The 109339-nt window shown below is 73.7% G+C and carries 97 protein-coding genes and 1 pseudogene; 43 read left to right on the top strand and 55 right to left on the bottom strand.

Annotated elements, in window-relative coordinates; translation table 11 throughout:
* Positions 1 to 245 precede the first annotated feature (245 nt).
* From ACIGG8_RS17485 to ACIGG8_RS17475, 3 genes are all read right to left on the bottom strand, one after another.
* The gene (locus tag ACIGG8_RS17485; protein WP_396548932.1) at positions 246 to 1472 is read right to left on the bottom strand and encodes a helix-turn-helix domain-containing protein; all 1227 of its coding nucleotides are present in this window, start codon (positions 1470 to 1472) and stop codon (positions 246 to 248) included.
* Between the two features lie 232 nt (positions 1473 to 1704).
* Positions 1705 to 3141, bottom strand: coding sequence for an amino acid permease (locus ACIGG8_RS17480; RefSeq protein WP_350526765.1), 1437 nt, complete (start codon positions 3139 to 3141; stop codon positions 1705 to 1707).
* 230 nt (positions 3142 to 3371) lie between these two features.
* A complete protein-coding gene (locus tag ACIGG8_RS17475; RefSeq protein WP_396548931.1) occupies positions 3372 to 3650 on the bottom strand; it encodes a hypothetical protein in 279 nt (92 codons plus the stop codon).
* 148 nt (positions 3651 to 3798) lie between these two features.
* Here ACIGG8_RS17475 and ACIGG8_RS17470 point away from each other — a divergent pair, with 148 nt between their 5' ends.
* Positions 3799 to 4854 (top strand): Ku protein, encoded by a 1056-nt coding sequence (locus tag ACIGG8_RS17470; RefSeq protein ID WP_396548930.1) that lies wholly within the window; start codon positions 3799 to 3801, stop codon positions 4852 to 4854.
* 49 nt (positions 4855 to 4903) lie between these two features.
* Positions 4904 to 5185: a hypothetical protein gene (locus ACIGG8_RS17465; protein WP_350526762.1), complete on the top strand. Its 282-nt coding sequence runs from the start codon at positions 4904 to 4906 to the stop codon at positions 5183 to 5185.
* A 27-nt stretch (positions 5186 to 5212) separates the two neighbouring features.
* Here the strand turns inward: ACIGG8_RS17465 and ACIGG8_RS17460 are convergent, their stop codons facing one another.
* Positions 5213 to 6601, bottom strand: coding sequence for an NADP-dependent succinic semialdehyde dehydrogenase (locus tag ACIGG8_RS17460; protein WP_396548929.1), 1389 nt, complete (start codon positions 6599 to 6601; stop codon positions 5213 to 5215).
* 121 nt (positions 6602 to 6722) lie between these two features.
* A complete protein-coding gene (locus ACIGG8_RS17455; protein ID WP_350526760.1) occupies positions 6723 to 7004 on the bottom strand; it encodes a DUF6158 family protein in 282 nt (93 codons plus the stop codon).
* Between the two features lie 185 nt (positions 7005 to 7189).
* Between ACIGG8_RS17455 and ACIGG8_RS17450 the strand changes: the two genes are divergently transcribed.
* From ACIGG8_RS17450 to ACIGG8_RS17440, 3 genes are all read left to right on the top strand, one after another.
* Positions 7190 to 7783 carry an ArsR/SmtB family transcription factor gene (locus tag ACIGG8_RS17450; protein ID WP_396548927.1) on the top strand — a complete coding sequence of 198 codons (594 nt, stop codon included), beginning with the start codon at positions 7190 to 7192 and terminating at the stop codon, positions 7781 to 7783.
* Positions 7780 to 9069: an MFS transporter gene (locus ACIGG8_RS17445; RefSeq protein ID WP_396548925.1), complete on the top strand. Its 1290-nt coding sequence runs from the start codon at positions 7780 to 7782 to the stop codon at positions 9067 to 9069. Before ACIGG8_RS17450 ends, ACIGG8_RS17445 begins: the two co-directional genes overlap by 4 nt.
* A 69-nt stretch (positions 9070 to 9138) precedes the next feature.
* Positions 9139 to 10137: an adenosine deaminase gene (locus ACIGG8_RS17440; protein WP_396548924.1), complete on the top strand. Its 999-nt coding sequence runs from the start codon at positions 9139 to 9141 to the stop codon at positions 10135 to 10137.
* A gap of 62 nt (positions 10138 to 10199) precedes the next feature.
* Here the strand turns inward: ACIGG8_RS17440 and ACIGG8_RS17435 are convergent, their stop codons facing one another.
* The 5 genes from ACIGG8_RS17435 to ACIGG8_RS17415 form a co-directional block, all read right to left on the bottom strand.
* Positions 10200 to 10787: a dihydrofolate reductase family protein gene (locus ACIGG8_RS17435; RefSeq protein WP_396548923.1), complete on the bottom strand. Its 588-nt coding sequence runs from the start codon at positions 10785 to 10787 to the stop codon at positions 10200 to 10202.
* An 88-nt stretch (positions 10788 to 10875) separates the two neighbouring features.
* The gene (locus ACIGG8_RS17430; protein ID WP_396548922.1) at positions 10876 to 11520 is read right to left on the bottom strand and encodes a vitamin K epoxide reductase family protein; all 645 of its coding nucleotides are present in this window, start codon (positions 11518 to 11520) and stop codon (positions 10876 to 10878) included.
* Positions 11517 to 12311, bottom strand: coding sequence for a DsbA family protein (locus ACIGG8_RS17425; RefSeq protein ID WP_396548921.1), 795 nt, complete (start codon positions 12309 to 12311; stop codon positions 11517 to 11519). Before ACIGG8_RS17425 ends, ACIGG8_RS17430 begins: the two co-directional genes overlap by 4 nt.
* Positions 12312 to 12477: 166 nt before the next feature.
* On the bottom strand, positions 12478 to 13137 hold the full coding sequence (locus ACIGG8_RS17420) for a hypothetical protein (protein ID WP_396548920.1): 660 nt from the start codon (positions 13135 to 13137) through the stop codon (positions 12478 to 12480).
* 98 nt (positions 13138 to 13235) lie between these two features.
* Positions 13236 to 13697: an SRPBCC family protein gene (locus tag ACIGG8_RS17415; RefSeq protein ID WP_396548919.1), complete on the bottom strand. Its 462-nt coding sequence runs from the start codon at positions 13695 to 13697 to the stop codon at positions 13236 to 13238.
* Between the two features lie 179 nt (positions 13698 to 13876).
* Between ACIGG8_RS17415 and ACIGG8_RS17410 the strand changes: the two genes are divergently transcribed.
* The gene (locus ACIGG8_RS17410) at positions 13877 to 14746 is read left to right on the top strand and encodes an Fpg/Nei family DNA glycosylase (protein ID WP_396548918.1); all 870 of its coding nucleotides are present in this window, start codon (positions 13877 to 13879) and stop codon (positions 14744 to 14746) included.
* Between the two features lie 121 nt (positions 14747 to 14867).
* On the opposite strand, the gene ACIGG8_RS17405 is transcribed toward ACIGG8_RS17410, so the two are convergent.
* Positions 14868 to 15725, bottom strand: coding sequence for an SAM-dependent methyltransferase (locus tag ACIGG8_RS17405; protein ID WP_396548916.1), 858 nt, complete (start codon positions 15723 to 15725; stop codon positions 14868 to 14870).
* 222 nt (positions 15726 to 15947) lie between these two features.
* On the opposite strand from ACIGG8_RS17405, the gene ACIGG8_RS17400 reads away from it, so the two are divergent.
* The 5 genes from ACIGG8_RS17400 (at position 15948) to ACIGG8_RS17380 (ending at position 21510) form a co-directional block, all read left to right on the top strand.
* Entirely contained in the window at positions 15948 to 16850 is a 903-nt protein-coding gene (locus tag ACIGG8_RS17400) for a polysaccharide deacetylase family protein (protein WP_396548915.1), read from the top strand.
* 153 nt (positions 16851 to 17003) lie between these two features.
* Positions 17004 to 17330 (top strand): hypothetical protein, encoded by a 327-nt coding sequence (locus ACIGG8_RS17395; protein WP_396548913.1) that lies wholly within the window; start codon positions 17004 to 17006, stop codon positions 17328 to 17330.
* A gap of 177 nt (positions 17331 to 17507) precedes the next feature.
* Positions 17508 to 18590 carry a methyltransferase domain-containing protein gene (locus tag ACIGG8_RS17390; protein ID WP_396548912.1) on the top strand — a complete coding sequence of 361 codons (1083 nt, stop codon included), beginning with the start codon at positions 17508 to 17510 and terminating at the stop codon, positions 18588 to 18590.
* A 286-nt stretch (positions 18591 to 18876) separates the two neighbouring features.
* Positions 18877 to 19749, top strand: coding sequence for a sulfurtransferase (locus ACIGG8_RS17385; RefSeq protein ID WP_350522074.1), 873 nt, complete (start codon positions 18877 to 18879; stop codon positions 19747 to 19749).
* Positions 19750 to 19986: 237 nt separating this feature from the next.
* A complete protein-coding gene (locus tag ACIGG8_RS17380; protein ID WP_350522073.1) occupies positions 19987 to 21510 on the top strand; it encodes a M1 family metallopeptidase in 1524 nt (507 codons plus the stop codon).
* Between the two features lie 145 nt (positions 21511 to 21655).
* Here ACIGG8_RS17380 and ACIGG8_RS17375 read toward each other — a convergent pair whose 3' ends face one another.
* From ACIGG8_RS17375 to ACIGG8_RS17360, 4 genes are all read right to left on the bottom strand, one after another.
* Entirely contained in the window at positions 21656 to 22465 is an 810-nt protein-coding gene (locus ACIGG8_RS17375; RefSeq protein WP_396548909.1) for an aminoglycoside N(3)-acetyltransferase, read from the bottom strand.
* A 237-nt stretch (positions 22466 to 22702) separates the two neighbouring features.
* Positions 22703 to 23671 carry an NAD-dependent epimerase/dehydratase family protein gene (locus tag ACIGG8_RS17370; RefSeq protein ID WP_396548908.1) on the bottom strand — a complete coding sequence of 323 codons (969 nt, stop codon included), beginning with the start codon at positions 23669 to 23671 and terminating at the stop codon, positions 22703 to 22705.
* 49 nt (positions 23672 to 23720) lie between these two features.
* A complete protein-coding gene (locus ACIGG8_RS17365; RefSeq protein WP_396548907.1) occupies positions 23721 to 24848 on the bottom strand; it encodes an alkene reductase in 1128 nt (375 codons plus the stop codon).
* A 34-nt stretch (positions 24849 to 24882) separates the two neighbouring features.
* Positions 24883 to 26298 (bottom strand): condensation domain-containing protein, encoded by a 1416-nt coding sequence (locus ACIGG8_RS17360; protein ID WP_396548905.1) that lies wholly within the window; start codon positions 26296 to 26298, stop codon positions 24883 to 24885.
* Between the two features lie 196 nt (positions 26299 to 26494).
* Between ACIGG8_RS17360 and ACIGG8_RS17355 the strand changes: the two genes are divergently transcribed.
* Both ACIGG8_RS17355 and ACIGG8_RS17350 read left to right on the top strand, forming a co-directional pair.
* Positions 26495 to 27826 carry an MFS transporter gene (locus tag ACIGG8_RS17355; RefSeq protein ID WP_396548903.1) on the top strand — a complete coding sequence of 444 codons (1332 nt, stop codon included), beginning with the start codon at positions 26495 to 26497 and terminating at the stop codon, positions 27824 to 27826.
* A 154-nt stretch (positions 27827 to 27980) separates the two neighbouring features.
* Positions 27981 to 28073, top strand: a pseudogene (locus ACIGG8_RS17350) (DNA-binding response regulator); the annotation flags it as partial.
* A gap of 67 nt (positions 28074 to 28140) precedes the next feature.
* Here the strand turns inward: ACIGG8_RS17350 and ACIGG8_RS17345 are convergent.
* Positions 28141 to 28626, bottom strand: a complete 486-nt coding sequence (locus ACIGG8_RS17345) for a MarR family transcriptional regulator (RefSeq protein ID WP_350522067.1) — start codon at positions 28624 to 28626, stop codon at positions 28141 to 28143.
* 81 nt (positions 28627 to 28707) lie between these two features.
* Here ACIGG8_RS17345 and ACIGG8_RS17340 point away from each other — a divergent pair, with 81 nt between their 5' ends.
* Positions 28708 to 29964 carry an alpha/beta hydrolase gene (locus ACIGG8_RS17340; RefSeq protein ID WP_396548902.1) on the top strand — a complete coding sequence of 419 codons (1257 nt, stop codon included), beginning with the start codon at positions 28708 to 28710 and terminating at the stop codon, positions 29962 to 29964.
* A gap of 229 nt (positions 29965 to 30193) precedes the next feature.
* On the opposite strand, the gene ACIGG8_RS17335 is transcribed toward ACIGG8_RS17340, so the two are convergent.
* A complete protein-coding gene (locus ACIGG8_RS17335) occupies positions 30194 to 31006 on the bottom strand; it encodes a class I SAM-dependent methyltransferase (protein ID WP_350522064.1) in 813 nt (270 codons plus the stop codon).
* Positions 31007 to 31285: 279 nt separating this feature from the next.
* Positions 31286 to 31858, bottom strand: a complete 573-nt coding sequence (locus ACIGG8_RS17330) for a carboxymuconolactone decarboxylase family protein (protein WP_396548900.1) — start codon at positions 31856 to 31858, stop codon at positions 31286 to 31288.
* 290 nt (positions 31859 to 32148) lie between these two features.
* On the opposite strand from ACIGG8_RS17330, the gene ACIGG8_RS17325 reads away from it, so the two are divergent.
* Entirely contained in the window at positions 32149 to 32607 is a 459-nt protein-coding gene (locus ACIGG8_RS17325; protein WP_396548934.1) for a DinB family protein, read from the top strand.
* A 24-nt stretch (positions 32608 to 32631) separates the two neighbouring features.
* Here the strand turns inward: ACIGG8_RS17325 and ACIGG8_RS17320 are convergent, their stop codons facing one another.
* On the bottom strand, positions 32632 to 33126 hold the full coding sequence (locus ACIGG8_RS17320) for a hypothetical protein (RefSeq protein ID WP_396548898.1): 495 nt from the start codon (positions 33124 to 33126) through the stop codon (positions 32632 to 32634).
* Between the two features lie 174 nt (positions 33127 to 33300).
* Entirely contained in the window at positions 33301 to 34956 is a 1656-nt protein-coding gene (locus tag ACIGG8_RS17315; protein ID WP_396548896.1) for a CehA/McbA family metallohydrolase, read from the bottom strand.
* A gap of 355 nt (positions 34957 to 35311) precedes the next feature.
* Between ACIGG8_RS17315 and ACIGG8_RS17310 the strand changes: the two genes are divergently transcribed.
* Positions 35312 to 36151, top strand: a complete 840-nt coding sequence (locus ACIGG8_RS17310; protein ID WP_396548895.1) for a polysaccharide deacetylase family protein — start codon at positions 35312 to 35314, stop codon at positions 36149 to 36151.
* A 104-nt stretch (positions 36152 to 36255) separates the two neighbouring features.
* On the opposite strand, the gene ACIGG8_RS17305 is transcribed toward ACIGG8_RS17310, so the two are convergent.
* From ACIGG8_RS17305 to ACIGG8_RS17265, 9 genes are all read right to left on the bottom strand, one after another.
* Entirely contained in the window at positions 36256 to 36639 is a 384-nt protein-coding gene (locus ACIGG8_RS17305; RefSeq protein WP_396548894.1) for a barstar family protein, read from the bottom strand.
* Positions 36640 to 36754: 115 nt separating this feature from the next.
* On the bottom strand, positions 36755 to 37414 hold the full coding sequence (locus tag ACIGG8_RS17300) for a 4'-phosphopantetheinyl transferase (protein WP_396548893.1): 660 nt from the start codon (positions 37412 to 37414) through the stop codon (positions 36755 to 36757).
* A gap of 116 nt (positions 37415 to 37530) precedes the next feature.
* Positions 37531 to 39873 (bottom strand): arylsulfatase, encoded by a 2343-nt coding sequence (locus tag ACIGG8_RS17295; protein WP_396548892.1) that lies wholly within the window; start codon positions 39871 to 39873, stop codon positions 37531 to 37533.
* On the bottom strand, positions 39870 to 41468 hold the full coding sequence (locus ACIGG8_RS17290; RefSeq protein WP_396548890.1) for an ABC transporter ATP-binding protein: 1599 nt from the start codon (positions 41466 to 41468) through the stop codon (positions 39870 to 39872). Before ACIGG8_RS17290 ends, ACIGG8_RS17295 begins: the two co-directional genes overlap by 4 nt.
* Positions 41465 to 42328, bottom strand: a complete 864-nt coding sequence (locus ACIGG8_RS17285) for an ABC transporter permease (RefSeq protein ID WP_396548889.1) — start codon at positions 42326 to 42328, stop codon at positions 41465 to 41467. The genes ACIGG8_RS17290 and ACIGG8_RS17285 overlap by 4 nt, the downstream gene beginning before the upstream one ends.
* 4 nt (positions 42329 to 42332) lie before the next feature.
* Positions 42333 to 43277 (bottom strand): ABC transporter permease, encoded by a 945-nt coding sequence (locus ACIGG8_RS17280; protein WP_396548887.1) that lies wholly within the window; start codon positions 43275 to 43277, stop codon positions 42333 to 42335.
* A gap of 24 nt (positions 43278 to 43301) precedes the next feature.
* Positions 43302 to 44900, bottom strand: coding sequence for an ABC transporter substrate-binding protein (locus ACIGG8_RS17275; protein ID WP_396548886.1), 1599 nt, complete (start codon positions 44898 to 44900; stop codon positions 43302 to 43304).
* 147 nt (positions 44901 to 45047) lie between these two features.
* Positions 45048 to 46043 carry a TauD/TfdA dioxygenase family protein gene (locus ACIGG8_RS17270; protein WP_396548885.1) on the bottom strand — a complete coding sequence of 332 codons (996 nt, stop codon included), beginning with the start codon at positions 46041 to 46043 and terminating at the stop codon, positions 45048 to 45050.
* A 531-nt stretch (positions 46044 to 46574) separates the two neighbouring features.
* On the bottom strand, positions 46575 to 46796 hold the full coding sequence (locus ACIGG8_RS17265) for a hypothetical protein (RefSeq protein ID WP_396548883.1): 222 nt from the start codon (positions 46794 to 46796) through the stop codon (positions 46575 to 46577).
* 395 nt (positions 46797 to 47191) lie between these two features.
* Here ACIGG8_RS17265 and ACIGG8_RS17260 point away from each other — a divergent pair, with 395 nt between their 5' ends.
* Together ACIGG8_RS17260 and ACIGG8_RS17255 are read left to right on the top strand one after the other, a co-directional pair.
* Complete coding sequence (locus ACIGG8_RS17260) at positions 47192 to 47677, top strand: cysteine/serine endopeptidase inhibitor (protein WP_350522050.1); 486 nt, start codon at positions 47192 to 47194, stop codon at positions 47675 to 47677.
* A gap of 320 nt (positions 47678 to 47997) precedes the next feature.
* Positions 47998 to 48735, top strand: a complete 738-nt coding sequence (locus tag ACIGG8_RS17255; RefSeq protein WP_396548882.1) for a hypothetical protein — start codon at positions 47998 to 48000, stop codon at positions 48733 to 48735.
* 194 nt (positions 48736 to 48929) lie between these two features.
* Here ACIGG8_RS17255 and ACIGG8_RS17250 read toward each other — a convergent pair whose 3' ends face one another.
* Positions 48930 to 49478, bottom strand: coding sequence for a TIGR03086 family metal-binding protein (locus tag ACIGG8_RS17250; protein WP_396548881.1), 549 nt, complete (start codon positions 49476 to 49478; stop codon positions 48930 to 48932).
* Between the two features lie 167 nt (positions 49479 to 49645).
* On the opposite strand from ACIGG8_RS17250, the gene ACIGG8_RS17245 reads away from it, so the two are divergent.
* Both ACIGG8_RS17245 and ACIGG8_RS17240 read left to right on the top strand, forming a co-directional pair.
* Positions 49646 to 50035, top strand: a complete 390-nt coding sequence (locus ACIGG8_RS17245; protein WP_396548879.1) for an ArsR/SmtB family transcription factor — start codon at positions 49646 to 49648, stop codon at positions 50033 to 50035.
* A complete protein-coding gene (locus ACIGG8_RS17240) occupies positions 50032 to 50472 on the top strand; it encodes an SRPBCC domain-containing protein (protein ID WP_396548877.1) in 441 nt (146 codons plus the stop codon). The genes ACIGG8_RS17245 and ACIGG8_RS17240 overlap by 4 nt, the downstream gene beginning before the upstream one ends.
* Positions 50473 to 50551: 79 nt before the next feature.
* On the opposite strand, the gene ACIGG8_RS17235 is transcribed toward ACIGG8_RS17240, so the two are convergent.
* Complete coding sequence (locus ACIGG8_RS17235; RefSeq protein ID WP_396548875.1) at positions 50552 to 51772, bottom strand: GNAT family N-acetyltransferase; 1221 nt, start codon at positions 51770 to 51772, stop codon at positions 50552 to 50554.
* Between the two features lie 286 nt (positions 51773 to 52058).
* On the opposite strand from ACIGG8_RS17235, the gene ACIGG8_RS17230 reads away from it, so the two are divergent.
* Positions 52059 to 54326 (top strand): FUSC family protein, encoded by a 2268-nt coding sequence (locus ACIGG8_RS17230; RefSeq protein WP_396548873.1) that lies wholly within the window; start codon positions 52059 to 52061, stop codon positions 54324 to 54326.
* 60 nt (positions 54327 to 54386) lie between these two features.
* Here the strand turns inward: ACIGG8_RS17230 and ACIGG8_RS17225 are convergent, their stop codons facing one another.
* The 3 genes from ACIGG8_RS17225 to ACIGG8_RS17215 form a co-directional block, all read right to left on the bottom strand.
* Positions 54387 to 54743, bottom strand: coding sequence for a hypothetical protein (locus ACIGG8_RS17225; protein ID WP_396548872.1), 357 nt, complete (start codon positions 54741 to 54743; stop codon positions 54387 to 54389).
* 73 nt (positions 54744 to 54816) lie between these two features.
* Positions 54817 to 55335 carry an NUDIX domain-containing protein gene (locus ACIGG8_RS17220; RefSeq protein ID WP_396548870.1) on the bottom strand — a complete coding sequence of 173 codons (519 nt, stop codon included), beginning with the start codon at positions 55333 to 55335 and terminating at the stop codon, positions 54817 to 54819.
* Positions 55332 to 56594 carry a helix-turn-helix domain-containing protein gene (locus tag ACIGG8_RS17215; RefSeq protein WP_396548869.1) on the bottom strand — a complete coding sequence of 421 codons (1263 nt, stop codon included), beginning with the start codon at positions 56592 to 56594 and terminating at the stop codon, positions 55332 to 55334. The genes ACIGG8_RS17220 and ACIGG8_RS17215 overlap by 4 nt, the downstream gene beginning before the upstream one ends.
* Positions 56595 to 56809: 215 nt before the next feature.
* On the opposite strand from ACIGG8_RS17215, the gene ACIGG8_RS17210 reads away from it, so the two are divergent.
* The 6 genes from ACIGG8_RS17210 to ACIGG8_RS17185 all read left to right on the top strand — a co-directional run bounded on the left by ACIGG8_RS17210 (position 56810) and on the right by ACIGG8_RS17185 (position 61146).
* Positions 56810 to 57280: an ATP-binding protein gene (locus ACIGG8_RS17210; RefSeq protein WP_396548867.1), complete on the top strand. Its 471-nt coding sequence runs from the start codon at positions 56810 to 56812 to the stop codon at positions 57278 to 57280.
* Between the two features lie 17 nt (positions 57281 to 57297).
* Entirely contained in the window at positions 57298 to 57789 is a 492-nt protein-coding gene (locus tag ACIGG8_RS17205; RefSeq protein ID WP_396548865.1) for a flavoprotein, read from the top strand.
* A 106-nt stretch (positions 57790 to 57895) separates the two neighbouring features.
* Positions 57896 to 59287, top strand: a complete 1392-nt coding sequence (locus ACIGG8_RS17200; RefSeq protein WP_396548863.1) for an NAD(P)/FAD-dependent oxidoreductase — start codon at positions 57896 to 57898, stop codon at positions 59285 to 59287.
* 329 nt (positions 59288 to 59616) lie between these two features.
* On the top strand, positions 59617 to 59928 hold the full coding sequence (locus ACIGG8_RS17195; RefSeq protein ID WP_396548861.1) for a hypothetical protein: 312 nt from the start codon (positions 59617 to 59619) through the stop codon (positions 59926 to 59928).
* Positions 59925 to 60476: an acyl-CoA thioesterase gene (locus tag ACIGG8_RS17190; protein ID WP_396548859.1), complete on the top strand. Its 552-nt coding sequence runs from the start codon at positions 59925 to 59927 to the stop codon at positions 60474 to 60476. Before ACIGG8_RS17195 ends, ACIGG8_RS17190 begins: the two co-directional genes overlap by 4 nt.
* Positions 60477 to 60750: 274 nt before the next feature.
* Positions 60751 to 61146: a DUF2267 domain-containing protein gene (locus ACIGG8_RS17185; RefSeq protein ID WP_396548857.1), complete on the top strand. Its 396-nt coding sequence runs from the start codon at positions 60751 to 60753 to the stop codon at positions 61144 to 61146.
* Between the two features lie 89 nt (positions 61147 to 61235).
* On the opposite strand, the gene ACIGG8_RS17180 is transcribed toward ACIGG8_RS17185, so the two are convergent.
* The 6 genes from ACIGG8_RS17180 to ACIGG8_RS17155 form a co-directional block, all read right to left on the bottom strand.
* Positions 61236 to 62168 (bottom strand): ROK family protein, encoded by a 933-nt coding sequence (locus ACIGG8_RS17180; RefSeq protein WP_396548855.1) that lies wholly within the window; start codon positions 62166 to 62168, stop codon positions 61236 to 61238.
* Positions 62169 to 62253: 85 nt separating this feature from the next.
* Positions 62254 to 65298, bottom strand: a complete 3045-nt coding sequence (locus ACIGG8_RS17175) for an alpha-mannosidase (RefSeq protein ID WP_396548853.1) — start codon at positions 65296 to 65298, stop codon at positions 62254 to 62256.
* 116 nt (positions 65299 to 65414) lie between these two features.
* Entirely contained in the window at positions 65415 to 66671 is a 1257-nt protein-coding gene (locus ACIGG8_RS17170; RefSeq protein WP_396548852.1) for a glycosyl hydrolase, read from the bottom strand.
* Positions 66672 to 66713: 42 nt separating this feature from the next.
* Positions 66714 to 67667, bottom strand: a complete 954-nt coding sequence (locus tag ACIGG8_RS17165; protein ID WP_396548850.1) for a carbohydrate ABC transporter permease — start codon at positions 67665 to 67667, stop codon at positions 66714 to 66716.
* A 4-nt stretch (positions 67668 to 67671) separates the two neighbouring features.
* Entirely contained in the window at positions 67672 to 68544 is an 873-nt protein-coding gene (locus ACIGG8_RS17160; RefSeq protein WP_396548848.1) for a carbohydrate ABC transporter permease, read from the bottom strand.
* 115 nt (positions 68545 to 68659) lie between these two features.
* The gene (locus ACIGG8_RS17155; protein ID WP_396548846.1) at positions 68660 to 69949 is read right to left on the bottom strand and encodes an ABC transporter substrate-binding protein; all 1290 of its coding nucleotides are present in this window, start codon (positions 69947 to 69949) and stop codon (positions 68660 to 68662) included.
* A gap of 148 nt (positions 69950 to 70097) precedes the next feature.
* Here ACIGG8_RS17155 and ACIGG8_RS17150 point away from each other — a divergent pair, with 148 nt between their 5' ends.
* From ACIGG8_RS17150 to ACIGG8_RS17130, 5 genes are all read left to right on the top strand, one after another.
* Positions 70098 to 71180: a LacI family DNA-binding transcriptional regulator gene (locus ACIGG8_RS17150; RefSeq protein ID WP_396548844.1), complete on the top strand. Its 1083-nt coding sequence runs from the start codon at positions 70098 to 70100 to the stop codon at positions 71178 to 71180.
* Between the two features lie 150 nt (positions 71181 to 71330).
* Entirely contained in the window at positions 71331 to 73808 is a 2478-nt protein-coding gene (locus tag ACIGG8_RS17145; protein WP_396548842.1) for a discoidin domain-containing protein, read from the top strand.
* A gap of 40 nt (positions 73809 to 73848) precedes the next feature.
* Positions 73849 to 78168, top strand: a complete 4320-nt coding sequence (locus ACIGG8_RS17140; RefSeq protein WP_396548840.1) for an NEW3 domain-containing protein — start codon at positions 73849 to 73851, stop codon at positions 78166 to 78168.
* Positions 78165 to 78860 carry a hypothetical protein gene (locus ACIGG8_RS17135; RefSeq protein ID WP_396548838.1) on the top strand — a complete coding sequence of 232 codons (696 nt, stop codon included), beginning with the start codon at positions 78165 to 78167 and terminating at the stop codon, positions 78858 to 78860. Before ACIGG8_RS17140 ends, ACIGG8_RS17135 begins: the two co-directional genes overlap by 4 nt.
* A gap of 72 nt (positions 78861 to 78932) precedes the next feature.
* Positions 78933 to 79592 (top strand): HAD family hydrolase, encoded by a 660-nt coding sequence (locus ACIGG8_RS17130; protein WP_396548836.1) that lies wholly within the window; start codon positions 78933 to 78935, stop codon positions 79590 to 79592.
* Here ACIGG8_RS17130 and ACIGG8_RS17125 read toward each other — a convergent pair.
* Positions 79573 to 80793, bottom strand: coding sequence for a transcriptional regulator (locus tag ACIGG8_RS17125; RefSeq protein ID WP_396548834.1), 1221 nt, complete (start codon positions 80791 to 80793; stop codon positions 79573 to 79575). The genes ACIGG8_RS17130 and ACIGG8_RS17125 overlap by 20 nt on opposite strands.
* Before the next feature lie 81 nt (positions 80794 to 80874).
* On the opposite strand from ACIGG8_RS17125, the gene ACIGG8_RS17120 reads away from it, so the two are divergent.
* Positions 80875 to 81168, top strand: coding sequence for an ATP-binding protein (locus tag ACIGG8_RS17120; protein WP_396548832.1), 294 nt, complete (start codon positions 80875 to 80877; stop codon positions 81166 to 81168).
* Between the two features lie 27 nt (positions 81169 to 81195).
* On the opposite strand, the gene ACIGG8_RS17115 is transcribed toward ACIGG8_RS17120, so the two are convergent.
* Together ACIGG8_RS17115 and ACIGG8_RS17110 are read right to left on the bottom strand one after the other, a co-directional pair.
* Positions 81196 to 81720 (bottom strand): DUF6879 family protein, encoded by a 525-nt coding sequence (locus ACIGG8_RS17115; RefSeq protein ID WP_396548830.1) that lies wholly within the window; start codon positions 81718 to 81720, stop codon positions 81196 to 81198.
* Positions 81721 to 81789: 69 nt separating this feature from the next.
* Positions 81790 to 82440, bottom strand: a complete 651-nt coding sequence (locus ACIGG8_RS17110) for a DUF6368 family protein (protein ID WP_396548828.1) — start codon at positions 82438 to 82440, stop codon at positions 81790 to 81792.
* A gap of 121 nt (positions 82441 to 82561) precedes the next feature.
* On the opposite strand from ACIGG8_RS17110, the gene ACIGG8_RS17105 reads away from it, so the two are divergent.
* Together ACIGG8_RS17105 and ACIGG8_RS17100 are read left to right on the top strand one after the other, a co-directional pair.
* Entirely contained in the window at positions 82562 to 83170 is a 609-nt protein-coding gene (locus tag ACIGG8_RS17105; RefSeq protein ID WP_396548826.1) for a DJ-1/PfpI family protein, read from the top strand.
* An 87-nt stretch (positions 83171 to 83257) separates the two neighbouring features.
* Entirely contained in the window at positions 83258 to 84667 is a 1410-nt protein-coding gene (locus ACIGG8_RS17100) for a hypothetical protein (protein ID WP_396548824.1), read from the top strand.
* 39 nt (positions 84668 to 84706) lie between these two features.
* Here ACIGG8_RS17100 and ACIGG8_RS17095 read toward each other — a convergent pair whose 3' ends face one another.
* Positions 84707 to 86392: an FAD-dependent monooxygenase gene (locus ACIGG8_RS17095; protein WP_396548822.1), complete on the bottom strand. Its 1686-nt coding sequence runs from the start codon at positions 86390 to 86392 to the stop codon at positions 84707 to 84709.
* 87 nt (positions 86393 to 86479) lie between these two features.
* Here ACIGG8_RS17095 and ACIGG8_RS17090 point away from each other — a divergent pair, with 87 nt between their 5' ends.
* Positions 86480 to 87070 (top strand): CGNR zinc finger domain-containing protein, encoded by a 591-nt coding sequence (locus tag ACIGG8_RS17090; RefSeq protein WP_396548820.1) that lies wholly within the window; start codon positions 86480 to 86482, stop codon positions 87068 to 87070.
* A gap of 269 nt (positions 87071 to 87339) precedes the next feature.
* Here ACIGG8_RS17090 and ACIGG8_RS17085 read toward each other — a convergent pair whose 3' ends face one another.
* The 4 genes from ACIGG8_RS17085 to ACIGG8_RS17070 form a co-directional block, all read right to left on the bottom strand.
* A complete protein-coding gene (locus tag ACIGG8_RS17085; RefSeq protein WP_396548818.1) occupies positions 87340 to 88710 on the bottom strand; it encodes an NUDIX hydrolase in 1371 nt (456 codons plus the stop codon).
* A 156-nt stretch (positions 88711 to 88866) separates the two neighbouring features.
* Complete coding sequence (locus ACIGG8_RS17080; protein WP_396548816.1) at positions 88867 to 89748, bottom strand: DUF4253 domain-containing protein; 882 nt, start codon at positions 89746 to 89748, stop codon at positions 88867 to 88869.
* Positions 89749 to 90238: 490 nt separating this feature from the next.
* Complete coding sequence (locus tag ACIGG8_RS17075) at positions 90239 to 91660, bottom strand: MFS transporter (protein WP_396548815.1); 1422 nt, start codon at positions 91658 to 91660, stop codon at positions 90239 to 90241.
* Positions 91657 to 92460, bottom strand: coding sequence for a glycerophosphodiester phosphodiesterase (locus tag ACIGG8_RS17070; RefSeq protein WP_396548813.1), 804 nt, complete (start codon positions 92458 to 92460; stop codon positions 91657 to 91659). Before ACIGG8_RS17070 ends, ACIGG8_RS17075 begins: the two co-directional genes overlap by 4 nt.
* Positions 92461 to 93431: 971 nt before the next feature.
* On the opposite strand from ACIGG8_RS17070, the gene ACIGG8_RS17065 reads away from it, so the two are divergent.
* From ACIGG8_RS17065 to ACIGG8_RS17050, 4 genes are all read left to right on the top strand, one after another.
* Positions 93432 to 95468 (top strand): PEP/pyruvate-binding domain-containing protein, encoded by a 2037-nt coding sequence (locus ACIGG8_RS17065; protein WP_396548811.1) that lies wholly within the window; start codon positions 93432 to 93434, stop codon positions 95466 to 95468.
* Positions 95469 to 95642: 174 nt separating this feature from the next.
* Positions 95643 to 96998 (top strand): acetyl-CoA carboxylase biotin carboxylase subunit family protein, encoded by a 1356-nt coding sequence (locus ACIGG8_RS17060; protein WP_396548809.1) that lies wholly within the window; start codon positions 95643 to 95645, stop codon positions 96996 to 96998.
* A 32-nt stretch (positions 96999 to 97030) separates the two neighbouring features.
* A complete protein-coding gene (locus ACIGG8_RS17055; protein ID WP_396548808.1) occupies positions 97031 to 98170 on the top strand; it encodes a nucleotide disphospho-sugar-binding domain-containing protein in 1140 nt (379 codons plus the stop codon).
* A 189-nt stretch (positions 98171 to 98359) separates the two neighbouring features.
* Positions 98360 to 98656 (top strand): hypothetical protein, encoded by a 297-nt coding sequence (locus tag ACIGG8_RS17050; protein WP_396548807.1) that lies wholly within the window; start codon positions 98360 to 98362, stop codon positions 98654 to 98656.
* A 159-nt stretch (positions 98657 to 98815) separates the two neighbouring features.
* Here ACIGG8_RS17050 and ACIGG8_RS17045 read toward each other — a convergent pair whose 3' ends face one another.
* Together ACIGG8_RS17045 and ACIGG8_RS17040 are read right to left on the bottom strand one after the other, a co-directional pair.
* Positions 98816 to 99385, bottom strand: coding sequence for a hypothetical protein (locus ACIGG8_RS17045; protein WP_396548805.1), 570 nt, complete (start codon positions 99383 to 99385; stop codon positions 98816 to 98818).
* A gap of 68 nt (positions 99386 to 99453) precedes the next feature.
* Entirely contained in the window at positions 99454 to 100215 is a 762-nt protein-coding gene (locus tag ACIGG8_RS17040) for a DUF2625 family protein (protein WP_396548804.1), read from the bottom strand.
* 193 nt (positions 100216 to 100408) lie between these two features.
* Here ACIGG8_RS17040 and ACIGG8_RS17035 point away from each other — a divergent pair, with 193 nt between their 5' ends.
* Positions 100409 to 101713, top strand: coding sequence for an FAD-dependent monooxygenase (locus ACIGG8_RS17035; RefSeq protein ID WP_396548802.1), 1305 nt, complete (start codon positions 100409 to 100411; stop codon positions 101711 to 101713).
* Between the two features lie 95 nt (positions 101714 to 101808).
* Here ACIGG8_RS17035 and ACIGG8_RS17030 read toward each other — a convergent pair whose 3' ends face one another.
* Together ACIGG8_RS17030 and ACIGG8_RS17025 are read right to left on the bottom strand one after the other, a co-directional pair.
* Positions 101809 to 102216 (bottom strand): Imm7 family immunity protein, encoded by a 408-nt coding sequence (locus tag ACIGG8_RS17030; protein WP_396548800.1) that lies wholly within the window; start codon positions 102214 to 102216, stop codon positions 101809 to 101811.
* Positions 102217 to 102387: 171 nt separating this feature from the next.
* Positions 102388 to 103293, bottom strand: a complete 906-nt coding sequence (locus tag ACIGG8_RS17025; RefSeq protein WP_350522005.1) for a UTP--glucose-1-phosphate uridylyltransferase — start codon at positions 103291 to 103293, stop codon at positions 102388 to 102390.
* 393 nt (positions 103294 to 103686) lie between these two features.
* On the opposite strand from ACIGG8_RS17025, the gene ACIGG8_RS17020 reads away from it, so the two are divergent.
* A complete protein-coding gene (locus tag ACIGG8_RS17020) occupies positions 103687 to 104058 on the top strand; it encodes a YciI family protein (protein WP_350522004.1) in 372 nt (123 codons plus the stop codon).
* Complete coding sequence (locus ACIGG8_RS17015) at positions 104055 to 105344, top strand: RNA polymerase sigma factor (protein WP_396548797.1); 1290 nt, start codon at positions 104055 to 104057, stop codon at positions 105342 to 105344. The genes ACIGG8_RS17020 and ACIGG8_RS17015 overlap by 4 nt, the downstream gene beginning before the upstream one ends.
* Before the next feature lie 112 nt (positions 105345 to 105456).
* On the opposite strand, the gene ACIGG8_RS17010 is transcribed toward ACIGG8_RS17015, so the two are convergent.
* The 3 genes from ACIGG8_RS17010 to ACIGG8_RS17000 all read right to left on the bottom strand — a co-directional run bounded on the left by ACIGG8_RS17010 (position 105457) and on the right by ACIGG8_RS17000 (position 109214).
* Positions 105457 to 106581: a hypothetical protein gene (locus ACIGG8_RS17010; protein WP_396548795.1), complete on the bottom strand. Its 1125-nt coding sequence runs from the start codon at positions 106579 to 106581 to the stop codon at positions 105457 to 105459.
* A 160-nt stretch (positions 106582 to 106741) separates the two neighbouring features.
* Positions 106742 to 108517, bottom strand: a complete 1776-nt coding sequence (locus ACIGG8_RS17005) for a penicillin-binding transpeptidase domain-containing protein (protein WP_396548793.1) — start codon at positions 108515 to 108517, stop codon at positions 106742 to 106744.
* Positions 108518 to 108707: 190 nt separating this feature from the next.
* Positions 108708 to 109214, bottom strand: coding sequence for a carboxymuconolactone decarboxylase family protein (locus ACIGG8_RS17000; RefSeq protein WP_396548792.1), 507 nt, complete (start codon positions 109212 to 109214; stop codon positions 108708 to 108710).
* Positions 109215 to 109339: the final 125 nt, after the last annotated feature.

Raw genomic sequence — 109339 nt, 5'->3', positions numbered from 1 at the left:
GGTGAGCCCCTCCGGGGCGCACCCCGCCGCGGGGGCGGGGTGTCTCTCCGCGGCCGGTACGCCCCGCGGGCCCGGGGGGGGGGGGGCCGCCCCCCACCCCCGCTGGGGGGGCCCCACCCCGCCTCGGCGTGCCATGCGCACCCGGTCGGCGCGGCGGGTGGCGTGCGGCGCCCGGCGCGTGCGGCCGGTTGCGGCGCCGTCGAACCGGGCAGGGGCGGCCCTGCCCGGCCTTCCACGTGCGCAGCTCACGTGCGCAGCCACTCCTCGGCCCGCCGTTGCTCGCGGGCGATGCGGCCGGCCGTCCTCGGGGGCAGCCGGGCGAGCAGGGCGGCGGCGGCACCGGACCGGCCGGCCAGCGCGAGGGCGCCCGCCAGGCGAGCGGTGACCAGGGCGTGGTCGCGCGGTCGGGCGGCCGGATCCAGGGTCCGCAGGGCGGCCTCCAGCCGGGCCACCGCGCTGCGGGCGTGGACGGTGCGGCCGGTGCGGACGGCGAGGTCCCGCTGGCAGGTGCCGTGCGCGACGGCCAGGACCAGCTCGGCGCCGGCCGCCCACGGCGTCGGATCGCCGGAGCGCCGCGCGGCCGTGGTCAGCCGCCGGGCGTCCGTCAGCGTCCGGCGCACCAGCGGTGCCTCGCCGGCCAGCGCGTGGGCGTGCGCCCGGGCGACGGCGGCCCAGGCCTGCAGTCCGGGGCGGGCCGGCGCGGCGGTCCGCGCGGCCTCGGCGAGGGCGAGCGCGGCGGCCGCGTCGCCGCGCCACCAGTGCAGGGTGCTCTGCCGGACGAGCAGGGCGGTCGTGGTGGCCTGGTCCCCGGTAGTCCGTGCCCATTCCAGCCCGGTGGCGTACCAGCTGAGCGCGCGGGCGCGGCGGTCGCCCTCGAAGTGGGCCCAGCCGGCGAGTTCGGCGTACTGGGCGGCGAGCGAGCGGACGGCGGCGTGGCTCTCGTACGGGGCGGTGTGCTGCCGGCGGGCCAGGGTGCGGGCGTGGTGCTCCAGGACGGCGGCCAGCTCCTCGCCGCCGATCCGGTCGGCGGCGGCGCGGTAGACGGCGAGCAGGTGGGCGAGCATCTCGACGGCGGCGGCGTCCGGTGGGGCGGTGTCGGCGGCGGCCGGTGGCCGGGTGGCGGCGGCGAGTTCGCCGAGGCGTTCGCGCTCCTGCCGGACGGTCTGCCACAGGTCCACCAACTCCCCGCAGGCGAGCAGGAGTTCGTCGGCCCGGGCGGGCATTCCCGGCGGCGGCCAGCGGAGGGCGTTCTCCACCCGGCTGATCAGTGAGTTGTGGTACCCGAGCAGTCGGCCGAGCTCGGCCTGGCTGAGGCCGCGGGCCTCGCGCCAGTGGCGCAGGCGGCGGCCGAAGCGCAGCCGTGCGGACTCGGGTTCCGCGCGGGGCGGTGGGGGCGAGGGTGACGTGGGGGTGGGCAGGGGCGGCACGGGGTCTCCCGGGAGGGTGGGGGAGCGCTCGTGGGGGAGCGCCATGCCCAGGAATCCCCTTGACGTGCCATGGTCAAACTGGCGCTGCTTCCGTGCCCGGTCGGCCGCCGGGCCGGAAGAGCCGGACGCGCCGGAAAACCGGAAGCGGCGCAAGCGCCGGAAGTCCCGGAAGGCGCCGGAGGCGATGGAAAGCCGGAAGGCGCCGGAAAAGCCCCACCGGGCCCGGGAGCCTCCGCAACGGCTCCCGGACCCGGCGTTCCTGCGCGGTGCGGACGGGTCAGGATCCCGCCGCCACCGCAGCCCGCCGCCGGCGGCCCACCACGGCCGAGGCCGCGAGCACGATCGCCGCGGCGACCAGCGACAGGTACATCTGCTTGCGCCCGTCGGCGTCGGTGAACATGTAGATCATGACGAACCCGATCATGCCCATCGCGGTCCAGGTCAGGTACGGGTACAGCCACATCCGGACGGTGTGCCGCTCGGGCATCTCCCGCTCGATGATCTTGCGCATCCGCAGCTGGGTGGCGCAGATCACCAGCCAGACGAACAGCGCGATCGCACCAGAGGAGTTCAGGAGGAAGGCGAACACCGTGTCCGGCGAGGTGTAGTTGAAGAAGACCGCGATGAAGCCGAAGACCACCGAGGAGAGGATGGCGACCCGCGGCACGCCGCGCTCGGTCACCTTGGCGAAGGCCTTGGGGGCGTCGCCGCGCTGGCCGAGCGAGAAGGCCATCCGGGAGGCGGTGTACATCCCGGAGTTCAGGCAGGAGAGCACCGCGGTCAGCACGATCACGTCCATCACCTGGCCGGCGCCGGGGATGCCGATGTGGTCCAGGACGGCGACGTACGGGCTGGCCTTGACCTCGGCCGAGTCCCACGGGAGCAGGGTGACCACGAGCAGGATCGAGCCCAGGTAGAAGATGCCGATGCGCCAGATCACGCTGTTGGTGGCCTTGGTCACCGCCTTCTGCGGGTCCTCCGACTCGCCGGCGGCCAGGGTGACGATCTCGCTGCCCATGAAGGCGAAGACCACGGTCAGCATGCCGGTGAAGACCGCGCCGATCCCGTGCGGCAGGAAGCCGCCGTGGCCCGTGAGGTTGCTGGTGCCCACTGCGTGGGTGCCGGGCAGCAGGCCGAAGGCGGCGAGGGTGCCGATCACCAGGAACCCGGCGATCGCGACCACCTTGATCCCGGCGAACCAGAACTCGAACTCGCCGTAGGAGGCCACCGAGAAGAGGTTGGTGGAGGTCAGGACCGCCATGACGATCAGCGCCCAGCCCCACTGCGGCACGCCGGGCACCCACTGGTTGAGGATCTTGGCGCCGGCGGTCGCCTCGACCGCGAGCACGACGACCCAGAAGAACCAGTACAGCCAGCCGATCGTGAACCCGGCCCAGCGGCCCAGCGCGCGGTCCGCGTACGCCGAGAAGGAGCCGCTCTGCGGGTCGGCCGCGGCCATCTCGCCGAGCATCCGCATCACCAGCACGACCAGCGCGCCGGCCAGTGCGTAGGAGAGCAGGATGCCGGGGCCGGTGGACGCGATGCCCGCGCCCGAGCCGACGAACAGGCCGGCGCCGATCACGCCGCCGATGGCGATCATCGACAGGTGGCGGTTCTTGAGCCCGGCCTTCAGGTGGCCGTCGCCGCCGTGACCGTGCGGCCCCGCCTGCTGCGGGACCTCGGCTGCCGCCGACTTGGTGGTGTTCGCACTCATCTAGAGGTGCCCTGTGCCTTTCCAGCGCGGCGACCCTCGGCTCGTCGCCACAGGGTGGGGGGACAGACCCGCGCATTGCGGTGCAACCTAACTTCTACGCACGAGTATCGGAACAATCCTTTGATAACTGTTCGCTTACCGGACGAAAAAGGCCAGGTCAGGGTGGGTGCGAAGGGGGTCGGAAAAGCTCAGATCTGACGCATCGTCAGGGGGGTGGGAGGTGGAGGAGATCAGATCTCCCTCAAATCGATCACGACGACCTCCGGCCGCTGCTCCGGCGGGTGCCGGGCCGGCCCGATCGCGGGCCGGGCCATGGGCCGGGCCGCGGGCGGTGCTGCAGGGAGGGCGCCGAGCCGGGCCGCGAGGATGCGCGGGATGTCGCTCTCCTGCGAGTGCCCGGGCACCACGGTGACCTCGTCCTCGCGCACCTCGCCGAGCACGCGGTAGGTCACCCGGTACGTCGTCCGGTCCGGCGGCGGGGCCCGGTCGGGCCCGTGCGTGGCGGTCATCCGCATCGACCTCCTCGGCCCATTGTCGGCGCGGTGTGGCCGATCGGGGCAAACGCGGGCAGAGTGGGACTCTCGGGGCATTCGTCGGAGCCCGCCCCGAGCGCGCTCGGCGCCCGTCGGTCACCCGGCGCCGGACAGGAGCGACCCCATGCAGACCACCTGGAAGGGGACGATCAGCTTCGGGCTGGTCAGCATCCCCGTCCACCTCTACTCCGCGACGCAGGAGCACGACGTCCCGCTGCACCAGGTGCACGCCAAGGACGGCGGCCGGGTGCGGATGAAGCGCTACTGCGAGCGGGAGGAGAAGGAGGTCCCGTACGCGGAGATCGCCAAGGGCTACGAGTCCCCCGACGGGCGCACCGTCACGCTCAGCGACGACGACCTCGCCGATCTGCCGCTGCCCAGCAAGAAGATCATCGACGTGCTGGCCTTCGTCGACGAGCGCGAGATCGACCCGCTGATGTTCTCCAAGGCCTACTACGTCGGCGTCGCCGACAAGGCAGCCGCCAAGCCGTACGCGCTGCTGCGCGACGCGCTCACCGAGTCCGGGCAGATCGCCGTCACCAAGATCGCGCTGCGCACCCGGGAGTCGCCCGCGGTGCTGCGGGTGCACGACAACACGCTGGTGCTGCAGACCTGCATCTGGCCCGACGAGGTCCGCCCGGCGGCGGGCATCGGGCCCGAGGACGACGTGACCGTCCGGCCGCAGGAGCTCAAGATGGCGCGGTCGCTGATGGACACCCTCTCCGAGGACTTCGACCTCTCCCAGCTGCACGACGACTACCAGCAGGCGCTCCAGCAGGTGATCACCGCGCGGTTGGAGGGCGTCGAGATCCCGCACGAGGAGGAGTCCGGCGAGGCGCCGGACAACGTGATCGACCTGATGGAGGCGCTGCGCAGCAGCCTGAAGCAGGCCAAGGGCGGGCGCGGGCCGGCCGGGGAGCCGGAGGCGGAAGCGGAGGAGGCCGGGCGCAAGCCCGCCCCGCGCAAGCGCGCCGCCGCGAAGCGGAGCGCCCCCGCCGCGGGGAAGGCCGCCGACGGGACCGCCGGGAAGGCCGGGGGGAAGGCGACCTCGGCGAAGACCGCCACGGCGAAGACAGCCACCGCGAAGAGCAGCACGGCCAAGACCACCACGGCGGGGAAGGGCCCGGCGGCCGGGAAGACCGCCGGCCGGAAGTCCGCCGCTCCGCGCAAGGCCTCCTGACCCGCCGGGCCAGGCATTCCCCTCCCGTCCAGCATCGGAGGCGATCCCGATGGACCTGCTGACCTACAAGGCAGTCGAAACCGGCCCCGAGGCCCCGAAGGACCCCGGCTTGGGGCACCGGGCCTGGGTCTGGCTGCTCACCCTCACCCCCACCGCCGTGACGATCATGATCGCGCTGTCGGTCGGCCTCGGCCTGGTCGCCGCCCAGGTGAGCCAGCTGTGGGTGCTGCTCGTGATGTGCATCCCCTGGGGCCTGACGGTCATCGCCCTGGTCGGCGTGCTCGCCCGCTGGATGACGCCCGGCCCGGGCCGGCACCGCGCGGCGACCTGACCCGGACGGGCGGGGATCCGGGAGGGCTCAGCCGATCCAGACCGTGGTGACGTTGCAGAACTCCCGGATCCCGTGCCCGGACAGCTCCCGTCCGAAGCCCGAGCGCTTCACGCCGCCGAACGGCAGGGCCGGGTGGGAGGCCGTCATCCCGTTGAAGAACACCCCGCCGGCCTGGATGTCGCGGACGAAGCGCTCCTGCTCGGCCCCGTCCGTGGTCCAGACGTTGGCGCTGAGGCCGAACGGGGTGTCGTTGGCGACGGCGACCGCCTCGTCCAGGTCGGCCACCCGGTAGACGGTGGCGACCGGGCCGAAGGTCTCCTCCTGGTGGATCCGCATCGCCGGGGTGATCCCGGTCAGCACCGTCGGCTCGTAGAACCAGCCGGTGTCCCAGCCCTCCGGGCGCCCGCCGCCGCACTCCACCCGGGCGCCGTGGGTCCGGGCGTCCTCGACCAGTTCCTCCAGGTCGTCCCGGCCCTGGCGGCTGGCCAGCGGGCCGACGTCGGTGGCCTCGTCCATCGGGTCGCCGACCTTCAGCGCGCGCATCGCCGCGCTGAAGCCGGCGGTGAAGCGGTCGTACACCTCGGTGTGCACGATGAAGCGCTTGGCGGCGATGCAGGACTGGCCGTTGTTCTGCACCCGGGCGCGGACGGCGGTCCGCACCGCGGCGTCCACGTCGGCGCTCGGCAGGACGACGTACGGGTCGCTGCCGCCCAGCTCCAGCACGGCCTTCTTGACCTCGTCCGCCGCGGCGGCCGCGACGGCGCGCCCGGCCGGCTCGCTGCCGGTGAGGGTGACCGCGGCGACCCTCCGGTCCCGGACCACGCCCTCGACCGCGCCCGAGCCGATCAGCAGCGTCTGGAAGCAGCCCGCGGGGAAACCGGCGCGCCGGAACAGCTCCTCGATCGCCACCGCCGTGCGCGGCACGTTGGACGCGTGCTTGAGCAGGCCCACGTTGCCCGCCATCAGGGCCGGCGCGGCGAACCGGATGACCTGCCAGAACGGGAAGTTCCACGGCATCACGGCCAGCACCGGGCCGATCGGGCGGTAGCGGACGTAGGCGCGGGCGGCGCCGGCGTCGGCGACGTCGGCCGGGGCAGGGTGCTCGTCGGCCAGCAGAGCCTCGGCGTTGTCCGCGTACCAGTGCATCGCCTTCGCGCACTTGGCGGCCTCGGCCCGGGCGGCGGCGAGCGGCTTGCCCATCTCCTCGGTCATGGTGCGGGCGACCGCCTCCTGGTCCTGGTCCAGCAGGTCGGCGGCGCGGTGCATCAGCTCGGCGCGGGCGGCGAACGGGGTGCTGCGGTAGGCGTGGAAGGCGGCCTCGGCGAGGGCCAGCCGACGTTCGATGCCGGCCGCGTCGAGCGGTTCGAAGGTCTCCAGGGTCTCGCCGGTCGCGGGGTTGACGCTGGCGATGGGCATGCGGGGCTCCCATGGGGTCAAGGGTCCGGTGCGTCTGCCCTCACACCCTCCCCGACAGCCCGGCCCGGGGCACGCCACCGCGCGCCCGGCGTGTCCTGCCGGGCGGTCCGGGCCGGCCCCGTCACTCCGGCAGCGACTCCACCCGGGCCGCGGCCTCCCGGGCCCGCGCGCCGGCCCTGGTCCGTCCGGCGGTCACCTGCCGGTCGGGGAACCGGTGCAGGTACTCGGCCTCCAGCTGGCCGGTGCGCAGCGTGTGCCGCTTCAGCGCTTCCTCCGAGCCGTACAGGAAGGTCTCGTGGCGCGTGCGGTGCAGCTGTTCCAGCTCGTGCAGGAGCGTGTCGTTGCCCAGAGCGTGCGGGGAGATGCCCTCGGGCCGGATGTGCGTGGCGTCGGCGTGCCGCATCTCGGTACCTCCTCGGCGGAAGTCCCCTCCTACGGGGTGCCCGGTGGCCGCCGCCGGTACACCCGTTCGATCGGCGCGACGCCCGGGCCCGGGGCCGGGCGTCGCGCCGACCCGGGCCGGCCGGTTGAACAAGGGGAATTGTAAAAGGAGTGTCGTACAAGACATCTTGTGGATACTCTCCCGGCATGACCGACACCACGGACGAACCACGCGGCGCCCGGGCGATCTCCGACTCCCGGGTGCTCGCCGCCCTCACCCACCCGCTGCGCCGCCGCCTGCTCGACCTGCTCAAGGTGGACGGCCCGGCCACGGTCGGGAAACTGGCCGAGCGCACCGAGCAGGCGGTCGGCAACGTCAGCCACCACCTGAAGGTGCTCGCCGAGAGCGGGCTGATCGAGGAGGCGTCCGAGCTCGCCCGGGACCGGCGCGAGCGCTGGTGGCGGCTCGTCGACCGTGAACTCAGCTGGACCAGGGCCGACTTCGACGGGGACCCGGTCACCGAGGCGGTCGCCGACGCGGCCGGCTCGATCCTCCTGGAACGCCAGGTCGAGCTGGTCCGCGAATGGTCGGCGCGGCGCGGCGGCTACCCGGCCGAATGGCGCGACGGCTGCTCGGTGGCCACCCAGAGCTGGCTGCGGCTCACCCCGGAGGAGGCCCGGGACCTCGCGGCGGACCTGCACGCGGTGATCCAGAAGTGGGCGGACCGCCCGGTGCCCGAGGACGGCCGCGAGCGTGAGACCGTGCTCGCGTTCGCCCACAGCGTCCCGGCCAAGCCGTGAGCGCGGTCGCCGCCCCGCCGGAGCCCGCCGAAGTCCGGTCCCGCTGGGGGCTGTTCGCCCAGCGCGACTTCCGGCTGCTCTGGGCGGGCGAGACCGTCAGCCGGCTGGGCAGCAACATCACCTCCGTCGCGCTGCCGCTGGTCGCGGTGCTGGTGCTGGACGCCGGGCCGCTCGCGGCGGGCGTGCTGACCGCCGCCGTCTGGCTGCCCTGGCTGGTGATCGGCCTGCCGGCCGGGGTCTGGGTCGGCCGGGTGCCCCGTCGGGCCGTGATGATCGCCTGCAACCTGGGCTCCGCCGCGCTGTTCGCGAGCGTGCCGGTGGCCGGCTGGCTCGGGGTGCTCACCCTGGCGCAGCTGCTGGTGGTCGCCCTGCTCACCGGGGTCTCCTCGGTGTTCTTCGAGGCGGCCTTCGAGGCGTACCTGCCCGAGCTGGTGGCCCCCGAGCACCTGATCGAGGGCAACGCGAAGCTTCAGGGCAGCGCCTCGGCCGCCGCCGTCGCCGGGCGCGGCCTGGCCGGCCTGACCGTCCAGGTGCTCGGTGCGACGACCGGGCTGCTCGCCGACGCCGTCAGCTTCCTGGTCGCGACCGTGACCTTGCTGCAGATCCGGACCGAGCCCCGCCCGGTCGCCACCGAACCCGGACCGGACGGGCTGCTGCGGCAGGCCCGGGAGGGCCTCGCCTTCCTGCTGCGCGACCCCTACCTGCGCTCCTTCACGCTGTACGGCGCCGCCGCCAACTTCGCGCTCACCGGCTACCAGTCGATCACCGCGCTGTTCCTGATCCGGGCGGCCGGGGTCGCCCCGGGCTGGGTCGGCGGGCTCGCCGCGGCCGGCGCGGTCGGCGGAGTGTTCGGCGCGCTGGCCGCCCGGCCGCTGTGTCGGCGCCTCGGCACCGCCCGCGCGGTGCGGATCGTGCTGCTCGCGCTGTCGCCCTTCGGCATGCTGATGGCCCTGGCCGGGCCCGGCCCCGGCATGGTGCTCTACCTGGTGGGAGCGCTCGTCGTGGTCACCGGGGTGGTGTTCTGCAACGTGGTGCTCAACAGCTTCCGGCAGTCCTACCTGCCGCCCGCGCTGCTCAGCCGGGTGGCCGCCACCTCGATGTGCGCCAACCACGCGACCATCCCGCTCGGGGCCCTGGCCGGCGGCGCACTGGGTGCGGCGATCGGGCTGCGGGCCACCATGTGGGTGATGACCGGCCTGCTGGCGCTGTGCGCGGTGCTGCCGCTGCTGTCGCCGCTGCGGACCGTCCGGGACTTGCCCGGCGGAGCGGCGGAACCGGTGCGCTGATCCCCAAGATCGTAGGATGAATCCTTGCCGTACCTTCGGGTTCCCCGCTACTGCTCGGACAGATCGCTGATGCCCCTTCCCAAGGCCGAACTCCACCTGCACATCGAAGGCACCCTGGAGCCGGAGCTCGCCTTTGAGCTCGCCGCCCGCAACGGCGTCGACCTGCCGTACGCCGACACCGAGGAGCTGCGCACCGCGTACTCCTTCAGCGACCTGCAGTCCTTCCTGGACCTGTACTACGCGCTGATGGCCGTGCTGCGCACCGAGGACGACTTCGCCGACCTGGCCGACGCCTACCTGGCGCGGGCCGCCGAGCAGGGCGTCCGGCACGCGGAGATCTTCTTCGACCCGCAGGCGCACACCGCGCGCGGGGTGCCGCTCGGCGTGGTGGTGGACGGTCTGACCCTGGCGCTGTCGCGCAGCGAGGAGCGGTACGGGATCAGCACCCAGCTGATCATGTGCTTCCTGCGGGACGAGTCCGCCGACTCCGCGCTGGACACCTTCGAGGCCGCCCGCCCGTACTTCGACCGGATCGCGGGCATCGGCCTGGACTCGGCCGAGGTCGGCAACCCGCCGGCGAAGTTCCGCGAGGTGTACCGCCGGGCCGCCGAGGCCGGACTGCGGCGCGTCGCCCACGCGGGCGAGGAGGGCCCGGCCTCGTACATCACCGAGGCCCTGGACGTCCTCGGCGTCGAGCGGATCGACCACGGGCTGCGCTGCCTGGAGGACGGCGAACTGGTCGCCCGACTGGTCCGCGAGCAGATCCCGCTGACCCTCTGCCCGCTCTCCAACGTCCGCCTGCGCTGCATCGACACGCTCGCCGACCACCCGCTGCGCGAGATGCTGGAGGCCGGCCTGCTGGTCACCGTCAACTCCGACGACCCGGCGTACTTCGGCGGCTACGTCGAGGACAACTTCCGCGCCGTCCGCGAGGCCCTCGGCCTGGACCAGGAGACCCTGCGCCACCTGGCCGCCAACTCCTTCCACGCCTCCTTCCTCGACGACCGGCGGCGCGCCGAACTCCTCGCGGAGGTCGAGGACTTCACGTTCGGCCCGACGGAGGGCTGACAGCCGGATCGGCCGAACCACCCACCCGGACGGCTACTCGGGCACGGCGGCGTTCACCGAGCTCACGGGGCTGCCGGCGTAGCGCCGCGCTCGCGGGCGTAGTGCAGCAGGGTGACGCCGTTGGTGAAGCGGTGGGTGTCCTTGAGGGTGAGCGGGGTGGGGTGGTCGGTCGGGCGGAAGAACAGGGTGCCGCGGCCCAGGACGACGGGGTGGACGTAGAGGCGGAACTCGTCGATCAGGTCCTGGGCCAGGAAGGACTCGGCCAGGTTGGCGCCGCTGAGGCAGAGGTCGCCGCCCGGGCCGGCGGTGAGGGCGGCGATCGACTCGGGGGTCACCTCGCGGACGATCGTGGTGTTCCAGTCGGCATGGTCGAGGGTGCGGGAGAAGACGACCTTCGGCATCGCGCGCCAGATGCCCGCGAACTCGACCATCGGCGCGTCGGCGGCCGGGTCCTGGTCGGCGGTCGGCCAGTACGAGGCCATCAGCTCGTGCGTCACCCGGCCGGAGAGGAAAGCACCCATCCGTGCGAGTTCGCGGTTGAAGTGGGTGTGCACCTCGTCGTCCACGAAGTGCCAGTCGAGGTCGTGGTCCGGGCCCTCGAAGTAGCCGTCGATCGAGACCGAGACGAAGAGGATGATCCTGCGTCGCATGGCGCCCCCACGGGGAGGAGTGGCCCGCCGCCCGCCCCGCCCGTCCCGCCGCGGGCGGGAACGGGAGGACGGCGGACGGGAGCGGGGATCAGATCAGGGTGCTCCAGTAGTACCAGAACCGGTTGAGGACCAGCAGCGCGATCACCGCGTACCAGAGCGCCGGGACGACCCAGTGGTAGCGGGCCGCCTCGCGGACGACCACCCGCAGGCGCGGGCCGACCGGGATCACGCCCGAGCGCAGGTTGTGCAGCGTGGTGTACCAGAACAGCGGGATCACCGCGGCCCACACCACCATGCAGTACGGGCAGAGCGCGCCGATCCGGTAGAGCGCCTGGTACATCAGCCAGGTCACGAAGCCGATCCCGAAGACCGTCCCGGCCTGCAGGCCGAGCCAGAACCAGCGCCGGTACGTCGCCCCCGCGAGCAGCCCGGCGCCGACCGCGACCACGACCCCGAAGGCCACCAGCCCGATCAGCGAGTTGGGGAAGCCGAAGGCCTCGGCCTGCTCGCTGCGCATGATCGAGCCGCAGCTGATGATCGGATTGATGTTGCAGTTGGGGACGTACGACGGGTCCTTCAGCAGCCGGATTTTGTCCAGGGTGAGGACCGCGGAGGCGAACAGGCCGACCGCGCCGCCGATCAGCAGCAGCCAGGCGAACGGGCGGCCGGCGCCGTACGTCGTCCGGGCGGCGGGAGCGGCGGGAGCGGCGGCCGTGGTGGCGGGGGCGGTCACCCGGTCACCTGCTTGACCATCGCGGTGAACTGCTCGGGGGAGACGGCCTTGCCGTTGGTGAGGACGTCCAGCTTCCGGCCGTCCAGCTTGACGGTCGGGGTGCCGGTGACGTCGCTCTTGTTGAACTCCTCGTTTACCTTCGCCGCCCACGGAGCGTAGGTGCCGTCCTGGACGGCCTTCACGAAGGCGTCGGTCTTCAGACCGGGCACCTGGCCGGCCAGGTCCAGCAGGTGGTTGACGTCACCGAAGGCGTCGCTGCGCTCGTCCGGCTGGTTGGCGTACAGCACGTCGTGGAACTGCTTGAACTTGTCCACGCCCTCGTTCAGCGCGGCGCCGGCGGCGGCCAGCGCGGTGCGCGAGCCCTTGCCGCCGAGGTTGCTGTCCAGGAACGTCGCCAGGTGGTACTCGACCTTGTACGTGCCGGCGTCGGCGAGCTGCTGGACGGTCTTGCCGGTGGTGGTCTCCAGCTGCTCGCAGTACGGGCAGCGGAAGTCCTCGTAGATCTCCAGGGTGTGCGGGGCGTCGGCCTTGCCGTAGGTGATCACCGTGCCGCCGTCGCCGGTCGCGTTGGCCGGGACCACCAGCGGCCCGTTGGCGGCGGCGTTCGAACCCGAGCCGGAGGAGCCGCCGACGGCGAAGGCCACGCCCGCCGCGAGGGCGAGCACGGCGGCGGAGGCGGCGCCGACCACCACCCGGCGGCGGACGCGGTCGGAGCGCTCGGCCTGGGCACGGGCGGTGCGCATGCGCTCGGTGGCGGAGGTCTTCTGGTCGGTCTTGCGGCTGTTGCTCATGGGGTGTCGTCCTGTGCTCTCGGGCGTGCGGAGGTGCGGGCGCGGCCGGTCGTGGGGCCTGCGCGGGGAGAGACGGCCGGGTGAGCGGGGGCGCGCCGGTCGAGCGGGGGGCTCTGGCGCGCGAAGGGCCCGCGGCGGGCGGGAGGCCCGGGTCGGGCGAAGGGGCTCAGACGGCCGGGGCGAACACCGGCGGACCGCGCCGGACGGCCGGACGGACGACGACGTCCTCGGCGGGGACCAGCGTGCGGCTGGCCGGGGGGAACGGCACCCGCGCCACCGGACGGGCCGGGACGGGCGCGGAGAGCAGCAGCAGCCAGCGGGCGGCGGCCGGCACGTGCCGGCGCAGGAACTCGCCCAGCATCCGGACCGTCCGGGCGAGGCCCGCCAGCGCGGCGTCCGCGCGGCGCAGCCAGTAGGCGCCGGCCAGCGCGATCACCGTGTGCAGCAGCAGGAGCAGCAGCACGCCGGTCTGCTGGGAGACGCCGTGGCCGAGCAGGAAGCCCCCCAGCGAACCGCCGCCGCACAGCAGCGGCTGCAGGCCGTGCCCGGAGCCGGGCGGCAGGGAGGGACAGGTGGTCTGGGCGACGTCGAACAGTGCGCCGGCGCCCAGCTCCAGCGGCAGGAACACCGCGGCGACCGCCGGGTAGCCGCGCTCGCGGCCGGCCAGGGTGAGGGCCACCGCGAAGACGGCGACCGAGGCGAGGAGCAAGGGTCCGACCGGCAGCGCGCGGCCGGTGACGAGCACCTGGCCGAGCCCGGCGAGCAGCACGACCAGCGCGGCGAAGACCGCCGCGCGGAGCGTCCTGGTGACCGGGCCGATGTCCATGGGACCCGAGTCTGCCACAGGTCGACAGCGGAACGGCCGGGCCGGCCGGGGCCTGTGAAGAGCCTCACCACCCGCGCTGAGCTGGGCTTATGTGCTTCTTATGACTCCTGCGGCGGGTCATCGACGGCGCTCATCCGGTCCTCGACCAGCTCCCGGAAGTGCTCCAGGTCCTCGCGGACCGTCCGCTCGATCGCCCCGGCCTGGGCGAAGCCGCGCGGTCCGCCGAACGCCCGGTGCACCGCCTCCGGGTCGTACTCCACCCGGATCTGCACCCGGGTGTGCCGGGCGTCGAGCGGCAGCAGGGCGAACGCGCCGCGGAGCCGGACCGGCTCCAGCGTGCGCCAGGCCATCACCCGGCCCCGGCCGCGGTCGGTGATCTCGGTGTCGACCGCGTGCTCGGCCCCGCCGACCTCCACCCCGAGGTGGGCGAGGTTGCGTCCGTGCGGATGGGCGCTGCGGACGCCGTCGACGAACCGCGGGTACTCGTGCACCCGGTGCAGCTGCTCCCAGGCGGCGAGCACGGGGGCGGCGATGTCGATCTGTTCCTCAAGGGTGCTCATGGTGGCGGGGCACCTCCCTCCGTTCCAGCCTGCGCTTCGGGGTGGGGGCGGGCAATGGGTGGGGGAAAGGGCGGGAGGGCGGCGGCGGGAGACGGAAGGGCGGGTGGGGACGGGCGGCCAGGGCGAGCAGCGGGCGGGCAGGGCGCGCGGCGGGCGGTGGGGTGCGGGAGACTGGGCGCATGCCGGAGCTGCCCGAGGTCGAGGCGCTGAGCGCCTTCCTGTCCGAGCGGCTGACCGGGCGGGTGATCGCCCGGGTGCAGCCGGTGGCGATCAGCGCGCTGAAGACGTACGACCCGCCGGTGACGGCGTTGGAGGGGCGGACGGTCGGCCCGGTGACCCGGCACGGCAAGTTCCTGGACATCGAGGCCGGCGGGCTGCACCTGGTGGTCCACCTGGCCCGGGCCGGCTGGCTGCGCTGGAAGGACAGCCTGCCCGCCGAGCCGCCGCGGCCGAGCCCGAAGAACCCGCTGGCGCTGCGGCTGCGCCTGGAGGGCGAGGCCGGGGACGGCTTCGACCTGACCGAGGCCGGCACGAAGAAGGGCCTCGCCGTCTACGTGGTGAAGGACCCGGCCGAGGTGCCGGGCGTGGCCAGGCTCGGTCCGGACCCGTTGGACCCGGACTTCACCCTGGACGCCTTCGCCGCCCTGCTGCGGGCCGACCGGCGCCGGATCAAGGGCGTGCTGCGGGACCAGACCGTGCTGGCGGGGGTGGGCAATGCCTACTCGGACGAGGTGCTGCACGCGGCGCGGATGTCGCCGTACAAACTGGCGTCCGGCCTGGACGAGGAGGAGACGGCGCGGCTGTACGAGGCGCTCGGCGGCACGCTGCGCGAGGCGGTGGAGCGCTCGCACGGGCTGGCGGCGGGGGAGCTGAAGGCGGAGAAGAAGCTGGGTCTGCGGGTGCACGGCCGGACCGGCCTGCCCTGCCCGGTTTGCGGGGACACCGTGCGGGAGGTGTCCTTCGCGGACTCCTCGCTGCAGTACTGCCCGACCTGCCAGACCGGGGGCAAGCCGCTGGCGGACCGGCGGATGTCGCGGCTGCTCAAGTGAGCCCGGCCGGGCGGGATGGCACAGGGCGGGACGGCACGGGGCGGGTTGGTCGGGGTGGACCGATCGGGGTGGGCCGGTCGGCCGGGCGGGACGGCACGGGGCCGTCCCGCCCGCCGCCGGTTCAGCGCTTGATGGCGACGCCGCCCCAGTAGTACGCGGCCTTCGGGTCGGCCGGCGGCTCGCCGTCGGGTCGCCAGCCCAGGACCGGGGCGACGCCCGGCTCCACCAGCTCCCAGCCGTCGAAGAAGCGGACCACGTCGTCGTAGGTGCGCGGCACCAGGGTCATCCCGCCGGCCCGGGCGGCCTCGGCGACCTTGCCGACGGCCTCCGGGTCGAAGTCCTGGGTGGGGGTGGTGAGGGCGAGGCAGCTGCCGACGGGCAGGGCGTCGCGCAGGGCGGCGACCCGGCCCCACGGGTCGTCCTCGTCGGCGATCAGCATCAGCACGGCGATCATCAGCAGACCGACCGGCTTGTCGAGGTCCAGGGTGGAGGTGAGCGCCGGGTCGGCGAACAGCTCCTCGGGCTTGCGCAGGTCGGCGTGGATGTAGGTGGTGCGGCTGGCCGGGCTGGAGACCATCAGCGCGCGGGCGTGGGCGAGCACGATCGGGTCGTTGTCGACGTAGACCACCCGGGTGCCGGGGCTGACGGACTCGGCGATCTCGTGGGTGTTGGGCGAGGTGGGGATGCCGGTGCCGAGGTCGAGGAACTGGCGGATGCCGTGTTCCTGCGCAAGGTGGCGGACGGCCCGGCCCTGGAAGGCGCGGTTGGCCTTGGCCATCTCCTTGACGCTCGGCACGGCCTCCTCGATGGCCTGCCCCATGGCGCGGTCCGGCGGGAAGTTGGTCTTGCCGCCCAGCCAGTAGTCGTAGACGCGGGCCGAGTGCGGAGTGGTGGTGTCGACGCCGAAACGTTCCCACTGGCTCGGCTCGGCGGCGTCGTCCTGCGGACCCTGCTGGGGGAAGTCCTGACTTGTCGTCATGGCCACGTCCTCTGATGGCAGATCATCACACTGGAGAAGGCTCAGCGTAGCGGTCCGGCCGGGAGGCCGGGCGCCCGGCCGGGAAGACCGGCGGGGGAGCCCGGGGGATCGCGGTCGGGGGCGGGGTGCACGCCCGGTCGCCGTTGGGCCGTGCGAGTGGTGATCGGGTCCGTAGGAGTTGCCTCCGGGGAGCGACGGCGCCACTCGGGGGATGCATTCAGAATGCTGTCAGATCATCAGATTACTTCGCGAAGATTGCTGCTGGTCGCGGCCGGGATGTCCCTGCTGGGGACGGCCGCCGGCTGCCGGGCCCCCTGGAGCAGCGAGGAGGTCGCGGCCGAGGCGGGGGTGGACGAGACCGCCCTGCCGGTGATGCCGGCCGGGTCCGGCGGGGCTCCCGGCGCTGCCGCGGCCGCCTCGGCCCCGGCGGCACCCTCGGCCGTGGCCTCCCCCTCGGCCGCCGCCTCCGCCTCCCCCCCGGCCACCGCCGCGCCGGGCGTGGTGCCGGTGCGCAAGGCGCTCACCGAGGCCGAGACCAAGCCGGTGTACGAGCTGGACGCGGCGCGGAAGGTGGTGGCGCTCACCATCGACGACGGGCCGGATCCCCGGCACACGCCCACCGTGCTGGCGCTGCTCCAGCAGTACGGGATCCGGGCGACCTTCTTCCTGATCGGTGAGAACGCGACCGAGCACCCGGCGCTGGTGCGGGAGATCTCCGACCACGGCCACCACATCGCCAACCACACCTGGACCCACCCGGACCTGCGGAGCCTGTCCGCCTCCAAGGTGCGGGACGAGCTGGTGCGCACCTCCGACCTGCTGCACACGACCACCGGCCGGCAGCCCACCTGGTTCCGGGCGCCGGGCGGGGACTGGTCCACGGAGTCGCTCAAGGTGGCCGCGGACCTCGGGATGCGGAACATGGCCTGGTCGGTGGACCCGCGGGACTGGTCCCGTCCGGGCACCTCGGCGATCATCGACACCGTCCTCAAGGACGTCCGGCCGGGGTCGATCGTGCTCAACCACGACGGCGGCGGCGACCGCTCGCAGACGCTGGCGGCGCTGAAGGCGTACCTGCCGGTGCTCGTGGACTCGGGGTACTTCTTCACGGCTCCGCCGAACTGAGGGCACTCCCGTGGGCGGCGGGTAGCGGCTATTCCCTCGAAACCACTCGAATGGGTGGATTGGGAGAACCGTTTCTGCGGATTTTGGGCCTCTAGGGTGATCTCGCACCAATTAACCGGGTACCGCCGCGTACCACCTGAAAGGCCCTCACTCATGCGTCTCCGCAACACCGTTCTCGCCGTCGCCAGTGCCGTCGCGCTCGTCTGCGCCGTCCCCACCTCGGCCAACGCCGCCGTCGGCGACTTCCTCTACAAGGTCGGCCCGGGGGTCCCGGCCGGGCTGGCCGACCCGCAGAGCGGCGAGTGCATCAACCTGTTCGGCGCCACCGAGGACAACCCGGCCTTCGCGCCGGACAACTTCACCACCTCCACGGCCACGGTCTTCCTCGACTTCGACTGCAACGGTGACACCTTCTACGTGATGAACCCCGGCAAGCGGCTCGGGGACCGGCTGAAGCTGCGCTCGGTCATCTTCTCCTGAGGCCGATCCTGAGGCCGACGGCACGGACGACCTGCGGGGCGGCCCCGGTGACCGGTTGTGACCGGTCGTCGGGGCCGCCCTTCTGCCGTCCGGGTCGCCTTCTGTTGGGGCGCTCACGGCGGCGGCGTAGCGTGAGGACGGGAGGGTTTCGCTGGTCCCGCCGACGGAGGAGGAACGATGTCCGTACGGGAACTGGACGCGGAGAAGCAGGAGGCCTTCGCCGGGCGCGTGGTGGACGTCCTGAACGACGCCTGCCTGGGGCTGATGACCAGCCTCGGACACCAGACCGGGCTCTTCGACGTGATGGCGGGCCTCGCCCCCTCCACCAGCGAGGAGGTCGCCCGGGCCGCCGGGATGAACGAGCGCTACGTCCGCGAATGGCTCGGCGGCATGGTCGTCGCCGGCTTCGTCGAGTACGACCCGGAGCGGCGCACCTACGCGCTGCCGCCCGAGCACGCGGCCTCGCTGACCCGGGCGGCCGGGTCGGACAACCTGGCGGCCATGATGCCGTTCCTGGCGATGATGGGCGAGGTCGAGCAGGAGCTGCTCGGCCACTTCCGCAGCGGCGGCGGGATGCCGTACTCGGCCTACCCGCGCTTCCAGCAGCTCCAGGCCGAGGAGAGCGCCCGGGTGTACGACCTGGCGCTGGTGGACGCGATCGTGCCGCTGGTGCCCGGACTGGCCGAGCGGCTGCGGGCCGGGATCGACGTGCTGGACGTCGGCACCGGGGAGGGGCACGCCGTCACGGTGCTGGCGAAGGCCTTCCCGGCCAGCCGGGTGACCGGGATCGACATCGCCGAGAACGGCATCGCCGCCGCCCGCGCCTCGGCGGCCGAACTCGGGCTGGACAACGCCCGGTTCGAGGTGGCGGACTCGGCCGCGATCGGCGGATCGTACGACCTGGTCACGGCGTTCGACGTGATCCACGACCTCGCCCGGCCGACCGGCACGCTCGCCGCCATCGCCGGTGCGCTGCGGCCCGACGGGGTCTTCCTGATGGGCGACGTCGCCGCCAGCAGCCGACTGGAGGAGAACGTCGAACACCCGCTGGCCCCCGCGCTCTACACCTTCTCGACCTTCTACTGCATGACGGTCTCGCTCGGCGAGGGCGGGGAGGGGCTCGGGACGGTGTGGGGCGAGCAGACCGCCCGGCGGATGCTGGCCGAGGCCGGGTTCGGGTCGGTCGAGGTGGAACGGGTCGAGGGGGACATCCTGAACCTGTACTACGTGGCCCGGCCGGACGGCGCGGCGAAGGACTGAGCGGCGGGGCGGGTCCCCGGTGCGGGGTGCGGGGTGCGAGGTGCGAGGTGCGGGGTGCGGGCGTGCAGGGCGTGCAGGGGTGGGGCCCACGCCCCTCGGGCCCGCGCGGGGTGGGTTCGGCCCGCGGGGCGGGGCCCGGCCGGGGCGGCGGCCGGCAGGGGTGGCCGGGGCCGGGCGGTCGGCGTACGTTCGAACTGTCCGGTCCGGTCGCCGGTGCCCGACGCGCGCGGCGGAGCGCGCGTTCACGGCGACGCGGCACGCCCACGGCAGGCAAGGAGGGCCCGGGATGACCGGCAACGGTTACGCACACCCCGAGGCACTGGTCCACACCGAGTGGCTGGCCCACCACCTGGACGACGGGACGATCCGGGTCGTCGAGGTGGACGAGGACACCACCGCGTACGACCGGGACCACATCCCCGGCGCGGTCGGCTGGAACTGGACCACCGACCTGCACAGCAAGGTCGGCCGCGACTACGCCGACCGCGACGGCGTCCAGCACCTGCTGCGGGCCGCCGGGGTCGAGGACGACACCACCGTGGTGCTGTACGGCGGCAACAACAACTGGTTCGCCGCGTACGCCTACTGGCTGCTGCGGCTGCGCGGCTTCGGGCCGGTGCGGCTGCTGGACGGCGGGCGCAAGAAGTGGGAGCTGGAGGGCCGCGAGCTGACCCGCGAGGTGATGGACTACCAGCACACCGGCTACCGGCTGACCGGGCCCGAGCGGCCGGAGCTGCGGGCGCTGCGGGACGAGGTGCTGGCCAAGGCCGAGGTGTTCGCCAAGCCCGGGGCGGACGCCGTCCTGGTGGACGTCCGCTCGCCGGCCGAGTTCCGCGGCGAGCTGATCGCGCCGCCGCACCTGCCGCAGGAGCAGGCGCAGGTGCCGGGGCACATCCCGGGCGCGATCAACATCCCCTGGTCGCAGGCGGCCAACGACGACGGCTCGTTCCGGTCGGCGGAGGAGCTGCGCGCGCTGTACGCGGGCAAGGGCGTGGAGACGGAGCGCGAGGTGATCGCGTACTGCCGGATCGGGGAGCGGTCCGCGCACACCTGGTTCGCGCTCACCGAGCTGCTCGGGTACCCGCACGTGAAGAACTACGACGGCTCCTGGACGGAGTACGGCTCGCTGGTGCGGGCGCCGGTGACGCTCGGGGCCTGAGCGGCGGGTGACGGCCTGCGGGGCGGGCGGGGGCCGGTGCGGGGCGGGGTGCCGACGGGGGTGAAGGTGCCGATGGGGTGAGGTGACGGCGTCGCGGCATTGCTGCGACGGTGTCATTTCGGCGCGTTTCTTTTCATGAACATCTCACGATCCGGGAGTGGAGCGGGGACTGCCGGGACATGGATCGATCCGACCCAACGTTCGATCCCATCGTTCCGGTGATCCCTGGAGGACCACGTGCGCAAGAGGCTGATCGTCTCTGCTGCCAGCGCCCTGAGCCTGTTCCTGGCCGTCCCCGCCTCGGCATCCGACTTCCAACCCGGCGCGGCCGGGGCGGGCGACCCCTACTACCCGACCTACGGCAACGGCGGATACCGCGTCTCGCACTACGACATCCGGCTGAAGTACCAGCCCGCCACCGACGAACTCGAAGGCACCACCACCATCCTGGCCACCGCCACCCAGGACCTCTCCCGGTTCAACCTCGACTTCGCGCTGAACGTCTCCGAGGTCCGGGTCAACGGGCGGCCCGCGGCCTTCACCACCAGCGGCGAGCAGGAGCTGGAGGTCACGCCCGCCCGGCCGCTCGCCAAGGGCAGCCAGGCCACCGTGGTGGTCCGCTACAAGGGCGTGCCGTCCACCGTGAAGAAGTACGGCTTCACCGCCTGGCTGCGCACCCCGGACGGCGCGGTGGCGGCCGGCGAGCCGGAATCGGCCTGGTGGTGGTTCCCGAGCAACGACCACCCGAGCGACAAGGCCACCTTCGACGTCTCCGTGCTGGTACCCGACGGCAACCAGGTGATCAGCAACGGCACCCTGACCGGCACCTCCTCCTCGGCGGGGTGGACCCGCTACAGCTGGCGCGAGACCAAGCCCCAGGCGACGTATCTGGCCACCCTCGCGGTCGGCAAGTTCGACGTCACGACCGACACCACGCCGAGCGGGCTGCCGGTCTACAACGCGTACAGCAAGGACCTCGGTGACAACGCGGACGCGGCCAGGGCGAGCGTGGAGCGCACCGGCGAGCTGGTCGACTGGCTGAGCGGCTACTTCGGCGACTACCCGTTCAGCTCGGTCGGCGGCTACGTCCCCAACGTCCCGACCGGCTTCGCGCTGGAGACCCAGACCCGGGTCTTCTACAGCCCCCGGCAGTTCGCGCGCGGCGCCAACACCTCGGTGGTCGTCCACGAGCTGGCCCACCAGTGGTACGGCGACAGCGTCTCGCTCTCGCGCTGGAGCGACATCTGGCTGAACGAGGGCTTCGCCCGGTACTCGCAGTTCCTTTGGTCCGAGCACGAGAACGAGGGCACCGCGCAGGAACTCGCCGACTACGTGTACGCCTCGCACCCGGCCGACGACCCGTTCTGGAAGGTCAAGCCGGGCGACCCGGGCCCCGACGACCAGTTCTCCGGCGCCGTGTACGACCGGGGCGCGGTGGCCATCCAGGCGCTGCGCAACGCCGTCGGGGACGAGAAGTTCTTCCGGATCCTCAAGGGCTGGCCCACCGAGCGCCGCTACGGCAACGCCACCATCCCGGAGTTCCAGGCGTACGCGGAGAAGATCTCCGGGACGGATCTCGGCGACCTCTTCCGGACCTGGCTGTTCACCGCCGCGAAGCCCGCGACCGGGCCCGTTCCGCCGGCCGCCGCGGCCGCCTCGCTGGCGCCGGGCGCGGGCAGGGCGGACGGGCAGCTGCCGGCGGAGCCGAAGTCCTGGAAGAAGATCCAGGAGACCAACTCCCTGCACGACGCCGGGCACTGACGCCGGGTACTGATGCTGGGCACTGGCGTCCTGCACTGGTGCCCCGCACCGACGCCCGGCCGCGCGACGGAACGGGACGAGGTGCGGTGACGTGAGGTGACGGGCGTGGCCCGGGCGGCCGTTCGCACGTGAACGGGCGGCCGGGCTACGCCGCTCCGGAGCCGTCCGCCGCCAGCAGCTCGGTGAGGCGGCGGACGGCGAAGGGTATGAGGCCCCGGACCGGGACCAGCCGGCAGGGCGCCGCGCCGACCAGCACCTCGCGGATGCCCGCCTGCTCCTCGAACTCCCGCCCAACGAGCGGGAAGTGGGTGTCGTTGTCGTCCCCCACGTCCGGCGCCTCGATCCAGACCCGCTCGCCCTGGATCGCCATCGGGAAACGGCGGAGCTTGAGCCGGCGGTTGGGCGCGAACGTCTCGGCGTAGTGCAGGAAGGTGTTGCGGTTGTGCCCGACACCCACCAGTAGCACATGGCCGCCGAGGTCGTGCAGCGCGCCGAACGGCGACTCCCGGCCGACGGCGAAGCCCAGCGAGCGGCGGGCGGTGACCTCGCGGGCGTGCGCCCCGACGGCGGCGACCGAGACCTGCGGGTGCGTGCTGCGCAGGCTCTCCGGCAGGGCGCGCAGGGCCTCCGCCACCGCACCCGTACCGGAGGGGAGATCGGGCCGGAACAGCGGGACCGCGGCGCGCAGTTCGGCCGTCGCGGCGATGGGCGCCCCGGTGTGCCCGGGGACCGGGTCGCAGACCGTCCCGGTGGTGAAGGTGGGCGCCGCGACGGTGCCGGACGGCCCGACCGCTTCGCGCAGGGCGGCCACCACGGTCGCCGCGCCGCCCTCGACCCGGCCGAGGCTGGAGAGCGAGGAGTGCACGATCAGCGCCATGCCCTCGCGGACGCCCACTCGGCGCCAGCCCTCCACGAGGTCGGCGGTGGTGAGCGGGGTGGTGCCCGGTGTGGTCATGGTGCCCCCTGGTGAAGCCGGAGTCGGTGCTGATCGAGGTGCCGATCGGTGTGGCGTGGTGCGGCGCCCGGAGCGAACGCCGGTGCGCGGACGGTGTCGTGGTGGTGCGATCGTTCGGGGTCGACCATAACCGGTGCCACTGACAACCGGTCAGGACGGGTGTGCCCTGCGTCAGTTCACCGAGGGGCTACGGCGTTCGAGCAGGCGACGTCGCCGTGGCGGGGCCCGTGGCGGGGGTCAGCGGCGGTCCGCCTCGGCGAGGGCCCGGGCCTCCTGCTCGGGGGTGAAGCCGTGGCCGAGCGGCGGTTCGCCGCGGTCGCGGTCCCAGGCGAGCACGTCGGCGACGGTGACGGCGAGCGGGGTCGCGGGCAGCCCGGCGGCGCGGGCCCGGGCCGGGTCGCGCTGCTGACCGGGCCAGAGCGGCTCGGCCCGGACCAGCGGGAAGAACGGCCGGGGAGCGGTCTCCGGCGGCACCGGGACGACGTCCACCTCGGTGCCCGCGACCTCGGCGCAGGTGGCGATCAGCCCGCCCAGGGTGGTCGGTTCGGCCGGGCCCACGGCGTGGAAGGCGCCCGGCCGGTCGTCCTGGAGCAGCCGGAGCACCAGCCGGGCGAGGTCGCGCACGTCGACCAGCTGGACCGGCTGCTCCGGGCGGCCGGGCAGCGCGATCCGCCCGCCGCGCGCCGCCCGGCGCGCCCAGTAGGTGAGTCCGCGGTGCTCGTCGTGCGGCCCGGCCACCTTGCCGGGCCGCACGACGGTCGCCCGGTCTCCGTAACGGGCCGTGACGTGCTCCTCGCAGGCGACCTTGAGCCGGCCGTAGGTCTCCTGGGTGAGGTGCTCGGCGTCGAGCAGCGGGGCCCGGAGCGGTGCCGACTCGTCCGAGCCGGGGGCGAGGCCGTCACCCCGGTACACCGCGTGGCTGGAGACGAAGAGGTAGCGGCCGACCCGGTCGCCGAGCGCGTCCACGGCCTGGTCGACCTGGCGCGGGCGGTAGCCGCTGACGTCCACCACGGCGTCCCACCGGCCGTCGCGCAGGGCGTCGAGGTCACCGGTGTCGCGGTCGCCGATCAGGTGGCGGGCGGCGGGGAAGAGGCCGGGGTTGGTCCGGCCGCGGTTGAACAGGGTGACGTCGGCGCCGCCGCGCAGGGCGTCGTCGGCGATCGCGCGACCGACGAAGGAGGTGCCGCCGAGGACGAGGATCCGCATGGCGCCAGGCTAGGGCTTGGCGTCAACAGGATCGCGCGGGTCGGGTCGGTCAGCGGGTTCGGTCGGTGGGGGTCGGGAGGTCCGCGGGCCGGTCGGTGAGCCGGGGGTAGTCGGTGAGGCCGGTGGCGGTCTGGCCGTAGAGGTGGGTGTGGTCGACGGGGGTGAGCGGGGCGTGGGCGGCGAAACGTTCCGGCAGGTCGGGGTTGGCGATGAACGCGCGGCCGTAGGAGACCAGGTCGGCGAGTCCGGCGGCGAGTACCGCCTCGCCGCGTTCGCGGTCGGTGGCGGCGCGGTTCTCGCCGACGTTGCCGATCAGCGGGCCGGACCAGCGGGGGCGCAGGTCGGCCAGGGCCGGGTAGTCGTCGTTGTCGGTGAGGTGGAGGTAGGCCAGGCCGAGGGCGTCGAGTTCGGTGAGCAGCGCCCGGTAGACCGGCGCCGGATCGGCCTCGTGCATGCCGAACTGCGGGTTGCCGGGGGACAGCCGCAGACCGAGGCGGTCGGGGCCGATGGCGTCGGCGACGGCGGTGACCAGTTCGACCGGGAAGCGCAGGCGGTCCGCGAGCGTGCGGGGCCCGTACTCGTCGGTGCGCAGGTTGGTGTTGTCGGCCAGGAACTGGTGGATCAGGTAGGAGTTGGCGCCGTGCAGTTCGACGGCGTCGAAGCCGGCGGCGAGCGCGTTGCGGGCGGCGTCGACGTGGTCGGTGACCGCCTGGCGGATCTCCTCGCGGGTCATCTCGCGCGGCGTGACGGCCTCGGCCTTGCCGCCGGCCTTGACGTGCACCGGGCCCGGCGCCATCACGGCGGAGGGGCCGGCCGGCAGGTCGCCCAGCAGCCGGTTGAACGGGTGGCCCTGGCGGCCGCCGTGCATCAGCTGCGCGACGATCCGCCCGCCGGCCGCGTGCACGGCCTCGGTGACGGCACGCCAGCCGGCCACGTGCGCGGGCGTCTCCAGGCCCGGCAGGTGCCAGCCGGACTGGCCGCGGCTGCTCGGCCAGATGCCCTCGGTGACGATCAGGCCGGCGCTCGCGCGCTGGGCGTAGTACTCGGCGACGACGGGCAGCGGCGTACCGTCCTCGGCTGCCCGGTACCGCGTCATCGGGGCCATGACGAGGCGGTTGGGGAGGTCGAGCGAGCCGAGGCGGTACGGGCTGAGCAGGGATTCCGTGGTGGTGGTCATGCCGGAACCGTAGAACCTGACACCAATGTCAGGTTCAAGCGCCGGCGGCCTCCCCGGTGCTCGGCGGGTTGGTCGGCGGGTCGGTCGGCGGGGCCGTGGTCGTCGCGGCCACCGTGACGGCCTCGGTGAGGACCAACTCTTCCATGCCGTCGAGGAACCGCTCCATCGCCGGGCGCGGGATGACTGCCGGGTCCGCCGTCATGGCGAGGCTGAGTGCCTCGGGGGACTGCAGGGCGTCCAGGGCGTAGGTCAGGCCGGGGCGCGGCTCGAACTCCACCGGCCAGGTGAGGGTGGTCCGGTCGTGGCCGGGGTCGGGTGCCGCGGGCAGCAGCTCGCGGGTGTCGTTGAACACGCAGGAGCGGTCGGCGAGTTCGACGCCCTCGGCGGTGAGCCGGTCGACCTCCGCGGCCAGGGCGAGCTTGTCGAAGTAGGCGTGGCGGTAGGTGCCGATCGCGGCGGCGTGGGTGCGGCGCACCACCTCGCCGAACTCGCCCGTGGTGTCGGGGAGATGGAACAGCCCGTCGCCCGCGACCACGCCGACCACGTTGGCCAGCTCGGGCAGGAAGCGGTTGTTGACGACCACGTTCAGCACGACCTCCGTCCGGCCGGCGAGTTCGGCGGTCATCGTGGCGGCCGCGGCGAGCAGCACGGAGGACGTGCTCACCCGGTGGGCCGCGGCCACCTGCTCGACCGCTCGGGCCAGGGCGGGGGAGCGGAGCACCGCGTTCGGGAAGCGGGCGGGGGCGTCGGCGGCGGGGGTTCCGCCGGTCGGCGGGAACAGCCGGGGCGGGCCCAGGCGCAGCTTGCGGACGAACTGCTTGCGGGCCGCCGTGTCCCGTCGGACTCCGCGTTCCGAGAGCTGGAACTCGGCTTCCTGCAGCGGCTGTCGGGCCGGTTCGCGGAGCCCTGCCAGCTGCTCGGGCGAGTGGCCGAGGCTGAGTGCGGTGAGGTCCGCGACCAGCCGGCTCATCCCGGAGCCGTCCACCGCCGTGTGGGAGAGCACCAGGCTGATGTGCCGGGCCAGGCCGTCCGCCACGATCACGCCGACCCGGATCGGCCACCCGGTGGCGGTGTCGAAGGGGCGGGCCGCGAGCTCCTCGTGCAGTCGGGCGCCGAGGTCCGCCGGGTCTTCGGTCGGGGTGGCGGACCGCACCTCGACTGCCAACGTTCCTTCGGGGTCGAGGACTTGGCGCAGTCGGCCGTCCTCGTCCGGGAGCAGTCGGGTGTGCAGCGAGTCGTGCAGGTGCAGCAGCTGTTCCAGTGCGCCCAGGACGACGGGCAGCGGCAGCCCCGGGTCCAGTGGCGCGGCGGTGGTGATGTTGTAGCGCGGCGCGTCCGCCGGGGCGAGCCGGCGGACGGCGTCCCAGATGGCGTGTTGGCCCCAGGTGGCGGGTCCGGACCCGGCCCGTCCGGACGAGAAGGCGATCTCCAGCGGTTGACGTGTGCTCACCGTGTGCTCTCCGTAGTGCGGTGGTCATGGCGTCGTGCCGGTGCGTTGGGAGCGCGGGTGCTGCTGGGGAGAGTGTGGCGCACGGCTCGCGGCGCGTCGAGGGCCCGGCCGGCCAAGGGAGGGGGTTCCCTGATTGTCTTGATGTGAAGTATCTTGATGTCGAGATTGATGCCGATCATGCAAACGGGGGCCTGCCATGCGGGGGAACGGACTGATCGCGCAGCTGCGGAAGCCTCCGGGCGGCCGGGATGCGCGCACCATGCTGCTGGCGCAGTGCGTCGACCGGACCGGGACCGGGGTGTGGGCGGCGGCCTCGGTGCTCTACTTCACCTACGTCTGCGGGATGGACGCCCGGCAGCTCGGCCTGCTGCTGGGAGTGGGCGCGGTGGCCGGGATCGCCGGCTCCCCGCTGGCCGGCCGGGCGGCCGAACGGGTGCCGGTGCGGTGGCTGCTGATCGGGTGCCACCTGCTGCGGCTGGGGACGATGGGCCTGCTGCTGGTGGTGGACGACTTCGGCGCGCTGCTCCCCGTGGTCGCCCTGACCTGCCTGGGCGAGCGGGCCGCCAAGACCCTGGAGATGCTGTTCGCCACCCGGGTCGCGGGCGAGCGGCGCGCCACCTACCAGGCGTTGTTCCGCAGCGTGGCCAACGCCGGGTACGCGCTCGGCGCGGGCATCTCGGCGATCGGCCTCGCGGTGGGCACCACGGCCGCCTACCGCACGCTGATCCTGGCCAACGGACTCTCCTTCGTCCTGGCCGCCGTCCTGGTCTGGCGCACCCGGGAGCCCGCCGGGCGCGGCCTGGTGACGGCGGCCTCCGGTGCGGAGCCGGCGGCGGTCCCGTCCGCCGCGCCGAGCCCCTGGCGCGACCGCGGCTACCTGCTGTTCGTCCTGCTGGACATGCCGCTGAACCTGGACGACTCGATCCTCAACGTCGGCCTGCCGCTCTGGCTCGTCCACCACACCGCCGCGCCGCGCGCCGTCGTGCCGGTCTTCCTGGTCCTCAACACGGTGCTCGTGGTACTGCTGCAACTGCGCGTCTCGGCACTGGCGGAAGGCCCGCGCGGGGCGGCCGCGGCGGTGGGCTGGTACGGGGTGACGCTGTTCGGCAGTTGCCTGCTGATCGTGCTCGCCACCGGAGGCGGGCCGTGGACCGCCTCGATCGCGCTGCTGGCCGCGGCGATGCTGGTCACCCTGGCGGAGCTGATGCGGTCGGTGAGCTCCTGGGAGCTGGCGGTCGTCCTGGCGCCGCCGGGGGCCCGGGCCTCCTACCTGGGGGTGGCGGGGATGTCCCAGTCGGTGCAGAAGTCGGTGGGCCCGCTGCTGCTGACCGGGGTGGTGATGGCGGCCGGACCGGTCGGCTGGGTGGGCCTCGGCGCCGCGACCGTCGGCCTCGGCGCGCTCCAGCGCCGGGCCGGCCTGCGCCGGCTGGCGGCGCTGGCCGGCCCGTCGGCTCCCGATGGGTCTGCCGCTGCGCCCGCTGTCCCCGCGGGCGAGCCGGCGAAGCGGGCGGGGGCCGGGGTCGGCTGAGCCTGCGGGCGTCGGCGCCGGCCGGCCCGACGCCGCTCGGGGTCGGCGCGCGGCGGCGCCGGCCCGGAGCGCGGGACCGGACTGGCCGGGCCGGCCGACCGGATCGCCGTCGTGGACGGCACGCTGACGGTCAGCAGTCCGCCCGGCGGAGGGCCTGCGGGTGGTGGTCGCCGAGGACGGCGTGCTGCTGCGCGAAGGGCTGGTCGGCCTGCTGGCGCGGTTCGGGCACCGGGTGCTGGCGGTGCTGGAGTTCCTCCGGGCGTGACGCCGTGCAGGGCCGGGCCCCGTCGGAGTCGGCTCCGTCGGGGCTCCCGTCAGAGTCGGTCGTAGACGGCGGACAGCCGGTGCAGGACCTCGGTGGCGCGGTCGAGGTCGTCGGCGTCGTAGTCGGCGAGGTCGGCGTGCAGGGCCTCGGTGAGTGCTTCCTGGCGCTGTCGGTGCCGCTCGCGCCCGTCGTCGGTGAGCGCGACCACGACGGAGCGCTTGTCCTCCGGTGGGCGGGTGCGGGTGACGTACCCGGCTGCGACCAGGCCGTTGACCAGTTGGGTGGTGGCGGCTCCGGTGGTCTCGGTGCCCGCGGCGAGTGCGCTGATGGTCAACGGGCCCTGGTCGGCCAGTGTGCGCAGGGCACGGGCGTGGGTGAGTGAGAGGGCCCCGGGGGTTCGGGTGGCGCGACCGCGCAGGCGGGCGTCGGAGGCACTGAGTCGGTAGGCGGCGCGGGCCAGGCGGTCCAGCGCCTGTGCGCGCTCGGGGGCGGGCGGCCGGTCGGCCATGGTCGGTCCTCCGTGGTGGGTTGACAACAGCTTAGTCTAAGTACTTAATGGCTAAGTACTTACAAATTAAGTACTTAGCTACTTGCTCCGATCCAAGGAGGAGACCTCATGACCGTCCGTTCGACCGGCCAGAGCTGGGCCCTGGACATCGCCCTCGCTCAGGGCGGATTCGATGCGCTGCACCCCGAGGCCGTCGGGACTATGGAGCAGCTCGGCCACGACCACACCGACTTCGCGAAGGTCTTCGCGCTGGTCCGCAGCGGTGCGATGCTGCCCAAGGCGTGGGCGACGGTGGCCGGCCAGGCCGAGGAGAGGGCCGCTCACCACGAGCGGGGCGGTTTCGCGCAGACCGCCGCCGACCTCTACCTGCGGGCCGCAGTGATGTGGGGCCGCGCGCAGTACTCGATCTTCGACGCGGCCGACCCGCGCAAGGCGGCCATGCGTGAGTGCGCCGACCGCTGCGTGGCCCGGCTGGGCGCGCTGCGCGACGGCCGGGTGCGGCGGGTGGAGCTGGACTTCGAGGGCTCCACGATCCACGCCCTGTTGCACCTGCCCGCCGGCCCCGTGGAGAACGCGCCGGCCGTCATCCTCGGCCCGGGGATGGACATGATCAAGGAGGACTACATCTGGGCGGCCGAGCGGTACTACACCTCCCGGGGGATGGTCGCGCTGTCCGTCGAGGGGCCCGGCCAGGGCGAGAGCCGGGCCGGCGGGCTCACCGTCGATCTGACCAACTACGAGCGGGCGATCGGCCGTTACCTCGACCACCTGGCAGGGCTCCCGGAGGTCGACGAGACCCGGATCGGCATGTTCGGCATCTCGATGAGCGGCTACTGGGGCTCCCGGGCGGCCGCCACCGACGGGCGCCTGGCCGCGCTCGCCGCGTTCGAGGCCGTCACCGGCGACTTCGCGACCATCTTCGAGCGCGCCCAGCCCACCTTCAAGAACAACTACATGTACATGGCCGGGTACACCGACGAGGCGGCCTTCGATCGCGACCTCGCCCGGCAGATGCCGCTCGGCGAGCTGGTCGCCGACATCACCTGCCCGGTGCTGTACGGCATCGGCGAGTTCGACGAGCTCACCGACCTCGGCCAGGCGATCGAGAGCTTCGAGCGGATCCGGGCGCCGAAGGAACTGCGGGTCTACGAGGACGAGTTCCATCCGCTCGGCGGCGTGGCGGCCGAGGCGTTCCGGTTCGGCGCCGAGTGGCTGGAGCGCGCCCTCGCCGGCGGATTCGCCGAGCCTGGCCGCGACGTGCGCCACTACGTCCGTCGCGACGGCCGCACCACCGACGGCAGCGCCGACCCCACCTGGTGGCGCGGTGCGGCCCCGACCCGGCTGGCGGCCGTCCGCCGGGGCTGAGGCGGGACGCCGCCGCGGGGCGGGCCGACGGGCCCGGCCCGCGGGGGCCCGAGCGCAGCTGCGAGGGTGTCCGGCGATCTCGACCTGGCGGAGGGCCGCGCCGTCGTGGCCCTGATCAAGTCGACCGAGGTCTCGCTCGCCACCGCCTGAGCCCGGGCACGCCGCGGCCCGTCCCCCGGCGAGGGGACGGGCCGCGGCCGGCTGCGGGCCGGCGCCGAATCGCGTGGCTTCAGGGGCGGGTGGCCGTGACCAGGTGGTAGTCGAGCAGGCCGTTGCGCCAGGCGGGGAGGAAGTTGCGGGTCCAGTGGCCGGGCGGGACGGTGTCGGTGAGGTAGCGGTCGAGGCCGGGCCAGACGTCCGGGCCGATGGACTCGGCGCGGACGCTGGTGAAGCCCGCCCCGGCGAGGTCGGTGGTGAAGCCCGCGAGGGTGTGCGGGACGTCGAGGCCGTCGGCGAAGCTGGCGAGGAGGATGCTGAGCCGTTCGGCGATCTCGGGGCCCTCGGCGGCGAAGAAGGTGGTGACGGCGAGCCGGCCGCCGGGGCGCAGGACGCGGGCGGCCTCGTGGGCGAAGCCGGTCAGCTCGCGGAAGTGCTGGGCGGCCTCGACGGAGTACAGGCCGTCCAGGGAGGCGTCGGCGAAGGGGAGTTCGTCGGCCGCGCCGATGGTGTAGCCGAGCCGGTCGGGGTAGGTGGCCAGCGCCTTGGCGTTGACGGCGCGGGCGCGTTCGACCTGGTCGGGGTGGATGTCGACGCCGGTGACGGCCGCGAAGCGGAACTCGCGCAGGGCGAGGGCCGCGCCCAGGCCGCGACCGCAGCCGACCTCCGCCAGACGCAGCCGTTCGTGCGGCTCGGGCAGGGCCCGCAACACCCGCCGGTAGAGCTGCTCCTGACTGTGCACCCGGTCCTCGGGGGTGAGGGCGGTGAGGTCGATGCCGTGCCAGTCGCCGAAGTTGATGAACCCTCCTGCGAAGCTGGCTGCTTTGGACAGATCGCCGGCGCCGTAGGTCTGCCGTACGGTCGGGGGGATGCGGTTGTGGTCCATGGGCCGCTGGGTCTCCTGCTCGGTGGGCGCCCGGCCGTCGGACGCGCCGAGGTACGTACCCAAACCGGTGGTTGCCCGAACACGGTACGTGATGGACGGGTGTGCCCGGTGGGAAAAGGGCGCGGCGGTGTTGCGAGGGGGCTCGGAACACCGCCGCGCGACCGGGGGCGGCTACCGGGCGGGGCCGGTTGCCGCGGGGGTGGTCAGCGGCTGAGGGCCGTCGGCCGGTCGAGCCGGCTCTGCGGTGGGTGACGAACGGATCGCCGGTCGGGGCCCCGGTCATGCCGGGCGCCCTCCGTTCGCGGGGCGCCCGGCGAGCGGGACCGCGCAGGAGTCGGAGAAGCCCTGCGAGGAGACGCCGTTGGCGATGTTGCTCCGGGCGGCCATGTTGACGAAGGCGACGTAGGCGGTGAGTTCGACCATCGCCGCCGGGCCGAGGACGTCGAGCAGATCCCCGTACTGCTCGTCGGTGACGGTGGGCGGCGTGACGGACATCGCCTCGGCGTACGCCATCACGTCCCGCTCCAGCGGGGTGAACACGTCCGAGGCCCGCCAGTCCGGCACCCGGCTCGCCTTGGCGAGGTCCAGGCCCTGGTTCTGTGCCTGGAAGTAGTTGATGTCCAGGCACCAGCTGCAGCCGACCAGCGAGGCCACGGCCATGTGGGCGAAGGACTTGAGGCTCTCGTCGAGCGCGTCCCAGGCTGCGATCCGCCCCGCGAACTCCTGGTTCGAGACGGCGACCTCCGGGTTGTGCCAGAGGACCTCGGTGGGCTCGAAGACGGCGCCGAACGCCTTGACCATGGTCTCGCCGAGTTCGGCGGGCAGCTGGGCCTTCGGCAGACGGAGTGCCATGGGGTTTCCTCCCTGTGTGGTGGCTCGTTCGGGCATGAAGACACCGCAGGGCGGCCGGATGTGACAGGCGGCGGAAAAAATTCCCGCCGGGCGGGGCGGCGGGTTCGCTACAGTCCGCGAGGATTCCTGCGGCCTCGACGCCGGGGGCCTTGATCCCTCGACCCCGGGTCTCGGCCCTGCGGCCACGGCTCCGCGGCCTTGACGAGATCCCGACCGGACCTGAGGAGAACGACACCGTGAACGTCCCCGACGAACGCCCCGCACCGCCGCTGACCGGCGGCGAACGCGAGATGCTGCGCGGCTTCCTGGACTTCCACCGGGCGACCCTCGCCCTGAAGTGCGAGGGCCTGAGCGACGAGCAGCTGCGGCAGCGCGCCAGCCCGCCGTCCACCCTGACCCTGCTCGGGCTGGTGCGGCACATGGCCGAGGTCGAGCGCACCTGGTTCCGCCGGGTGATCGACGGCGAGGACGTCCCGCTGGTCTGGTCCGCCGAGGGTGACTACCAGGCCGCGTACGACGCCACCGGCGCCTCCCGGGCCGAGGCCTTCACCGCCTGGCGGACCGAGGTCGAGCACTCCCGCCGGATCGAGCTCGCCGCCGAGAACCTCGACGTCACCGGCTTCCAGCCCCGGTGGGACACCGAGGTGTCACTGCGGCTGGTGATGCTGCACCTGATCCACGAGTACGCCCGGCACAACGGGCACGCCGACTTCCTGCGCGAGGCGATCGACGGCGCGGTGGGGGCGTAGCCCCGGCGGCTCCGGCGGGGCCCGCTACCAGCCGAGGAGGTGGGTGCGGCGGGTGAGGGCGGTGAGGACGGACTTGGCGACGGTCTCGTGGGTGAGGTCGGCGGTGTCGAGGGTGTGCGAGCCGCCGTCCCCGGCCGGGCCCTCGTGGAGGACGACGTAGTGCAGGGCGGAGCCGGTGGCGCGGCTCTCGCGGCGGAAGGTGTCCAGCCCGGCCGGGACGGCCGGGGACTCCACGACGACCTGGTAGCCGCGGGTCGCGTACGCGAAGGCGGCCTGCGCGGCGGCGGCCAGGGCGGTCGCGTTCTGGCGGCCGGCCTCCGGCAGGTGGGGCGGGAGCCGGCCGCTGCGGATGACCCGCAGGAAGTCGTCCGTCCGCAGGTGGACGCTCGGGTGCAGCTCCTGTGCGAGCAGCTCCGCGACCGGGCTGTTCCCGGCCCCGGACGGGTCGACGAGGACCAGGACGCCCCCGGCGCCCCGGCCGCCCCCGAGCTCCGGCCCACCTACGGTCGTACGGTTCACAGCTGCTGATCCCTTCGCGGGCCGGGGACGGTCGGGTAGCCGGGGCGAGGCGGTCGGAGTGCGAAGGGGCTGGTCGGCACATATCCGGACAGCCGACCGCCTCGTCCCTACGACTGATGCGTTTCGGGGATCAACCTAGTCCAAACGGGTGCCCCGAGTCGTCCCCCACCCGGCCTACGGACGGGTGGCCGCGGTCGCTCGGTGACCGCCCGGTAAGCGCTCGGTGACCGCCCGGTGTCGGTTCTCGTTCCCCTCCGCGCGCAGGATGATCGGGTTGGTGAGCGCCGCCATCGGGCCCCACGGCAGGTCCGGGCCCATCGCGTTGCCCTTGCCCGGGGTGCCGTCCGGCTTCGGGTGGCGCACCTCGGCCCGGACGTACGCGGCGAGCGAGGCCGTGGTGCGCCACACCACCGTGCCGGAGCCGCCGGCCGGCAGCGACTCCTGGTGCATCTGCCCCTCGTCGGTGATCAGCCGGACCGTCCCGCCGGGCACCCCGGAGACGGTGAGCGTGACGTCCACGGGCGCGTCGGCCGGGACGGTCAGCTCCTCGCCGACGCCCGCCCGCCGGCCGTGCCCGGTCACGGTGAACTCCAGCCGGACGGCGCCGGATTCGGCGATCCAGCTGCGGCCGTTGCGCAGCCCGTCGAGGATCGCGTCCCGGGTGAGGTCCTCCGCGAGCACCACGTTGTGCGGGGAGCCGATCACCTGCGGCTCGCTGTGCGCGTCGCTGTTGCCCAGGGCGGGCAGCCAGGAGCGGCCCTCGCGCAGGGCGACGGCGAGCCGGCCGTCCCAGGTGTCCACCGCGGACTCGTCGTCGTACGTCCAGGGACCGTTCCACACCTCGACGGCGTCGGCCTGCTCGTAGCCGAACTTCCACTGGCAGGCGACGTACGGGCAGTACGGGTGCGCGGGCACCACCAGGCCGCCGGAGCGGTGGACCTGGCGGACGAAGCGCGGGAACTCCTCGTCGCGCGAGCGGTAGCGCCAGTCGACGAACTGGCCGGCCTCCAGGCCGAGGGCCAGCCAGTGGCCGTTGCGGGTGGTGATCTCCTCGCCCGGGACGACCAGCAGGTCCGGGCCGGCCAGCGGGCCCCAGACGGCGTGCGAGGAGCTGGTGTTGTGGTCGGTGGAGACGATGAAGTCCAGGCCGGCCGCGCGGGCCCCGGCCGCGACCTCCTCGGGGAGGCGCCGTCCGTCGGAGTGGACGGTGTGCAGGTGGCAGTCGCCCCGGTACCAGGCGCGACCGCGGCCGCGGGCCCGCTCGGCCGGGTAGCGCGGGGTGAACTGCGGGCCGGGCGCGCCGAACCGGAGGGTGACCTCGACGTGGTAGTCCAGGCCCTGCGGCGCGACCTGGTACGGGCCGAGGACGACGTGCCAGGTGCCGGGGCCGATCGGGCCGGGGAGGTAGCCGGGGGTCGCGGCGGAGCGGGAGAGGCTGAACTCGGTGCGGAAGCCGCCGGACCAGCCGCGGAAGCCGGGGCCGCCGAGGTCGGTGCCGCGTTCGTCGAAGATGCCGATGTCGCAGGAGTTGCCGGGGGTGCCGGCCGGGACCGGGGGCTTGTCGTAGCCGTAGGAGACGGCGATCTCCCGGACGCCCTCGGGGACTTCGACCGGGAGGTAGACGAAGTCGGGGGCGCCGGTGGGGAGATGGCCGGTGAGGGTGAGGGTGCGATCGGGGGGCGTGGCGGCGGGCGTGGCCGGCGCGGCGGGGGCGGCGGTGGCCTCGCCGGTCGTGGCGGCGAGGCCGAGGGCGGTGGTGGCGCCGGTGGCCAGGCCGGTGCGGAGCAGGTCCCGGCGGGTGGGGCGGGGTGCGCTGGGTTCGGTCGGCATCGAGGTCTCCGGGGCGGGGCGGGTCGGGTCGCTCGCGTGCCTACCCGGGTGAGTGAACCGGGGGTGATTCCGGGGTGAGGCGGGGCCCACGGGGGCGGGGCGGGTCGGTGAAGAGGGGGCGGGCGGGGGCGGGGGGCGAGTTGCGGGGAGTGACGAATGGTCGGTTCATAGTCATGTAATCAGTGGATATCCGGATGGAATGGACAGGGAGGCTGGCGTGGCGCTGAGTCGGCGGACGCTGCTCGTGGTAGTGGCCGGAGGCGTACTGACGGGGTGCCGGGCCAGGCCGGCGCCGACCTCGCACGCCGGGGCGGCCCCGTCGTCAGTCTCCGCTCCGGGGGCGGCGGACGCCACGGTGGGCGGCATATCCTCGGCGGCGAGCGCCGCACCGACCCAGGATCCGGCGACCGCCGTGCCCGCCGAGACCGCCACGGCCACCGCCACGGCCGACGCCGCGGCGACTCCCGCGCCCACCCCGGCTCCGGCGAAGGAGCCGACCCGGGCGGAGACGGTGGACCGGTACGCCGCCGTGGCCCCGACGGACTGGGGCCTGGAGGTCGCCGGGGTGATCACCGAGCTGCCCGACGGCGAGCGCGCGACGGCCCTCACCTTCGACGCCTGCGGCGGCCCCGGCGGCAACGGCTACGACGCCGACCTGATCGACTTCCTGCGGGCGAACGCCGTCCCGGCCACGCTCTTCCTGAACGCCCGCTGGATCGACGCCAACCCGGACGAGTTCGAGCAGCTCGCCGCCGACCCGCTGTTCGAGATCGGCAACCACGGCACCGTCCACCGCCCCCTCTCGGTCACCGGCCGCTCCGCGTACGGGATCGCCGGCACCGGCGACGTCGGCGAGGTCTACGACGAGGTCGCGGGCAACGCGGGCAAACTCACCGGCCTGCTCGGGCACCCGCCCCGCTTCTTCCGCTCCGGCACCGCGCACTACGACGACGTCGCCACCCGGGTGGTCGCCGACCTGGGCCAGCGGGTGGCCGGCTTCACCGTGAACGGGGACGGCGGTGCGACGCTCAGCGCCGCCCAGGTGCGGCAGGAGGTCGGGTCGGCCGGGCCGGGCGCGATCGTGATCGGCCACATGAACCACCCGGGCGGCGGGACCGCCCCCGGGGTGGCGGCGGCGCTGCCGGCGATGCTGGCGGCGGGACGGCGCTTCGTCCGGCTCTCGGACGTGCTGTAGTCCCGGGGCCCGGACCGGCCGGCCTTCGGGAGCGCGGAGCCAGGCCGGCCGCGTCGGCCCTCGGGCGCGCGGCGCCGGGCCGGCCGCGTCGGCCCTTGGGCGCGCTACACCAGCCGGAGGCCGCCCGGGTGTTCCTCCTCGATGATCCGCACCAGCCAGTCGAAGACCGTCGGCCCCTCGCCCGCCCGGGCGGCGGCCAGCTCGGCGCCGACCCACTCGCGGTTGGTGGGGTGGCAGCGGCCCAGCCGCAGCTCCAGCTGGCGGACCGTCTCCGGGTACCCGAGCCTGCGGCGGGAGGCCTCGTGGTCGCGCCACTCGATGAGCCAGTCGCCGTCCTCGGGCGTGCCGTAGCCGCCGCGCAGGCAGTCGGCGAAGGCGTCGAGGTTGCGGCCGAAGTAGCCGTCCACGCCGATCTCCTGCCCGACGACGTCCCAGAAGTCCTCCAGGGAGCCGATCCTGCTGCCGTCGATCACGTAGGTCACCGTCACGGGGTCGAGGATAGGCCCGGGTGGTGAACGGCCGGTGCGGTGATCGGCGGCCGCCGCGACGACGCCGTTGCTCCGGACGAGGCCGCTGCCGCTGCCGCTGCCGCTGCCGCTCTTGCTACTGCGCCGGCTCCACGGCGATGGCGGTGGCGAGCAGGCCGTCCCGGACGGTCCAGCGGCCGTCGAATCCCGGCAGCCGGCGCCCGCCGACCACCGGGCCCGGGACCAGCAGGCGGGCGGTGAAGGTGCCGTCGGGGGAGAGGTCCAGCTCGGCCTCGCTGAACTCCAGGAAGAGCCCGGTCAGCGGGAACCACGCCTTGTACACGGACTCCTTGGCGCTGAACAGCAGGCGTTCCCACGGGGTGCCCGGGTCGGTGGCGGCCAGGTCGGCGAGCCGCTTCTGCTCGACGGGCAGTGCGACGACGTCCAGGACGCCCTCCGGCAGCGGCAGTGCGGGCTCGGCGTCGATGCCGACGGAGGCGAGGGTGCCGGCCCGGGCCACGGCAGCCGCGCGGAAGCCGTCGCAGTGGGTGAGGCTGCCGATCACGCCGTCCGGCCAGCTCGGCGCGCCGCGCAGGCCCGGGACGAGCGGGCGGTAGGGGACACCGAGCCGGGCGAGGGCGGTCCGGGCGCAGTGCCGGACGGTGGTGAACTCGCGGCGCCGCTTGTCGACGGCGTTGGCGACGGCCGCCGCCTCCTCCGGCTCCAGCCGGGCCTCCGGGGGGTCGTCGTACGCCACCTCGGTCACCACGACGTCCGGCAGCAGGTCCCCGATCACCCGTTCCCCCCTCGGTCGGTCGCGCGGGGTCGTCGCCGCGCGGCACGAGGGTAACCCGGCCGGGGGGATCTCCGGGGGCGAACGGGGACTGCGGCCGGAGTGCGCGGACGCGTGCGCTACTCGAAGGCGGCCGCCGCCTCGCGCAGTGCCCGGGCGACGGTCTCCGGGTCGTACGGCGCCGGCTCGCCGGGCAGGTAGGTGACGGCGTGCAGGGCACCGGTGTAGCGGAAGGAGCGGTGGCGCTCGTGGACCGGCCAGGACACCGGCGACTTGCGGTCGATCCCGACGCTGATGCCCTGGAACGGCGCCATGCCGATCAGCTGGTGGACCGGGCCGAGTCGGCCGCCCTCGGTGCCGTCCACGAGCAGGCGGAACTCCCACCTGAGGTCGGCGACCGCGGTGGCCTCCAGGGTGACCAGCCGGGTGCCGTCCGGCAGGGGGCCTCCGTCGGCCTCCAGTAGGTCGCCGTACTGGTTGTAGGCGAGGCGCAGCCGGCCGTCCTCGACGTACAGGCTATAGCCCCCGCCCTGGTCGCCGTGCGACACCAGGACGCCCTGGTCGCCCGTCCGGTAGCCGTCGAGGGCGGCCTCGACGGTGAAGGAGCGGAAGGAGATCAGCCGGGAGGAGCGGTAGCGCTCCAGCTCGGGGGTGCCGGGCAGCAGGGTGACCGGTCGGCGCAGGCGGTCCGCCTCGGGGCCGCGCAGGGCGAGGGCGCCGCTGCCGTCGGCGAGCGGGAAGACGCCGTTGCGCCAGGCGGCGGCCTCCCAGGCGGCGGACAGCTCCTTGACCAGGCCGGGGTGGTCGGCGGCGACGTCGTGGATCTCGGTGGGGTCGGTCCGGAGGTCGTACAGCGCCCATTCGCCGTCGTCGTACTCCGCGCCGGGGCGGTGCAGGGTGACCAGCTTCCAGCCGTCGCGGTAGTAGCTGCGGTTGCCGGTCATCTCGCAGTACTGCTCGGGGTGGGTGCCGGCCGCCGCGCCGTCGCGCAGGACGGTGGCGAAGCTGATGCCGTCGAGTTCCTGGACGGGGCGGTCCCGGCGTTCCGACGGCCTCTGCACGCCCGCGAGTTCGAGGAGGGTGGGGAGGACGTCGGTGACGTACTGGTACTGGGCGCGGACGCCGTCGTCGCCCTCGGCGCGCGGCAGTCCGGCCGGCCAGGACAGGACGAAGGGGACGCGGACGCCGCCGGCGTAGGTCTGGCCCTTGTAGAGGCGGAAGGGGGTGTTGGAGGCCATCCCCCAGCCGCGCGGGTAGTGGACCAGGCTCTGCGGGCCGCCGATGAGGTCGATCTCGCGCCGGACGTCGGGGTTCCAGTCGTCCGGGAGGTTCGGGTGGTGGACGAAGCGGCTGAAGTAGCTGCGGGTGCCCTCGGCGCCGCCCTCGCCGGTGCCGCCGTTGTCGCTGGTGAACACGATGACGGTGTTGTCGAGTTCTCCGAGGGCGGCCAGGGTGTCGGTGAGCCGGCCGAGGTTCTGGTCGACGTTGTCGACCATCGCCGCGTACACCTCCATGTAGCGGGCGTACAACTTCTGCTGGACGTCGGTGAGTTCGTCCCAGGCGCCGACTTCGTACCCGGCCTCGGAGTTGCGCTCGGGCAGTTCGGTGCCGGGCGGGAAGTGACCGGCGGCGAGCTGGCGGGCGAAGCGGCTGCGGCGCAGTTCGTCCCAGCCGCCGTCGTAGCGGCCCCGGTGGCGGGCGAGGTCCGCGGGCTTGGCCTGGAGCGGGCCGTGTACGGCGTTGTGGGCGAGGTAGAGGAAGAAGGGCTTGTCGGCGTCGTGGGCGCGCAGCGACTTGACCATCTTGACGGCCTGGTCGGTGAGGTCGTCGGTGTAGTAGTAGTCGTCGGGGAACTCGTCGATGTCCAACGGGGTGTTGTCGCGGACGAGCTGGTGCGGGTGGAAGAGGCTGGTCAGGCCCTCCAGGACGCCGTAGTACTGGTCGAAGCCCTTCTGCAGGGGCCAGTTGGCGCGGTCGTCGGCCGCGTTGGAGGCCGAGTCGCGGGTGAGGTGCCACTTGCCGACCGCGTAGGTGGCGTAGCCGGCGTCGTGCAGCAGCTCGGCCAGGGTGGGGATGTCCCCGGCGACCTCCATGCCGTAACCGGGGAACCCCGGGTCGGCGTTGGCGACGAAGGAGTAGCCGACGCGGTGCGGGTTGAGGCCGGTGAGCAAGGCCGCCCGGGCGGGGGAGCAGAGCGGCATGGTGTGGTAGTTGGCGAGTTTGACGCCGGCGGCGGCGAGGCGGTCCAGGTTCGGGGTGGGGATCTCGGCGCCGAACGGTCCGATGTCGCTGTAGCCCATGTCGTCGATCAGGACGACGACGATGTTGGGGGCGCCTTCGCGCGGGCGGACCCGCCGGGGCCAGGCGGGGGTGGACTCGCGGAAGGTGCGGCCGACGGTGCCGGGGAAGTCGGCGTAGGGGTCGCGGCGGTGCGGGTTCGCTTCGGGCGGCGTGCCGGTCATGCGGGGCTCCGGGTGGTGGCTCGGGCCGGCTCCAGCCGCGGGACGGCGGCCAGGAGCTCGGCGGTGTAGGGGTGTTCGGGCGCGGTGACGACGCGGTCGGCCGGTCCGGTCTCGACGATCCGGCCGCGGTGCATCACGGCGATCCGGTGGCTGACCCGGCGGACCACGGCCAGGTCGTGGGCGATGAAGAGGACGGCCAGACCGAGTTCGCGCTGGAGTCGGGCGAGCAGGTCGATCACCTGGGCCTGGACCGAGACGTCGAGCGCGGACACCGGCTCGTCGCAGATCAGGACGCTCGGTTCGGGGGCCAACGCGCGGGCGATGCCGATGCGTTGGCGCTGGCCGCCGGAGAAGGCGCGCGGGTGGCGGTCGGCCGCGGCCGGGTCCAGTCCGACCTGGGTCAGCAACTCGGCGACCCGCTCGGCGCGCCGGTCGCGGTCGCCGAGGCCGTGGGCGATCAGCGGCTCGGCGATGATCTGCCCGGCGGTCATCCGGGGGTTGAGCGAGGAGTACGGGTCCTGGAAGACCAGTTGGACCTCACGGTGCGGCCGCGGGCCGGGGTCCTGGCCGCGGAAGCGGATGCTGCCGGCCGAGGGCGCGTGGGCCAGGACCAGCGCCCGGGCGAGGGTGGACTTGCCGGAGCCGGACTCGCCGACCAGGCCGAGCGTCTCGCCGGGGTAGAGGTCCAGGTCGACGCCCCGCAGGGCGGCGGCGGGGCGGCGCCGGGAGCCGTAGGTCTTGGTCAGGCCCCGGACGGTCAGCAGGGGCCGGGAACCCGGCGTGCTGTTGGCGGCGGCCCGGGAGGGCTCGTCCAGGCGCGGGACGGCGGCCAGGAGTTCGCGGGTGTACGGGTGCCGGGGTTCGCTGAGGAGCCGCGCGGTGGGGCCGTGCTCGACCACCCGGCCGTGGCGCATGACCAGGAGCCGGCGGCAGGTCCGGGCGATCACGCCGAGGTCGTGGCTGATCACCACCAGCGCGGTGCCCTTCTCCTGGTTGAGCCGGGTGAGCAGGTCGAGGATCTGCCGCTGGACGGTCGGATCGAGGGCGGTCGTCGGCTCGTCGGCGACCAGCACCTCGGCGTCGTGGGCGAGCGCGAGGGCGATCATGATCCGCTGGCGCTGGCCGCCGGAGAACCGGTGCGGGTGGTCGCGTAGCCGCCCGGCGGCGTCCGGGATGCCGACCAGATCGAGCAACTCGACTGCCCGGGAGGTGCGTTCGGCCTTCGGTCGACGCCCGCCGTGCGCCCGCAGCGCCTCGTCCAGCTGTCTGCCGACGGTGAGGACGGGGTTGAGCGAGGACATCGGGTCCTGGAAGACCATGGCGATCCGTCGCCCGCGCAGGGTGCGCAGCGCCTGCTCGGGGAGGGCGCCGAGGTCCTGTCCGGCGAGTTCGACGGAACCGGCGGTGATCCGGCCGCCCGGCGGCAGCATCCGCAGCAGGGCGAGGGCGGTGGTGGACTTGCCGGAGCCGGACTCGCCGACGATGCCGAGGGTGTCGCCCGCCGCGAGCCGGAAGTCGACGCCGTCCACGGCGGTGGTGTCGTCGAACCGTACGGTGAGGCCGCTGACGTGCAGCACGTCGGGCACGGTGGTCATCGGCGGATCCCCCGGTTCAGGGCCTCGGCGATCAGCGTGAAGCCGAGCACCAGCGCGGTGGTGGCGGCCAGTGGGGCGGCCGCGAAGGTCGGGTCGGTGGCGAGGTAGCCGACGGACTGGCCGAGGATGCTGCCGAGAGTGGGCTCCGGCGGGCGGACCCCGAGGCCGAGGAAGCTCATGGCGCCCTCGATGAACACGCCGAGCGAGAGCGCGACGGCGGTCTGCACGACCAGCGGGTCGACGGCGTTGGGCAGCACGTGCCGCAGCAGCACCCGGCTGCGGGAGGCGCCTGAGACGCGGGCCGCCACGGCGTACTCGCGTTCCCGCTGGACCAGGATGCCTGCGCGCAACTGCCTTCCGAAGCCCGGTACTTCGGCCAGGGCGATGACGATCACCACCGGCCAGCGGCCGGGGCCGAGGACGGCGGTCACGGCGAGGGCGAGGATCAGCCCGGGGAAGGCGAGCAGCAGGTCGAAGGCGCGCTGGACGGCGAGGTCCGCCCACCTGGAGGTGGCCGCGAGCAGCGCCGCCGAGCAGCCGAGCAGCGCGCCGGCCGGGACGGCGGTGACGATCAGTGCGAGGTCGGTGCCGATGCCGTGCAGCACCCGGCTGCAGAGGTCGCGGCCGAGGTCGTCGGTGCCGAAGGGGTGGGCGGTGCTCGGGCCGGCCAGGGCGAGCGCGCTCTGGGCGTTCGGGTCGGACCCGGTGAGCAGCGGTGCGAGCAGGCCGGCGAGGGCGACCACGCCCACCAGGACGAGGCCGGTCAGGCCGCGTCCGGTGAGCAGGGCGGAGAGGTGACGGTGCTTCGTCGCGGGGGAAGCGGTGGCGGGGGAAGCGGTCGCGGTGGTGGTGGTGGTCATCGGGTCACTCCCAGCGGATCCGGGGGTCGAGCCAGGCGTACGCGAGGTCGGTGAGCAGCTGGACGGCGACGTAGACCGCCACCACGAGCAACAGCAGGTCCTGCACCACCGGGTAGTCCCGGCGGGCGACTCCCTGCTCGATCAGCCGGCCGAGTCCCGGCCAGGCGAAGATCCGTTCCACCAGGACGGCCCCGGCGACGAGGTGGCCGATCTGCAGGCCCAGGACGGTGACGGTGGAGGGCAGCGCGTTGGGCAGCGCGTGCCGCCACACGATCCGTCGGCGGGAGACGCCCAGCGCCGTCGCGGTGCGGACGTAGTCCTCGGCGAGGGCGCGCTCGATGCCGTCCTTGAGGTGGCGGGCGAGCACGGCGGCGCTGGGCAGGGCGAGGCAGAGTGCGGGCATCGCCAGGTACTGGACGGCCAGGTCGGGTGCGTCCAGCAGGGACTCGTGGCCGCCGGGCGGCAGCAGCCCGAGCGAGACGGCGAACACCAGGACCAGCACCACACCGGTGACGAAGGGCGGCACGGCGAGCGCGGCCGTGGTGAGCGCCCGGACCGCGACGGCGACCGGCCGGCTGCGGGTGGTCGCCCCGGCCAGCGCCAGCGGCAGCGCGATCAGCACCACCAGCAGCAGTGCGCCGAGGGCGAGTTGGGCGGTGGTGTCGAGCCCGTTGCCGATCAGGTCGGAGACCTGGCCGCCGATCGCGTAGCTCGGCCCCGGATCGCCGCTCAGCAGGTGACCGAGCCAGCTGACGTACTGGCCGAGGACCGGCTGGTCCAGGCCGAGTCGGGAGCGGACGGCCTCGACGGTCGCGGGCGAGGCGTCGGGCCCGGCGAGGGTGGTTGCCGGGTCGCCGGGGATGAGGCGCAGGATGAGGAAGACGAGGAAGGAGGCGAGGGCCAGGACCAGCAGTCCGCTGGGGAGGCGTTTGAGGAGGAAGGTGCGCATGGGTCGGGTACCGGGCCGTCCTGCTCAGGCCGTCAGGTGGGCGTCGTCGAGGTTGAGGTAGCCGAACTTGTTGAGCGTGGCGCCCCGGGCCTTGCGGCCCGCGACCTCGACCAGTCCGGCGATGGCGAGGTCGATCACGAACTCCTCGTCCAGGAGCACGTCGGTGATCTGCTGGTAGAGGGCCTTGGCCTCGGGGCTGTCGCTGTCGGCGCGGTTCCAGGCCTGCTGCACCACGTCGGTGTAGGCGGCGGAGGCGAAGTGCGAGCTGTTGCGGGCCTCGTTGAAGGGGTAGGCGCTCACCGCGAGGGTGGCCGGGTGGAGCTGGGCGAATCCGTGGCTGAGCGTCCACAGTGCGGGCATCGTCTGGGAGATGAGCTGCTTCTGCATGGTGGGCGAGTCGGTGGGCTGGAGCACCGTGTCGATGCCGACCTGCTGCAGGTCGTACTGGAGGATCTGGGCGATCGCGGTCGAGCCGGGCTCGCTGGAGTGGGCGAAGGGCAGCGTGATCCGGTCCAGGCCGGCCTCCTTGAGCAGGGCGCGGGCCTTGTCCGGGTCGTGGCGGTAGTGGGTGGCGCCGGCCTCGGTGTAGGCGGGGGACGACTTGGGCCAGGGCACGGAGGAGACCGTCCCGTAGCCGCCGAGGGCCTGCCGGACGAGGCGGTCGCGGTCGACCGCCCAGGCGATGGCCTGGCGCACCCGCTTGTCGCCGACGTGCTCGGCGGTGACGTTGGCGCCGATGTAGTAGGCGCCGGCACCGGTGTCGTACTGCGTGATCCGGAACTGCGGGTCGGTGCGGAGGGTGGCGACGTCCTTGCCGCTGACGTTGTACGACAGGTGCGTCTGGCCGGTCCTGAGCGAGGACAGCAGGGACTCGGCCTGCGGGACGATCCGGATCTCCACGCCGTCCAGGTACGGGCGGCCGGGGTTCCAGTACGCGTCGTTGCGGGCGAGGGTGAGCGAGGCGCCCGGCTTGCGGTCGGTGAGGACGAACGGGCCGGTGCCGATCAGCCTGGTGCCGGCGACGGCGTCCTCGACGGTGCCGGCATCGGGGATGATCATGAACTCGAAGAGGTCGAAGAGGTTGCTGACCGGGTGGGCGAACACCAGGGTCAGCTCGAAGTCGCCGTTCTTGCGGAAGTCGGTGACGGCAGCGGCGGTCGAGCGCAACTGGGCGGAGCGGGCCGGGTTCTGGAGGTTCTTGACCGCGAAGACCACGTCGTCGGCGGTGAACCGGCGGCCGCTGTGGAAGGTGACGTCCTCGCGGAGCTTGAGCGTGACGCTCCTGCCGTCCTCGGCGACCTGCCAGGCGGTGGCGAGTTCGGGCTGCGGCCGCAGCCGGTCGTCGTACCTGGTGAGGGTGTTGAAGACCAGGCGCTGGATCAGGGTGTTGGCGCTCTGGGCGAAGAGCAGGCTCGGGGTGACGTCGATGCCGGTGGCGACGGAGAGGACGCCGCCCCGGCGGGGAGTGCCCGAACCGTCCACGGCGTCGGCCGCGTTCGCGGCGTTCGAAGTCTCGTCGACGGCGGACCGGCAGGCCGCGAGCGTCAGCAGGCCGGCACCGGCGAGGCCCGCGCGCAGCAGGGCGCGGCGGCTCGGGGCGGGAGGACGGGTGAGCGCGGTCATGGCGGTCCTTCGGGAGTCGGCAGGGGGGTGGGGGCTGGGGGCGGAGGAGGGGGTGGGAACGGCCCGTGGCGCAGCGCCGGTCCCCGCTCCGGACCGTCGTCGGTACGGAGCGGGGCGGTGGCTGCCGTGTTCGCGGGGCCGGTGCGGTCAGTTGGCCGCTTCGAGCTCCTCGGCGGGCACCAGACCGGGCACCCGCGGCGGCTCGGCGGGCTCCAGCAGACGGCTCGGGGTGCCGTCCACCCCCACCGGCAGGTCGCCGTCCAGGGTGATCCGGCGCACCAGGCGGGGCTCGTCGCCGTAGTCCGCGACCGCGTAGTGCTGGGTGGCGCGGTTGTCCCAGATCGCCACGTCGCCGACCTGCCAGTCCCAGCGGACGGTGTTCTCCAACCGCTCGACGTAGCGCTGGAAGAGGTCGATCAGCGCCTTGCCGTCGTCACCCGAGACGCCCTGGATGCGCTGGGCGAAGGCGCCGAGCAGGAGGGTCTTCTCGCCGGTCACCGGGTGGACCCGGACCACCGGGTGCTCGGTCCTGAAGGCGGTCGAGACGAAGACCTCCCGGAACAGCTTGGCGACCTCGGCGTTGTTCGCCAGCTCCGGGCGCAGCGCGAGCCGGGCGGCGTAGTCGTAGTCGTTGGTGTGCACGGCGCGCAGGCTCTCGGCGAGCGTCTTCAGCGGCGCGGGCAGGTCCCGGTAGGCGGCCGCGGTGTTGGCCCACACGGTGCTGCCACCGGCGGGCGGCACCTCCAGGGCACGCAGGATCGAGGCCTTCGGGTACGACGGGACGAAGGTGACGTCGGTGTGCCAGTTGTTGGCGCGTACGCCCTTCGTGGCGTCCAGTTCGAAGATGTAGCGGCCGTCCGCGCTGGGCACGGTGGGGTGGCCGACCGGGTGGCCGAGGAGGCGGGCGAAGGCCTCCTGCTCGGCGTCGTCCAGGTGCTGCTGGCCGCGGAAGAAGAGCACCTTGTGCTCGTACAGCGCGGCTTCCAGGGCGGCGACGGTCTCGGTGGGGAGCTCGCCGCCGAGGCGTATGTCGTGCACGATCGCGCCGATCCGGCCGGCGGCGGGCGTGAGGCGGAGGGGGGTGGGGGCGGCTTCGACGGCTTCGGTGGTTGCGGTGGGGGTGGTGGTTGCGGTGGTGGTCATGGCGGTTCGCCTCCGGGGTGCAATGACGGAGAGTGACTGATGGCGGCCGCGCCCGGGTGGGGCGTGGGTGTGCGGGGGCAGCGCCGGACACGGAGTCCGGGAGAGGGAGGTCCGGCCCGGCGGGCGGTCAGGACGCGAGCGCGCCGCGACAACAGCGGCGCGGGCAGCGGCGGGGAACTGGGCGGACGACGGTGTGCATCGGCCCTCCTTCCGGCTCGCTGCGTGTGGGCTCGGTGCTCATCGTGCTGAAGCGCAGGACTGCCTGTCAATCGTCATCTTGCCTGGTGGGAAAGGGTGTTGCTGCTTCGTTTCGGCCGCTTGCGGTTCCTTGCGCCACCTTGCGGTCTGTTGCGTCCCGTTGCGGCGGATTGCGGGGGCACGGCGGTCCGGCGCGCGGTCGGTCGGCTCTGCCGTGCGGGTGCGGCGGTTGCCGACGTGCGGAGCGGAAGTGGCCAGGGCCGGCGCGGGCAGCTCCCGCGCCGGGGTCGACGCCTGGCCGGCGGCGGTCGCTCGGTTACGGCACGTGATCGGTCACTGCCCGAGGAGCCGGGCGAAGTCCAGTCCGAGGCTGCCGAGGACGGGCAGTGCACCGAGGTCGGTCACGCCGCCGACCGGGATGCTGTAGCCCTGGTTCACCACGCGGAGCGCGGAGCCGACGACGGTGGGGCTGGGGGCGGGGGCGGCTGCTGACGGCGTGGCGGCGGCCGGGATCAGGGCGGCGCCGAGGAGCAGGGCGGCGAGTGCGGTGCGCATGTGAGGGGACCTCCGGGGCGGACGGGCAGGCATGCGGGCAGCCGGACGGACAGGCGCACAGGGTGCACGGGCACGCAGGCGGCACAGGCGTACAGGCGGAGAGGCAGAAAGACATGCCTGCGGATGACGGCCTGTCAACACCCCCAGTGGCGGAGCGGTCACGCATCTTCGCCCCTTCGGCGGCATTCGTAAAGATTCTTGCCTTGTGTTCATGCCAACATCAAGGAGGTCTGGACCATGCCAAGGAAGGGCGCATACGTTCCCTTCACAAGGACGGGTGCCGGGCCGCCGAACTACCGGGCGGTGTCGGCGACTTGCGCCTGTCATGTCCATGCCTCTACTCGGGGTGTCGGACCAGCACGCCCTGTCAGCACTGCAACCGGAGGGAACGAACCATGCGCGCCATCGGCAAGAACCTCAGGATCCTCGCGGGCGCCCCGCTCGCCGCAGCCGCTCTCATCGCCTTCACGGCCGGCACCGCCAGTGCCGCCATTCCGATCAACAAGCCCATGAACGGCAAGGCCACCTACTACAACGACTCGGGCTTCGGTGCCTGCGGCACCCAGATCAACGCCTCGTCGCAGATGCTGGTGGCCGTCTCGCACACCTGGTGGACCACCGCGAACCCGAACAACGACCCGGTCTGCAAGGGCATTTCGGTCAAGGTGACCTATCAGGGCAAGACCATCACCGTCCCGGTGAAGGACCAGTGCCCCTCCTGTGACTCCACCCACATCGACCTCAGCCAGCCGGCCTTCGCCAAGCTGGCCCCGCTGAGCAAGGGCGTCATCAGCGGCCTCACCTGGCAGTTCGTCAAGGCCGGGCTGAAGGGCGAGACCGTCGAGCTCTCCGCCCCGATCGCCGGCTCCACCATCGGCTGACTCCGGCGGGCCTGACGCGGCCGTGCCCGCCCCCGCGGCATGACGGGGGCGGGCACGGCCGCGCCGGGGGCGGGTGTCGAGGCGGGCGACCTGGGTTTCTGCCCGACAACTCCTCCGGCCGGGGCGGAACCTGTCGGTGTGACACGTGATCGATGCGGCGTTGTACGGGCGTTGCAGTCCGGTGACACGGAACGCGCCATTCCGTCGACTGTTCGGACTAGTTTCGATCGTGCACGCCCGCTGCGGCGCCGGTGCTTCCCGCACCGGCCGGAACGGGCAACGTTCGCGTCCCCACCCGTACTTCGTTCAGGAGAACCGGCATGTCCCCTTCGACGACCCGTCGCGCGACCACCGTCCGCACGCTGGCCGGGGCCGTCCTGACGGTCGGGCTGCTGGTGCCCGCCGCAACCGCCTGCAGCAGCACGTCGGGTGCCCAGGGCGCGGCTTCACCGGCCGCGACCGCCACCACGGCCGGTACGCCCGGCGCCAGCGCTCCGGCGGCCACGGCCACGACGGCTGCGCCGGCCGCGACGTCCACGGCGTCGCCCGCGTCCACGCCGTCCGGCAAGCCCGGTGGCGGCACCACGGCCGCCAAGCCGGACGCGCACCCCAGCACCACCCAGGCGCCCCCGGGCAAGCCGGCGCCCGGAGCCCGCACCCAGACCCTGCCGGACGGCAGCACGGCCGAGATCCGGGAAGTCGCCCCCCAGCACTTCGTCGCCAAGATCGTCCACGGCGGTGACGTCCTCGCCACGCTGGAGACGAAGGACACCGACGCCGGACTCGACGCCAACGACATGTTCATCGTGCTCTCGCTGGACGGCACGGTCCACGCCTGGATGGGCGGCGGGCACCAGGGCCCCGGAACCTTCAAGCTCCCCGGCGACTGGACGGCCAAGGTCACCAAGACCGGCGAGCTGAAGTACCGCGCGGAGATCCTCGGCCTCGACAACGCGGTGAACGGCACGCTGGAGACCAACGGGCAGGACGTCGGAGTCAACGCCAACGGCATCTACATCGTGCTCTCGGCGGGCGGGCAGATCAGCGCTCACGCCTGACCGCCGCTGTTCCGGTGTGACTGCTTCCCTGGTGGCCTTGCGGCCTCGTGGCCTCGTGGCCTTGCGCCCTTTGTGCCGCGGCGGGCTCGGGGCGGGTTCGGGGCGGGCGGGGCGGATCGCGCGTCCCCTGCTCGCGCGATCCGCCCCGCCCGTGGGCCCGTGGGCCCGTGGGCTCGGGGCCGTCGGCCGGAGGGTCAGGCCGTCCAGCCCGGGTCGCGGCCGCTGAGCGCGAGCGCGACCTCGAAGGTCGAGGCGTCGGCCGGGGCGGTGACGGCCGGGCCGTAGACGCCGCCGGTGCGGGCCTGGTCGGCGAGTTGCTCGACCACGCCGAGCAGGACAGTGGCGGCCTCCTCGCCGACCGCGAAGGGCAGGTCGGCGGCGCGGGCCAGGTCCCAGCCGTGCAGCGCGAACTCCTGCAGGGTGATGGCGGCGGCCGCGCTCGCGGGCAGGGTGTTGGGGCCGAACTCCGTCTCGCCGGTCATCGCGTCCGGCCGCACCCACGCAGCGGCGGCGCGCTCGGCGCTGGCGGCGACGGCCCGGGGTTCGTCGACGGATGCGGGCTCGGTGCTGCGGGGCAGCTTGGCGGCAGCGCGTTCGGAGTCGGAGAGCACGCCGCCGAGGTGGGCGAACAGGTCGGCGACGGTGAACTGCGCGCAGGGGGTGGCGGCGGTCAACCGGTCGGCCGGGACGGCCTGGGCGGTGCGGGCGAACAGGGCGGCGAACTCGGTCATTGCGGTCTGCATCGTCGGTCCTCGGTCCTCGATCTTCAGCGCTTGATCTTCAGAAGCCGGTACTCGGTACTCGGTACTCGACGCTCCGGGCCCGGTCGGCGCCGGGCTCATTGCTTAAGTCGAGACTAAAATGACGTGGGCGTGGAGCGCAAGCTGAAGCCTCGACTAAAATGACGTCCATGGAAGCGGTCCAAGTGATAGCCGAACCCCGCCGCCGCGAGATCCTGCGGCTGGTCTGGGAGGACGAGCTGTGCGCGGGCGACATCGCCGAACGGTTCGACGTCACGTTCGGCGCGGTCTCCCAGCACCTGAAGGTGCTGCGGGAGGCCGGGTTGGTCACGCTGCGCCAGGAGGGCCGCAAGCGCTACTACCGGGCCGACCGGGAAGCACTCGGGCCGCTGGCCGCCTACCTGCAGTCGATGTGGGCCGAGAAGCTGGACGTACTGGCCGAGTTGGCGGAAGCGGCCGAGGCCGCGGAGGCCGCGGAGGCCGCCGGGACGGCGACGGGGACGGCGAGGACGGCGGGAGCCGCCGAGCGGGCCGCGGGAACGAGGGGGAGCGCCCGATGAGGACCGACCAGGTGGTGGTGGAGCGGCGGATCGCCGCCCGTCCGGAGACGGTGTTCTCGTTCTTCACCGACCGGGAGCGGTGGCTCTCCTGGATGGGCCGGGACGGCGAGTTCTCCTTCACCCCCGGCGGGAAGTACCGCACCAACGTCAACGCCGACCACCACGCCGCCGGCGCCTTCCTGACCCTGGACCCGTACCACCGGGTCGTCTTCACCTGGGGCCTCGAAGGCGGCGACATGGGCGTCCCGCCCGGCGCCAGCGTCGTCGAGGTCACCCTCACCCCCGACGGGGAGGGCACCCTGCTCACTCTCGTCCACCGTGACCTGCCCCCGGACGCCCGCGCCCCGCACCTCGAAGGCTGGACCCACTACCTCGACCGCCTGGTCGCACGCGCCGAAGGGCGCGACCCCGGGCCGGACGAGTGGCTGCAGGCGTAGGCGCCCGGGAAGCCACCGGACCGTCGCCCCCGCCGCCTGTGTACCGGCCGGCGGGGCCGACGGGTGTGCGCGGGGCCGGTCAGAACCAGTGCAGGCAGTGCGGGGGGCGCTCGGCGCGGAACAGGGCGTCGGCGAGGGCGGCCGCGTCCGGGCCGTGGGCCCGGATGTGGCCGGCGCGCACGAGCGTGCTCGGAGCCGTACCACCGAGGTAGACCGCGCCGAGATCGCGCACGTCCAGGGAGAGGTCGGGCTCGCGGTCCGTCGGGACGCAGTCGGCCTTGCCGTCCCGGACGGTCAGCAGGTAGCGGCCGCGCTCGCCGAGGAACGGGTCGTCGACGTCGAGGACGAGCTCCCCGTCGCAGAACCAGCCGCGCGCGGTCAGCGCACGCGGGACGTCCAGGATGCGCACCCAGAGCCATTCGGTGTGCCTGGTGAGCTGCCCGGCGTTGAGGTCCACCAGCCGCCAGCGCAGCGGATTTTCCGGCGGGGAGTGCTTGAACACGACCTCCGAGACCAGGTCGTGGTTGAGCAGGAAGCCGGCCAGGGCCGTGTACACGGTGTCGTCGGCGGCGATGGTCTCGTCGACCAGTAGGGAGTCGGGTTCCCCGATCGAGTAGCAGGCGTAACCGTCCGGGACGCCGTCCGCGTCACGGTGCACGGCGACGTAGCGCGGCGACGGAGCGATCGGAGGCTGCCCCGCGCCCAGGCTCCACCAGTGCGGCGGCCGGGACAGCGCGCCGGGCTGCGCACGGCGGTACCGGTCGTAGACCGCCTCCAGGATCTCGCCGCACTCCGCACGCCGCAGCACTTCGATCGAGCCGGTGTCCTCGCCGGTGCCGGTGCCGCCCGCCCGGGGAGCGGTGAGCGCGCCCCGATGGCGCGGCACCGTAAGCCGCTGCGTGAAGGTCGCCGGCCCGTAGCCGAACCGGCCGTAGATCGTGGCCTCGGACGCCAACAGCACGGACAGGAACTCCCCGCGCTCCCGCACGTCCGTGAACTGATGCCGCATCATCCCGGTGAGCACACCCTGGCGCCGGTGCGACGGCAGGACACCCACCGCGCTGACCCCGCCGACCGGGGCGAGTCCCCCACCGGGCAGGGTCAGCTCGAACGAGTACGCGGCGGCGGTTCCGACGGGCCGCCCGTCCGGCGCGACGGCGAGCCAGGCGCGGTCCGTCTCCAACGCCGCCCACACCCCGGTGCGCTCCCCGGCCGGTGTCTCCGGGAAGCGCGCGAACGCGGCGTGGAAGGTGTCGACGAAGACCTCGCGGTCCCGGTCGGTCGTGGAACGGATCTCCATCGCTGTGCTGCCTCCCCCGGTAACGGCACCACGACCTGCGATGCCCCGGCCACACTGCACCGTGGCGGTGCTCCCGGGTCAAACGAATTAACGGCGGGGCCGCCGGTCCGGGGCGGCGCTCCGGCTGCGGGCCGGCCCGGTGCCGTCCTACCGTGAAGGAGTCCCACGCCCGTACCCGGCCGAGGCTCCGCCCGCCGGGGCGGCACACCCACGGGAGCGAGGTGCGATGCACCGGTCGCGAGGGCCGGCGGACCGGCCGCGTGGCGGGCGTCCCGACGCGGCGGTCGTGCACCGCGCGGTGCGGGTCACCCTGGCCGCCTGCGCGGGGTTCTACACGTTCCGCTACGGCCTGCACCGCCCCGTGTCGGCCACCTACGCGCTCTTCGCGGCGGTCGCCCTCGGCGTCCTCGCCCGGGTCGAGGGAGCGGCCCGGACGCGGGCCCGGACGATCCTGTGGACGCTGCCGTTCGCCTGCGGGCTGGTCTGTCTCGGCACCCTTCTGGCCGTCCGCGACTGGGCGGCGGCCCTGGGCATGGTGGGCGTCGGCTTCGCGGTGTCCTTCGGCACCGTCGGCGGTCCCCGGATGGTGGGCCTCGCCAACGGGCTCCAGCTGCTCTACATCCTCCCGTGCTTCCCGCCCTACAGCCCGGACACCCTCCTGCAGCGCCTGCTCGGCGTGGTGGTCGGCCTGCTGCTGCTCGCCGGCGCGGAGCTGCTGCTGTGGCCCGAGCCGGCGCCACCGGACTACCGGGGCCGGCTGTCGCGCGCCGCCTCGGCCCTCGCCGACCTGGCCGACCTCGCGGCCGCCGCCTGCGCCGGCCGCGCCACCCCCGTCGGGGTCGTCACCGAGGCCGCCGAGCGGGCCGGCACACACCTGGACGAGCTGCGCTTCAGGCACGTCCCACTGATGCAGCGGCCCGCCTCGGCCGGCGCCGTCGACCGGGCCCTCGCCCACTGCGCGGTCGCGCTGCGCTACACCGGCCCGCGGGTGCTCGGCATCCTGCGGCTCGCCGAAGCCCGGCCCGACCCGGCCGCGGCACGGCTCACCGCCACCACCGGACGGACCCTGCGTGCCGTCGCGGCCGGGGTGGTCCGGACCGGACCCGTCCCCGAGACCGGGCAGGTCGACCGGGACCTCACGGCCTTCGACACCGCCCGAGCGGCCGCCTGGGAGGCCGACCGGGACGCCGACGGGGCCGTGGACCGGGCCGCCGCCCGGGATGCCGACCGAGACGTGGACCGGGATGCCGGCAGGGACGTGGACCGGGCCGCCGCCCGGGCCGCCGGCCGGGAACCCGCCGGCCCGGCGGCAGACCCGGAACCCTGCTACCTCGCCCGCCCGGCGCTCGGCACCGCCGCCCTGGACGCCGCCGAGGGCGCCCGCTTCGCCGTCCGGGCGGTGCGGGTGAGCCGCCACGCCGCCCTGCCCCCCGACGACACGCCCGCCGACCAGCGGCCGGGCCCGTTCTGGTACGCCTACGACCCCGCCCCGCTGCTGTGGTGGCGGCGGTTGCGCGCCAACCTCACACCCCGCTCGGTCGCCTTCCAGAACGCGCTGCGCACCGCGGGCGCCCTCGGCGCGGCCCGGCTGCTGGCAGGATCCCTCGACCTCTCGCACGGCTTCTGGGTGCTGCTCGCCACCCTCACCCTGATGCGCACCAGCGCCGCCGACACCCGGATCACGCTGCGCCCCGCGCTGGTCGGCACGCTCGCCGGCGCCGCCGTCACCGCCGCGGTGCTGCTGGGCGTGGGGGAGCGCCCCCTGGTGTACGCCCTCGCACTGCCCCCGGTGATGCTGATCGCCTTCGCCGCCGGACCGGCGTTCGGGCCGGCCTGGGGCCAGGGACTGTTCACCGTCGTGGTCGCCCTCGTCTTCACCCAGCTGGCGCCCGCCGACTGGCAGCTGGCGGAGGCGCGCGTGGTCAACGTGGTCGCGGGCGCGGCGATCGGCATCCTGGCGGGCCTCTGCGCCTGGCCGCGCGGCGGCGGCCAGGACCTGCGGCGGTGCACCGCCGGGATGCTGGACGACAGCGCCGAGGCGCTCCGCGAGACCGTCGCCGTGCTGACCGGCACGGGCCCGGCGGCCGGAGCCCTGCACCGGGCCCGCCGCTCCGCCCTGCTCACCGAGGCGATGTACGCGCAGTACCGCAGCGAACGGCACGACCAGGCCGAGGACGGGCCGAACTGGCAGGCGGCGATCCTCACCGGGCAGCACACCGTCCGCGGGGCCGAACCACTGCTCGCCCGCGTCCCGCCCGGCACCGCGGCGGTCCACCGGAACGGGCAACAGGTGCTGATGCGCCACGCGGACGACGTGGCGGGGGCCTTCCACCGCCAGGCGGCGGCCCTGCGCGCCCGCGAACCGGCGGGATCCGCGCACCCCGCCCTCACCCGGGCCCGCGGCGCCCTGGCCGCCGAACTCGACGGGGCGGCCCCGCTGCGGGGCGACGGACGGGTCTCGCTCCACTCGGTCGACATCGCGGTCTGGCTCACGGGGCTGCTCGACGACCTCCGGCAGATCCACGACGCCCGGCCGTCGCCCCCGCTCGGCTGAGCCTCGGCGCCAAGCCGTCCCCGTCACCGGCCGCAGCCGGTGACGGGAGGGCGAACGACCTCAGACCCGGCGCTCGACGGCCTCGAAGATGTCGGCGTCCGTTTCCTGCTGCCACTTGGGCAGGTCGTCCCAGTCGGCGACGTAGGAGGGCTTGGGGTCGGCGACGTGCTTGTGGATCTGGGCGATCCAGCAGGTGGCCACGAAGCGGCCCTTCTGCTCCCGGCTGAGCTTGGCGGTGCTGCCCGCGCTGACCGCGACGAAGTCGCGGACCTGCCCGAACACCGCTGCAGCGGAAGCCCGTTCCCAGTCGGGCGTCTCCTTCCAGGGCGTGACGTACCCGGGCTTCGGCTCACCCGGGAAGTGCTTGCGCACCCCGGCGATCCACGCCTCACGGAAGATCCGGCCGTCCTCGGTCATGGTTGTCACCCTTCGGTGCGGTAGCCCAGTTCGCGGTACTCGACCGCCTGGGTCTCGTCGGGGTCGGAGCGGTTCAGACCTGCCATGGCTCTGCTCCGTTGCGCAGGTAGCGGGTCCGGCCGTCGGCGAGCGATCGCAGGGCGCCGCACAGCCGGTCGCGCTGTCGCGGGCGGAGGCGCGCGGCTGCTTCGGTGGCCGGGAGGAAGAGGGCTTCGGAGAGTTCGTCGTCGTGCGGGCGGACGGTGGCGGCGAGGGCGGGGGAGAGGGTGCCGGCGTCGAAGATGAAGGCGAGCTGGTCGTCCCAGGGCTCGTGCGGTGCAACCCAGTCCACGACGAGCAGGCGGTGGAGCGTGAGGGTGAGGCCCAGTTCCTCGTGCAGCTCGCGGAGGGCGGCCTGGTCGGGCGACTCGTTGGCCTCCGCCATGCCGCCGGGCAGGTCCCAGCCGTCCTTGTAGGTCGGGTTGACGGTGAGGATGCGGTCGTGCGCGTCGCGCAGGATGACGTCCGCCGAGACGCGCTTGCGGGCCTGCTTGGCGTTGCCCTCGGCGAGGTAGGCGTTCCAGGCTTTGGTGTCGGTGGGTGCCGGCCTCACGATGAACCTCCCCGAGACTCCGGGATGATGTCGGCGAGCAACAGGAGTCGGGTTCTGCTCGCTTCTTCGAATCGTGCCAGGTACGCCCGCACGGGTCCGTAGTCACGGTAGCTGCCGAGGACTTCGGCGAGTTCGTCGAGTTGGTCGACGACCCGAACCGAACCGAGCGTAGGGTCGGTCGCGAGGAGGTCGGCGCCGACCGAGACCGCAGCGTCCAGGTCGTCGCACCGGATGTGCGCGCGGGCGAGGGCGATCCGACTGAGTGCCAGGGAACGTGTGCGGCCTTGCTCCCGGAGGGCCACGGCCCGTTCGGCGGACCGGAGTGCATCGGCGTGCCGTCCGAGGTCGGCGAGGACCAGAGCGGAATCTCCGGCAAGTGTGGCGTCGTCGAACGGGCTCAACCACGGATGCGACTCGTCCGCCTGTGCGGTGAGGGCCGACCAGGCGAGATCGAGTGAGCGAGTGGCGGGTCCGAACTGACCCGCGGCGGCGAGAGCGCGAGCGAGTGCGGCGTGGAGTCGGGCCGTCAGACTCGGCAGGTGAGGCCCGCGGCGTGCCAGTCCGATGCCGGTCGTCGCCCAGTGCGAGGCCATGGACGGATCGCCGTTGTGGAGCGACAGGTGGCTGGTACTGGCGGCGATGTGAGCGGCGAGCGGCAGGTCGCCCGCTACTCGGGCGAGCGCGAACGCACGGGTGAAGTGGTTCGCGGCGAGTTCGTCACGGCCTGAGTCGTGCGCCATCCAGCCGGCCATCTCAGTGAGGGCGGAGGCGGTGGCGAACACCTGGGAGCCGGCGGCGATGTCGACCAACCGGGGTGCCACGTTCACGGACAGGTGGCGGACCACGGCGGCGTAGAGTCGGCCGCCTCCGGTTTGCCGGTCGGCAGCGCGGAAGGCCTCCATCGCCGCGAGGTCGCCGTCGGCCGCCGGGGGGAGAGCCATGGGCATCGCCGGCCTCACTGCGGTGGTGCGTGGCTCCCACGGGCGTCCGGCGAGGCCCAGCAGCTGGCCGGGGATGTGAAGGGCATCGGCGATCTGCTCGAAGAGTGCCAGCTTCTCCACGCGGGTCTTGCCGTTCATGTAGTCATACAGCCGGCCCTGGGTGATGTCGGCGGCCGCGGCCAGGCGACGGGTGCTGACGCCATGGGAGTTCAGGAGGCGGAACACGGCCCCCATGTCACGCGCCGAGCACGCTGCCAGGAAGCGTGCGTCGTCGAGGAGGCCCGCGACGATCTGGCGCGGGTCCGGATGACGGTCCACGGCTCACTCCCTCGAATGTCCGGGTTCGATCGTACGGCCACGGAGAGTGTGATGACCTCGACTTGGAGTCACGGGGTCGGAGTCCCTTCGGTGGCCCGGCAGCGGGTTGGGTGAGTGCGAGTCGTCCGGATCCGGGTCGCCCCGCGGGCCGGAGCGGTCGGCAGGTGATGGCCTCGACGTGGTGAGGCCCCGACCTCACAGAGGAGTGTCCCGTGATGAGCCGGTGTGGCGAAGAGAAGGGCGCGATGGCCGCTTGTCGGCTTGAGGTGCTGTCGGTGGACCAGCCGGACCGGGTGGCGAAGCCGGCGAGTGCGAGGTTGCCGTACCTCCCGGAGTCGGCCTCTGCGGCCCGGCGATTGGTGCGGGAGAAGTTGAGCGAGTGGGAGGTGCCGGAGCTGATCGACGCTGCGGAGTTGATCGTCGGTGAGCTGGTGGCCAATGCGGTCAAGACCGGGTGCCTGACGAGGATGACCGTGACCGTCCGCCGGGTCACCGACCGGACGGTGCGGGTGGCAGTGCGGGACGGGTCGCGGGTGATGCCCGTGTTGGTGGTGGCGGGGGTGGACGAGGAGGGGCACCGGGGGTTGTCGTTGATCCATGAACTCACGCGGGGGCGTTGGGGTGCGGTGGCGGAGCCGTTTGGGAAGGTGGTGCACGCCGATCTGGTGGTGGGTCGGCGGGGATGAGAAGGGGAGTGCCGGGGATGGCGCAGAAGCCGGTGCTGTACGTGGTGGTGTGTGCGGCGGGGGTTGCGGGTGGGGTGGGGGAGCTGATCGCGGCCGCTCAGGAACAGGGGTGGGACGTGGGGGTGGTGGCGACTCCGCAGGCGATGGGGTTCATCGATCAGGACGCGGTCACCGCGCGGACCGGGTATCCGATCCGTTCCGCCTGGCGCAAGCCCGGGGAGCCGCGGCCGCTGCCGGACCCGGACGCGATCGTGGTCTCTCCGGCGACGTTCAACACGATCAACAAGTGGGCGCTGGGCATCTCGGACACGCTCGCGCTCGGCATCCTCTGCGAGTCGTACGGGTGGGGGATCCCGGTGGCGGTGCAGCCGTGTCTGAGCACCGCGCAGGCGGCGCACCCGGCGTACGAGGAGAGCCTGGCGAAGCTTCGCCGGATGGGGGTGCGGGTCGCGGACTTCGTGCCCGGTTCGTACAGCTGGACGCGGGCGCTGGGGTTGTTGCGGGACTGACAGGGTGGCTGATCGGGGTGGGCGATCCTGGCAGTGTGAGGGGTGGTCGGCGAGGACCGGGCCGGGGTAGCGTCCGGGCAGGTCAGCGACGGTGTGGGAGGTTCCGGTGGCGGCGGTCAACGGCGAGGTGTCGTTCTGGTACGCGGCGGGTGGGGTGCCGGAGGCGGGCCCCGGGCTGCCGGGGGACCGCGACGTCGACGTCTGCATCGTCGGGGGTGGATACACCGGGCTCTGGACCGCCTACTACCTGAAGAAGGCCGATCCCTCGCTGCGGATCGCCGTCCTCGAACAGCGCTTCTGCGGCTACGGCGCCTCCGGACGCAACGGCGGCTGGCTGTACAACGGTTTCGCGGGCCGCGGCGCGTTCGCCAAGCGGTACGGGCAGCAGCGGGCGGCGGCGATGCAGCGGGTGATGGACGACTCCGTCGGCGAGGTCGTCGACGTGGCGGACCAGGAGGGCATCGAGGCGGACATCGTGCGCGGGGGTGTTCTCGAAGTCGCCCGCAGCAAGCCGCAGTTGGAGCGGCTGCGGGCCTTCGTCGAGAGTGAGCGCGCGTACGGCGCGGACCGTGTCGAGCTGCTGGGCGCCAAGGAGGCGGGCGACCGCGTCAACGTCGCGGGCACCCTCGGCGGCTCCTGGAGTCCGTACGGCGCCCGCATCCAGCCCGCGAAGCTCGTACGCGGCCTGGCCCGGACGGTGCGGGGCCTCGGAGTCGAGGTGTACGAGGGCACGGCGGTCACCGCGATCCTCCCCGGCAGCGCCCACCGCGGGCCGCGCGCCGTCACCCCGTACGGCACCGTCAGTGCCGACCGCGTGCTGCGCGCCACGGAGGGGTTCACGGCCGGTCTGCGCGGCGAGCGGCGCACCTGGCTGCCGATGAACTCCGCGATGGTCGCCACCGAGCCGTTGCCCGCCGACTTCTGGGCGGACGCGGGCTGGCAGGGCCGTGAGGTGCTGGGCGACTTCGCGCACGCCTACATGTACGCGCAGCGCACCGCCGACGACCGGATCGCGCTGGGCGGGCGGGGCGTGCCGTACCGGTTCGGCTCGCGGACGGACTCGGACGGCAGCACCCAGGTGGAGACGGTGCGCCAGCTCCGCGCCGTCCTGGACCGCTTCTTCCCGGCCGCCGCGCAGGCCCGGATCGACCACGTGTGGGCGGGCGTGCTCGGCGTCCCCCGGGACTGGTGCGCCACCGTGGAGCTGGACCGGGTGACCGGGCTCGGCTGGGCGGGCGGGTACGTCGGCAGCGGGGTGACGACGGCCAACCTGGCCGGGCGGACGCTGTGCGACCTGGTGTTGGGGCGGGACACCGAGCTGACCCGGCTGCCCTGGGTGGGGCACACGGTGCGGCGCTGGGAGCCGGAGCCCCTGCGCTGGCTGGGCGTGCACGCGATGTACGCCGCCTATCACGCGGCTGACCGGCAGGAGGCGGCCGGACGTGTCACCACCTCGCCGATCGCCCGGATCGCGGACCTGGTCTCCGGGCGGGGCTGACGGGGCGGGGCTGACGGGCGGGGGCGACATGTCCCGCGGGCCGGGGTGGCGGGGCGGTCCACTAGCAGATCCGCGACGCCGGGAAGTCGATCTTGGGCGTCGAGTCGGCGATACCACTCGAATTGCGGACAGCGTTCGGCTGACGGGGCATATTGTGTACCCCGGCAAACTACTCCGATGGAAGTCAGTTTCCCGTCGCGGTCCGAAAACGATCTGCCGAGCCCCGCCGACTGGGATAGCGTCGAAGGCGTCGGGGGGTCGACACCGATCCGGTGTATTCGAACGCTAGCTACCGGGCCGTAAAGGCCGATTGAGTCCTGGAGAAAAACATGCGGAATTTCCCTACGGAAAACCGGCCGGACGCACTGGACGATCTGCAGCTCGCGGTGGACTCGCTGGCCGCGTTCCCGTCCCGGAATGCGGCGAGCGGGGCGGACGTGACCGAGCGCCTCGCGGCCGTCGCCGACCTGTGCCGCTCGGTCGACGCGGTGCTCGACAGCCTGGTCGTCCAGGCGGCCGCGGAGGCCGCCGAAGAGGGGTGGACCGCGGCCCGGATGGCGGCCGAACACTCCGCCTACTACGCCAGGTTGCAGCGTGCGCTGCTCCCCGCCACTGCCGGCGCCGGGCTGACGCAGCAGTGAGCGCGGCGCAGCCGGGCGTGCACGTGCTGGCCTGCCCCACCCGGTGGAGCGACGTCGACGAGAACGGGCACATCAACAACGCCCGGCTGGTCGGCTACATCCAGGAGGGGATTTACGACCTGTTCTGCCACCACGCGACCGCCGTCCGGGAATCCCTGTTCCCGTCCGGATTCATTATCGCGCGGCACGAGATCGATTATCTTGAGCAGTTGCACCACCGGCCCGAGCCATTGTCGGTGCGGCTCACCGTGGAACGGCTCGGGCGGAGTTCCGCGCATGTCGAGGTGAATGTCTGCCGGGACCCGCTCACCTTTATGCGGGCGCGGACCGTCGTGGTCGCCCGGGACCGCGAATCCGGCCGCTCGCGCACCCTGAGCCCGAACGAGCGGCGCTTTCTCTCGGCGTTTATGCCGGACGCGGCGCGTGCCGACGGCGCCCTGGCCACCGCGACGGCGACGACGCCGGCGCAGCGGGTGTCGCCCGGGGCCGTCGGCGGGACCGCCTCCTCGCGCCGGCCGCGCCGGCGGTGCCGGGCCTCGGCGGGCTGAGGGCCGCGCCGAGCGTCCGGGCCGCGCTCGTTCCGGGCGGAGCCCCCGGCCGGCGGCGGGATCGACGACGGTGTCGATCCGCCGGGCCGGAATCCCGGCGTCCGGCCGGGCCCGATGCCGTCGGGCCGGTTCCCGGGGCGCCGGGCCGCGCTACGCTGAGCAGCACGGGCACCGGTACGCCCCACGGTGGTCGCGGGCTGCGACGCCACCTCCCTGGCCCGGGCGCGGAGCGCCGTCGGTCCTGCCGGATCCCGCCCACCGTAAGGAGGACGCGATGACCATCTCCTGGGAGGACTTCCTCGCCCGCGTCGTGGAGCGCGGCGAGTACCGGGGCGAGGCGGAGGCGGACCACGCCGCCCGGGTCGTCCTCGTTCTGCTCGGCGAGCACCTGGTGGGGTCCGACCGGGGCGAACTCGCCGACGCGCTGCCCGAGATGTACGCCTCGCTGCTGCGCGACGCGAAGCCGGCGGCCGAGCCGCTGACCGCGGAGCGCTTCGTCCAGGCCGTGGGCGGATGGATCGACGGGGCGACCACGGCGACGGCGCAGTGGGACATCGGGGCGGTGCTCAGCACGGTGGCCGACCTGGTCCCGGGGGAGCTGATCGACCGGGTGGTCGAGCAGCTCCCGGAGGGCTACGACCTGCTGTTCGGGCATCCCACACCGGCCTGAGGGCACGCGGCTCCCGGCCTGAGCGGTGTGCGGCACCCGGCCTGAGGGGCACGCGGCACCGCCTGGGGCGCTCTCCGGCGGCGGCCCGCTCAGCGGCAGAGCGCGGCCGCGCCGATCAGCCCGGCGTCGGTGCCGAGTTCGGCCCGGCGCACGTCCAGGCCGCGGATGTACGAGAGCGCGGCGTAGCGGTCCAGGTGGCGGGCGAGCGGCGCGAACAGCACCTCCCCGGCGGTGGCCACGCCGCCGCCGACGACGACGCGGTCGAGGTCCACCAGGGCGGCCGTGGCGGCGATGCCGGCGGCCAGGGCCTGGGCGGCGCGGTCGAAGGCGGCGAGCGCGACCGGGTCGCCCGCGGCGGCGCAGGCGGCGACGGCGCGGGCCGTCCGGTCGTCCGTCGGGGGCCGCCAGCCCTCGGCGAGCGCGCGGCGGGCGATCGCGGTTCCGCTGGCCAGGCCCTCCAGGCAGCCGCGCGAGCCGCACGGGCAGGGCTCGCCGTCCAGGTCGACGCTGATGTGGCCGAGGTGCCCGGCGTTGCCGCTGGGGCCCGGCCGCACCGCGCCGTCGAGCACCAGCCCGGCGCCGACGCCGGTCGACACCACCAGGCAGAGCGCGTCGGCGGCGCCCCGGGCGGCGCCCTGCCAGTGCTCGGCGGCGGCCATCGCGACGCCGTCCCCGGCGAGGCGGACGGGCAGCGCGCGGGCGGCCACCGACGGGTGCGCGGCGACCTCGGCGACCAGCGGGAAGCCGCGCCAGCCGGGGATGTTGACCGGGCTGACGGTGCCGTCGGCGAGGTCGACCGGGCCGGCGCTGCCGATGCCGACGGCCGTCACGGCGGCCCAGTCGGGCGTGTCGGCGAGCCGGTCCAGCACCCGGTGCACGACGGCGAGCACGGCCGCGCCCGGGGCCGTCGCCGGGGTGGGCAGCTGGAGCCGGTGCCGCAGCCGTCCGTCGCCGTCGACCAGCGCTCCGGCGATCTTGGTGCCGCCGATGTCGACGGCGGCGAACAGCGGGGTGAGCGGCACGGTGGGCTCCAGCGGAGGTAGGGGTAGGCGCCCCGGCCGGGGAGGGCCGGGGCGCCGCACAGCGTAGAACAGCCCCGGGCCCGCCTCAGCCGGCGGTCCGCAGCCGCAGGGTGACCAGCTCGAACGGGCGCAGCGCCAGGCGCACCGCGCCGTCCTCCACCGTCACGTCGCCGCGGGTGCCGTCCCAGGGCCGTTCCAGCAGGTCGCAGGGGACGGCGTCGGCCAGCGGGAAGGAGGTGGTCAGCCGGCCCCGGGCGCGGCCGCCGCCCGCCTCGTAGACGCGGACGACCAGGTCGCCGCTGCGGTCGTCGGCGAGCTTGACGGCGCTCACCACGAGTGCATCGTTGTCCAGTGCCACCAGCGGCGCGACCCGCTCGACGCTGCCGGTCATCCGCCGCTCGGGCAGGCCGATCCGGTAGCCCTCGCGGACGGCGTCGCCGATCGCCGCGCCCGGGACGAGGGCGTGCCGGAAGCGGTGCAGCCCCTGGTCGGTCTTCGGGTCGGGGAAGCGCGGGGCGCGCAGCAGCGAGAAGCGGACCGTCGTGGTGGTGCCGCCGTCGGTGTCGCGCACGGTGCGGGTGACGTCGTGGCCGTAGGTGGAGGCGGTGACCAGGGCGACGCCCCAGCCGGGCTCGTCGAGGTGGACGAAGCGGTGGTTGCAGGCCTCGAACTTGGCGGCGTCCCAGCTGGTGTTGGTGTGGGTGGGGCGGTGGAGGTGGCCGAACTGGGTCTCGGCGGCGTACCGCTCGGTGTGGATGTCGAGCGGGAACGCGGCCTTGAGGAACTTCTCGGTCTCGTGCCAGTCCACCAGGGTCTCGATGTCCAGGCGCTGCTCGCCCGCCCGCAGGGTGAGCGTCTGGACGGCGGTGGACGAGCCGAAGGAGCGCACCACCCGGACGGAGACCTTCTCCGCCGTCTCCGCGAAGACGGTGAGCGAGTCCACGCCCGTCAGGTCGGTGACGGTGTTGCGGTAGAACCGGTCGACGTCCCAGGCGTCCCACATGTTGGGGAAGTCGGGGTGCAGCTGCAGCAGGTTGGCGCGGGTGCCGGGGGCGACGCTCTCCCGGCCGCTAGCGACCTCGACCACCGACGCCACCAGGCCGTCCGCGTCCACCACGACCTCCAGCAGGCCGTTGCGCAGCAGGTAGCCGCCCTCGGGGCGCTCGGCCAGCGTGCAGCCCTTCGCCGGCGGAGCCACCACGGCGGCGCCGCCGGCCGGGACGGTGGAACGCGGGTGCGGCGCCGCGTTGAACACCAGCTCGTGCTCGCCCCGGTGATCCCCGGCGAGGGCCCGCTGCGCCGACGCGATCAGGTCCACCAGCTCCCCGGCCAGTGCCGCGTAGGTCGCCACGGCCTCGCGGTGCACCCAGGCGATGGACGAACCGGGCAGGATGTCGTGGAACTGGTGCAGCAGCACCGTCTTCCAGATCCGGTCCAGCTGCTCGTACGGGTACTCCGCGCCGGTGCGCAACGTGGCGGTGGTGCACCAGAGTTCGGCCTCGCGCAACAGGTTCTCGCTGCGCCGGTTGCCCTGCTTGGTCTTCGCCTGGCTGGTCAGGGTGGCGCGGTGCAGCTCCAGGTAGAGCTCGCCGACCCAGACCGGCGGGTCCGGGTACTCGGCCTCGGCCTCGGCGAAGAACTCGGCGGGCTTCTGCCAGCGGACGGTGGCCGAGCCCTCCAGGTCCCTCAGTCGGGCCGCCTTGGCGACCATCTCGCGGGTGGTCCCGCCGCCGCCGTCCCCCCAGCCGGTCGGGGCGAGCGAGTGCCGGGCCACCCCCTTGTCCTTGAAGTTCCGTGCGGCGTGGGCGATCTCGCTGCCCTTCATGGAGCAGTTGTAGGTGTCCACGGGCGGGAAGTGGGTGAAGATCCGGGTGCCGTCGATGCCCTCCCAGAGGAAGGTGTGGTGCGGGAACCGGTTCACCTGGCTCCAGGAGATCTTCTGCGTCAGCAGCCACTTCGAGCCCGCGTTGCGGATGATCTGCGGCAGGCCGCCGGTGAAGCCGAAGGTGTCCGGCAGCCACGCCTCGTGGTTCTCCACCCCGAACTCGTCCAGGAAGAACCGCTTGCCGTGCACGAACTGCCGGGCCATCGCCTCCGAGCCCGGCATGTTGGTGTCGGACTCGACCCACATGCCGCCCGCCGGGACGAACCGGCCCTCGGCGACGGCCTTGCGGACCTTGGCGTACACCTCGGGGCGGTGCTCCTTGATCCAGGCGAACTGCTGGGCCTGCGACATGGTGTAGAGGAAGTCCGGCTCGTCCTCCAGCAGCGCGGTCATGTTGGCGGTCGTGCGGGCCACCTTGCGGACGGTCTCGCGCAGCGGCCACAGCCAGGCGGAGTCGATGTGCGCGTGGCCGATCGCGCCGATCCGGTGCGCGGACGGCGCGGCGGGTGCGGCCAGCACCTCCTCCAGCTGCGAACGGGCCTCCGCCGCTGTACCGTTGACGTCCTGGAGGTCGACCGCGTCGAGCGCCCGCTCGATCGCGCGCAGCAGCTCCCAGCGGCGGGCGCCGTCCGTCGGCAGCTCGGCCATCAGCTCGCCGAGCACCTCCAGGTCCATCACCAGCTGCCAGACCGTCTCGTCGAAGACCGCGAGGTCCATCCGGGCGAGCCGGTACTGCGGGCGGTCGCCGGCCGTCTCCTTGTCGCCCAACTCGGTGGGCAGGAAGGGGTGGTAGTCCAGGATGACCGGGTTGGAGGCCGCTTCCACGTGCAGCAGCACCTGCTCCCCGCCGGCCGCCGGGGAGGCGATCCGCACCCACTGGTTCTGCGGGTTGAGGCCCTTCACCGGGGTGCCGTCCGGCCGGTAGACCAGGCCCTCGCACTGGAAGCCGGGCATGTTGGCGTCGAAGCCGAGGTCGATCAGCGCCTCGACGGTGCGGCCCGCCCAGGCCTCGGGCACCGTACCGGTCACGGTGATCCAGCTGGTGCCCCAGGGCGCGCCCCAGGCGTCGCCGACGGCGATCGGGGTGCGCGGGGCGGCCAGGCCCTCGGCGACCGGGACGGGCTCGCCCGGCGCCGTCCAGATGCCGACCGCCAGCGGGACGGACTCGGGGTACACGGCCGGGCGGATGCGCTCGTCCAGGACGCGCTTGAGGCGGGCCTCGACCAGGGTGCGGTCATCGTGCATGTCAGCGGCCTCCGTCGGGTGGCTGGGGGAACGGGCTGCGGTGGAGCGGGCTTGGGGAACGGGCTGCGGGAGCGCGGGTGGCCGGGGAAGCGGGCTGCGGGCCGTGGGAAAGTCGGCTACCGGGACGGTACGTCCTCGGGGTGGACCACCTCGGTGATGCCGCGCGCTGCCAGGTGGTCGCGGTCCGCGGCGCGCTCGGCGAGCACGGCGGTCGGCCGGGCGCCCGCCTCGGCGAGCCGCATGAACGCCTCGAACACCGGGCCGCCCGGGCCGCAGACCGAACGCCCCGGGGAGGTGGCCTCGTCCCCGGTGGCGACCACCACGGCGGTGGTGCGCGGCTTCGGCGGCCGCCAGTTCCGGCGGGCCTCGGCGGCGGCCGCGGCGAGCCGGCCCCCGGCCGGCTTGACCGTCCCGTCCGTGGTCAACAGGCCCAGGCCGTATTCGAGTTCGGGGAAGTCGGCGAGCGAGCGGGACACGTCGTGCGAGCACCACCAGGTGACGCCCCAGAGGTCCGGGCAGTCCAGCACGGCCTCGACGGTGGCGTCGGTGAAGCGGGCCGCGTCCTCGGGGGCGATGTGCGGGGCGGGCGCACCGACCTCCTGCAGCCACACCGGGCGGGCCGGATCGTCCGCCCAGGCCTTGGACAGCTCGACCAGGTACGCGGCGTGCTGCGCGGTGGCGGTGGAGCGGGCGCCGTAGCGCTGGGCGGTGCCGTTGAACACCCAGGAGTGCACGGCGGTGGCGGCGCCGAGCCGGGCCGAGTGCCGGGGCGTGAACGGGTGCCCGTCCAGGTACCAGGCGGCGTCGTACGAGGCGTGCAGGTGCAGCCGCCCGGGGGCGCCGCGCTCGCAGGCGTCGAGCATCCGGCGCAGCCAGGCCTCGACCTCGGCGGGGGTGGCCCGGTCCGGGTCGGGGTGGGGGCCGCCGGAGAACTGGTTGATCTCGTTGCCGAGCGTCATCCCGAGGAAGTTGGGCCGCTCGCGCAGCGCTCCGGCGAGGGTGTGCAGGTAGGCGGTCTGGCCGTCGATGACCTCGGGGTCGGTGAAGAGGTTGCGCCGGTGCCACGTCCGGGTCCAGGCCGGCAGGAAGTCGAAGCTCGACAGATGGCCCTGCAGGCCGTCCACCGCGACGTCCAGCCCGCGCTCCCCGGCCGCGTCCACCAGGGCCGTCAGCTGCTCGACGGCGCGCGGGCGGATCAGGGTGCGGTTGGGCTGGAACAGCGGCCAGAGCGGGAACACCCGGACGTGGTCCAGGCCGAGGGCCGCGACGGAGTCGAAGTCGGCGCGCACGGCGTCGAGGTCGAAGTCGAGCCAGTGGTGGAACCAGCCGACGCTGGGGGTGTAGTTGACGCCGAAGCGGGGTGCGGTGGTCATCGGGGGGCTTCCTCGGCTCGGTGGGGCGTGCGGACGGTGCGGCTATCCCTTGACGGCTCCCTCCTCGACGCCCTTGAAGAAGTAGCGCTGGCAGGCGCCGAACACCACGACGACCGGCAGGAAGGCGATCATGGTGCCGGCCGCGATCAGCCGGGGATTGGCGGAGAAGGTCCCGTTGAGGTACTGCAGCCCGACGGTGAGCGTGTACTTCTGCGGGTCGTTGAGCACGATCAGCGGCCACAGGAAGTCGTCCCAGGCGCCGATGAAGGTGAAGATCACGATCACGCTGATCATGCCGCGCACGTTCGGCAGGCCGACGTGCCACAGCCGCTGCCGGACGTCGGCGCCGTCGATCATGGCCGCCTGGTCGAGCTCGGCCGGGACGGCGGCGAAGGCGGTGCGCATCAGCAGGACGTTGAGCATGGCGATCGAGCCCGGCAGGGCGACGCCGGCCAGGGTGTCGGCCAGGCCGAGGCTGCGCACCAGCACGTACTGGGAGACGATGGTGACCTCGCCGGGCAGCACGAGCGTGGCGAGGAAGAGGCCGAGGACGAGCCGGGCGCCGCGGAAGCGCAGCCGGGCGAGCGCGTAGCCGGCCAGCGTGCAGCCGACGACGTTGCCGGTGATGCAGACCGCGGCGACGATCACCGAGTTGAGCGCGTAGGTCCACACCGGGATGGTGGCGGCGACCGTGCCGTAGTTGCCGAGGGTGGGCTGGTCGGGCAGGAAGGCCGGGGTGCGGGTGTAGACGTCCTCGGCGGGGCCCTTGAGGGAGGTGGACAGCTGCCACAGGAAGGGGCCGATGACCAGGAGCAGGACGAGCAGCAGGAGCAGGTAGCGGGTGGCGGTGTGGGCGGGGGACGGGGTGTTGAAGCCCCGGGAGCCGCGCGTCTTTTGGGGCCCGCGGGTGCCGCGGGTCTTCCGGGCGTTACGGGCGTCGTCGGGCTCACGCAGGCCCCCGGTGGCCCCGGCGGTCGTCGGCGGGCTGGTGGTCACGGGTTCAGGCCGCCTTCCGGTTCAGGCGCATCAGGAACAGCATCGGGCCGAGGGTGACGACGAACAGCAGCAGGCTGAGCGCCGAGGCGTAGCCGAGGTGGCCGTTGAACCCGCGGCTGTACATCTGGATCAGCATCACCACCGACATGTCCCGCCCGCCGGGGCCGCCCTGGCCGTTGGAGAGCACGTACAGCTCGGAGAAGACGCGCAGCGAACTCACCGAGATCAGTGCGGAGATCAGGATCATGGTCGGGCGCACCCCCGGCAGGGTGACGTGCCGGAACCGGCTCACCGGTCCGGCGCCGTCCACGGCCGCCGCCTCGTGCAGCTCGCGCGGGACGTTGGCGAGGGCGGACAGGTAGATGACCATGTAGTAGCCGAGGCCCTTCCACACGGTCAGGGCGATCGCGCTGAACAGCAGCAGCCAGCGGTCGGTCAGGAAGGAGACCGGGGAGTCGGCCAGCCCGGTCTGCCGGAGCAGGCCGTTGACCAGGCCGCGGTCGTCCAGCACCCAGCCCCAGATCAGCGCCACCACGACGGCGGAGGCGATCACCGGGGTGTAGAAGGCGGTGCGGAAGAAGGTGATGCCGGGGATCCGGCGCTGGACGAGCAGGGCGAGCAGCAGCGGCAGGACGGTCAGCAGGGGCAGGCAGACCAGCATGAACACGATGCTGTTGAGCAGGGCGTCGGCGAGCTGGTCGTCGTCCAGCAGGCGGCCGTAGTTCTCCAGGCCGGTGAAGTGCCCGCCGCCCAGCGGCTTGGCGTCGGTGAGGGACAGGATCACCGTGTTGACGGCCGGCCAGAGGTTGAAGACGGCCAGCCAGACCATCGCGGGCCCGGCGAGCAGCCAGGGGGTGAACCAACGCCGGTGGGTCATGCCGATGCCTTCCTGCGGCCGAGGGGTGGTGCGGCTCGTGCCCGGGGGGCGGCGGGTGTGGGGACCGCCGCGTCGCCGGTACCGGACGGGGCGCGGTGCACAGCTCCGGCGGGTGTCAGCCCTTGAGCAGCCTGTTGCACTGCTCGACGGCGGTGTCCAACGCCTGCTTGGAGTTCGTGTCGCCGCTGATGGCGAGGGCGATCTGCTGGTTGACGACGGTGCTCATCGCGTCGTCGACCTGGACGGGCTGGATCAGCTTGGCCTTGGCCAGCGAGGCGAACGCGATCACCCTGGCGTCGCCCGCGTTGGTGCCGTCGCTCTTGCTGAAGAACGGGTCGTTCGACGAGGCCTTGGTGGACGGGAAGATGCTGGTCAGGTGGGCGAAGGCGGCCTGGTTCTCGGCACTGGTGACCCAGCGGGCGAGGGCGACCGCGGCCGCCGGGTTCTTGGTGCTCTTCGGGATGGACATGCCCTGGACGTACAGCGGCGGGGTGGCCAGTGCGGGGGAGGGGACGACCTTCGGGGCGAGCGTCGGGTTGTCGGTGGCGAGGCTGGTGATGTAGTTCGCGCCGGCGGTGGTCCAGGCGGCGGTGCCGGCGTTGAACAGCTTGGTGTTGCCGGCGTAGGTGTTGGACAGGACGTCCTTGGGGAGCAGGCCCTCCTTGAAGGCGTCGCGGTACTTGTCGAGGAGCGCGGCGGCCTCGGGGGTGTTGAAGGTGAAGGACCGGCCGTCGTCGGACATGATCTTCACGCCGGCGTTGTAGAGGTCGCCGATGCCCGGCTTGCGGCTCATCAGGTAGGTCTGGCCGCCGGACTTCTCCTTCATCACCCGGGCCTGGGCGATCAGTTCGTCCAGGCTGGTCGGGGGCTTCTTCGGATCCAGGCCGTTCTTCGTGAGGAGTTCGGAACTCCAGTAGTTCACATCGGTGTTGAGGTACCAGGGGTAGCCGAAGGTGCCCGGGTGGCCGGCGAAGCGGTAGGCGTCGACACCGCCGGCGACGTACTCGTCGGCGAGTTTCGGGTCGGCCTTGGCGACGTCCAGCAGGAGGTCCTTCCGCGCGAGCGGGAGGGCGAAGTCGGGCGGGAGGTTGACCACGTCGGGCAGGGTGCCGGCGGCGGCCTGGCTGAGCACCTTGTCGGAGTAGCCCTCGCCGGGCTGGTCGAGCCACTCGACCTCGACCCCGGGGTACTTCTTCTCGAAGCCGTCGATCACGCCCTGCACGTAGTCGGTGAACTTCGGCTTGAGCGCCCAGGTCTGCAGCGAGACCTTGCCCTTGACCTCGCCGGTGGCGGCCGCACTCGCCACACTGTCGCCGCTCTTGGTGTCGCCGGAGCCGAGTCCGCAGCCGGTGAGCGCGGCGGCGGTGAAGGCCGTTGTCGTCAGTGCCGCCCAGATTCTTCGCATGAGGGCCTCCCTGTCCTGGGGTGGGTGGGGGATCGTGCTGAGCTCGGGGGTTCCGGAACCTGACCTGCTGAACGACTAAACCGGTCTAGCTATGGCAGGGACTATGCTCCGGCCTAAACTTGGCTGTCAAGAGAGGAGTCGGGGTTCCGTGGGCAGACCGACGATCGCCGACATCGCCCGCCGGGCCGGTGTCTCCAAGGGCGCGGTGTCCTTCGCGCTCAACGGCCGCCCGGGCGTGAGCGAGGCGACCAGGGCCCGGATCCTGCGGGTCGCCGAGGAGATGAACTGGCGCCCGCACAGCGCCGCGCGCGCCCTCGGCGGGGCCCGAGCCGACGCCGTCGGCCTGGTGATCGCCCGGCCGGCCCGCACCATCGGCGTCGAGCCGTTCTTCAGCCAGCTGCTCTCCGGCCTCCAGGCCGTGCTCTCGGCCGGCGGCGTCGCACTGCACCTGATGGTGGTCGAGGACACCGCCGCCGAGATCGAGGTCTACCGCCGCTGGGCCTCCGAGCACCGGGTCGACGGCTTCATCGTGGTCGACCTGCAGGTCAAGGACGCGCGACTGCCGGTGCTGGACGAGCTCGGGCTGCCCGCCGTCGTGCTGGGCGGGCCCGGCAAGGGCGGCAACCAGCTGCGGATCTGGGCCGACGACCGGGAGGCGATGCTCTCGATCGTCGACTACCTGGCCGCCATCGGGCACCGCCGGATCGCCCACCTGGCCGGGCTGCCGCACTTCCAGCACACCCAGCGGCGGATCCGCGCGCTGCGCGACGCCTCGCGCCGGCTCGGCCTGGAGGAGGCCGTGTCGGTACCCACCGACTTCAGCGACGCCGAGGGCGCGGCCGCCACCCGCACGCTGCTGTCCCGCACCCGCCGGCCCACCGCGATCGTGTACGACAGCGACGTGATGGCCGTCGCCGGGCTCGGCGTGGCGGGCGAGATGGGCGTCGCGGTGCCCGGCGAGCTCTCCATCGTCTCCTTCGACGACTCGGTGCTCGCCAGGATCGTCCACCCGCCGCTGACCGCGCTCAGCCGGGACACCTTCGCGCTCGGCGAGCAGGTCGCCCGCAGCCTGCTGGAGGCGCTGGACGAGGCCGGGCCCGGGCGCGACCTGCAGATGCCCACACCGCGGCTGACCGTCCGGGAGTCCACCTCGCCGCCGGGTGCCGCGCCGCCCGCACCGGCGGGTGCGGTTGCTGCGCGAGTCGTTGACACGGGTTCTGAACCGGTTTAGCCTCGCTGCGCCGAGGGGCCGGTCCTGTGCACCGCCCGTTGTCATGTTCGTTGAACTCCCCTCGATGAGCACCGCCACGCCCGCATGCACCCGGGCCTGCCGCTGCCGGTGGGCCCGGCCCCACCCACTCCGCTCGATCGGAGCCACCGCATGTCAAGACGTCTCCCCCTGCTGCTCGGCGCCGCGCTCGCGACGGCCTCGCTGGGCGTCGTGCCTGCCGCCCGTGCCGTTCCCGTTCCGGTGGCTTCGGCTGCTTCGACTGCTTCGGCCGGGTCCGCCGCGGCGCCGGCTGCGGCCGCCGCCGGGAACCAGCCCTTCGCCTCGTACTGGTACCCGAACACCATCGTGAACTGGGACCCGGCCACCGACCCGGACGCCCGCTTCAACCGTTCCCGCGTCCCGCTGCAGCCGCGCACCGGCGACCCGGCGCTCAGGGCCAACCCCAACGCCCGGACGGGCGAAGGCAAGATCGCCTCGCTGGTCTCCTTCGGGCCCACGTCGAACAACCCCTCGCAGGGCTCCGCCGACCCCGACTACTACGCCTTCGGCTACTGGCAGTACGTCGACAAGCTGGTGTTCTGGGGCGGCTCGGCCGGCGAGGGCCTGATCCTCGCCCCCAACCCGACCGTCATCGACGCCGCCCACCGCAACGGCGTCAAGGTCTACGGCACCGTCTTCTTCCCGCCCGGCGCGTACGGCGGCCGGCTCCAGTGGGTCCGCGACTTCGTCCAGAAGTCCGGCAGCCGCTACCCCGTCGCCGACAAGCTCGTCCAGGCCGCCCGGTACTACGGCTTCGACGGCTGGTTCATCAACCAGGAGACCGGCGGCGGCGATCAGGCCCTCGCCGGCGAGCTGCGCAACCTGATGCAGTACACCAAGGCGCAGAGCGGCACCGAGTTCATGTGGTACGACGCGATGACCACCTCCGGCGCGGTGAACTGGCAGAACGCCCTGACCTCCGCCAACTCGCCCTTCCTGCAGGACGGTTCGAAGCGCACCTCGGACTCGATGTTCCTGAACTTCGACTGGTCCGCGAGCGGCCTCGACTCCTCGCGCACCCTGGCCCGGCAGCTCGGCCGCAGCGAGTACGACCTCTACTCCGGCATCGACACCGAGGCCAACGGCTACAACACGGCCGTGGACTGGAACACCCTCTTCCCGTCCGGCGGGCCGCACACCACCTCACTCGGCCTCTACCGCCCCGAGTGGACCTGGAAGTCCGCCACCGACCGCGCCGACTTCTACGCCAAGGACGCGCGCTACTGGGTCGGAGCCGCGGGCGACCCGTCGCGAATCGACCTCTCGTCGAGCTGGCCCGGCCTGGCCGGCTACGTCGCCGAGTCCTCGCCGATCACCGCCAAGCCCTTCGTCACCAACTTCGACGCCGGGCAGGGCGACTTCTACAACGCCGGCGGCGCCCGGGTCGCCACCGGCGGCTGGAACAACCTCTCGCTCCAGGACGTGCCGCCCACCTACCGCTGGGTGGTCGACTCCGCCGGCAGCAGGCTCACCCCGTCCGTCGACTTCACCGACGCCTACCAGGGCGGCTCCTCGCTGCGACTGACCGGCACCCTGGACGCCGCCAACACCGTCCGGCTGTACCAGACCGCGCTGCCGGTCGCCGCGGACACCAGGCTCGACCTGGTGGTCAAGACCCCGGCCGCCGGGCCCACCAAGCTCAAGGCCGCCGTCGCCTTCACCGACGCGCCGAACAGCTTCACCACGATCGACGTCGGCGCCGACTCCGGCACCGGGTGGGAGCGCCACAGCCTCGACCTCTCCCCGTACGCGGGCCGCACCATCGCCCAGATCGCGCTGCGGGTCGACGGCTCCGACCCCGCCTACGACCTCCGGATCGGCCAAGTCGCCGTCTACGACGGGGCGGTGGAGAAACCGGCGGCGCCGAGCGGCCTCACCGTGCTCGGCGCGAGCGACCTGACCCCGGGCTCCAGCCAGTCACTGCGACTGTCCTGGACGGCGGCGCCCGGCGGCAACGTCCACCACTACGAGGTGTACCGCCGCAACGCGGACGGCACCCGGACCTTCCTCGGCGCGACCCCCAACGACGCGTACTTCGTCGGGCGGCTCGACCGGGCGGGCGGGGAGAGCGCCACCACGCTCGACGTCGAGGCGGTGTCCACCACCTACGGGCGCTCCGACGCGGCGTCCACCAGCGTGAGTTGGACGGGCACTCCGCCTGCGACCGGCAACCTGGCGTTGAACCGCGCGGCCACCGGCTCCGGCCAGTGCAACGCCGACGAGGGCCCGGCCAAGGCCGTCAACGGCAGCGTCAGCGGCGGCAACGGCGACAAGTGGTGCACCCTGACCTCCGCCAAGTGGCTGGAGGTGGACCTCGGTTCGGTGAAGCAGCTGTCGAAGTTCGTGGTCAAACACGCCTCGGCCGGCGGCGAGAGCAGCTCGTACAACACCCGCGACTTCTCCGTCCAGGTCCGCGCCAGGACCACCGACCCCTGGACGACGGTCGTCGGCGTCACCGGCAACACCGCCGGCACCACCACCCACCCGGTGAACACGAGCGCCCGCTACGTCCGGCTGGTGGTCACCAAGCCCACCCAGACCACCGACCCGGCCGCCCGCATCTACGAGTTCGAGGCCTGGGGCGCGTAGCCCGCCCGCCCCCTCCGGCTCCCAGGAAAGGACGCACCCCGTGCCGGTCACCATCACCGCCGTCGAGAGCACCGACCTGTTCGTCGGCCCCGAGGACGCCCCGCGCCAGATCCTGCGGGTGACGACCGAGGGGCCGGCCGCCCGGATCACCGTCGACGGCCCGGGCGTCCACGGCGGGGCGACCGGCACGGGGGCGGTCGAAGTCCCCCTGGAGATCACTCCCGGCGCCCGGCCGGGCACCCGACTCCCCGTCACGGTACGGGCGGAGGCGGCGGCCGTGGACGCCGTGGTGGAGGTCGCCGAGCCCGGCTGGACGGTGTACCTCGTCTCGCACTTCCACTACGACCCGGTCTGGTGGAACACCCAGGCCGCCTACACCTCCCCCTGGGAGCTGCTCTCCGCCGACGCCACCACCCGGCCGCGCTGGGAACGCAACGGCTTCGCGCTCGTCGACGCCCACCTGGACCTCGCCCTGCGGGACCCGGTGTACCGCTTCGTGCTCGCCGAAGTCGACTACCTGAAACCCTACTTCGACCAGCACCCGGAACGCCGCGAGACACTGCGGCTGCTGCTGGAGCGCGGTCAGGTCGAACTCGTCGGCGGCACCTACAACGAGCCGAACACCAACCTCACCGGCGCCGAGACCACCATCCGCAACATCGTCCACGGCATCGGCTACCAGCGCGACATCCTCGGCGCGGACCCCCGGACCGCCTGGCAGCTCGACGTGTTCGGACACGACCCGCAGTTCCCCGGCCACCTCGCCGCGGCCGGCCTCACCGGCAGCGCCTGGGCGCGCGGGCCGTTCCACCAGTGGGGCCCGATCCAGAAGAACTTCCGCGAGGCCAAGGACGACGCCCGGGTCATGCAGTTCCCGAGCGAGTTCGAATGGATCGCGCCCGGCGGCGAGGGCGTGCTCACCCACTACATGCCGCACCACTACTCGGCCGGATGGTGGATGGACTCCTCGCCCGACCTCGCCACCGCCGAGCAGGCCGTCCACGAGCTGTACCGCAAGCTCAAGCCGGTCGGGGCGACGAAGAACCTGCTGCTGCCCGTCGGGACGGACTACACCCCGCCGAACAAGTGGGTCACCGGGATCCACCGGTCCTGGGCCGCCAAGTACTGCTGGCCGCGGTTCGTCTGCGCCACCCCGCGCGACTTCCTCGACGCCGTCCGGGCCGAGCTCGCCGCCACCGGGCGCCGGCCCAGCCCGCAGACCCGCGACATGAACCCGGTCTACACCGGCAAGGACGTCTCGTACATCGACACCAAGCAGGCCCAACGGGCGGGCGAGGTCGCGGCGGTGGACGCCGAGAAGCTCGCCACGCTGGCCGGCGTCTGCGGGCTGGGCCGGTACCCGGCCGCGGCGCTGGACAAGGTCTGGCGCCAACTCGCCTACGGGGCGCACCACGACGCGATCACCGGCTCGGAGTCCGACCAGGTGTACCTGGACCTGCTGGGCGGCTGGCGGGAGGCGTACGACCTGGCGGGCGCGGTGCGGGACACGGCACTGGACGCCCTGGCGGGCCGCATCGACACGGCGGCGGTGGGCGGTTCGGCGGTGGGCGGTTCGGCGGTGGGCGGCTCGGGGGTGGGCGGTTCGGCGGTGGGCGGCTCGGTGGTGGTGACCAACACGCTGTCCTTCGACCGGACGGACCTGGTCTCGGTCGAACTGCCCGCCGACGTACGGTCGGTGCGGGTGCTGGACGACGCCGGCGAGCCGGTGCCGAGCACCGTCGACCAGGGGACGCTGCGGTTCCTGGCCACGGGCGTGCCCGCGCTCGGCTGGCGCACCTGGCGGCTGGGGGCGGGTCCCGCCGGGAGCACTGCCGAGGGCGCGGTGGCGGGCCCCGCCGAGGGCGCCGGGGAGCCGCCGTGGACGGCGGCCGAGGGGGCCGTCATCGCAAACGACCGGTACCGCGTCACCGCCGACCCGGCGCGCGGCGGCGGGCTCTCCTCGGTGTGGGACCTGCGGAACGAACGGGAGCTGATCCAGGACGGCCGGATCGGCAACGAGCTGCGCGTGTACGAGGAGTACCCGCAGCACCCCGACTTCGGCGAGGGCCCGTGGCACCTGCTGCCCAGCGGGCCGGTGGTCGGCTCCGGGGAGGCCGCCGCGTCCGTCCGCCGGGAGACCGGGCAGCTCGGCGAGCGGCTGGTGATCGAGGGCACGGTCGACGGCGTCCGGTACGAGCAGACCGTCACCCTGTGGCGTGGGCTCCACCGGGTCGACTGCCGGACCAGAGTCGTCGACCACCGCAGCGCCGACCGGCTGCTGCGGCTGCGCTTCCCCGTGGACGTCCCCGGCGGGCTGCCGGTCAGCGAGGTCGCGGGAGCGGTCGTCGGCCGCGGCTTCGCCATGCCGGACGTCGACTCGGCGGAGGCGCCGTGGACGCTGGACAACCCGGCCAACACCTGGTTCGGGGTCGGCTCCACCGCGCGCGTCGACCTCACCGACCCGGCGGGGACGGTCGTCGGCTCCCGGGCCCTCGGTGTGGCGGAGGTCGTCGTCCCGACGCTGGACGACGCCGCCGACGCCCGGCCCCTGGTGGTCGCCCTCGCCCGGGTGGGTGTCACCGCCACCACCTCGGGCGCCGACTGGGCGCGCTACGGCTGGCTGGAGGTGGACTCCAACCTGCCGGACTTCCGGGTTCTGGTCGGATCGCCTGAAGTCAACGATGCTGCAAGGGAGTTGATCGAGCGGGCGGGCGAGGAGTACGCGGCCGTGCTGAAGGTGCACGGCGCGGTGTGGGTGCCTGCCCTCGCCCCGCTCCCGGAGGTCTGGCGGCCGGGCGCCGACCTGCGCGACCTGAGGGCGCTGCCGGCGCTGGTCGTCTCCGACGTGGCAGCGCTGGTCGACGACCTCGCCGACGCCCGGATCAGCGCCCCCTGCCCGGCGCCGGTGCCGGACCGACTCGCCGACCACAGCGTGGCGTTGCTCAGCTTCGGCCTGCCCGGCTTCGCCGTCGACACCACCGGGGCGCTGCACCTGTCGCTGATGCGCTCGTGCACCGGCTGGCCGTCGGGCGTCTGGATCGACCCGCCCCGGCGCACCCTGCCGGACGGGGCGTCCTTCCAACTCCAGCACTGGACGCACGAGTTCGGCTACGCGCTGGTCGGCGGGGACGGCGACTGGCGGCAGCAGGCGCTGCCCGCGCAGGGCCAGGAGTTCAACCACCCGCTGTACGCGCGGATCGTCCCCGCCCAGGAGGGCACGCTGCCCGCCACCGTGTCCTGGCTACGGGTCGAACCGCAGCGGGAGGTGCTGCTCGGCACGCTCAAGCCCGCCGGGAACCCGATCGCCCACGGCTCGGCGGCCTCGGAGGGCGGGCACGACCTCACCGTCCGGCTGGTGGAGTCGACCGGCCTCGGACGGACGGCGCGGCTCGGCGGCGCGCTCGGGCTGGGCGACGTACGGCCGGCCGACCTGCTGGAGCGGCCGCTCGACGCCGCCTCCCCGTGCCTCGATCTCCCCGGCTCCGGGATCGCCACCCTGCTCGCCGCACCCGGAGCCGTGCCCGGAGCAGGGGCCGGAGCCGTGGCCCCGGCCGACGGCCCCGTCCTCGGCCCGGTGGCCGAACCCGCCCAGCCCGTCCACGCCCGCTACTGGCTGCACAACCGGGGCCCGGCACCGCTCGGCTACCTGCCGGTGTCCGTCGGAGCCTCGCCGGGACTGGTGCGGACGGCGGGGGAGCCGGTGACGCTCTCGATCGCCCTGTCGTCGCAACTGCGGGACACGGCGGTCGAGGGAACGGCGGTCGTGCTGCCCCCCGAGGGCTGGGCCACCGACCTCGGCAGCCGCCCGTACCGGCTGGCGCCTGGGGGTCACCTGCGGTTCGAGGTCACGCTGGTTCCGCCGGCCGGCGCCGAGCCCGGACTGTACTTCGCGGCCGTCCGGATCGAGCACGACGGCCAGCGGATCGAGGACGTGGTGACGATCGCCGTCGGCGACCTCCCGGCGCTGCTGCCGGTCACCGGGGACGCACCCGAGGACTGGACGGCCGCCCAGGGCACCAGGGCGACGGCCGGCCGGGACACCGGCCTGGACGTCGAGGTCTCGCACCGGACCCTGCGGGTGGCCCCCGGCGACCGGGCCACCCTGGGCGTCACGCTCACCAACCGCACACGCGGCGAGATCCGGGGCGAGCTGCAGCTGGTCTCCCCGTGGGGCACCTGGGAGGCGATCCCCGATCCCGTACGCGGCTTCACCGTCCCGGCCGGCTCCTCGGCGACGGTGGACTTCGACGTCGCGGTCCCGCCGGCGGCCGACCCCGGCTCGTTCTGGGCCCTCGCCAAGGTCATGTGGTTCGGCCGCTGCCAGTACGCCCCGACCGTCGCCCTGGTGGTGGAGGCATGACCCTCGGCCTGCTCGACGGAAACCCGCTCCCGCGCACCGCCCTCGACCGCCGTCTCGCCGCCCTGCGCACCGGCCCACGCGCCACCGCCCTGCCGCAGCCAGGCAGTTCGGAGGACCGCCAGCTGACCCGGTGGGTCGCGCAGGTCCTGCTCACCGAGGCCCTGTGCGAGGCGGTGGCCGTCGAACGCCACCTGGCCGTCGGCCCGGACGGCCCCGCCCGGCTCGACCACCGGGCCGCCGTCGAACTCGGCTCCATCACGGCGGCCGCCTACGAGGACAGTGCGGCAGTGCGCGCCGTGTACGCATCCGTGACGGCCGACGTCGAGCCCTCGCCCGCCGACGTCGCCCACTACCGCACCATGACCGCCCGAACGCCGTCCGCCCGCTGGCGACTCGCCCTCCCCGACGGCGAGTTCGAAGCCGACCCCGACACCCTGCCGACCGCCCTCGCCGAGGCCCTACGCGCCGTAGGCCCGGGCGAGTGGGTCACCGTGGGCCCCTGTACGGCCGCCGTGCTCGCCACCCGTATTGCTCCGGAGACCCCCGACCCCACCCCCGCCCTACGGGCCGCCGCCCGCCGATCCGCCTTCGTCCGCTGGCTCGACCACCAACGCGCCCGACGCCTCACCCTGGTGGAGGGTTTGGAACACCCCGGCGACCCCGCCCAGCCCGACAACCACCACCGCCACTGAGGGGGAGCCGAGCAGCCCGCCGCACTCGTTCCGTCGAGCACGGCGGGCGGGTCACTTCGTTAGGCTGCGGACATGATTCGTGCAGTGGTGTTCGACGTCGGCGAGTGCCTGGTGGACGAGACCCGGGAGTACGGAACCTGGGCGGACTGGCTCGGCGTACCTCGTCACACCTTCGTCGCCCAGTTCGGGGCCGTGATCGCTCAAGGCCGCGACTATCGCGAGGCCTTCCAGATCTTCCGGCCCGGCTTCGACCTGTACGAGGAACGTGAGAAGCGGGCGCTCGCCGGACAGTCCGAGACCTATGGCGAGGACGACCTCTACCCCGACGTTCGTCCGGCGCTCGCTCGCCTGAGGTCGGACGGCCTGTGGCTGGCCATCGCAGGCAACCAGACCGTGCGGTCCGGGGCGATCCTCCGCCGGCTGTTCGCCGACGACGTCGACCTGATCGGGACGTCCGACGACTGGGGCGCGAGCAAGCCGGATCCGGTGTTCTTCGAGCGGGTCGCCGCCGCCGCTCCCGCAGAGCGGGACGAGATCCTCTATGTCGGCGATCGTCTCGACAACGACGTGCTCCCCGCTGCCCGTGCCGGGATGCAGACCGCGCTGATCCGCCGGGGGCCGTGGGGCTGGATCCAGCAGCACGACCCCGCAGCCGATCGCGCGACCTTCCGGATCGACTCGCTCGGCGAGCTTCCGGAACTGATCGCGAAGGCTAACGCTGGAGTGAACTGAGCGTCGCCGACCAGGAGTAGAGCCGGTCGTCGACCTTCTGAACGGCATCGGAGGCCTGCCAGGGGGTGAGCGCCCGGCGGGCCTCGCGGACGCGTTCCATGCCGGTGGCATACCAGGTCACGCTCAGCTGATCGAGAGCCTGCTGCAGAAGGGCGCACGCCGAGTCGGGTCGGCGAGCGGCGGCCTCGACGGCAGCGAGGTCGGCGAGGACGACGACTCGTTGCTTGCCGTCGGTCTCGGGGAGGCTGGTGAGTACGGCCTCAAGGGTCGTCCGGGCCTGGGGAATCAGTCCGGCGGCCAGCTCCGTGTTGCCCTTGAAGGCGGCGAGCCGAGTGGCCGAGAACCAGGTGAACCATTCAGGGCCGGGGTGCGCGGGACTGGCGGCCAGGGCCTCCTCGGCCTGGCGCAGGAGCGACAGGGCCTGCCGGTGGTCGCCGCAGCGGGTCAGGCACTCCGCCTCCACGGCGTCGAGCCATGCCAGCAGGTCCGCGGAGGCAGACCCCCTCCGAGCGTACGTGCGGGCGGCTCGCATCCGTTCGGCCGTGTCCTCGCGCTGCCCGGTCCAGCCCGGGATGAATGCGGAGTGTCCGAGGACCGCGGCGCCGAGGAGGGAGTCATCGGCCTCACCGGCAGCCTGCAGGGCACGCACGAAGGTGGCGTCGGCGACCTCCGGCCGGCGGAGGTCGAAGAACTGGATCCGGCCTGCCAGCAGGAGGCTCTCCGCGAGGGCGGACGCGATCACCCTCCTGGCGACCCCATCGGTTTCGGCGAGCAGCGCCGCGCCCAGATTGGCGTGTTCGGCGACCGCCTGGTGCAGGACGGCTGGTGCGACACTCCAGTAGAGACGTCGATGAGCCTCGGTGACCGTCGCGAAGTCTGCTCCCACGGTGGCCGGTTGCGTCGTGGTTGCCGCCATCGGCCTCGGCAGTGCAGGGGGTGTCGGGAGACGCCGGCCGGAAGACGCTACGGCCCCGTCCGGCGATGGACGGACGCTCTCGTCCCATGGAGCGCGGAATCCCAGCTCCTCGATCGGCAGGCGCAGCACATAGGTGAGCAGCTGCTGGTGCTCGTCCCGTGGCCAGGGCGGATTGGGAGACTCCCACCGGCCGATCTGCTTGCGGCTCACGACGACCTCCCCCAGGCCGAGTTGGCGGGCCGCGTCGTGAAGGGTTCCGCCGGCGCGGAGGTTGGTGCTGGACATCGTCCGGGCCTGGGGGTTCCCCTTCTCGCCCAATCGCTGCGGGATCTCGAACTCTGTGCGAGCGAGGTGATCGCCAACGCCATGGAGCATGCGAAGGCGCGCTGTGCGGTGACCGTCCGCCGCGTGGGCGGGCGGCTGCGGGTGGAGGTGTCGGATCCCGAACCGGCTTTCCAACGCTCCGGAGCCGACCCGGAGGCGACCGGCGGGCGAGGGCTGATCCTCGTCGAGGCGTTGGCCGACGCGTGGGGCTGGCACCCGGCGGGAGCGGGCAAGGTCGTCTGGTTCGAGTTCCTGGAGCCCTGCGAGACGCCGAGCGCCACTGCCCACGGGTGGGGCACGGCGCGCGAACTCCACCCCCTCCAGCCGGTGGCGTGACGGCCTCGCGGGCTTGGGCCCACGGGGTCAGACGGCGAACTCCTCGTGTGGGATGCCGGCCGCCCAGACGGCCTCGAAGGCCCTGGTGCAGAGGGTGACCGCGGCCTCGTCCTCGGTGAAGGCGTGGCCCGCCCAGTCCCCGCCGCCGGTGAACCAGTGGAAGAGCACCAGACGTCGGTCGATCAGCCAGAAGTCGTTGCCCGGGAGGGCGATGGTCGAGGCCCGGCTCCGGGGGAGCCAGCGGACCTGCTCGCCGGCGGCGAGGTTGACCGGGGTGACGGCGTGCTCGTACCTGATGTAGTCGGTGACCGGTTCCGAGACGATGCGGGCTCGGCGCATGACGACACCCCGGGAGATCGCATCCTCCACGAGGGGGATCCAGGTGGGCCAGAACGACGCGGTCGGGTCGTTGTCGACCTCGCCGGTCCTCCGGAACCGCTCGAAGGGCTCGACCTCGTCGCCGACCGCGTAGCTGTCGCGCATCTCCAGGTGTACGGCGGAGCGTTCGGCGCCCCTCAGCAGCTCGGCGAAGTCCGGTGCGCTCTGCGTCATCACAAGCCTTCCTCGGTGCCGGTCGATTCCCGTGAACCGTACGGCCATTGGCTCCGGAAGGCACCACCGCTACTTGACCAGCCGGAACCCCGGCCGCTCCACCCAGGCCCGCAGGAACTCCGCCGTGACCAGGGCGGTGTCCCAACCGTCGTCGGTGATCCCGAGCAGGCCGGGCAGCCCGGTGGTCACCGACTGCTGGCCGTCCGCCAGTTCGGCCTTGCCCACGCCGCCGATGACGTCGAGGACGGCGGCGGTCAGCAGGGCCGTGGCGACGTGGTCGATCCGGCCGTTGCAGCCGGCGCTGATGTTGACGGCCTGTACCGGCGGGCCGCCGAGCACGGCCGCGATCGCGTCGGTGTCCTCGTCCGCGTGCTCGTCCACGAAGATGTCGTCGTCCCCGGCGCCCGCCCCCATCAGGTAGAGGTGGAACGGCCGGCGCCAGTCCTCGCGCCGCGGGTCGAAGCCCACCAGGGCGGCGAGCCGTTCGTCGGCGGGCTGCAGCCCGCCGAGCAGCGGCAGCGGCAGCGGGTACCGGTGCCGCCGCTCCGCGTCCCGGGTGTCCGCGACGCCCAGCCGCTCCGCGGGCACGTTGACGTCGTAGTACCCGGGGCGCTTCTCCTCGAAGCGGCAGGACAGCCCCACCATCAGCTCGCGGAACTCCCCCAGCAAAGCGGGAGAGAGGGGTTCGGCGAGATCGATCACCAAGGTCGGTCCGGACATGCGGGGAGCATAGGGGAGCGAGTTCGACGGGTGCGAGGGCTATTCGAGCCGGTCGGTCCTCGACGGGGACGATGCCGCCGGGGAGACTGTGGCGTCGGCGTCCCGTCCGTGAGGAGTTCTGATGCAGGTAGCCGTGGTCACCTTCGACGGGTTCAACGAGCTCGACAGCTTCATCGCCTCCGCGCTGATCAACCGGTGCCGTGCGGACGGCCTGGAGGCCTTCATCACGACGCCGACTCCGGTGGTCACCTCGATGAACGGCGTCGAGGTGACCGGGCAGCGCCCGATGGAGTTCGTGACCGACGCCGACGTCGTGCTGGTCGGCAGCGGGGTGAGGACACGGGACGTCGTCGCCGACGACCGGCTGGTCTCCCGGCTGGTGCTCGATCCCGCGCGGCAGCTGATCGGGGCGCAGTGCTCCGGCACGCTCGTACTGGCCCGGCTCGGGCTGCTCGACGGCATGCCCGCCTGCACGGACCTCACGAGCCGGCCCTTCGTGGAAGCCCGCGGTGTCACCGTGCTGGACGCGCCGTTCCACGCGGAGGGGAACATCGCCACGGCGGGCGGTTGCCTGGCCTCCCAGTACCTCGCCACCTGGGTGATCACCCGCACGCTCGGGGAGGACGCCGCGCGCGGCGTGGTCGACTACGTGGCTCCGGTCGGCGAGAAGCAGCAGACCGTCGATCGCGCCCTGCGCGCCGTCCGGGCGGGCGAGGTCGCCCTGCCCTGACGGTCCCTGCCCTGACGATCCCGGGGCTGACGATCCCAAGGCTGACGGCCCCGGGCTCCTGTCATCGGTGGTCCGTAGGCTGTCGACGTGGACATCGAGGACCTTGACTGGCAGGCCGCCTACCGCGCCGGGATCACGCCGCTGATGGTGGAGGCGCTGCTGGCGCGCGGGCAGTCGGAGCTGCTGGTGCGGGCGGCACGGGAGCGGGGGGAGTGGTTCTGCGCGCAGGCGGCGGTGCGGGAACTGTGCGCGGTGGGGCAGGCCGAGCAGGCCTGGGAGGTGGTGCGGCCGTTCGCGGAGACCGGGTGGCGGCGTGCGGTGGTGCTGGGCGCGGACGCCCTGGTTCGGTCGGGGCGGATCGAGGAGGCGCTGGCGCTGGTGCACCCGGACGCGGCGCGGCGGGAGCCCGGTCGGCCGGCCGACGAGGTCCGGGGGTGGGGCGCGGATCTCAAGGCCCTGGAGCCGTACGGCGAGTACGCCGCGGTGCTGGCCGCAGCCGGGCGGGTGGACGAGGCGATCGACGTCCTGGAGCCGTACACCCGGGAGGGGCAGCTGCTGTGGGAGCTGGTGGACGTGACGGAGGGCCGGGGCCGCGATGAGCGGGTCCTGGAGCTGCTCGCGCCGCACGCCGAGCGGGTCCTGAAGGCCCGGGTCCTGGAGCGCTGCGGCCGTGTCGGTGAGGCGATCGAGCTGTTCGCGGCGGACGTGGCCGCGAAGCGCTGTTGCTCGCACAACGCCCTGGAGTTCTACGCCGGGCTCCTGGCCGGGCACGGGCGGGTGGAGGAACTGCGCGCCCTGGCCGGCCGGGATCCGGGCGTCTTCCTGGCCCCCTTCGTCACGCTCCTGGAGGAGCTGGGGCGGGCGTCCGAGGCCGAGGCGGTGCTGCGCGCGGGCGCCGCGGCCGCCGACGGCACGGACCCCGGCGACGGTTCGGGGTCCGACACCGACCCCCACTCCCTCCACCGGTCCGGCCTGATGCGGCTGCTGGCCCGGCAGGGCCGCCTGGACGAGGCGGTGGAGGCGGCGCGGCCCACCTTCGGGAACCTCTACGGCTGCGGGAACCTGCTCGAACCGGCGATCCGCCTGCTGTTCGACCACGGGCGGCCGGAGTGGGCGCTGGAACTGCTCGACGGGTGCAGCGAGGAGCTCGCCCGGGAGGACCCGGCGTGGGTCCGCTCCAACCGGTGGTGGCTGATGGGGGAGTGCGGGCGGGCCCGCGAGGCCATCGCGGAGATCGACGCCCTTCCGGCGGAGGACGCCGGGGAGCGGGAGGACACCACGATCGCGTTCCTGCTGGAGCGTGACGGCCGGGCGGAGGAAGCCGTGGAACTGCTGCGCGGCTCCGCCGAGTACGGCGCCCCGCACGACCTGGCGCACCTCCTGATCCGGCTTGGCCGCCCGGCCGAGGCCGTCGACGGCTACCCCTCCCTGGCGGCCCAGCGGGAGGCGGAGGACCGGTGGTGGAACCGGCGGAGGGAGGAACCGGCGGCGGGCTGAGCCGGCGGGGCGGTCCACCGTTGTGTCCCGGAGGCGTTCTCAGGGGTGGGGCAACCTTGTCGACGGGCTCCGTCCTTCCGACCGGCTCCATCCTGCTGACAGGATCTGCCGCAGGGCGGTGAGCATGTGCGTCTCGTCGGCGGGCCGGTGCGGTGCCCGCCAGGCGATGTGACCGTCCGGGCGGACGAGGACGGCTCCGGCCGGCGTGTCCGCCCCGAGCAGGGCGGGCGGCAGTGGACGGACGGCGACGGGCAGGCCCGTCGCGGCGGCGGTGTCCGCCTGCGACCGCCACGCCGGCTCCGTGACGGCGGGCGCCAGCAGGGTGAAGCCGGGGCCTACGAGGTCCAGGGTGGAGGCGGGCCCGGTCGGGCCGGCCAGGCGCAGGTGGGGGAGCCGGGTGCCGGGCACGCCGACGGGGTGCGTGTGCTCGGGGTCCAGCGCCGGCCGGACCGTGGCCGTCGGGTCGGTCGGCTCTGGCACGGTGTCCAGGACGGCGGTCGACCGGTAGGCCGCGGTCAGCAGTAGCTCGTCGTCGATCCGGTAGCCGCTCCGCGCCCGGGAGTTGGCGAGCGAGATGTCGATGACCTGCCGGGCCACCGGTCGGCGTTCGGCCTCGTAGCTGTCCAGCAGTGCCTCGCCCGCCGTCCCGCCGACGACCGCGGCGAGCTTCCACGCCAGGTTGTCCGCGTCGCCGAGGCCGGTGTTCATGCCGTGCCCGCCGGTCGGGGGCACCGTGTGGGCTGCGTCGCCCGCGAGCAGCACCCGGGAGCGGCGGTAGGCGGAGGCGAGGCGGGCGTCCATCCGCCAGGTCATGGTGGAGCGGACGGCGACCGGCAGGTCCGGCAGCCCGGCGGCGTCGCGGACCAGCTCGGCCAGCCGCGGCCGGTCCGCGACCAGCCGGGCGATGTCCTCGTGTGCCGGGTCGTAGGGGTACTGGTAGATCCAGTGCCGGTCGTTGTCGACGGCGAGGAAGCCGCCGCGGCCCGGCGGGGTGAGGAAGTAGGAGGCGCTGGCGCGGTCGGCGACGACCTCACCGAGGGGAGCCTCGAAGCGGACGCTGAGGTAGTGGCCGAGACCGGTCGGCCCCTCCATGGCGATCCCGGCCCCCTCGCGGACGGTGCTCGCCGCGCCGTCGCAGCCGACCAGCCAGTCGGCGCGCACGGTGTGCCGCTCGCCGGTGGCGCCGTCCTCCACGGTGGCGTGAACGCCGCCCGCGGGCGAGCCGCCACCGTGGAAGCCGTCCGCGTGGAAGCCGTCCGCGTGGAAGCCGTCCGCGCGTACGCCGCCGCCGTGTTCGGCGAAGGAGAGCAGGCGGGTGGCGAACCGGATGCCGTCCGGGGCGAGTTCGCGGGCCCGCCGCAACAGGACGGGCTCCAGGGCGTCCTGGGAGCAGATCAGCCCCGGGGAGGGGGTGCGTTCGACGCCGCCCTCCTGCCCGGAGACCCCGGTGCGGACGAAGTCCGGGTCGACCAGGTCGCGGCCGCGGTAGAAGGACACCTGCGAGGCCGGCAGCCCGGCCCGCCGGATCTCCTCCTCCAGACCGCACCGCCGGAAGATCTCCATCGAACGTGCGGACACCCCTCGCGCCTTGGGGTGGTGCGAGGTGCCCGGGTGTGCCTCGACCAGCAGGTGCGGCACGCCGTACCCGGACAGCAGGACCGACAGCGTGAGCCCGACCGGCCCCCCGCCGACGATCAGGACGGACGTCCTCTCCGGGAATCGCATGGCACCCACCCCTTCGTAACGCTTATTGATTCGATTTGACGTTACCATGGTGGGCGGCTGACCACCCGAGACGAAGAAGGCGACCCCATGGCGCAGAGCAAGCCCGCGGCCCAGGACCCCGGCGACGACAACCCCCGCGGCCTCCACTTCCTCGCCGAACTCGCCAACACCGTCCGCGAGGACCCCGCCGCGAGCGCCGCAGATCTCCAGGCGCTCCTGGAACGCCACGGCGGACCGCCGTTCCGGCTCACCGATGCCGACGCCCACGAACTGCGCGACGCCACCGTCCACGTGATCGCCATCCTCGACACCGACGACCCCGACCGTGCCGCCGAGGCGATCAACACCCTGTTCGACCGCCACCCCGCCAGCCCCCGCCTCGTCCGCCTCCCGGGCCGCCCCTGGTCCCTGCACACCCGTGCCCCCGCCGACGCAGGCCTCACCCGCTGGCTGCTCTCCACCGCGGCCCTCGCCCTCGGCCTCTGGCTCAGCGAACGCGGCACCTGCGCCTGGGGCCGGTGCGCCGCCCCCGGCTGCGGCCGCTTCTTCATCGACACCGGCCGTCGCACCCCCCAGCGCTACTGCACCCCCCGCTGCGCCACCCGCGTCCGCGTCGCCACCCACCGCGCCCAGCGGGCAGCGGAGTCCGGCGAAGCGTCAGGCAGTGCGTCCCGATAGGGTCCGGGCACCGGACACGGTCAGTCATGACGGGGATCTCCTTCCCGGCCGCTCCCTCGGCGGCTTCCGATGTCCCCCAGCGTTCCGCATCGACACCGTCGCCCGGCAGTTGCCGATCGGCACATTTCCGCAGTCCGCAGCCTCGCGGCACCTGCCGATCGGCAGGGTCGGACAGCCGGACAGCCGGACAGCCGGACAGCCGGACAGCCGGGCACTACTTCACCGGCGTCGCGACGCGCTACACCGGCTGCCGACGCCCCGCCCGCAGGTCAGTTGCCCCCGATCCGGGCCAGGTAGTGCGCCAGGTACGGCGGGGTCCGGAGGTCGCGGATCCCGTCGAGGGGGACCATGCGGACGTCCCGGCCCTCGCCGAGGACGAGGTCGGACTCCGGTCCTGCGTACGTCCCGTGGAGCACGACGGTGGACTCGTGGATCTCGGGGTGCCGCGGGCCGGGCACGGCGCGCAGCCCCTCGACCCGGATGCCGGCCTCCTCCAGCACCTCCCGCGCCCCGGCCTCGTACGCGCTCTCCCGGCCCTCGCGCCACCCGCCGATCGGGGTCCAGAGCCCGGGATGGGCGATGCCGGGCACGTCGTCGCGCAGGTTCAGCAGCAGGCGCCCGCCGTCCGGACTGGTCACGAACGTCATCACGCCCTCGAAGTCCCGTGCGATGCCGTGCTCGTCGACGGCGCCCGTCGCCGGCCGCTCGCCGAAGAGCGTGAGGTCGGAGCGCCGGGCGCGGTCGACCAGCATCAGCCGGCGGTAGTCGGCGGGCCGCATGACGGAGTGCCAGTCGTGCAGGCTGCGGGTGGCCCACTCGGTGTGCTCGGAGGAGAGCCGGATCCGGCCCAGCTGCTCGTCGTCGAGGCGTCCGCCCCAGAAGACGTGGCCGACCTGGTGCAGCGGCCAGTAGGCGCCGGGGGAGAAGTGCACCACGGCGAGCAGCTGTTGGCGGGCGACGATCCCCGGGTTCTCGACCGCGAGGTCCAGGCCGAGTTCCTCCCGGGCCTCGCGCAGCGCGGTGTCCCACGGGGACTCACCGGGGTCGGTGTCGCCGCCGGGGAACTGCCAGCGCTCCGGGTCGAGGGCGTTGCGCAGGCACAGCGCCCGCCCGGCCGAGTCGGTGAAGTAGAACGCCCCGTACAGGTTGGACAGGGCGATCCCCCCGACGTACCGGCTGATCGGCCGCCAGCCCGGCACCGCCCGGTGCCGCCGGACGAAGTCGAGCACCTCGCGGTAGCCGTCGCTGGTCGGCGGCGGGTCGTCGAGCTCCGCCCACACGAAGCGGTCGTGCTCGGTGAGCGCCACGGGGGTGCCGTCGGGCACGGTGGCGGTGAACACGAAGTGGCGGAACCGGCGCCCCGCGGCGTCGACGAAGTCCAGTGACCGCAGGTACTCCAGGCTGTCCGCGGCCACCGTGATGCCGGCCTCCTCGGACAGCTCGCGGAGCGCGCCCGCCTGCACGCCCTCCCCGGGTTCCAGCCCGCCGGCCGGGTAGTCCCAGAGCCCGGGCAGTGCGTCGTCCTCGCGGCGGCGCAGCATCAGCACCCGCCCGGACGTGTCGAGGACGACCACGCCGACGGACAGCCGCTCGAAGCCCAGGGCGAGCGCGGTACGGGCCAGGAGGTCGTAGTCGATCACGGTGTGCAGCCTTCCGCCGGGTCGGTGTCGGTGTCCAGCCCGTGCCCTACCCACCCCGGTGCGGGACGCAACGGATCACCACGACGTTCCGTGATCGGCCCGCGTGGCCCGCGTGGCCCGCATGGCCCCTGCGCCGCCTATCACCGTCAGGCGCCGTCAGTCCCACCAGAAGGACCAGCAGTTCTCCAGGAGGAGCTCCTGCGCGTAGTCGACCAGGCTCTCGGTGCCCTGGAAGACGTTGTCGGGGCAGAACGCGAGGTGCTCGGCCGCGATCGGCAGCGCCTCGTCCAGGTCGTCCGGCTGCGCCGTGGCGCTCAACCGCAGCCCGTCGGGGCCGACTTCGACGACCCGGGCGCCGAACCTCCGCTCCCAGCTGCGCAGGACGGCGGCGAGCTCGCCGGGATCGTGGTTGCCGGCCGCCGTCCAGCCGCAGGCGGCCAGCGCCTCGGCGCCGCTGCCGGCGCGGACGAGCCCGATCCGCAGCCCGGGGTCGTGCCGCAGCAGCCAGCGCGCCACGGCGGCGGCCGCCGCATCCGGGTCGCCGTCCTCCGGGTTGCCGTCCTCGGGGTCGTCCTCCGCCGAGCGCGGGGCGGGGGCCAGGCCCGGCCAGTCGACCCCGAACGGCTCCAGGATCCGCCGTCGATCCTCGGCCTCCTCCGGGTCGTCCACGGGGAACTCGGCCTCGAAGGTCCACCAGCCCTGCAGGAGGGCGGCGGGGTCGTGGGAGTCGAGCAGGTCCGCCCGGACCGGGTGGAGTTCGCCGGTGGCCCAGGGCCGGAACTCCGGGTCGCCGGCCCGACGGGTCAGCAGCAGCGGCCACAGCCCCGACCGCGGGTGCTCCCGCTGCAGCTCCTCCCACAGCCCGGCGGGCGCCGGCCCGTCGCTCAGCCACATGACCGGGGCGTCACCGCCGTGGCCGTCGCCCCCGGCCGCAACGATCAGGCGGCCCGGCGGCAGGGGCGTGGACAGGGCGGCCTGCACGACGGCGTCGGGGAACAGCGGACGGAGGTCGGCGGGCACCGGGGCGCGATCGATCATGCTCCCACGGTAGGGGCCGGGTCGGACAGGCCCGCACGGCGGCCTCCGGGCGAGGATCCCGCGGGGCCGGCCGGACGCCGCGATCGGGGCTGTCCGCAGGGGGCCTTGTTGGTGCCGCACACGGGTATCCAGCGGCAGCCGCTCCCGGGCATGACCGGCGGGCGTCGGCTCGGGAAGGCACGGGGCCGCGATGCTTCCGGCGCCTGAGGATCCGCTGGAACGTCCGCGACGACCTCGACGAGGCGTTCCTCAAGCCCGCCCGCTGCATGATCACGTACCGATGCGTCCGAGTCCGGTGTCAGCTTCTCTTGGAGCGTGCTCGGCCGTCAGGCGGCGGCGTTCCCGGGTGAGTCGCCGGGGACGGCGCACGGTCCGGCCGGCGTGCTGCCTGTGCCGCCCGTACTGCCCACTGCGTCGGTGCCCCTGTCGCCCCGGGTGGGACCGGGCCCCGCAGCCCCCCGACCGGCGGGAGGCAGCAGGGCCCCGTCCGTCAGATCCGCTCGGGCACCGGGTTCCCGACGGCCTCGATGGCGCGCCGGACCGGGACCTTCGCCAGCACGGCGAAGCCGATCACGAAGAACACCAGCAGCGAGATGATCGCCGACCGGTAGCTGCCGGTGAGCTGGTACGCGAGGCCGAAGACCAGCGGGCCCATCCAGCTGGTGCCGCGGTCGCTCACCTTGTAGAGGCTGAAGTACTCGGCCTCCCGCCCGGGCGGGATGAGGTGGGAGAACAGGGAGCGGGAGAGCGCCTGGCTGCCGCCCAGGACCAGGCCGATCATGGCGGCCAGGCCGTAGAACCAGACGGGCTGGTGGGCGGGCATGAAGTAGCCGAGGGCGAGGGTGACCACCCAGCCGACCAGGGAGCCGAGGATGGTCCGCTTGGCGCCGTACCGCTGGGCGATCCGGCCGAGCGTCAGGGCACCGCCGATCGCCACGATCTGGACGATGAGCACGGCGGTGACCAGCGCGCCCTGCTCCATGCCGAGTTCCTCGCTGCCGAAGAGCGAGGCCTGGGAGACGACGGTCTGGATGCCGTCGTTGTAGCAGAGGAAGGCGCCGAGGTAGAGCAGCGTGAGCGGGTGCTTGCGCATGCCCTTCAGGGTGCGGCCGAGTTCCCGCAGGCTGCCGGCGGCGGGCTGGCCGGCGGGCCGGTCGGCCGCGGCCCGGCCGGACACCGCGCCGGCCCGGGAGGGCAGCCGCAGCAGCGGGACGATCGTGAACAGCGCCCACCACAGGCCGGCCGAGGCCAGGCAGATCCGTACGGCGGTGCCGGAGGTCACGCCGAGCGCCTCGTGGCCCTGGAAGAGCGCGAGGCTGGCGATCAGCAGCAGTCCGCCGCCCGCGTAGCCGTACGCCCAGCCCTTGGAGGAGATCGCGTCGCGCTCGTCGGCGGAGGCCAGGCCCGGGAGGTAGGCGTAGGAGAGCGCGACCGAGACCGCGTACGAGATGTTGGCGACGACCAGCAGGGCGCCGCCGAGCAGGTAGCGGTCGCCGTCGAGGAAGAACATCCCCATCGTGGCGAGCGCGCCGACGTACGCGAAGCCGCACATCAGTTCCTTGTGCCGCCCGGTGCGGTCCGCGACGGTGCCGGTCAGCAGCATCACCGCGACCGAGATCAGCACGGAGAAGGAGACGGTGTACGGGAAGAACGAGCCCGCGCGGATCGACAGGCCGAGCGGGTGGACGTCGCCGGCCGCGTCGGCGGCCTCCTTGGCCACCGAGGTCAGGTACGGCCCGAGGAACACCGTCAGGACGCTGGCGGAGAAGGCGGCGTTGGCCCAGTCGTTGACGTACCAGCCGAACCGTATCCGCTCCAGGGCCCGGCCGTCGGCGTCGGCGGGTGCCGGGTCGGGCGCCGGCCCGGTCGGGGGGTCGTCCGGAAGGTGCGTCGCGGAGTTCGTGGTGCTCATGGGGTTCCCATCACCGTGCTGGAGCCGGTACTGCCGTCCGTCCAGCAGCCGCGCTCGCCCAGGACGTCCCGCAGGACGTCGATGCGATCGGCCATGATGCCATCCACACCGAGGTCGAGGAGAGCCCTGATCCGTGTGGGATCGTCCACAGTCCAGACGTGGACCTGCAGGCCGAGGCGGTGGGCGGCCCGGACGAAGGCCCGGTCGACCACCCGCACGCCCATGTGGCGCTCCGGCACCTGGGCGCACGTTCCGGCGAACGGCGCCCCGCGCCCCGGCAGCAGCGGCCCGGCCAGCGAGCGCAGCCGCAGCCGGGCCACCTCGCGCGGGCCGAGCGAGGTGGCCAGCCGGGGGCCCGCGGCGGCGCGGACGGCGGCCAGCCGGCTGTCGGAGAAGCCGCCGACGCAGACCCGGTCCCAGGCGCCGGTCCGGCGGACCGCCTCGACCAGCGGGGCGACGGCCGAGGCCGCCTTGACGTCGATGTTGAAGCGGGCTTCGGGGAACGCGCCGAGCAGGTCCTCCAGCAGCGGCACGGGCTCGGTGCCCCCGATCCGGGCCTGCCTGACGTGCTCCCAGGGCAGCTCCGCCACGGCGCCCGTGCGGTCGGTGACCCGGTCGAGGCGGGAGTCGTGGAACGCCACCAGCACGCCGTCCCGGGTGGTGTGCACGTCCGTCTCCAGGTAGCGGTACCCGAGCGCGACGGCGGCCTCGAAGGCCCTGAGCGAGTTCTCGGGGTGCCCGAGGTCGCCGCCCCGGTGCGCGAAGGCCAGCGGCCCCGGATGGTCGAGGAAGGCGTGCATGTCGTGCTCCGAGCTGCTGGGGGAGGAAGCCGCGCGGGGAGGGAGACGCACACCGCCCGCTCCGACGCCGTCCCGGACCGCGCCCGACCGCGTGCGTTACAGTATTACGCACTCTGTCAAGCGGTAATGCGGTCACGCCGATCGGCGGGCAGGAACACTCGGACAGGAGCGCTCGGACAGGAGCACTCGGGCGGGGGTTCGAAGACCGCAGGCGGTTCGAGGTCCGCCGAGATTTCCGGCGCGTCGATGTCCGCGACGTACTGACCGGGCTTCACGTCGTCGTAGTAGGGCCCTGGTGCAGCTCGTTCGACCAGGTCAACAGCTGCGTGGTTGTGGTCCGAATGTCCGGGATGTATACGATTCATGTGCTCTCCGAAAATCGCCACCGTCGGTCAATTCACCGGCGGCCCGCCATTCGTGGTCACGTGTTTCCGGACTCGGAAATGAATGCGTCGACTGCCCGGCGATCCCTCTGTGGCCGGCGGGGTCGGAAATCGGCCGAGGAGCGGACGGGATGGATGGGGCGAATGAGGTGGATAGGGCGGATGGGGGCAGATGGTGCAGCCGGGCCGGGTGCGTCGGCGTCTCCCCGGAGCGGGGTCCCGGTATCGATTCCTCCGTGCCGACGACGGTTTTTGTGAACATGACATCGAATCGATCAGGAAGTTCCGCCTCCGGCCGTGGGTGGGCAGACGGCATCTCTCGCAGGTCGTGCAGGAATCAACATTTCAGGCGTATTTCAAGCGGCCGGGTCGATCGGGTGCCGACCTCCTGTGACCCCCGTCACTGAACGGCGCGCCGCACGCTTTCCCGCAGCCCGTGTTCATGGCCGAAACAATCCGCAGTGGCCTGATGTCGCCTGAATATTCGTCAGATGTTCGGAATCGATGGCAGTGTGTGTGTAGCCGTACCAACTTCTGACCTGGTGCACACCGATCGTGTACACGATGACGAATGGCTGAACTGTGCGCATGACCCGTTCGGATCGCAACGAAGCGACCACGCGGCCCCGCCTCACCGGCGAAACGCTCACCATCCAGGAGTTCTCCCAGCTCGCCGGCAACGTCGGCGGCTACCCCTATGTGAAAATCGTGCTCGACCGCGCCGAGTCGGTGCTCCACTTCATCGACAGTGCGGACGGAACACTCCACGTCCGCTACATCGCGTGCGACGTACTCGGCATGTCGATCGACGAACTCGCCCGCGGGCTCGACGCGTTCAACGACGACGTCTACCGGAATCCCGACCGCCGTTTCTATCTCGGCACCCTCGCCCTGCACGACCGCAGCGGCACCGACGAGGGCGGGCGAGCGGAAGGCCCCTTCCTCTCGCTGGAGACCGTCGACGTCGACACCATGTCCCAGGACATGCTGCGCTCCTTCTACCACCGGGTGCGCGCCCACATCGACCCCGCGCTGCCGCTCGTCCTCAAGCCGGCCAACCACCGGCAGGAGGCGTACGTCGCCGCGATCCCGGAGGACGAGATACCGCGCGTCCTGGCCCACGAGCTGTACTCCACCGCCGCGTTCGTCCCCCTGAACCCCGGGGAGGCCCACGGGCGGCTGCGGGTGTTCCGCTCGGAGGAGGAGTACCGGGCCGACCCCGAGCCGCTCCAGTGGCACGACATCGTGGTGATGCCCCGGGTGCCCGAGGACGTCCCCCGGGTGTCCGGCCTCATCCACACCGAGCACACCACCCCGCTCTCCCACATCAACGTGATGGCCACCGGGTGGCGGATACCCAACGCGGTCCGCATCGGAGCCGCCGAGCGGATCGAGGAGGCCGGGCTGGCCGGCCGGTGGGTCCGCTACCGGGTCGACGCCGACGCCGGCGACTTCCGGCTGGAAGCCGCGCCGCCGCGCCACGAAGGCGACCGGCCGGAGTCGGCGCCGCGGGCCGAACGCGTCACCGTGGACCTGCCCGACCTCACGCCCACCCCCGTCACCCCGCTGACCGAACTGCGCGCGGGCGACCACGTCCGGTTCGGCACCAAGGCCGCCAACCTCGGCGAGCTCGCCCACCTGCTGCAGCACGGCTCGCCGCGCTGGCTCGGCTTCTACCGCGTGCCGCGGCCGCCCCGGGACAACCTGCTGCGCTACCTCGCCCGTCAACTCGGCCTCCCGCAGGACGCGGACGACACCGAGCTGGCCGACGCCGCGCAGCGCCTGGTGAAGGAGTACGCCCACGTGCCGCGCGGGATCGTGCTGCCGTTCTCCCTCCAGCAGCGGTTCCTGGACTCCTCGGCGGAGCTCCGGGACGCCCTCGACCGGCTCGACACCGTGCTCCGGGACGGGACCGCGGAGACTGCGGAGACCGCCGGAGCCTGCCTCGAAGCGCAGCGGCTGATCCGCACCGCCCCGCTGCCCGAGCCGGTCCGCGCCGAGATCGACCGGGCGCTCGACCGGCACCTGTACGGCGCGGCCGAGCTGGTCGTCCGCAGCTCCTCCAACGCCGAGGACCTGTCGGGCTTCTCCGCCGCGGGACTCTACGAGTCGGTGGCGCACGTCAGCGGCACGGACGCGGTCGTCGAGGCGGTCCGGGAGGTGTGGGCCTCGCTGCTGTCGCCGCGCGCCGTGCAGCTTCGGCACCAGGCGGGCATCCCGCTGGACCACTGCCGCATGGGCGTGGTCGTCCAGGAGCAGGTCGGCGCCACCGTCGGCGGCGTCCTGGTCACCTGCAACCCGCTGAGCCCGCAGGACTTCCGCAGCGTCTACCTCAACATCTCGCCGCGCTCGGTCACCGATGTGGTCACCGGCGAGGGCGCCCCCCTCCAGTACCTGTGCAACACCATGGAGGGCGGCAGCCGCACGGTCTCGCTCGGCACCGCCACCGCCGACCTGGACGCCGCGACCAAGCAGCTGGTGGGCCGACTGGCCCTGATCAGCCGGCTGCTGCAGTCGCACTTCTCGCCCGACGAGAGCTACGCCGCCCCGGTCGACATCGAGTGGGCCATGGAGGGCGACCGGGTGAGCCTGCTGCAGCTGCGCCCCTTCCGCACCGCCGGCTGACGCCGGCCGCCCGCGACGGCACGGCCGCGAACGACGCGGCCGTGCCCGTCGGCGCGGGCCCACGCGGCCGCCCGCCGCACGGCGCGGCACCCCGCGGGCCGAGCGCCCAGGCCGGGCGCGCCCGCCCGGGGCGAACACCCCCGGGCCAGTGAACTTCCCTCAGGAGAGAGCACGTTGAACCGGATCCTGTACGTCTACGTCAAGGGCGGAGCCCCGCTCGACTACGCCTTCCCGCGCATCGCCGCCTGCGGCGAACTGCACGTCCTCGCGCTGGCGCCGCTGCCCACCGCCGCCGAGGAGGTGTGGCGCCCCAGCTGCACCAGCATCGAAACGGTCCCCGAGGCGCCGCGCGGCGACGACCTGGTCGAGCTGATCGTGGAGTATGCGAAGGCCATCGGGGCCGACGCGGTGCTCACGCTCTCCGAGTTCGCGGTGCTCGCCGTCGCGCACGCCGCGAGCCGGCTCGGCCTGGCCGGCGCGGGCGAAGGGATCGTCCGCGCCCGGGACAAGCGGCTGATGCGGGAGGCGTGGGCCGCCGCCGGGGTGCCGATCCCCGGCTTCCGCCGGGTCGACAGCCTCGCAGACCTGGACGCCGCCCTCGCCGAGTTCACGCCCCCGCTGCTGCTCAAGCCGGCCTGGGGCGCCGGCTCGGTCGCCCAGATCGTGCTGGAGCGGGCCGAGGACGCCGCGCCCGCGTGGGACGAGATCGAGCGCGGCCTGCAGGCCGGCAGCAAGGTCGGCATGAACGAGCTCTACGCCCCCGACACCGACCGGGACCGGCTGGTCGAGGAGATCGCCCAGGGCTCCACCGACGGCTGGTACGAGGAGTCCGGCTACGGCGACTACGTGAGCGTGGAGGGGATCGTCGCCGACGGCGTCTACCGTCCGCTCGCCATCACCGCCAAGCTGCCGACCGTCCCGTCCTTCGTCGAAGTGGCCAGCACCTCGCCCTCCGTGATGGCGGTGCCCCTGCAGCGCCGGATCGAGGAGGTCTCGCGGCAGGCCGTCGACGCGCTCGGGCTGGAGAACTGCGGCACCCACACCGAGCTCAAGCTGATGAAGGACGGCGAGCTCGTGGTCATCGAGACCGCGGCCCGGTTCGGCGGCCTGCTGACGACCCGGCAGGTCCACGAGGTGTTCGGGCTCGACCCGATCGGCATGCTGGTCCGGCAGCTGCTGGGCGAGCGCGTCGACTACCCCGGGGCCATGCTCACCGACGGGGTCCGGGCGGCCGCCTCGGTGGCCGTCGTCCCGGCCGACGCGTTCGGCGTGCCCTGGCGCACCCGCCCGGTCTGGGACCCGCAGGCCGTGGACTGGCAGAGCCTGCTGTCCCCGGGCAGCACCATCGAGGCCGTCCCCGGTTTCGCCATGCCGGCCGGACAGCCGGTGCCCGCCTTCGACCCGAACGCCGGGTCGCGCAACTGGCTCGGGGTCTACCTGCTGAGCGCCGTCGACGCCGACACCCTGCAGCGCGACTGCAACGCGGTGCTGAACGGCCTGGAAGCCGCCCTGCACCGCGCCGCCGGCTGACCCCCGCCCCACCCGACCACCGAGGTACTTCGATGCGTGTACTGTTCGCCGGCGCACCCGGCGTCGGCCATCTCTTCCCGCTGGTTCCGCTCGCCCGGGCGGTGCGCGGGCTCGGCCACGAGGTCGCGGTGGCCTCGATGGACGGCGGCGAGGCCGTCGCCGCGTCCGGGCTGCCGTACCTGCCGCTCGCCCCCGGCGTGGACTGGCGCCTGGAGATCCGCGAGGCCGGCCGCACCCGGCGGCCCGACCTGATGCGGCGGGTCGTCGAGACCAACGCGGCCGACCGCGAGGCCTTCGTCCCGCTGGCCGCGCACGTCAACAGCACGGTGGCCGACGCCACCGTCGAACTCGCCGCGCAGTGGCGGCCGGACCTGGTGGTGTACGAGTACCTGTTCCCGGTGGCCCTCCTCGCGGCGACCACCCTCGGCGTGCCCGCCGTCCAGCACGACCTCGGATTCGTCCGCACCCCCGGGCTGCGCGAACTGATGCTCACCGAGATGGCAGACACCTTCGCCCGGCACGGGATCGACCGGCTCCCCGAGCCGGCCGACACCCTCGACGTCGCCCCGCCGAGCATGGCCGGCATCGAGCGGTACGGCCGCATCCTGCGGCCCGTCGCCTACAACGGCGAAGGCGCCCTGCCCGAGCCCCTGGCCGCCCCCGCCCACCGCCCGCGGGTGGCGGTCACCCTGGGCACCGTGCCGCCCAAGACCGACGGCCTGACCAGGATCGAGCGGGTGATCGCGGCCGCCGCCGAGGTCGACGCCGACTTCGTCCTCGCCACCGGCGAACTCGACCTCGGCACGCTCGGCACCCTGCCGGACAACGTCCACGCGTACGGCTGGGTGCCCTGGCGGGCCCTGCTGGACACCTGCGCCGCCGCGATCCACCACGGCGGCAGCGGCACCGCACTCGCCGCCCTGGACGCGGGCATCCCGCAACTCGCGCTGCCCGACGGCTCCGACCGTTTCATCAACGCCCACGCGGTCCGCGACCGCGGCGCCGGCCTCAGCGCGGGCGCCGAGGAGATCGGCCCCGCGCTGCTGGACCGCCTGCTCACCGACCCCGGCCCGGCCCGGGCCGCCCGCGAGGTCAGCGCCGAGCTCGCGGCGATGCCCAGCCCGGCGGCGGTGGCCGAACACCTCCTGGGCCTCGCAACGCTCAGCGGCTGAGGCCGGCCGGCGGGGGCCGCGAACCCGCGGCCCCCGTCGAGCGCTTCGCCGAAGGCCCCGGCGCCGGTCCCGGTGTCGGCCCCCGGCGGGCGGCTTCCCCACGAGGCGCTCACGGCGCAGGCGGTCGTGCTGCGCCGGATGCGGCCCGTGGTCGACTCGCGGCGGCCGGCGCGACCGCCCGTCCTCCGCATGGAGATGATGGCAGCGCTCGAAACGCGGGGCTTCACGGCCGACTTGGACGCCGAGCCTCCGACGCTCGGCCCGGCTCGGCCCGGAGCTCCCGACTTCCCCTTCACGGTGACCAACGCCGGCCCGGAGCTGTTCGCCGTCGCCCCCGGCTCGACCTGCGAGGTGGAGTGGCACCTCGAACCGGACCGGACGAGCGCGGGCCGCAGCGGCACGGTCGTCATCGACCGGGCCGGCCGGCCGCTCACCTACCTGCCCGTACCGGTGGGTGACCCCGGCAGCGGCCGTTCGTCTGGGTAGCCGCTCCGGGATCAGTAGCCGTAGCCGTAGCAGCACCGACGCCCGGGGCCGAGGGCGCGCAGCTGCTCGTCCTGGAGGACCGCCCGGTAGCCCGGCCCGGTGCTCAGTCAGTGGTCGCAGTCACGGGGGGCGGGGCGGGACGGGCGACCGGTGGGCGGTTCAGGCGACCAGGTCGGGCTGTCGGGCCTCGCCCGGGTGGGGCGGCGCGCCTTCCGGCAGGTCGCGGCCGAGCAGGAGGAGCGCGCCCGCCGGGACGCCGTAGGTCAGGACCCGGTCGGCGTCCCTGATGTGCTGGACGGCAGGGTCCAGCACACCGGGGAAGCGCGTCTGGGTGCAGGTGCGTCGGCGGACGGCGGACACCCAGGGCAGGACCATGGCGACTCCCGCGTAGGCGCGGGCGCGTCCGTCGGGCCAGGTCGGGTCGAGGGCGCGGCCGTGCTCGTCGGCGCACCAGGCGTGGTGGGTCACCGTGCCGTCGTCCTCGATCACGTAGCCCTCGACGTACGCCAGGGCGGGCGATCTGCGGGCGACGCGCCAGGCGTTGGGGAAGCAGGCGCCGCCGTTGCCCCGCCGGGGCATGCCGGCCGGCCAGGGGCACGGCTCCTGGAGGCGCCCCTGGGCGAGGACCACGGCTTCGGCGGTGAGCGCGCCGCGCGCGGCCCTCGCCCGCAGCGCGCCGACAAGGGCCCGCTCGTGGCGGGAGGTTCCGGCGTTCACGGTGGAGGACACGCTCGTCAGTCTTCTCAACACCCAAGGGCGGCGCGAGAAGTACTACGCCATCCGATGCCCGGGCCGCCCTACACCGCGCCGAGGAACCCGGGGTCGGTGGCGCCAATCTGCCGCGCGAAGTCGGCTGCGACCCCGAGGACTTCGCGCATCGGCACGGCCCGGCGAGCCGTGCCGGAGAGGTCCGCGTGCGCCTCCTCGGACCACAGGAACGGAAACACCGTGATGCCCTGGGAGAGCGCGAGTTCCTCGGCCTCCGCGCGCCAGCCGGGCCAGCGCAGCCCGTCGTAGAACGCCTCCGTGCCGCCCGAGAGGAGCCAGGAGACCCACGCGGAGTGGCCCATGTCCAGGGCCTCCCACTCCAGGGTGTCGGGGGCGAAGTAGGTGATCTGTCCCGGTATCCCCGGGCGGCCGCCGGCGGCCGGGTCGTGGCCGTTGAGCGCGAAGACACCGCCGACGGCGTCGTGGCCGACGACCAGGGCGGTGGCGGGGTGCCAGGTGGGGTCGAACGCGGTGGGGAAGCGGTTGACCCGCCCCAGGCTGGGCAGGCCGCCGTCCGCCGCGCCGCCGTTCTCCGCCGCGCCGCCGTCCGCCGCCGGGGCGCCGCCGCCGAAGACGCGCACCCAGCCGTGGTCCAGGAGCAACCCGCCGGTGTGCAGCACCAGCGCGCCGAGCACGGAGCGCGCGGTGACCTGCAGCTGCAGCAGGCAGCGGCGTCCCTCGTCGCGGTCGGCGGGCAGCACACGGGCGGGGACGGGGCTCGCCGCGAGCACCGCCGCCAGCTCGGGCCAGGCCGGATCGTCCACCTCGGTCAGTTCGTCGATCGCGCGCATCCGAGGATGATCGCACCGCGGCCGTCCGCACCGCCGGGCGGGTGGCCGACGGCGGCGGCCGACGACGCCCTGCGACGCCCTGTCAGTGCCCTGCCGGTGGCATGTCGGTGCTGTGAGCGGTCTGTTCGTGTGCTGTGGGCGGCCCGCCGCAGGCTGGTCCACACCAGCACCACCGACCCACGGGAGGTCCACCGTGTCGAGCAACAACCGGACGAGCAACACCGAAGGCGGCAACACCGAGCCCGGCCACGCCGAGCCGATCAGCCCCGGGCCCGACGGCGGCAGCGCCCGCCCGACCTCGGTCCTGGTCTCCGGCGCCGGGATCGCCGGCACCGCCCTCGCCTACTGGCTGCAGCGCTACGGCTTCCGCGTCACCGTGGTCGAGCGCGCCCGGGCGCTGCGCGGCGGCGGTCAGGCAGTGGACATCCGCGGCAACGCCCTGGACGTCGTCGAGCGCATGGGCCTGCTGGCGGAGGTCCGGGCCCGCAGGACCGGCCTGCGGGGGATGTCCGTGGTCGACGCGGACGGCCGTGAACTGAGCCGCACCACCGAGTGGACGGCCAGTGGCGGCGAGGTCGGCGGTCCCGACGTGGAGATCCTGCGCGACGAGCTCGCGGAGCTGATCGCGGGAGCGGCCGGGCCGGGCGTGGAGTACCGGTTCGACGACTCGATCGACACCCTCGTCCAGTACGGGGACGGCGTGCAGGTCCGGTTCCGCAGCGGTACCGAGCAGTCGTTCGACCTCGTCGTGGGCGCCGACGGCCTGCACTCGAACACCCGCCGGCTCGTCTTCGGCCCCGAGGCCGACTACCTGCACTCCATCGGCACCTACATCGCCGGCTGGAGCGTCCCCAACCACCTCGGCCTGGACCGCTGGGAGATCGTCCAGCAGGCCGACACCGGCTGGAGCAGCCTGGTGATGACCGTCCGCGACAACGCCGAACTGCGGGTCTTCGTCGGCTTCGCCACCGACGAGCCGCTGGAGCGCATGCTGCCCCGGGACCGCACCGCCCAGCGCCGGCTGGTCGCCGAGCGCTGCGCCGGGATGGGCTGGGAGATGCCGCGCTTCCTCCGGGGGATGTGGGAGACGGACGCCTTCCACTACGACGTCGTCGCCCAGATCCGGATGGAGCACTGGTCCAACGACCGCGTCGTCCTGCTCGGCGACGCCGGGTACTGCTGCTCCCCGTTCACCGGCCAGGGCACCAGCGTGGCCCTGACCGCGGCCTACGTCCTGGCCGGGGAGCTGCACGCGGCGGACGGCGACCACCGGCGCGCCTTCCCCGCCTACGAGAAGCGGCTGCGTGACCACGTCGCGGCCAACCAGGCCATCCTGGAGCTGACCACCAGGGTCTACGGCATCGACGCCGCGACCGCCGGTCCGGAGGAGGACGCCGAAGCCCCCGGCGCCGCGGCCGGGCCCGGCCTCGACCGTCCCGGCCCGGAGATGGAGGCGGCCTTCCGTGCCGCCACCGTCTTCGACCTGCCCGACTACTGAGGGCGCGTCACCGAGGAGCGGGCCCCGACCGACCGGCAGGACCGGCCGGCAGGACCGGCCGGTCGGGGCGGGCGGTCGGCGCGGTCGGGGGGCGCTCAGCCCTCGAACGGGTCCTCCAGCACCGGGATGCACGGTGACAGCAGCGGCTCGGTGTGCTCGGTGACCCGGCCGCGGACCATCCTGAGGACGCGGACGTCGTTCTCGTGGGGGTGGTCCTCGTCGTCGCGGACGTGCAGCAGGCCGTACGAGCCGGGCGCGCGCTCGCCGACCTCGCGGAAGAAGTCGACGATCTCCGGATCCCGGTGGTTCGGCTGGCCGGCGAGGTGGAGGAAGAGCGAACCGTTCATCCACCGCAGGTCCAGGAGGTACGGGGCGGCGATCTCGTCGATCCGGCGCCGGATGCCCTCGGCGATCTCCCGCAGGCGGGCCTCGACGAGGCCGATGTCGTCGTCCTCGGCCTCGGCCGTTTCCAGGACGTTGATCCACCCGTGGTACTCGAACATGGCTCGGAAGCCTACCGACCGGCGTCCGCCGCGCTCGGTGGGATCCTCCCCGGCGGCTGTCGCCGACCGGCCCCCGGCTGTCGCCGACCGGCCCCCGGCTGTCGCCGACCGGCCCCCGGCTGTCGCCGACCGGCCCCCGGCTGTCGCCGACCGGCGCCCGGCCGTGGGCGGTCAGCCGGTGGCCGGCGCGAGTTCGGCGGCGAGCCTGCGCAGGTCGGGGCCGTACTCGGGGTTGGCGAGGGCGGCGGCGAACTGGGCGCGGAGGTAGGCGGCGGGGTTGCCGGTGTCGTACCAGGTGCCGTCGATGACCTGGCCGTAGACGGCGCGGCGGGCGGCGTAGGCGTTGATGGCGTCGGTGAGGTAGACCTCGTCCTCCGGCTTCTCGTGCCAGCGGCGGGTGAGTTCGCGCAGTTCGTCGACGATGCCGGGGGTGATGACGTAGCCGCCGATGGCCGCGTACGCGGAGGGCGCGTCGACCGGCTTCGGCTTCTCGACCAGCCCGGTGATGCGGAGCGAGCCGCCGCCGAGGTCCTCCTTCACCACCGGCACGCCGTAGCGGTAGGAGTCCTCGGGGGCCATCGGCATCAGCGCCAGGACCGGCGCGTTCGTCTGCTCGTACGCCCGGATCAGCTGCTGCGCGCGGGGGACCTCGGCCACGAACACGTCGTCGGGCCACAGCACCAGGCAGGGGTCGTCGCCGAGGTGGCGGGCCGCGTTGAGCACCGGGGTGCCGTTGCCGTACGGGCCGTGCTGGTAGAGGTAGCTGATGTGGCCGCGGCGGGACAGCTCGCCGACCTCCTCGACCGCGTCCGCGAAGGCCGCCTTGCCGTCGCGGCGCAACTGGTCGACGAGGACGGGGTTGGGGCGGAAGTGCTCCTGGATCATGCCCTTGTCGCCGTTGACGACGATGGTGATGTCGGTGATGCCGCTCTCGATCAGCTCGCGCACGGTGTGTTCGATCACCGGCTTGTCGCCGACCGGCAGCATCTCCTTCGGCGTGGCCTTGGTCAGCGGCAGGAGGCGGGATCCGAGTCCGGCGGCGGGGATGACGGCTCGGCGGATCGTCCTGGGGGCCATGTGCCCTCTCTCGTCTCGACGGTGGTGCGGCGCGCGGGTGCGGTGCAGGTGCCTGCACGAGGTCGCGGTGACGTCACGCTACCAAGGGTTCCGGTGTGATTGTTTCCGTTGGTCTGCTGGGGAGTTGGGGTCGTGGATCAAGAATTCGTCGACCGTTCACCGGGGCGCCGGCGGCGCGTGCGCTTGCTCTCCCCGGGGCGGCTTGCCGCCGGGCCGCCGGGGCGGGCATGGGCACGGATGCGGGCGTGGGCGCGGGCGCGGATGCGGCGGTGCGGCGGGATCGCGGGAAGTCCGTGGGAGAGTTCCGGCGGAGGACGTCAAGACGGCGGCGCCCGCTCCGACCACCGGTCGGAGCGGCCCCGCCGGGGCCCGCACACCCGAGGGAGTCACGAGATGAAGTTCCTGATCAGCCTGCACATCAACCCGGCTGTGCTGGACGCGCTGACCGACGAGGAGAAGGCGGCGATCGGCGCCGGGCACGGCAGGTTCATCGAGGAGGTGAAGGAGTCCGGCGAGCTGATCCTCACGCAGGCGCTGGTCGACCCGTCGCAGGCCGCCGTGGTGACCGTCCGCAACGGGCAGCCGGTGGTGACGGACGGCCCGTTCCTGGAGGCCAAGGAGTTCCTGGGCGGGTTCTACCTGGTCGACTGCGAGGACAGGGCGCGCGCGATCGAGCTGGCGGCCCGGATCCCGGACACCCGGATCGCGGGCCTGGGCGTCGAGGTGCGGCAGGTGATGTTCTCCGACGGAAACTTGGAGGCATGACGGCTACGGGCAACGAGGACGACGAACGCAACCGGGACACCGGGGACCGGCCGGACCGCCGGGACACCGGGGACACCGGGGACACCGGGGACCTGCTGCGTGGGCTCACGCCGCAGGTCCTCGGCACGCTGGTGCGGAAGTACGGCCGGTTCGAGGGGTGCGAGGACGCCGTGCAGGAGGCCGTCCTGGCCGCCGCCGTGCAGTGGCCGTCCGAGGGGGTGCCGGCCAACCCGCGCGGCTGGCTGGTGACGGTCGCCTCCCGGCGGCTGGTCGACCAGGTGCGCAGCGACCGGGCGCGCCGGGAGCGGGAGTCGGCGACGGCGGCCGCCGAGGTGGTGCCGGAGGGGGTGCCGGACACCGACGACACCCTGCTGCTGCTGTTCCTGTGCTGCCACCCGGCGCTGACCGCCGCCTCCCGGACCGCCCTGACGCTGCGGGCGGTCGGCGGGCTGACCACGGCCGAGATCGCCCGTGCGTTCCTGGTGCCGGAGGCCACGATGGCGGCCCGGATCAGCCGGGCCAAGCAGCGGATCCGGGCCGCCGGGAGCTCGTTCGCGCCGCCCGCGGGCGCCGAGCGAGAGGAGCGGCTGCGGGTCGTCCTGCACGTGCTCTACCTGATCTTCAACGAGGGCTACACCGCGTCCTCGGGCAGCGAACTGGACCGCCCGGACCTCGCCCGCGAGGCCGTCCGGCTGACCAGGTCGGTGTACGCGCAGCTGCCCGGGGACGGCGAGGTGGCCGGGCTGCTGGCGCTGATGCTGCTGACCGACGCCCGGCGGAGCGCCCGGACGACCGCGGCCGGGGACCTCGTCCCGCTGGACGAGCAGGACCGGACGGCGTGGGACCGCGCGCTGATCGACGAGGGCACCGCGCTGGTCAAGGCGGCGCTGGCCGGGCCGGCGCTCGGCCCGTACCAGCTGCAGGCCGCCATCGCCGCCACCCACGCGGACGCGGTCACCGCCGAGGACACCGACTGGCGGCAGGTGTACGGCCTCTACCTGATCCTGGAGCGGATCGCGCCCAACCCGGTGGTCACCCTCAACCGCGCCATCGCCCTGTCCGAGGTCGAGGGCCCGCAGGCCGGGCTGGCCCTCCTCGCCACCCTGGACGCCGACGCCCGGATGGCCGGGCACCACCGGCTGCTGTCCGTGCGGGCGCACCTGCTGGAGAAGGCCGGCGACCGCGCCGGGGCGTACGAGCACTACCGCCGCGCCGCCCGGGCCACCGCGAGCCTGGCGGAGCAGCGCTACCTGGAGGGCCGCGCGGGGCGGGTCCGGCAGGTCTGACCCGTTCGGCGGGCGGTCCGGCCCGTCCGCCCGCCCCGACCCGCCCGTCCCGACCGCCGCGCCCGTCCCGACCGCCGCGCCCGTCCTGTCCGCCCCGGCCGGGCGACGGCCGTCAGCCCGGCCCGTCGGCCTCGTCGGTGGCCGGCGGCCAGTCCTCGAAGACCCGGAGGCGCAGCCGGGAGCGGCTGAAGTCCGCGAACCACCGCAGCCACTCGTTCTGCGCGGCCAGGGCGGTGCGGGCCGTCGCGTACCAGTCCTCGCGGTCGAGGAGCGCGAGGTAGGCGGCGAGGACCGCATCGAGCTGGGCGGGGGTGCAGCCGGAGTACTCGGGGGACTCGGTGGCCAGGTGCAGCGTCAGCGAGGCCACCACGCAGAAGCGCTCGACGGTGGGCGGCGGGTCGCCCGCGTGGCGGGCGTGGGCCGCCAGGACGGCGGCGGAGTGCGGGTAGTGGCGCAGAGTCATTCCCATGCCGGCGCTCTGCGTCATGATCTGCAGCAACCGCCCGGTGTGGTCGAGCAGTTCGCGGTCCTGCCCGAACTCCGGGAGCGCCTCGTGCAGTCGGGCGGCCGTGGCGGCCCTGCCCGCGAAACAGCCGTTGAGGAAGTCGCCGTCGACCGCCCGGCGCAGCAGCCACGGGCGGGTGGCCGGGTCGTCGAGCCGGCAGAGCGCCTCGACGACGTAGACCCGCCCCCAGCCCGCCACCCGGTCGGCCAGCCAGAGCAGGTGCGCCGCTCCGCCGTCGAGGCGTTCGAGCGCGTGCGCCGCGAGCGGGCCGGAGGTTCCGGACAGCAGTCCGATCGTCCGGATCAGCGGGCCGTCGTCCGGCGCGGCGGCCTCGGCGAGCAGCGCGAGCCCGACGGTGACGGCGCCCTCGTCGGTGCCGTGGCGCACCAGCCACCGTCCGGTCCGCCGGACCCGCCACGCGTCGGTGCACCGGCGGGCGGCCGCGGCGATGTCCGCGTTGCGGTGGATCGGCACGTAGAGGTCGCGGAACGCGTCGGCCAGTGCGGCGGGTTGGGCGGACGGCTCGGCGAAGTGCGCGTCCAGGACGCGGGCGACCGGGAGGCCCGCCGTCCGCAGGTCGTCGGGCGCCGCGGGGCGTGGTCGACCGTCGTCTGGGTACGGCTTTCCGTCGCGGGGCAGCGGCTCGTTCGGGTTCTGCCGGTGCAGGCGTACCGCGTGGTCGTACAGGCCGGTTCGGGTGTCGGGCGACCGGGGCCCGGACACCGCGCTCACCAGCGGTCGGTGGACTCGATTCTCGTGATCACGGCGCCGATGATCGCACCCGAACTCCGCGCTTGGCAAGCGGTTTTACGATCCGTTTCCCGGCCGGTCCCGAGCGGTGGGCCCCCGCCGACCGCAGCGACGCGGACGACGGGGGCCTGAAGACGGGTCCTCAGCCGCCGGCCTTCAGGACCTGGGCGGCCGCCACGCCGGCCGCGCTGTTGCCGTGGCCGCCGCCCTCGACCTCGGCGGCGACGGCGAGGTCGCCGCGGTAGGCGATGAACCAGCTGTTGGTGGCCTGGCTGCCGCCGGCCTCGACGGTGCCGGTCTTGGCGCCGATCTGGCCGGACAGGCCGGACATCGGGGCGCGGGCGGTGCCCTGGGTGGCGGTCTTGGACATCATCGAGCGCAGGTCCCGGGCGACGTCGGCGGGGAGCTTCCCGGGTGCCGTCGCGCGCTTGGCGTCCTCCCGCAGCACGGGCTGGCGGAACGTTCCGCTCTGCACGGTGGCGGCGACCGAGGCCATCGCCAGCGAGTTGACCTGGATCCTGCCCTGGCCGATGTACTCGGAGGCCGCGTCGTCGTTGTTCGCCGGCACCGGGACGGTGGCGTCCCGGCTGTCGATGCCGATGTGCCACTCCAGGCCGAGGCCGAACTGGTCGCGGGCCACCTTGGTGAGCGTGCCCGGCTGCAGCTTCTCCAGGCCCTTGTCGATGAAGCCGGTGTTGCAGGAGTGGCTGAAGTCGTCCGCGAGCGTGTACGAGGGGAAGTTGCCCGGCTCGTCGTTGTGCCACGGGCGCGGCGAGAAGGTGGTCTCCTTGCACGGCACCACGGTGTCCGGGGACACCCCGGCCTCCAGCAGGGCGGCGGAGGTGATCACCTTCATGGTGGAGCCGGGCGGCTGGCCGCCCGAGACCGCGCGGTTGTGGCCGCTCGGCGAGTAGGCCATCGCCAGGATGTTCCCGGTGCTCGGCTGGACGGCCACCAGCGAGGCCGGCTTGCCGCCCGCCGCCTGCTGCTTGACCGCCTCCTCGGCGACCTGCTGGAGGCCGGCGTCCAGGGTCAGCTTGACCTGCGGTGCGCTCGGCGGGGTCAGCACGAACAGCTGCTCGGGCTCCCGCCCGGTGCCCGAGAGCACCACGGCCCGCCCGTTGACGACGGTCGCACCGTCGGCGGGCCCGATCTTGGCGAGCACGGCGGTCAGCGACGGGAAGCCGTCGAGCGGCTTGCCGTTGCGGTCGACCGGCTTGGACACCGGGTCGGGCAGCTGCTTCACGGCGATCGCGCCGCCCGTGGCGAGGTGCGGGTGGAGCACGGTCGGCGCCCAGTGCACGACGGCCTTGCCGTCCTGGGAGCGGACGACGCTGAGCGCGCTGTCGTACTCCCAGGCGCCCGTGGTGTTCTCGAACTCGGCCTTCACCCGGAAGCCGACGGCCGGACCGCTCGCCGTGCCGGCGGGCACGGGGCCCGTCGGGGTCAGCGCGAGCGAGCGGGTCGGCACGTTCTCGCGGAACACGGCCAGTGCGGCGCGGGCGGTCTCCGGCTTGTCCGTGAGGGCGGAGGCGGCGGTCACGTCCCCGCGGCCCCAGGCCGCCAGGAAGTCCTTCGCCACCGCCGCGGCCTGGTCGGCGGTCGGCGGCTCCTGCGGGCCCTTCGCCGCGCTGTCGGGCCCCTGGGCGCCGCCGCCGTCGCTGCTCGACGTGTTGCCGCCCTGCACGGCGTCCACGATGTTGTAGAGGCCGTACCCGCCGACGGCCAGCAGGGCGGCGAACACCCCGCCCGCCGCCACCAGCACGGCCCGCCGCGCACCCGAGCGGCGCGGGGCTACCTCCTCGTCCGCCTCGTCCGCGAACTCGACGCCCCGGTACCCGACGTCCTCGAACCGGCCGTGGCCGTCGTCGATCTCGGTGTACCCGGCGAAGTCGTCCGGCTCCTGCGCCTCGCGCATGTTCTCGTCCCCCCGTGTCCTGACTGATCACGGGCCCGCCCCTCCGGCAATCCCCGGCCCGCTGCCCGCCCGGTCGTCCGGCGATCCGTTCGAGCGCGGACCAGCCTATGCGGAGCCGGGCGATCGGTCGACAGCAGGAGCCCCCGGGGCCCGCCGGCCTGCCCGGCGGGCCCCGCGGCACGGGGCGGGGCTACGCCCAGGGATCGGTGAAGGCGCGGCCCGGGACGGGCTTGGCGATCACGGCGACGGCGGTGAAGAAGCTGACCTGGCCGATGGCGATCATCAGGGTGGCCAGGGCCGTCTCGTCGTAGTGCTCGGCGACCTCGGCGTACAGCGCGTCGGAGACGCGCTCGCCGTGCGGGTCGGGCCGGAGGGCGGCCTCGACCAGGGCGAGGGCGGCCCGCTCGGGGGCGGTGAAGTACGGCGAGTCCTGCCAGGAGGCGACCGAGGTGATTCGCTCCTCGCTCTCGCCGGCCTTGCGGAGGAAGCCGGTGTGCAGGACGGTCAGGTAGGTGTTGGCGGCGATCTGGCCCGCCCGCAGCTGGACCAGGCCGATGGTGCTGCGGGGCACCGAGCGGTTGCCGGCGGCCCGGAAGAGCGCGGCCGACACCTCGGCCAGTGCGGGCACGAGCTGAACCGGGTCCTGGGCCATCCGGGGGCGCAGCGGGATCTCGGTGGTGATCGAGCGGGTGGTCATCGTCGTGTTCCTCTCGGGAGCGGCCGGAGCGGCCGGCGCGGCGGGAGCGGCGGGAGCGCCGCGGTCGGTGTGATCGGCGGTGCCGTCACCTCCCCGACGGATCCCGCGGCGCCGTTGTGACAGCG

It is taken from the genome of Kitasatospora sp. NPDC085464 (assembly GCF_044541955.1).
Classification (GTDB): Bacteria; Actinomycetota; Actinomycetes; order Streptomycetales; family Streptomycetaceae; genus Kitasatospora.
Note: the sequence above shows the minus strand (reverse complement) of the source record. Positions and strands in the feature narration are given on the sequence as shown.

Excerpts from the sequence above, each read along its gene's own strand:
- ACIGG8_RS17295 (WP_396548892.1), bottom strand. The coding sequence starts at position 39,873 with ATGACCGGCACGCCGCCCGAAGCGAACCCGCACCGCCGCGACCCCTAC.
- ACIGG8_RS17020 (WP_350522004.1), top strand. The coding sequence starts at position 103,687 with ATGAAGTTCCTGATCAGCCTGCACATCAACCCGGCTGTGCTGGACGCG.
- ACIGG8_RS17460 (WP_396548929.1), bottom strand. The coding sequence starts at position 6,601 with ATGCCCATCGCCAGCGTCAACCCCGCGACCGGCGAGACCCTGGAGACC.
- ACIGG8_RS17015 (WP_396548797.1), top strand. The coding sequence starts at position 104,055 with ATGACGGCTACGGGCAACGAGGACGACGAACGCAACCGGGACACCGGG.
- ACIGG8_RS17395 (WP_396548913.1), top strand. The coding sequence starts at position 17,004 with ATGCGTCTCCGCAACACCGTTCTCGCCGTCGCCAGTGCCGTCGCGCTC.
- ACIGG8_RS17330 (WP_396548900.1), bottom strand. The coding sequence starts at position 31,858 with ATGGCACTCCGTCTGCCGAAGGCCCAGCTGCCCGCCGAACTCGGCGAG.
- ACIGG8_RS17480 (WP_350526765.1), bottom strand. The coding sequence starts at position 3,141 with ATGAGTGCGAACACCACCAAGTCGGCGGCAGCCGAGGTCCCGCAGCAG.
- ACIGG8_RS17240 (WP_396548877.1), top strand. The coding sequence starts at position 50,032 with ATGAGGACCGACCAGGTGGTGGTGGAGCGGCGGATCGCCGCCCGTCCG.
- ACIGG8_RS17375 (WP_396548909.1), bottom strand. The coding sequence starts at position 22,465 with ATGACCACACCGGGCACCACCCCGCTCACCACCGCCGACCTCGTGGAG.
- ACIGG8_RS17210 (WP_396548867.1), top strand. The coding sequence starts at position 56,810 with ATGAGCCGGTGTGGCGAAGAGAAGGGCGCGATGGCCGCTTGTCGGCTT.
- ACIGG8_RS17250 (WP_396548881.1), bottom strand. The coding sequence starts at position 49,478 with ATGCAGACCGCAATGACCGAGTTCGCCGCCCTGTTCGCCCGCACCGCC.
- ACIGG8_RS17070 (WP_396548813.1), bottom strand. The coding sequence starts at position 92,460 with ATGCACGCCTTCCTCGACCATCCGGGGCCGCTGGCCTTCGCGCACCGG.
- ACIGG8_RS17425 (WP_396548921.1), bottom strand. The coding sequence starts at position 12,311 with ATGAGCAACAGCCGCAAGACCGACCAGAAGACCTCCGCCACCGAGCGC.
- ACIGG8_RS17135 (WP_396548838.1), top strand. The coding sequence starts at position 78,165 with ATGACCCTCGGCCTGCTCGACGGAAACCCGCTCCCGCGCACCGCCCTC.
- ACIGG8_RS17385 (WP_350522074.1), top strand. The coding sequence starts at position 18,877 with ATGACCGGCAACGGTTACGCACACCCCGAGGCACTGGTCCACACCGAG.
- ACIGG8_RS17265 (WP_396548883.1), bottom strand. The coding sequence starts at position 46,796 with ATGCGCACCGCACTCGCCGCCCTGCTCCTCGGCGCCGCCCTGATCCCG.
- ACIGG8_RS17195 (WP_396548861.1), top strand. The coding sequence starts at position 59,617 with ATGCGGAATTTCCCTACGGAAAACCGGCCGGACGCACTGGACGATCTG.
- ACIGG8_RS17225 (WP_396548872.1), bottom strand. The coding sequence starts at position 54,743 with ATGACCGAGGACGGCCGGATCTTCCGTGAGGCGTGGATCGCCGGGGTG.
- ACIGG8_RS17155 (WP_396548846.1), bottom strand. The coding sequence starts at position 69,949 with ATGCGAAGAATCTGGGCGGCACTGACGACAACGGCCTTCACCGCCGCC.
- ACIGG8_RS17090 (WP_396548820.1), top strand. The coding sequence starts at position 86,480 with ATGGCGCAGAGCAAGCCCGCGGCCCAGGACCCCGGCGACGACAACCCC.
- ACIGG8_RS17125 (WP_396548834.1), bottom strand. The coding sequence starts at position 80,793 with ATGTCCAGCACCAACCTCCGCGCCGGCGGAACCCTTCACGACGCGGCC.
- ACIGG8_RS17065 (WP_396548811.1), top strand. The coding sequence starts at position 93,432 with ATGACCCGTTCGGATCGCAACGAAGCGACCACGCGGCCCCGCCTCACC.
- ACIGG8_RS17075 (WP_396548815.1), bottom strand. The coding sequence starts at position 91,660 with ATGAGCACCACGAACTCCGCGACGCACCTTCCGGACGACCCCCCGACC.
- ACIGG8_RS17355 (WP_396548903.1), top strand. The coding sequence starts at position 26,495 with ATGCGGGGGAACGGACTGATCGCGCAGCTGCGGAAGCCTCCGGGCGGC.
- ACIGG8_RS17440 (WP_396548924.1), top strand. The coding sequence starts at position 9,139 with ATGCCCCTTCCCAAGGCCGAACTCCACCTGCACATCGAAGGCACCCTG.
- ACIGG8_RS17040 (WP_396548804.1), bottom strand. The coding sequence starts at position 100,215 with ATGCGCGCGATCGACGAACTGACCGAGGTGGACGATCCGGCCTGGCCC.
- ACIGG8_RS17455 (WP_350526760.1), bottom strand. The coding sequence starts at position 7,004 with ATGCGGCACGCCGACGCCACGCACATCCGGCCCGAGGGCATCTCCCCG.
- ACIGG8_RS17105 (WP_396548826.1), top strand. The coding sequence starts at position 82,562 with ATGCAGGTAGCCGTGGTCACCTTCGACGGGTTCAACGAGCTCGACAGC.
- ACIGG8_RS17005 (WP_396548793.1), bottom strand. The coding sequence starts at position 108,517 with ATGCGCGAGGCGCAGGAGCCGGACGACTTCGCCGGGTACACCGAGATC.
- ACIGG8_RS17130 (WP_396548836.1), top strand. The coding sequence starts at position 78,933 with ATGATTCGTGCAGTGGTGTTCGACGTCGGCGAGTGCCTGGTGGACGAG.
- ACIGG8_RS17050 (WP_396548807.1), top strand. The coding sequence starts at position 98,360 with ATGGAGATGATGGCAGCGCTCGAAACGCGGGGCTTCACGGCCGACTTG.
- ACIGG8_RS17205 (WP_396548865.1), top strand. The coding sequence starts at position 57,298 with ATGGCGCAGAAGCCGGTGCTGTACGTGGTGGTGTGTGCGGCGGGGGTT.
- ACIGG8_RS17410 (WP_396548918.1), top strand. The coding sequence starts at position 13,877 with ATGCCGGAGCTGCCCGAGGTCGAGGCGCTGAGCGCCTTCCTGTCCGAG.
- ACIGG8_RS17025 (WP_350522005.1), bottom strand. The coding sequence starts at position 103,293 with ATGGCCCCCAGGACGATCCGCCGAGCCGTCATCCCCGCCGCCGGACTC.
- ACIGG8_RS17055 (WP_396548808.1), top strand. The coding sequence starts at position 97,031 with ATGCGTGTACTGTTCGCCGGCGCACCCGGCGTCGGCCATCTCTTCCCG.
- ACIGG8_RS17405 (WP_396548916.1), bottom strand. The coding sequence starts at position 15,725 with ATGACGACAAGTCAGGACTTCCCCCAGCAGGGTCCGCAGGACGACGCC.
- ACIGG8_RS17145 (WP_396548842.1), top strand. The coding sequence starts at position 71,331 with ATGTCAAGACGTCTCCCCCTGCTGCTCGGCGCCGCGCTCGCGACGGCC.
- ACIGG8_RS17370 (WP_396548908.1), bottom strand. The coding sequence starts at position 23,671 with ATGCGGATCCTCGTCCTCGGCGGCACCTCCTTCGTCGGTCGCGCGATC.
- ACIGG8_RS17365 (WP_396548907.1), bottom strand. The coding sequence starts at position 24,848 with ATGACCACCACCACGGAATCCCTGCTCAGCCCGTACCGCCTCGGCTCG.
- ACIGG8_RS17290 (WP_396548890.1), bottom strand. The coding sequence starts at position 41,468 with ATGACCACCGTGCCCGACGTGCTGCACGTCAGCGGCCTCACCGTACGG.
- ACIGG8_RS17030 (WP_396548800.1), bottom strand. The coding sequence starts at position 102,216 with ATGTTCGAGTACCACGGGTGGATCAACGTCCTGGAAACGGCCGAGGCC.
- ACIGG8_RS17470 (WP_396548930.1), top strand. The coding sequence starts at position 3,799 with ATGCAGACCACCTGGAAGGGGACGATCAGCTTCGGGCTGGTCAGCATC.
- ACIGG8_RS17435 (WP_396548923.1), bottom strand. The coding sequence starts at position 10,787 with ATGCGACGCAGGATCATCCTCTTCGTCTCGGTCTCGATCGACGGCTAC.
- ACIGG8_RS17400 (WP_396548915.1), top strand. The coding sequence starts at position 15,948 with ATGCTGTCAGATCATCAGATTACTTCGCGAAGATTGCTGCTGGTCGCG.
- ACIGG8_RS17080 (WP_396548816.1), bottom strand. The coding sequence starts at position 89,748 with ATGATCGATCGCGCCCCGGTGCCCGCCGACCTCCGTCCGCTGTTCCCC.
- ACIGG8_RS17270 (WP_396548885.1), bottom strand. The coding sequence starts at position 46,043 with ATGACCACCACCGCAACCACCACCCCCACCGCAACCACCGAAGCCGTC.
- ACIGG8_RS17185 (WP_396548857.1), top strand. The coding sequence starts at position 60,751 with ATGACCATCTCCTGGGAGGACTTCCTCGCCCGCGTCGTGGAGCGCGGC.
- ACIGG8_RS17255 (WP_396548882.1), top strand. The coding sequence starts at position 47,998 with ATGTCCCCTTCGACGACCCGTCGCGCGACCACCGTCCGCACGCTGGCC.
- ACIGG8_RS17420 (WP_396548920.1), bottom strand. The coding sequence starts at position 13,137 with ATGGACATCGGCCCGGTCACCAGGACGCTCCGCGCGGCGGTCTTCGCC.
- ACIGG8_RS17235 (WP_396548875.1), bottom strand. The coding sequence starts at position 51,772 with ATGGAGATCCGTTCCACGACCGACCGGGACCGCGAGGTCTTCGTCGAC.
- ACIGG8_RS17000 (WP_396548792.1), bottom strand. The coding sequence starts at position 109,214 with ATGACCACCCGCTCGATCACCACCGAGATCCCGCTGCGCCCCCGGATG.
- ACIGG8_RS17475 (WP_396548931.1), bottom strand. The coding sequence starts at position 3,650 with ATGACCGCCACGCACGGGCCCGACCGGGCCCCGCCGCCGGACCGGACG.
- ACIGG8_RS17120 (WP_396548832.1), top strand. The coding sequence starts at position 80,875 with ATGGAGCATGCGAAGGCGCGCTGTGCGGTGACCGTCCGCCGCGTGGGC.
- ACIGG8_RS17245 (WP_396548879.1), top strand. The coding sequence starts at position 49,646 with ATGGAAGCGGTCCAAGTGATAGCCGAACCCCGCCGCCGCGAGATCCTG.
- ACIGG8_RS17465 (WP_350526762.1), top strand. The coding sequence starts at position 4,904 with ATGGACCTGCTGACCTACAAGGCAGTCGAAACCGGCCCCGAGGCCCCG.
- ACIGG8_RS17260 (WP_350522050.1), top strand. The coding sequence starts at position 47,192 with ATGCGCGCCATCGGCAAGAACCTCAGGATCCTCGCGGGCGCCCCGCTC.
- ACIGG8_RS17390 (WP_396548912.1), top strand. The coding sequence starts at position 17,508 with ATGTCCGTACGGGAACTGGACGCGGAGAAGCAGGAGGCCTTCGCCGGG.
- ACIGG8_RS17450 (WP_396548927.1), top strand. The coding sequence starts at position 7,190 with ATGACCGACACCACGGACGAACCACGCGGCGCCCGGGCGATCTCCGAC.
- ACIGG8_RS17275 (WP_396548886.1), bottom strand. The coding sequence starts at position 44,900 with ATGACCGCGCTCACCCGTCCTCCCGCCCCGAGCCGCCGCGCCCTGCTG.
- ACIGG8_RS17095 (WP_396548822.1), bottom strand. The coding sequence starts at position 86,392 with ATGCGATTCCCGGAGAGGACGTCCGTCCTGATCGTCGGCGGGGGGCCG.
- ACIGG8_RS17340 (WP_396548902.1), top strand. The coding sequence starts at position 28,708 with ATGACCGTCCGTTCGACCGGCCAGAGCTGGGCCCTGGACATCGCCCTC.
- ACIGG8_RS17110 (WP_396548828.1), bottom strand. The coding sequence starts at position 82,440 with ATGTCCGGACCGACCTTGGTGATCGATCTCGCCGAACCCCTCTCTCCC.
- ACIGG8_RS17115 (WP_396548830.1), bottom strand. The coding sequence starts at position 81,720 with ATGACGCAGAGCGCACCGGACTTCGCCGAGCTGCTGAGGGGCGCCGAA.
- ACIGG8_RS17160 (WP_396548848.1), bottom strand. The coding sequence starts at position 68,544 with ATGACCCACCGGCGTTGGTTCACCCCCTGGCTGCTCGCCGGGCCCGCG.
- ACIGG8_RS17315 (WP_396548896.1), bottom strand. The coding sequence starts at position 34,956 with ATGCCGACCGAACCCAGCGCACCCCGCCCCACCCGCCGGGACCTGCTC.
- ACIGG8_RS17335 (WP_350522064.1), bottom strand. The coding sequence starts at position 31,006 with ATGGACCACAACCGCATCCCCCCGACCGTACGGCAGACCTACGGCGCC.
- ACIGG8_RS17280 (WP_396548887.1), bottom strand. The coding sequence starts at position 43,277 with ATGCGCACCTTCCTCCTCAAACGCCTCCCCAGCGGACTGCTGGTCCTG.
- ACIGG8_RS17175 (WP_396548853.1), bottom strand. The coding sequence starts at position 65,298 with ATGCACGATGACCGCACCCTGGTCGAGGCCCGCCTCAAGCGCGTCCTG.
- ACIGG8_RS17285 (WP_396548889.1), bottom strand. The coding sequence starts at position 42,328 with ATGACCACCACCACCACCGCGACCGCTTCCCCCGCCACCGCTTCCCCC.
- ACIGG8_RS17415 (WP_396548919.1), bottom strand. The coding sequence starts at position 13,697 with ATGAGCACCCTTGAGGAACAGATCGACATCGCCGCCCCCGTGCTCGCC.
- ACIGG8_RS17325 (WP_396548934.1), top strand. The coding sequence starts at position 32,149 with ATGCTGCGCGGCTTCCTGGACTTCCACCGGGCGACCCTCGCCCTGAAG.
- ACIGG8_RS17485 (WP_396548932.1), bottom strand. The coding sequence starts at position 1,472 with ATGGCGCTCCCCCACGAGCGCTCCCCCACCCTCCCGGGAGACCCCGTG.
- ACIGG8_RS17170 (WP_396548852.1), bottom strand. The coding sequence starts at position 66,671 with ATGACCACCGCACCCCGCTTCGGCGTCAACTACACCCCCAGCGTCGGC.